Origin of the sequence: Pseudomonas poae RE*1-1-14 (assembly GCF_000336465.1) — a bacterium.
Taxonomy (GTDB): domain Bacteria; phylum Pseudomonadota; class Gammaproteobacteria; order Pseudomonadales; family Pseudomonadaceae; genus Aquipseudomonas; species Aquipseudomonas poae.
In genome coordinates, this window is sequence record NC_020209.1 from 4929286 (window position 1) to 5044628 (window position 115343).

General features: G+C 58.8%; 90 protein-coding genes, 1 tRNA gene and 6 pseudogenes (2 of these 97 only partly in view). 65 read left to right on the top strand and 32 right to left on the bottom strand.

Going from position 1 to position 115343, the window contains the following annotated elements:
* From H045_RS21730 to H045_RS21790, 14 genes are all read left to right on the top strand, one after another.
* On the top strand, positions 1 to 918 hold the final stretch of the coding sequence (locus tag H045_RS21730) for an FUSC family protein (protein WP_003231010.1). Its footprint begins 1161 nt before the window's first position; 918 of the gene's 2079 nt are visible here — the last part of the coding sequence; its start codon lies off the left edge, out of view; it ends in the stop codon at positions 916 to 918.
* Positions 915 to 1124 (top strand): DUF1656 domain-containing protein, encoded by a 210-nt coding sequence (locus H045_RS21735; protein WP_003231009.1) that lies wholly within the window; start codon positions 915 to 917, stop codon positions 1122 to 1124. Before H045_RS21730 ends, H045_RS21735 begins: the two co-directional genes overlap by 4 nt.
* Positions 1121 to 2011, top strand: coding sequence for an efflux RND transporter periplasmic adaptor subunit (locus H045_RS21740; protein WP_003231007.1), 891 nt, complete (start codon positions 1121 to 1123; stop codon positions 2009 to 2011). The genes H045_RS21735 and H045_RS21740 overlap by 4 nt, the downstream gene beginning before the upstream one ends.
* Positions 2008 to 3453, top strand: a complete 1446-nt coding sequence (locus H045_RS21745) for an efflux transporter outer membrane subunit (RefSeq protein ID WP_015373441.1) — start codon at positions 2008 to 2010, stop codon at positions 3451 to 3453. The genes H045_RS21740 and H045_RS21745 overlap by 4 nt, the downstream gene beginning before the upstream one ends.
* Positions 3454 to 3694: 241 nt before the next feature.
* Positions 3695 to 5191, top strand: a complete 1497-nt coding sequence (locus H045_RS21750; protein ID WP_041931551.1) for a YdgA family protein — start codon at positions 3695 to 3697, stop codon at positions 5189 to 5191.
* A 598-nt stretch (positions 5192 to 5789) separates the two neighbouring features.
* Positions 5790 to 8270 carry a poly-beta-1,6 N-acetyl-D-glucosamine export porin PgaA gene (gene pgaA / locus H045_RS21755; RefSeq protein ID WP_015373443.1) on the top strand — a complete coding sequence of 827 codons (2481 nt, stop codon included), beginning with the start codon at positions 5790 to 5792 and terminating at the stop codon, positions 8268 to 8270.
* A gap of 12 nt (positions 8271 to 8282) precedes the next feature.
* Positions 8283 to 10280 carry a poly-beta-1,6-N-acetyl-D-glucosamine N-deacetylase PgaB gene (gene pgaB / locus H045_RS21760; RefSeq protein ID WP_015373444.1) on the top strand — a complete coding sequence of 666 codons (1998 nt, stop codon included), beginning with the start codon at positions 8283 to 8285 and terminating at the stop codon, positions 10278 to 10280.
* 2 nt (positions 10281 to 10282) lie between these two features.
* On the top strand, positions 10283 to 11623 hold the full coding sequence (gene pgaC / locus H045_RS21765) for a poly-beta-1,6-N-acetyl-D-glucosamine synthase (RefSeq protein WP_003230998.1): 1341 nt from the start codon (positions 10283 to 10285) through the stop codon (positions 11621 to 11623).
* A gap of 1 nt (position 11624) precedes the next feature.
* Positions 11625 to 12101 carry a poly-beta-1,6-N-acetyl-D-glucosamine biosynthesis protein PgaD gene (gene pgaD / locus H045_RS21770; protein WP_003230997.1) on the top strand — a complete coding sequence of 159 codons (477 nt, stop codon included), beginning with the start codon at positions 11625 to 11627 and terminating at the stop codon, positions 12099 to 12101.
* A 597-nt stretch (positions 12102 to 12698) separates the two neighbouring features.
* Complete coding sequence (locus tag H045_RS21775; protein ID WP_041931552.1) at positions 12699 to 14417, top strand: ShlB/FhaC/HecB family hemolysin secretion/activation protein; 1719 nt, start codon at positions 12699 to 12701, stop codon at positions 14415 to 14417.
* A 31-nt stretch (positions 14418 to 14448) separates the two neighbouring features.
* The gene (locus H045_RS21780; RefSeq protein WP_015373446.1) at positions 14449 to 21720 is read left to right on the top strand and encodes a two-partner secretion domain-containing protein; all 7272 of its coding nucleotides are present in this window, start codon (positions 14449 to 14451) and stop codon (positions 21718 to 21720) included.
* Positions 21721 to 22077: 357 nt separating this feature from the next.
* Positions 22078 to 22458, top strand: coding sequence for a polymorphic toxin type 24 domain-containing protein (locus H045_RS25920; protein ID WP_081602912.1), 381 nt, complete (start codon positions 22078 to 22080; stop codon positions 22456 to 22458).
* Complete coding sequence (locus H045_RS21785) at positions 22458 to 22928, top strand: hypothetical protein (protein ID WP_085986464.1); 471 nt, start codon at positions 22458 to 22460, stop codon at positions 22926 to 22928. Before H045_RS25920 ends, H045_RS21785 begins: the two co-directional genes overlap by 1 nt.
* A 310-nt stretch (positions 22929 to 23238) precedes the next feature.
* The gene (locus tag H045_RS21790) at positions 23239 to 23781 is read left to right on the top strand and encodes a hypothetical protein (RefSeq protein WP_015373448.1); all 543 of its coding nucleotides are present in this window, start codon (positions 23239 to 23241) and stop codon (positions 23779 to 23781) included.
* A 221-nt stretch (positions 23782 to 24002) separates the two neighbouring features.
* On the opposite strand, the pseudogene H045_RS25590 reads toward H045_RS21790, so the two are convergent.
* A pseudogene (locus H045_RS25590) lies at positions 24003 to 24271 on the bottom strand (hypothetical protein).
* Positions 24272 to 24421: 150 nt separating this feature from the next.
* Between H045_RS25590 and H045_RS21795 the strand changes: the two are divergent.
* The 7 genes and pseudogenes from H045_RS21795 to H045_RS24830 form a co-directional block, all read left to right on the top strand.
* Positions 24422 to 28208, top strand: a pseudogene (locus H045_RS21795) (DUF637 domain-containing protein); the annotation flags it as partial.
* Positions 28209 to 28220: 12 nt separating this feature from the next.
* Complete coding sequence (locus tag H045_RS21800; protein ID WP_015373449.1) at positions 28221 to 28853, top strand: hypothetical protein; 633 nt, start codon at positions 28221 to 28223, stop codon at positions 28851 to 28853.
* A 710-nt stretch (positions 28854 to 29563) separates the two neighbouring features.
* Positions 29564 to 30054: pseudogene (locus H045_RS25380) on the top strand (cytidine deaminase-like fold-containing protein).
* Between the two features lie 73 nt (positions 30055 to 30127).
* Positions 30128 to 30328 (top strand): DUF6911 family protein, encoded by a 201-nt coding sequence (locus tag H045_RS25925; RefSeq protein WP_425262173.1) that lies wholly within the window; start codon positions 30128 to 30130, stop codon positions 30326 to 30328.
* 4 nt (positions 30329 to 30332) lie between these two features.
* Positions 30333 to 30446 (top strand): DUF6911 family protein, encoded by a 114-nt coding sequence (locus tag H045_RS25930; RefSeq protein WP_425262174.1) that lies wholly within the window; start codon positions 30333 to 30335, stop codon positions 30444 to 30446.
* Between the two features lie 307 nt (positions 30447 to 30753).
* Complete coding sequence (locus tag H045_RS21805) at positions 30754 to 31221, top strand: hypothetical protein (protein WP_015373450.1); 468 nt, start codon at positions 30754 to 30756, stop codon at positions 31219 to 31221.
* 73 nt (positions 31222 to 31294) lie between these two features.
* Positions 31295 to 31777, top strand: a complete 483-nt coding sequence (locus H045_RS24830) for an SMI1/KNR4 family protein (RefSeq protein WP_060550529.1) — start codon at positions 31295 to 31297, stop codon at positions 31775 to 31777.
* A gap of 179 nt (positions 31778 to 31956) precedes the next feature.
* Here the strand turns inward: H045_RS24830 and H045_RS21810 are convergent, their stop codons facing one another.
* Together H045_RS21810 and H045_RS21815 are read right to left on the bottom strand one after the other, a co-directional pair.
* The gene (locus H045_RS21810; RefSeq protein ID WP_015371933.1) at positions 31957 to 32937 is read right to left on the bottom strand and encodes an IS5 family transposase; all 981 of its coding nucleotides are present in this window, start codon (positions 32935 to 32937) and stop codon (positions 31957 to 31959) included.
* Positions 32938 to 33107: 170 nt separating this feature from the next.
* The gene (locus H045_RS21815; RefSeq protein WP_015373451.1) at positions 33108 to 33401 is read right to left on the bottom strand and encodes a hypothetical protein; all 294 of its coding nucleotides are present in this window, start codon (positions 33399 to 33401) and stop codon (positions 33108 to 33110) included.
* A 150-nt stretch (positions 33402 to 33551) separates the two neighbouring features.
* Here H045_RS21815 and H045_RS21825 point away from each other — a divergent pair.
* A pseudogene (locus tag H045_RS21825) lies at positions 33552 to 34690 on the top strand (hemagglutinin repeat-containing protein); the annotation flags it as partial.
* Positions 34691 to 34725: 35 nt separating this feature from the next.
* On the opposite strand, the gene H045_RS24835 reads toward H045_RS21825, so the two are convergent.
* A protein-coding gene (locus tag H045_RS24835) for an IS3 family transposase (protein WP_370467938.1) occupies positions 34726 to 35945 on the bottom strand; the annotation gives its coding sequence in 2 pieces (ribosomal slippage) (positions 34726 to 35600 and positions 35600 to 35945; 1221 coding nt in all).
* Between the two features lie 74 nt (positions 35946 to 36019).
* Between H045_RS24835 and H045_RS21840 the strand changes: the two are divergent.
* The 7 genes and pseudogenes from H045_RS21840 to H045_RS24845 form a co-directional block, all read left to right on the top strand.
* A pseudogene (locus tag H045_RS21840) lies at positions 36020 to 37312 on the top strand (DUF637 domain-containing protein); the annotation flags it as partial.
* Positions 37313 to 37335: 23 nt separating this feature from the next.
* A protein-coding gene (locus H045_RS24840; protein ID WP_370467938.1) for an IS3 family transposase occupies positions 37336 to 38555 on the top strand; the annotation gives its coding sequence in 2 pieces (ribosomal slippage) (positions 37336 to 37681 and positions 37681 to 38555; 1221 coding nt in all).
* 173 nt (positions 38556 to 38728) lie between these two features.
* Positions 38729 to 39454 carry a hypothetical protein gene (locus tag H045_RS21855; RefSeq protein WP_015373455.1) on the top strand — a complete coding sequence of 242 codons (726 nt, stop codon included), beginning with the start codon at positions 38729 to 38731 and terminating at the stop codon, positions 39452 to 39454.
* A gap of 4 nt (positions 39455 to 39458) precedes the next feature.
* Positions 39459 to 40184 (top strand): hypothetical protein, encoded by a 726-nt coding sequence (locus H045_RS21860; protein ID WP_015373456.1) that lies wholly within the window; start codon positions 39459 to 39461, stop codon positions 40182 to 40184.
* Between the two features lie 102 nt (positions 40185 to 40286).
* Positions 40287 to 40607, top strand: a complete 321-nt coding sequence (locus tag H045_RS25935) for a DUF6911 family protein (RefSeq protein WP_425262175.1) — start codon at positions 40287 to 40289, stop codon at positions 40605 to 40607.
* Positions 40608 to 40756: 149 nt separating this feature from the next.
* The gene (locus tag H045_RS25595; RefSeq protein ID WP_015373457.1) at positions 40757 to 41149 is read left to right on the top strand and encodes a hypothetical protein; all 393 of its coding nucleotides are present in this window, start codon (positions 40757 to 40759) and stop codon (positions 41147 to 41149) included.
* A 304-nt stretch (positions 41150 to 41453) separates the two neighbouring features.
* Positions 41454 to 41936, top strand: a complete 483-nt coding sequence (locus tag H045_RS24845; RefSeq protein ID WP_060550529.1) for an SMI1/KNR4 family protein — start codon at positions 41454 to 41456, stop codon at positions 41934 to 41936.
* 159 nt (positions 41937 to 42095) lie between these two features.
* Here H045_RS24845 and H045_RS21870 read toward each other — a convergent pair whose 3' ends face one another.
* Positions 42096 to 42389, bottom strand: a complete 294-nt coding sequence (locus H045_RS21870; protein WP_015373459.1) for a hypothetical protein — start codon at positions 42387 to 42389, stop codon at positions 42096 to 42098.
* A 150-nt stretch (positions 42390 to 42539) separates the two neighbouring features.
* On the opposite strand from H045_RS21870, the pseudogene H045_RS21880 reads away from it, so the two are divergent.
* The 6 genes and pseudogenes from H045_RS21880 to H045_RS21900 form a co-directional block, all read left to right on the top strand.
* Positions 42540 to 43900, top strand: a pseudogene (locus H045_RS21880) (hemagglutinin repeat-containing protein); the annotation flags it as partial.
* A gap of 267 nt (positions 43901 to 44167) precedes the next feature.
* Positions 44168 to 44560, top strand: coding sequence for a hypothetical protein (locus H045_RS21885; RefSeq protein ID WP_015373461.1), 393 nt, complete (start codon positions 44168 to 44170; stop codon positions 44558 to 44560).
* Between the two features lie 357 nt (positions 44561 to 44917).
* Positions 44918 to 45262, top strand: a complete 345-nt coding sequence (locus H045_RS24170) for a hypothetical protein (protein WP_157225373.1) — start codon at positions 44918 to 44920, stop codon at positions 45260 to 45262.
* 1021 nt (positions 45263 to 46283) lie between these two features.
* Positions 46284 to 46589, top strand: a complete 306-nt coding sequence (locus H045_RS21895) for a hypothetical protein (protein ID WP_015373463.1) — start codon at positions 46284 to 46286, stop codon at positions 46587 to 46589.
* Positions 46590 to 47664: 1075 nt separating this feature from the next.
* Complete coding sequence (locus H045_RS25155) at positions 47665 to 48132, top strand: hypothetical protein (RefSeq protein WP_157225375.1); 468 nt, start codon at positions 47665 to 47667, stop codon at positions 48130 to 48132.
* 121 nt (positions 48133 to 48253) lie between these two features.
* A complete protein-coding gene (locus tag H045_RS21900) occupies positions 48254 to 48949 on the top strand; it encodes a hypothetical protein (protein ID WP_015373464.1) in 696 nt (231 codons plus the stop codon).
* A gap of 169 nt (positions 48950 to 49118) precedes the next feature.
* Here H045_RS21900 and H045_RS21905 read toward each other — a convergent pair whose 3' ends face one another.
* The gene (locus H045_RS21905) at positions 49119 to 49376 is read right to left on the bottom strand and encodes a hypothetical protein (protein WP_015373465.1); all 258 of its coding nucleotides are present in this window, start codon (positions 49374 to 49376) and stop codon (positions 49119 to 49121) included.
* 643 nt (positions 49377 to 50019) lie between these two features.
* On the opposite strand from H045_RS21905, the gene H045_RS21910 reads away from it, so the two are divergent.
* From H045_RS21910 to H045_RS21945, 8 genes are all read left to right on the top strand, one after another.
* Complete coding sequence (locus H045_RS21910; RefSeq protein ID WP_015373466.1) at positions 50020 to 58368, top strand: hemagglutinin repeat-containing protein; 8349 nt, start codon at positions 50020 to 50022, stop codon at positions 58366 to 58368.
* 1 nt (position 58369) lies between these two features.
* Positions 58370 to 58669, top strand: a complete 300-nt coding sequence (locus H045_RS21915; RefSeq protein ID WP_236277811.1) for a hypothetical protein — start codon at positions 58370 to 58372, stop codon at positions 58667 to 58669.
* Positions 58670 to 58817: 148 nt separating this feature from the next.
* Entirely contained in the window at positions 58818 to 59207 is a 390-nt protein-coding gene (locus H045_RS21920) for a hypothetical protein (RefSeq protein WP_236277809.1), read from the top strand.
* Between the two features lie 308 nt (positions 59208 to 59515).
* A complete protein-coding gene (locus H045_RS21925) occupies positions 59516 to 60190 on the top strand; it encodes a hypothetical protein (RefSeq protein WP_041931677.1) in 675 nt (224 codons plus the stop codon).
* Between the two features lie 29 nt (positions 60191 to 60219).
* Positions 60220 to 60912 (top strand): hypothetical protein, encoded by a 693-nt coding sequence (locus H045_RS21930; RefSeq protein ID WP_015373470.1) that lies wholly within the window; start codon positions 60220 to 60222, stop codon positions 60910 to 60912.
* Between the two features lie 201 nt (positions 60913 to 61113).
* A complete protein-coding gene (locus tag H045_RS21935; protein ID WP_003238709.1) occupies positions 61114 to 61794 on the top strand; it encodes a CsgG/HfaB family protein in 681 nt (226 codons plus the stop codon).
* A 29-nt stretch (positions 61795 to 61823) separates the two neighbouring features.
* Positions 61824 to 62186, top strand: a complete 363-nt coding sequence (locus H045_RS21940) for a DUF4810 domain-containing protein (RefSeq protein ID WP_003238711.1) — start codon at positions 61824 to 61826, stop codon at positions 62184 to 62186.
* Positions 62183 to 62833, top strand: coding sequence for a DUF799 domain-containing protein (locus H045_RS21945; protein WP_003238713.1), 651 nt, complete (start codon positions 62183 to 62185; stop codon positions 62831 to 62833). The genes H045_RS21940 and H045_RS21945 overlap by 4 nt, the downstream gene beginning before the upstream one ends.
* A 53-nt stretch (positions 62834 to 62886) precedes the next feature.
* Here the strand turns inward: H045_RS21945 and H045_RS25160 are convergent, their stop codons facing one another.
* Positions 62887 to 64329 carry a M10 family metallopeptidase C-terminal domain-containing protein gene (locus tag H045_RS25160; RefSeq protein ID WP_244159685.1) on the bottom strand — a complete coding sequence of 481 codons (1443 nt, stop codon included), beginning with the start codon at positions 64327 to 64329 and terminating at the stop codon, positions 62887 to 62889.
* A 427-nt stretch (positions 64330 to 64756) separates the two neighbouring features.
* Here H045_RS25160 and H045_RS21955 point away from each other — a divergent pair, with 427 nt between their 5' ends.
* The 3 genes from H045_RS21955 to H045_RS21965 all read left to right on the top strand — a co-directional run bounded on the left by H045_RS21955 (position 64757) and on the right by H045_RS21965 (position 67306).
* Positions 64757 to 65329 carry an RNA polymerase sigma factor gene (locus H045_RS21955; RefSeq protein WP_003238717.1) on the top strand — a complete coding sequence of 191 codons (573 nt, stop codon included), beginning with the start codon at positions 64757 to 64759 and terminating at the stop codon, positions 65327 to 65329.
* Positions 65326 to 65865, top strand: a complete 540-nt coding sequence (locus tag H045_RS21960; RefSeq protein WP_015373472.1) for a hypothetical protein — start codon at positions 65326 to 65328, stop codon at positions 65863 to 65865. Before H045_RS21955 ends, H045_RS21960 begins: the two co-directional genes overlap by 4 nt.
* A gap of 181 nt (positions 65866 to 66046) precedes the next feature.
* On the top strand, positions 66047 to 67306 hold the full coding sequence (locus tag H045_RS21965) for an IS256 family transposase (RefSeq protein ID WP_015372597.1): 1260 nt from the start codon (positions 66047 to 66049) through the stop codon (positions 67304 to 67306).
* 113 nt (positions 67307 to 67419) lie between these two features.
* On the opposite strand, the gene H045_RS21970 is transcribed toward H045_RS21965, so the two are convergent.
* The 3 genes from H045_RS21970 to H045_RS21980 form a co-directional block, all read right to left on the bottom strand.
* Entirely contained in the window at positions 67420 to 67671 is a 252-nt protein-coding gene (locus H045_RS21970; RefSeq protein ID WP_015373473.1) for a hypothetical protein, read from the bottom strand.
* A 252-nt stretch (positions 67672 to 67923) separates the two neighbouring features.
* The gene (locus H045_RS21975; RefSeq protein WP_049818598.1) at positions 67924 to 69279 is read right to left on the bottom strand and encodes a PBS lyase; all 1356 of its coding nucleotides are present in this window, start codon (positions 69277 to 69279) and stop codon (positions 67924 to 67926) included.
* A gap of 292 nt (positions 69280 to 69571) precedes the next feature.
* Positions 69572 to 69648 (bottom strand) — tRNA-Arg (locus tag H045_RS21980).
* Positions 69649 to 70018: 370 nt separating this feature from the next.
* Here H045_RS21980 and gabD point away from each other — a divergent pair.
* Complete coding sequence (gene gabD, locus H045_RS21985) at positions 70019 to 71461, top strand: NADP-dependent succinate-semialdehyde dehydrogenase (RefSeq protein ID WP_015373475.1); 1443 nt, start codon at positions 70019 to 70021, stop codon at positions 71459 to 71461.
* 183 nt (positions 71462 to 71644) lie between these two features.
* The gene (gene gabT, locus H045_RS21990; protein WP_015373476.1) at positions 71645 to 72922 is read left to right on the top strand and encodes a 4-aminobutyrate--2-oxoglutarate transaminase; all 1278 of its coding nucleotides are present in this window, start codon (positions 71645 to 71647) and stop codon (positions 72920 to 72922) included.
* A 274-nt stretch (positions 72923 to 73196) separates the two neighbouring features.
* Here gabT and H045_RS21995 read toward each other — a convergent pair whose 3' ends face one another.
* Positions 73197 to 74198 carry a GGDEF domain-containing protein gene (locus H045_RS21995; protein ID WP_003238726.1) on the bottom strand — a complete coding sequence of 334 codons (1002 nt, stop codon included), beginning with the start codon at positions 74196 to 74198 and terminating at the stop codon, positions 73197 to 73199.
* 188 nt (positions 74199 to 74386) lie between these two features.
* Positions 74387 to 75571 carry a delta-9 fatty acid desaturase DesA gene (gene desA / locus H045_RS22000; protein ID WP_003238729.1) on the bottom strand — a complete coding sequence of 395 codons (1185 nt, stop codon included), beginning with the start codon at positions 75569 to 75571 and terminating at the stop codon, positions 74387 to 74389.
* A gap of 166 nt (positions 75572 to 75737) precedes the next feature.
* Here desA and dibA point away from each other — a divergent pair, with 166 nt between their 5' ends.
* The 6 genes from dibA (at position 75738) to H045_RS22030 (ending at position 81952) form a co-directional block, all read left to right on the top strand.
* Complete coding sequence (gene dibA / locus H045_RS22005; RefSeq protein ID WP_015373477.1) at positions 75738 to 77651, top strand: phosphodiesterase DibA; 1914 nt, start codon at positions 75738 to 75740, stop codon at positions 77649 to 77651.
* A gap of 181 nt (positions 77652 to 77832) precedes the next feature.
* Complete coding sequence (oscA, locus tag H045_RS22010) at positions 77833 to 78015, top strand: sulfur starvation response protein OscA (protein WP_003170956.1); 183 nt, start codon at positions 77833 to 77835, stop codon at positions 78013 to 78015.
* A 70-nt stretch (positions 78016 to 78085) separates the two neighbouring features.
* On the top strand, positions 78086 to 79096 hold the full coding sequence (locus H045_RS22015) for a sulfate ABC transporter substrate-binding protein (protein ID WP_015373478.1): 1011 nt from the start codon (positions 78086 to 78088) through the stop codon (positions 79094 to 79096).
* Positions 79097 to 79263: 167 nt separating this feature from the next.
* The gene (gene cysT, locus H045_RS22020) at positions 79264 to 80082 is read left to right on the top strand and encodes a sulfate ABC transporter permease subunit CysT (protein WP_003238735.1); all 819 of its coding nucleotides are present in this window, start codon (positions 79264 to 79266) and stop codon (positions 80080 to 80082) included.
* Positions 80083 to 80095: 13 nt separating this feature from the next.
* Positions 80096 to 80968: a sulfate ABC transporter permease subunit CysW gene (gene cysW, locus H045_RS22025; RefSeq protein WP_003238737.1), complete on the top strand. Its 873-nt coding sequence runs from the start codon at positions 80096 to 80098 to the stop codon at positions 80966 to 80968.
* Positions 80969 to 80971: 3 nt separating this feature from the next.
* Positions 80972 to 81952 carry a sulfate/molybdate ABC transporter ATP-binding protein gene (locus H045_RS22030; protein WP_015373479.1) on the top strand — a complete coding sequence of 327 codons (981 nt, stop codon included), beginning with the start codon at positions 80972 to 80974 and terminating at the stop codon, positions 81950 to 81952.
* Between the two features lie 64 nt (positions 81953 to 82016).
* Here the strand turns inward: H045_RS22030 and H045_RS22035 are convergent, their stop codons facing one another.
* Complete coding sequence (locus H045_RS22035) at positions 82017 to 82544, bottom strand: Mpo1 family 2-hydroxy fatty acid dioxygenase (RefSeq protein WP_015373480.1); 528 nt, start codon at positions 82542 to 82544, stop codon at positions 82017 to 82019.
* An 83-nt stretch (positions 82545 to 82627) separates the two neighbouring features.
* Here H045_RS22035 and H045_RS22040 point away from each other — a divergent pair, with 83 nt between their 5' ends.
* On the top strand, positions 82628 to 83314 hold the full coding sequence (locus H045_RS22040; protein WP_015373481.1) for a Crp/Fnr family transcriptional regulator: 687 nt from the start codon (positions 82628 to 82630) through the stop codon (positions 83312 to 83314).
* On the opposite strand, the gene uraH is transcribed toward H045_RS22040, so the two are convergent.
* Entirely contained in the window at positions 83309 to 83719 is a 411-nt protein-coding gene (gene uraH / locus H045_RS22045; RefSeq protein ID WP_003238745.1) for a hydroxyisourate hydrolase, read from the bottom strand. The two genes, H045_RS22040 and uraH, sit on opposite strands and share 6 nt — an antisense overlap.
* Before the next feature lie 28 nt (positions 83720 to 83747).
* Entirely contained in the window at positions 83748 to 84221 is a 474-nt protein-coding gene (locus tag H045_RS22050; RefSeq protein WP_015373482.1) for a GlcG/HbpS family heme-binding protein, read from the bottom strand.
* 100 nt (positions 84222 to 84321) lie between these two features.
* Between H045_RS22050 and H045_RS22055 the strand changes: the two genes are divergently transcribed.
* Positions 84322 to 84687: a response regulator transcription factor gene (locus H045_RS22055; RefSeq protein WP_015373483.1), complete on the top strand. Its 366-nt coding sequence runs from the start codon at positions 84322 to 84324 to the stop codon at positions 84685 to 84687.
* A 340-nt stretch (positions 84688 to 85027) separates the two neighbouring features.
* Here the strand turns inward: H045_RS22055 and H045_RS22060 are convergent, their stop codons facing one another.
* A complete protein-coding gene (locus H045_RS22060; RefSeq protein WP_015373484.1) occupies positions 85028 to 86032 on the bottom strand; it encodes an AraC family transcriptional regulator in 1005 nt (334 codons plus the stop codon).
* A gap of 102 nt (positions 86033 to 86134) precedes the next feature.
* On the opposite strand from H045_RS22060, the gene H045_RS22065 reads away from it, so the two are divergent.
* Positions 86135 to 87178 (top strand): fatty acid desaturase, encoded by a 1044-nt coding sequence (locus H045_RS22065; protein ID WP_041931557.1) that lies wholly within the window; start codon positions 86135 to 86137, stop codon positions 87176 to 87178.
* A gap of 260 nt (positions 87179 to 87438) precedes the next feature.
* Here the strand turns inward: H045_RS22065 and H045_RS22070 are convergent, their stop codons facing one another.
* Positions 87439 to 88626, bottom strand: a complete 1188-nt coding sequence (locus tag H045_RS22070; RefSeq protein ID WP_015373486.1) for a CynX/NimT family MFS transporter — start codon at positions 88624 to 88626, stop codon at positions 87439 to 87441.
* A 180-nt stretch (positions 88627 to 88806) separates the two neighbouring features.
* On the opposite strand from H045_RS22070, the gene H045_RS22075 reads away from it, so the two are divergent.
* From H045_RS22075 to H045_RS22085, 3 genes are all read left to right on the top strand, one after another.
* Positions 88807 to 89388: an alpha/beta hydrolase gene (locus tag H045_RS22075; protein ID WP_015373487.1), complete on the top strand. Its 582-nt coding sequence runs from the start codon at positions 88807 to 88809 to the stop codon at positions 89386 to 89388.
* Positions 89389 to 89435: 47 nt separating this feature from the next.
* A complete protein-coding gene (locus H045_RS22080) occupies positions 89436 to 90362 on the top strand; it encodes a sigma 54-interacting transcriptional regulator (RefSeq protein ID WP_003236079.1) in 927 nt (308 codons plus the stop codon).
* 126 nt (positions 90363 to 90488) lie between these two features.
* Positions 90489 to 91271 carry a MetQ/NlpA family ABC transporter substrate-binding protein gene (locus H045_RS22085; protein WP_003236078.1) on the top strand — a complete coding sequence of 261 codons (783 nt, stop codon included), beginning with the start codon at positions 90489 to 90491 and terminating at the stop codon, positions 91269 to 91271.
* Positions 91272 to 91397: 126 nt separating this feature from the next.
* Here H045_RS22085 and H045_RS22090 read toward each other — a convergent pair whose 3' ends face one another.
* Positions 91398 to 92558: an AAA family ATPase gene (locus H045_RS22090; RefSeq protein ID WP_015373488.1), complete on the bottom strand. Its 1161-nt coding sequence runs from the start codon at positions 92556 to 92558 to the stop codon at positions 91398 to 91400.
* A 121-nt stretch (positions 92559 to 92679) separates the two neighbouring features.
* Here H045_RS22090 and H045_RS22095 point away from each other — a divergent pair, with 121 nt between their 5' ends.
* Genes H045_RS22095 through H045_RS22105 form a run of 3 tightly spaced genes read left to right on the top strand, consistent with a single transcriptional unit; the run spans position 92680 to position 97879 of the window.
* On the top strand, positions 92680 to 93762 hold the full coding sequence (locus tag H045_RS22095; RefSeq protein ID WP_015373489.1) for an efflux RND transporter periplasmic adaptor subunit: 1083 nt from the start codon (positions 92680 to 92682) through the stop codon (positions 93760 to 93762).
* Entirely contained in the window at positions 93759 to 94829 is a 1071-nt protein-coding gene (locus H045_RS22100; RefSeq protein WP_003236072.1) for an efflux RND transporter periplasmic adaptor subunit, read from the top strand. Before H045_RS22095 ends, H045_RS22100 begins: the two co-directional genes overlap by 4 nt.
* Complete coding sequence (locus H045_RS22105; RefSeq protein WP_015373490.1) at positions 94826 to 97879, top strand: efflux RND transporter permease subunit; 3054 nt, start codon at positions 94826 to 94828, stop codon at positions 97877 to 97879. Before H045_RS22100 ends, H045_RS22105 begins: the two co-directional genes overlap by 4 nt.
* A 156-nt stretch (positions 97880 to 98035) precedes the next feature.
* Here the strand turns inward: H045_RS22105 and H045_RS22110 are convergent, their stop codons facing one another.
* The 14 genes from H045_RS22110 to H045_RS22170 form a co-directional block, all read right to left on the bottom strand.
* A complete protein-coding gene (locus tag H045_RS22110) occupies positions 98036 to 98662 on the bottom strand; it encodes a class I SAM-dependent methyltransferase (RefSeq protein WP_003236069.1) in 627 nt (208 codons plus the stop codon).
* A gap of 124 nt (positions 98663 to 98786) precedes the next feature.
* Positions 98787 to 100685: a hypothetical protein gene (locus H045_RS22115; protein WP_015373491.1), complete on the bottom strand. Its 1899-nt coding sequence runs from the start codon at positions 100683 to 100685 to the stop codon at positions 98787 to 98789.
* 149 nt (positions 100686 to 100834) lie between these two features.
* Entirely contained in the window at positions 100835 to 101479 is a 645-nt protein-coding gene (locus H045_RS22120; protein WP_003236065.1) for a methionine ABC transporter permease, read from the bottom strand.
* Positions 101469 to 102443 (bottom strand): methionine ABC transporter ATP-binding protein, encoded by a 975-nt coding sequence (locus H045_RS22125; RefSeq protein ID WP_425262183.1) that lies wholly within the window; start codon positions 102441 to 102443, stop codon positions 101469 to 101471. The genes H045_RS22120 and H045_RS22125 overlap by 11 nt, the downstream gene beginning before the upstream one ends.
* 3 nt (positions 102444 to 102446) lie before the next feature.
* Positions 102447 to 102584, bottom strand: coding sequence for a hypothetical protein (locus tag H045_RS25940; protein ID WP_425262176.1), 138 nt, complete (start codon positions 102582 to 102584; stop codon positions 102447 to 102449).
* Entirely contained in the window at positions 102581 to 103396 is an 816-nt protein-coding gene (locus H045_RS22130) for a MetQ/NlpA family ABC transporter substrate-binding protein (RefSeq protein ID WP_015373492.1), read from the bottom strand. The genes H045_RS25940 and H045_RS22130 overlap by 4 nt, the downstream gene beginning before the upstream one ends.
* A gap of 83 nt (positions 103397 to 103479) precedes the next feature.
* A complete protein-coding gene (locus H045_RS22135; RefSeq protein WP_015373493.1) occupies positions 103480 to 104832 on the bottom strand; it encodes an LLM class flavin-dependent oxidoreductase in 1353 nt (450 codons plus the stop codon).
* Entirely contained in the window at positions 104832 to 106025 is a 1194-nt protein-coding gene (locus tag H045_RS22140) for an SfnB family sulfur acquisition oxidoreductase (RefSeq protein ID WP_015373494.1), read from the bottom strand. Before H045_RS22140 ends, H045_RS22135 begins: the two co-directional genes overlap by 1 nt.
* 2 nt (positions 106026 to 106027) lie before the next feature.
* A complete protein-coding gene (locus tag H045_RS22145; RefSeq protein WP_015373495.1) occupies positions 106028 to 107269 on the bottom strand; it encodes an SfnB family sulfur acquisition oxidoreductase in 1242 nt (413 codons plus the stop codon).
* 202 nt (positions 107270 to 107471) lie between these two features.
* Positions 107472 to 108230 carry a hypothetical protein gene (locus H045_RS22150; RefSeq protein WP_015373496.1) on the bottom strand — a complete coding sequence of 253 codons (759 nt, stop codon included), beginning with the start codon at positions 108228 to 108230 and terminating at the stop codon, positions 107472 to 107474.
* Positions 108231 to 108775: 545 nt separating this feature from the next.
* Positions 108776 to 109522, bottom strand: coding sequence for an L-cystine ABC transporter ATP-binding protein TcyN (gene tcyN / locus H045_RS22155; RefSeq protein ID WP_003236052.1), 747 nt, complete (start codon positions 109520 to 109522; stop codon positions 108776 to 108778).
* Between the two features lie 3 nt (positions 109523 to 109525).
* Complete coding sequence (gene tcyL, locus H045_RS22160) at positions 109526 to 110191, bottom strand: cystine ABC transporter permease (protein ID WP_003236050.1); 666 nt, start codon at positions 110189 to 110191, stop codon at positions 109526 to 109528.
* The gene (gene tcyJ, locus H045_RS22165; protein WP_003236048.1) at positions 110191 to 110985 is read right to left on the bottom strand and encodes a cystine ABC transporter substrate-binding protein; all 795 of its coding nucleotides are present in this window, start codon (positions 110983 to 110985) and stop codon (positions 110191 to 110193) included. The genes tcyL and tcyJ overlap by 1 nt, the downstream gene beginning before the upstream one ends.
* 157 nt (positions 110986 to 111142) lie before the next feature.
* Complete coding sequence (locus tag H045_RS22170; RefSeq protein ID WP_015373497.1) at positions 111143 to 112138, bottom strand: D-cysteine desulfhydrase; 996 nt, start codon at positions 112136 to 112138, stop codon at positions 111143 to 111145.
* Positions 112139 to 112304: 166 nt separating this feature from the next.
* Here H045_RS22170 and epsC point away from each other — a divergent pair, with 166 nt between their 5' ends.
* Together epsC and betT are read left to right on the top strand one after the other, a co-directional pair.
* Complete coding sequence (gene epsC / locus H045_RS22175; protein ID WP_003236044.1) at positions 112305 to 113231, top strand: serine O-acetyltransferase EpsC; 927 nt, start codon at positions 112305 to 112307, stop codon at positions 113229 to 113231.
* A gap of 414 nt (positions 113232 to 113645) precedes the next feature.
* Positions 113646 to 115343, top strand: the 5' portion of a protein-coding gene (gene betT, locus H045_RS22180) for a choline transporter BetT (RefSeq protein ID WP_167325133.1). It continues 264 nt past the right edge of the window; 1698 of the gene's 1962 nt are visible here — the first part of the coding sequence; its start codon is at positions 113646 to 113648; its stop codon lies off the right edge, out of view.

A 115343-nucleotide genomic window follows, 5' to 3' on the forward strand; every position in this document is an offset into this window, starting at 1 on the left:
CTGCTGGGCTGGACCGACGGCGGCAGCGCGGTGATTCTGGCCGCCGTCGCGTGCAGCTTCTTCGCCACGATGGACGACCCGGCGCCGCAGATTTACCGGTTCTTTTTCTGGACGGCCCTGTCGGTGCTGTTCGCCAGCCTGTACCTGTTTCTGGTGCTGCCCAACCTGCACGATTTCCCGATGCTGGTACTGGCCTTCGCCGTGCCGTTCATCTGCATCGGCACCCTCACGGTCCAGCCGCGTTTCTACCTGGGCATGCTGCTGACGCTGGTCAATACCTCGTCATTCATCAGCATCCAGGGCGCCTACGACGCGGATTTTCTCAATTTCGCCAACGTCAACCTGGCCGGGCCCGTGGGCCTGCTGTTCGCCTTTGTATGGACGCTGATCGCGCGGCCCTTCGGCGCGGAACTGGCGGCCAAGCGCCTCACCCGTTTCAGCTGGCGTGACATCGTCAGCCTCACCGAACCCGCCACCCTGGCCGAGCACCGGCACATGGCCGCGCAAATGCTCGACCGCCTGATGCAGCACCTGCCGCGCCTGGCCCTCACCGGGCAGGACACCGGCATCGCGCTGCGCGACCTGCGCGTGGCACTCAACCTGCTCGACCTGCTGGCCTACTCGCCGCGCATCCTCGGCGTGCCCCGGGTGCTGCTCAATCAGGTGGTGGAAGGTGTGGGCGGCTACTTCAAGGCCTGCCTCAAGGCGGGTGAACGCTTGCCCGCGCCCAGCGGTCTGCTGATGACACTCGACCGCACCCGTCGCGCCCTCAATGGCCAGGGCTTGCAGGACGCCGACGACACCCGCCTGCACCTGCTGCACGCCCTGGCCGGCCTGCGCCTGGCGCTGCTGCCGGGGGTTGAATTCATTGGTGGCACGGAGCTTGAAGCGCCGCTGCCGGATGGAGCGCCTTTATGATCGGTGATCTGGATATCAGCGGGGTATTCCTGCCCACGCTGCTGGTGCTGATGGGCATTACGTACCTGTTGTTTCTGGTGGTGCACGGGCTGTTGACGCGCATGCACTTCTATCGCCTGGTCTGGCACCGGGCATTGTTCAATGTGGGGCTCTACGCGCTGATGCTGGGCGCGGTGGACTCACTCAGTCGATACCTGATGACATGAAAAAACCTTTTTTGACCATCGGCCGTGTAACCCTGACGCTTCTGGTGGTGACCTTCGCCGTCGTCGTCGTGTGGCGCATGGTGATGTACTACATGTTTGCCCCCTGGACCCGCGACGGGCACATCCGCGCCGACATCGTGCAGATTGCGCCGGACGTATCCGGGCTGATCCAGCAGGTGGATGTGCGCGACAACCAACTGGTCACCAAGGGCCAGGTGCTGTTCGCCGTCGACCAGGACCGTTTCAAGCTCGCCCTGCGTCAGGCCCGCGCCGCCGTGGCCGACCGCCAGGAAACCCTGGCCCAGGCCCAGCGCGAGTACAAGCGTAACCGTGGCCTCGGCAATCTGGTGCCCAGCGAACAACTGGAAGAAAGCCAGTCCCGCGTGGCCCGCGCCCAGTCGGCCCTGGCCGAAGCGCAAGTGACGGTGGACGCGGCTCAGTTGAACCTCGACCGTTCGGTGATCCGCAGCCCGGTGGACGGCTACGTCAACGACCGTGCGCCGCGCAGCCAGGAATTCGTCACCGCCGGGCGCCCGGTGCTGTCGGTGGTCGACAGCAATTCCTTCCACATCGACGGTTATTTCGAAGAGACCAAGCTCGACGGCATCCACGTCGGCATGGCCGTGGACATCCGTGTGATCGGCGACAACGCGCGCTTGCGCGGTCATGTGCAGAGCATCGTCGCCGGCATCGAGGACCGCGACCGCAGCAGCGGCTCCAACCTGCTGCCCAACGTCAACCCGGCGTTCAGCTGGGTGCGCCTTGCCCAGCGGATTCCGGTGCGCATCGCCTTCGACGACGTGCCGGCCGACTTTCGCATGATCGCCGGGCGTACGGCCACGGTGTCGATCATCGGCGACCCGGTTAAAGACGGAGAGCAACCATGAAGCGGCTTCTGGCGACTTCCGCATTGGGGTTGCTGCTGTCGGCCTGCCAAGTGGTGGGCCCGGATTACTCGCTGCCGGACACCGCAGCCGTCAACCGCAAAGACCTGCAAGGGCCGATGGCGGGCGAGGGCGACAACGTGGTGTCGGCACCGGTGCCGGCTGACTGGTGGAAGCTGTACAAGGACCCGCGCCTGGATGAGCTGGTGCGCCAGGCCATGGCCTCCAATACCGACCTGCGCGTGGCCGCCGCCAACCTGCAGCGCGCGCGTTACCAGAGCCAACAGGCCGAGTCCGCCGGCGGCTGGAGTGCCGGCGCCAAGGCCGAAGCCCAGCGCCTGCAGGAATCCGGCGAGGCGTTCCTGCTGGCCGACAAAGTGCCGGTGGACAACATCGGCAGCGTGGGCATTACCACCTCGTACCAGTTCGACCTGTTCGGCACCTTGCAACGAGGCATCGAAAGCGCTCAGGCCAATGCCGACGCAGCCCAGGCGGCGGCCGATATCGCCCGCATCACCTTGGTGGCCGATGTAGTGCGTTCGTACACGCGGGTGTGCGCGGCCAACGAAGAACTGGCAATCGCCCACGAGTCCCTTGACCTGCAAGGCCAGAGCACCCGGCTGACCCAGCGCCTGCGCGACGCCGGGCGCGGTGATGAAACCCAGGTGACCCGCTCGCAGACCCAATACAAATCCTTGCGCGCCGACATGCCGCGCTATGAAGCCGCGCGTCAGGCTGGCTTGTTTCGCCTGTCGATGCTGCTGGCCAAGCCGCTGGACCAATTGCCGGCCGGCACCGCGCATTGCGCCGAGCTGCCGCACATCGCCCAACTGCTGCCAGTGGGCGACGGCGCCGCCTTGCTCAAACGCCGCCCGGACGTACGCCAGGCCGAACGCCAACTGGCCGCCGCCACCGCGCGCATCGGCGTGGCCACCGGCGCGCTCTACCCGGACATCGCCATTGGCGCCTCTGTCGGCACGGTGGGACTGCTCGACGACCTCGGCACGCCGGCGACCAACCGCTGGGGCTTTGGCCCGATGATCAGTTGGACCGTCCCCACCAACGGCGCGCGCGCGCGCATCCACGAAGCCGAGGCCGCCACCCAGGGCGCCCTGGCTCATTTCGACGGGGTGGTGCTCAACGCCATCCGCGAAACCCAGACCGGCCTTGCGCAATACACGGCCATGTTGCAGCGCCGCGATGCGCTGGCCGAAGCCGGCGAGTCCGCCAGGGAAGCGGCGGGGCAGACCCATCGCTTCTTCCAGGCCGGTCGCGCATCGTTTCTGGCCGACCTGCAGGCCACGCGCACCTACACCGATGTGCGCGCGCAACTGGCGGCTGCCAACACCCAGGTTGCCATGAGCCAGATTGACCTGTTCCTGGCGCTGGGTGGCGGCTGGGAAAGCGCACGAACCCAAGGCACGCAGGCCCCGGCAAAGCCTTGAAACACCTTGAGTGACACGGGCTGGCGTATACCTGGACCGCACGTTTGCAGTGTCTCCATCACTCATCGGATGAGATTGATGGGGCGCACCCGTGAACTCCCGCTGACCGAGCCCCTCTGAAAGGCTGGGCCGTTCGCGGCCGCCAGTGCTAATCTTCCCCCGTTTTCGGCGGGCTTGAGCCAACCCCTACAGGGTTCAAGGAAGACAGCCCACTTCTCACAGGATTTGATCAGGTCACTTCATGAATAAGCCAGCAGTCGTTCTTTTGGGTTTTGTGGTCGCCGTTGGCGTCGTCAGTGCAGGCGGCGCCTGGTACACCGGTAAACAACTGGAGCCGGTGCTGCAAACCGCTATCCAGAACGCCAACAAGGAACTGCAGACCTCCATGGCCGGCGTCGATGGCAAGGTCTCCCTGGAGCTGGTCTCCCTGGATCGCGGCGTGTTCAGCAGCACTGCCCACTACCGTCTCAAGGCGCAGGGCGCAGTCTTCGGCGAAGACAATCCCAACCCCGAGTTGCTGTTCGTCGACCATATCGAACACGGCCCGCTGCCGTTCTCGCGTCTGGTCACGCTCAAATGGCTGCCGGTCATGGCCACCAGTCACTTCGAGCTGGAAAAGAACCCCACCAGCGAAAAATGGTTCGCCGCCGCCAAAGACGTGTCGCCGCTCAAAGGCGTGACCAATATCGGCTACACCCGTTCGGTCAACGGCAATGTCGAACTGCTGCCCCTGGAGTTCAAGGACGACAAGTCCTCGGCGAGCTTCTCCGGCCTCAACCTCAACTTCGACAGCACCGCCGAAGGCAAGAAGGTCAAGCTCGACGGCTACATGAACAGCCTCAAGGTGGCGGCGGTGGGTGCCGACGGCACGCCGTTCGCAGCCGACCTGGCTGGCCTGACCGTGGCCAGCAACCTCGAGAAGTCCACCTTCGACTTCTACACCGGGCAGAACACCGTGGAGCTGACCGACGCCAAGTTCACCTTCGGCCCGCAGCAAAGCGTGCTGACCCTCAAGGGCTTCGAGCAGAAAGATTCCAGCAACACCAAGGACAACAACCTGGCCGGCCGCGTCGACTACAAGATCGACGAGATCGGTTATCAGGGCAAACCCGTGGGTTCGGCCGCCATGGCCGTGAGCATGAAGAACGTCGACGTCCCGTCGATGGTGGTGCTGACCAAGCTCTATCAGGAAAAAATGCAACCGGTGCAAGCCGCCGCCGCTGCGGGCGAACCGGTGCCGGAACTGCAACTGACTGAAGCCGAACAGGCCCTTGCCGACGCCAACGTCAACCAGTTGTTGGCCGCCAAGCCGCAAGTGGCGGTCGAGAATCTGTCGCTGAAAACCACCCATGGCGAAAGCAAGTTCAACCTTGTACTGGACCTGACCAAGCCCGCCAGCATGGAACTGCCGCCGGTTGAGCTGGGCAAGCAGATGGTGTCGCTGCTGGACGCCAACCTCACCCTGTCCAAGCCAATGATCGCCGACGTCGCCGCTCTGCAGGCACAGCTCGGCGGCGTGACCGATCCTAAAGCCATCGAGCAGCAAGGGCAGGCGGCGTCGCAGATGATCAGCGGCATGGCGGTCGGCACCCAACTGGCCACGGTGGTCGGGACTGACGTGGTGTCCAAGCTGCATTACGCCAACAACGAATTGACCTTCAACGGCCAGAAGATGACCGTCGAGCAATTCCTCGGCTTCGTAATGGGCAAAGTCGGCGCCGTCAGCGGCGCTCAGTAAGGGTCAACGCGGCCAACATGTGGGAGGGGGGCAAGCCCCCTCTTAAAAGTCTTGGCTGCGTGTGAGCCGTTTCAGGCAACCACACTCCTGTGGCTAGGCGGCTTATTGTGGCGAGCGGGCTTGCCCTAAAGCCGACCGGAATGGGGAATGTGAACGCGATCAAATGTGGGAGCGGGCTTGCCCGCGAAGGCGTCGGTCCAGCAACCATTGAGGTCGACTGACCCACCGCTTCCGCGGGCAAGTCGCAGCGCCGCTCCCACAGGGGATTTACGCTTAACTGTGGCGAGCAGGCTTGTCCTGCGTTGGGCTGCGTAGCAGCCCCAAAACCAGGCGCTGTGTAGCGTCACGTACACCGCGTTTTCCTTGATTGGGGGCGCTTCGCACCTCAACGCGGGGCAAGCCCGCTTGCTACAGAGGCTCCAGTTTGCTGCCCGACGGAGCCCAATTCTGAACAATTGTTCCGATTTGGCCTTCGCCCCGCTTTCCTGAGCGATAGTCCGCCCAGGAAAGCTAGGCCGCGTCAGTGGACGCCGCACCCTGAAGCGCTTCGCTCAGGACACCTATCGTTACGCTTTCCGTGTGTAAGGAAGCTCACGATATGTTGCGAAACCTACCACTCAGTGCCTCAGGCCGGTTGCGTCTGCTGATCGGGGTCGCCTTGTGCAGCCAATTACTGATGCCCGCCTTCGCCTCGGCCGACTCGGCCTACGACGCCCTGATCATCCAGGCGCGCAACGGCAACTTCACCCCCGCACTGACCCAACTTCGCCAGTTGTCCGCCGAACGCCAGACGCCCGGTCAGGTCAGCGATCACCTGATCATCGCCGGCTGGGCCGGCCAGGATGGCGAAGTGCTCAAGGTGTACGAAGCCCAGGGCAAACATCGCAACCTCAGCACCCAGGCACTTGCCACGGTGGCGCGCACCTACCGCAACCAGAAGCAATGGGCTCCGGCCGAGGCGGTGTATCGCCAGGCGTTGCTGCGCGAGCCGAACAACATCGACCTGCAACTGGGCCTGGCCCTCACTCAGGCCGACGGCGGCCAAGCCACCCAAGCCGTGCAAAGCACCCGTGCGCTGGTGGCGGCCAAGCCCGAAGACCCGAACCGGCGCATGGCCCTGGGCTACGCGCTGGCCCGCGCCGGTTTTAACTACGACGCCCTCTTCGAATTCGACCAGGCTTTCACCCGCGCCGGCGACAAGCCTGAAGTCGCCCGCGAATACCTCATCGCCCTGCAACAGGCGCGCTTGCCAGAAGCCGCGTTGCGCCTGTCGGCCCAGCGTCCCGGCCTGGTGGACGCGATCACCCAGCGCCGCCTCGAAGGCGACCTCGCCGCCGAGCGCGTGCGGCTGGCCGAGTACGCCACGCGCTCCGAGAAAGAGCGCTACGTGGTGGCCGACCGCGCGCTGCAGGACTACGACCGACTGATCACCCGCTGGACCCCGGACGCCAGCGCCCACGATGACGTGGTGCGCTGGCGCATCGACCGCCTGGGTGCGCTCAAGGCCCGCGCGCGCACCGCCGACGTGGTGCGCGAGTACGAAACCCTCACCGCTCAAGGCGTGCAACTGCCCACCTACGCCTTGCGCTGGGTGGCCGGCGCCTACCTCGAGCAGCGCCAGCCGGAGCGCGCCCAGACGCTGTATCGCCAGGTATTGACCGCGCCGGATGCCGACGCCAGTTACCGCGTCGATGACAGCACCGCGCTGTTCTATGCCCTGCTGGAAAGCGACCAGGTGCAGCAGGCGCGTGACGTCGCCGCGCAATTGGCCAACGAACAGAAACCACGGGTCGAACTCAAGGGCCTGCCCATCGGCAATCCCAACGACAACTGGATGGACGCGCAGCAACTCTCCGCCCAGGCCGGCACGTACGGCGGCGACCTGCCGGGCAGCGAAAGCGGCCTGGACGCCCTGGTGGCCAAAGCCCCCGGCAATGTCGGCCTGCGCCTGGCCCAGGCCGACATGTACCGCGCCCGTGATTTGCCTCGGCGCGCCGAAAACGTGCTCAAGGAAACCGAAGCGCAGGCCCCGCGCGACATCGGCCTGGAAGTGTCCCAGGCCTACACCGCGATGGACCTGCAGGAGTGGCGCCAACTCGACGTGCTCACCGACGACGTACTCGCGCGTAACCCGGACAACCGTCAAGTGCAGCGCCTCAGCCGCCTGCGTGACGTGCACAACATGGCCGAGCTGCGCGTGGAAGCCTACACCGGCAAAAGCTTCGGCGGTGGCCCCAATGAAGACGCCGGTGCCGCCACCGGCAGCCGCGACTGGGGCATCGAAAGCGTGATCTACACGCCACCCATCGACGAAGACTGGCGCCTGTTCGCCGGTGCCGGTTATGCCACCGCAGACTTCACCGAAGGCACCGGTCAGCACCGCTGGCAGCGCGTGGGCGTGGAGCGGCGCACCCGCGACATGACCCTTGAAGCCGAGGTGTCCAACCATTCCTATGACGACGGCGCCAAGCAAGGCGCCGCCGTGTCGATTGCGCGCGACATCAATGACAACTGGCAATACGGCGGCAGCCTCGGCTACCTGCTCAGCACCACGCCGTTGCGTGCGCTCAATGACGGGATCACGGCCAATGGCGGCAGCGGTTTTATCCGCTGGCGCGCCAATGAAAGCCGCGAGTGGAAACTGACCCTCAGCCCGTCCCATTTCAGCGATGGCAACGACCGTTTCGAAGCCTTGCTCAGTGGTCGCCAGGGCCTCTACAGCGCGCCGCACGTGCAAGTCGACCTGGGCCTGGAAGTCGCCACCAGCCGCAACAGCAAACAGGACGCGGTGTACTTCAACCCCAAATCCGACCTCACGGTGTTGCCCGTGCTCAACATCAACCATGTGCTCTACCGCCGCTACGAGACGCAGTGGAGCCAGCAGTTCCAGATCGGCGCGGGCACCTACAGCCAGCGCGATTACTCCACTGGCGGGGTGGGGCTGGTCGGCTACGGCCAACGCTTTCGCTGGAACGACGTGCTGGACGTCGGCGCCAACCTGAGCCTGATCAGCCGCCCCTACGACGGTGATCGCGAACGCGATCTGCGCCTGCTCGTCGACCTTACCTACCGTTTCTAAAAGAGCCCGACCATGACCGTCCTCAGCCGTTGCTTGTTGGTCCTGGGTGTATTGCTGGCCAGTGCCTGCGCCCAGCAACCCGCGCCATTCACTCCACCCGCCGAGCGGCCGACACCGGCCAACGAAGCGCCGTGGCCGAAAAACCATTTCCTGGGCATTGCCTACCACGACATCAATGACCGCGACCCCGACCAGGCCGTGGTCGGCGTGCGCACCGAGCGCCTGATCGAGCAACTGGCCTGGCTGCGCGAGAACGGTTACCAGGCGGTCAGCGTCGACCAGATCCTGGCCGCGCGCCGTGGCGGGCCGGCGTTGCCGCCCAAAGCCATCATGCTCAGCTTCGACGACGGTTACGCCAGCTTCTACACCCGCGTGATGCCGATTCTGCGCGCCTATCACTGGCCGGCCCTGCTGGCGCCGGTGGGCTACTGGATCGATACGCCGCTCGACAAGCCGGTGGACTTTGCCGGCGCGCCACGGCCGCGCGGCGAATTCCTCACCTGGCAGCAAATCCGCGAAGTGTCGCAATCGGGCCTGGTGGAAATCGCCGCGCACACCGATAACAACCACAAAGGCATTCTGGCCAACCCCCAGGGCAACCTGGAACCGGCGGCGACGTCCATGCGCTACGACCCGGCGACCGGCCGCTACGAAACCGATGCCCAGTTTCAGGCGCGGATGCGCGCTGACGTCGCGGCCATCAGCCAGAAGATCCGCAGCGTGACCGGCAAGGCGCCACGGGTGTGGGTATGGCCCTACGGTGCGGCCAAGGGCACGTCCCTGGCGGTGGTCGGCGAGCAGGGCTACCAGATGGCGCTGACCCTGGAAGACGGCCTCGACAGCCTGGGCAACCTGATGGACAGCCCGCGCTTTCTGGTGGCCTCCGACCCGGACGGCGAGCACTTCGCCAACAGCATCGTCGCCGTACAGGCCAAGGCGCCGATGCGCGTGCTGCATGTGGACCTGGACAACGTCTACGACCCGGACCCGGCCCAGCAGGCACGCAACCTCGACCAATTGGTGCAGCGCGTGGTGGACATGGGCGCAGGCACCGTGTTCCTGCAAGCCTTCGCCGACCCCAAGGGCGACGGCCTGGTGCACTCGCTGTACTTCCCCAACCGTCACCTGCCGGTGCGCGCCGACCTGTTCAACCGTGTCGCCTGGCAACTGCGCACCCGCGCCCATGCCGCCGTGTATGCCTGGATGCCGGTGCTGAGCTTCGCCCTTGACCCCAAACTGCCGCGTGTCACGCGGTGGGATCCGCACACCGGCCAGGTGGCTGCGGACGCCGATCAATACAAACGCCTGTCGCCGTTCGACCCGCAGGTGCGCAGGCTCATCGGTGAAATCTACGAGGACCTGGCGCGCAACAGTGCCATCGACGGCGTGCTCTACCACGACGACGCGGTGCTGACGGATTTCGAAGACGCCAGCCCCGCCGCGCTCAAGGCGTACGCCGCCAACGGCTTGCCCGACAACATCGCCGCCTTGCGTGCCGACCCGGCCGTGATGCAGCGCTGGACCCGCTTCAAGAGCCGCTACCTGATCGACTTCACCCATGAGCTCACCGCCAGGGTGCGCGCCATCGGCGGCCCGCAGGTGCAGACCGCGCGCAATATCTTCGCCGAGCCGATGCTCAACCCCGACAGCGAAGCGTGGTTCGCGCAGAACCTCGACGATTTCCTCCAGGCCTACGACTGGACTGCGCCCATGGCCATGCCGTTGATGGAAGGCCAGACGCTCAAGCAATCCAATGCCTGGCTGGAAAAGCTGGTGGCCACGGTCAAGGCGCGCCCGGGTGCGCTTGAGCGCACCGTGTTCGAGTTGCAGGCCAAAGACTGGCGCACCCAGACCGCGCCGGATATCGACGGTGTGCAAATGGCGCAATGGATGGGCGTGCTCAGGCGCCAGGGCGTCACCAGCTTCGGCTACTACCCGGATAACTTTCTGGAAAATTCCCCGGACCTGAAGACGGTACGTCCGGCCCTTTCCAATCAATGGAACCCTTGACCATGTTCGACAGAATCCTGGCTTTATTCGTGTTGGCGCTGGTGCTGGGCGTGCCCCTGGGCCTGATCTTCCTGGTCACCGGGCAGTTCCTGATGGACTTCGTGTTCTTCTACCCGCTGTTCATGTCGGCGCTGTGGATCGCCGGCGGCCTGTACTTCTGGTTGCACTGGGAACGCCACTGGCCGTGGGAAGAAGACACCCCCGCGCCGACCCTGGCCGGTAACCCGCTGATCTCGATCATCATCCCTTGCTACAACGAGGGCGATAACGTCGGTGAGACCATCCATGCCGCGCTGGATCAGTTGTACCCCAACGTCGAAGTCATCGCGGTCAATGACGGCTCCAAGGACAACACCGCCGCCCTGCTCGACGCGCTGGCCCTGCAACACCCGCGATTGCGCGTGTTGCACCTGGCGCAGAACCAGGGCAAGGCCGTGGCCCTGCGCATGGGCGCCGTGGCTGCGCGCAGCGAATACCTGGTGTGCATTGACGGCGACGCACTGCTCGACAGAAACGCGGCGGCCTACCTGGTCGCACCGATGCTCGACAACCCGCGCCTGGGCGCCGTCACCGGCAACCCACGCATCCGCACCCGCTCGACCCTGATCGGTCGTGTGCAGGTGGGTGAGTTCTCGTCGATCATCGGCTTGATCAAGCGCACCCAGCGGGTGTTCGGGCGCATCTTCACGGTGTCCGGTGTGGTGGTGGCGTTTCGCAAGAAAGCGCTGGACCGCATCGACTACTGGAGCACCGACATGATCACCGAGGACATCGACGTCAGTTGGAAGCTGCAACTCGATCACTGGGCGATCTTCTACGAGCCGCGCGCGCTGTGCTGGATCCTGATGCCCGAAACCGTCGGCGGCCTGTGGAAGCAGCGCCTGCGCTGGGCCCAGGGCGGCGCCGAAGTGCTGTTCAAGAACATTCGTGGCATCTGGCAATGGCGCCATCGCTACCTGTGGCCGCTGCTGTTCGAATACTGCCTGTCCACCGGTTGGGCCTTCACCTTCATGCTCTCGGTGATTTTCTGGGGCGTGGGCAAATTCATCCCACTGCCCCAGGCCATTGCGGTCGACTCCCTGATGCCGCCGGCGTTTACCGGGCTGGTGCTGGCGATGGTGTGCCTGATGCAGTTCGCCGTGAGCATCCTGATCGACCGGCGCTACGAAAAGGACCTGTGGAAAACCCTGTTCTGGACCGTGTGGTACCCGATGGTGTTCTGGCTGGTCAGCCTGTTTACCACGCTGGTCAGCTTCCCCAAGGTGCTGTTCAACCAGCACCAGAAACGCGCGCGCTGGGTGAGCCCGGACCGTGGCATCAAACCAATCGAAAAGGAGGCGTGACATGAAACTTGTCAGAACTCGCCAACATGCCGTGATGTGGCTCATCGATGTGGCGCTGACCCTGCTCGCCTGGGGCGGCCTGGTCTGGCTGCTGGCGCGCGGCATCGGCGCCATGCTGGAAACCCATGGCGGGCCGCGAATCGAAGCGCCGATCTTCGCGGCGCTCAACACCCTGCAGATCTACCTGTGGATCGCCGTGTTCAACGCGTTGATCCTCGTCAGCTGGGCGCGTTACCAGCAACGCAAGGGCCGCAAGTTCGCCCAACGCCGCGCCCAGGCCAATGCGCTGAGCGACCAGCACCTGAGTGAAAGCTTCAATCTGGCCCAGGGCGACCTCGAGCAACTGCGCAGGCCGGGCGTGCTGGTGATTCACAACGACGAAGAGGGCGGCGTGGGCGAAGTGAAATCCCACGTCTCCCGTGACGTGGAACGCGCGCCGCTGACGCTGGTGGCGGGGCAGGAAAAATTCCGAACGTAGACGGCGCCCAGATCCAAATGTGGGAGGGGCTTGCTCCCACAGCCATAGCCGTGCGGGCTATTGTGGCAAGCCCTAATGCCGTTCAGTTAAGCGCAGATTCCCTGTGGCGAGCAGGCTTGTCCTGCGTTGGGCTGCGCAGCAGCCCCAAAACCAGGCGCTGAGCCGTATCAGGTACACCGCGTTTTGCTGGATTGGGGGCGCTTTGCACCCCAACGCGGGGCAAGCCCGCTCGCCACAAAAAGCCCCCCTACGGTCATCTGCACAGCTGAATAACCTCTGCAATTGCCATTTATGCGATCCAATTCACACTCCTCTCGCGAACTTATCGGCATCCTCCGGTACTAAGCCCTGGCTCGGAAATTTCCTAATGGCTATTTAATGGCAGTCATTGGTTATCAGCCGATTCATAATCAAAAGCGTATCCGTCTGTCGGAATAATCGTTTCAGTCACGGCACGATTACGCTTTTTATTGTTTTTTATTTTTATTTATCAAGAGGTTGCAACTCTGCCGGTGCCGCGTGCCGTCAAATCCCCTTCATTGGATTGACACCGCTTCGATGGTAGCTTGCCGACCCTTGATTTTCGACGGATCGAACATGTCCCTATCGCTACGGATTCGGTTGTTGCTGTGCACCCTCCTGCTCACTTGTGTGAGCCAGAACAGCGCGTTCGCCGCACCCACCCCAGGGGATCAGGACCTGATCCGCGACCGGCAGAACCGCCTGCTCGAAGAACAGCAGCGGCGCCTGCAGGAACTCAAGGACCTGCCCGGTAAAGAAGCCAAGCCTGATACCCCGGCCGCGCCGGCCGACAGCCGTTGCTTCCAGATTTCGGACATCGAACTCAAAGGCGCCGACAGCCTGCCCGCCGGCGACCGCGCCATGCTGCTCAAGCCCTACCTGGGCCAGTGCCTGGGCGTGTCGCAGCTTAATGAACTGCTCAAGGTCATCACCGACTACTACATCGCCAAAGGCCGCGTCACAAGCCGCGCCTACCTGCCGCAACAGGACCTCTCCAGCGGCCACCTGCAGGTGCTGGTGGTCGAAGGCAAACTCGAAGCGCTCAAAAGTGCCGAAGGCAGCACGGTGACCGACCGCGAACTGGCCATGGCCTTTCCCGGCAAACTCGGCGAGCCGCTGAACCTGCGCGAAGTCGAGCAACTGGTGGACCAGCTCAACCGCCTGCCGTCCAAACAAGCGCAAATGGAACTGACCCCCGGCCAGCAGATCGGCGGCAGCGACGTGGTGGTCAAGAACACCCCGCAAAAGCCCTGGCGCGCCAGCCTGTCGCGCAACAACGACGGCCAGAAGAGCACCGGCGAGCAGCAATGGGGCGCAGGCCTGGAGTGGGACAGCCCGCTGGGCCTGGCCGATCAGTTGATTCTGCGCGGCGGCCACGACGCGGTCAGCGACCACCAGAAAACCTCGAAGAACACCATGCTCTACTACAACGTGCCGTGGGGCTGGTGGAACTTCAGCTACACCTACAGCGAGAGCGACTACCGTACCTTCGGCGTGACCAACAACTTCAAGTTCAAGCAGGACGGCGACAACCAGAACCACCAACTGCGCGCCGAACGAGTGATCCACCGCGATGACGTGAGCAAGACCTCGGTCAACGTCGGCCTGGCGCACCTGCGCACCAACAACTACATCCTCGACGTGCGCACCGCGCCCAGCAGCAATCGCCTCAGCGAACTGCAACTGGGCATCAACCACGGCCGGCGCATTGGCACCGCGTTCGTCAACCTGGACCTGGGCATGCAAAACGGCATCGGCCTGTTCGACGCCCAGTCCCAGGACGAACGCGACCCGCTTGGCCGGCGCCAGCCCAATTCGCGCTACCGCAAATACACCGCCACCGTCAGCTACCTGCAACCGTTCAGCCTGTGGGGCGAGTCGTTCAGCTTCAGCAGTCTGGCCACCGGCCAACGCAGCGAAGACATCCTGTTCTCGCCGCAACGCATGAGCCTCGGCGGCTCGGCCTCGGTGCGCGGCTTCAAGGACCAACTGCTGACCGGCGACAGCGGCGGCTACTGGCGCAACGAAGTGCGCTGGGCGCGCCCCGTGACCCTCGACTGGATGCGCCCGGCTTTTGCCGAATACGGCGCCAGCGTCGGCTACGACCAGGGCGTGATCACCAACGACCGCTACAACGGCGACGTCCACGGCCGGGTGTCCAGCAACTCCCTGGAGCTGTTCGCCCGTGGCAAAAACGTCAGCACCAGCGTGACCTTTGCCCACTCGCTGGAAAGACCCGGAGTAGTCACCGAGCGCGAAGCGCCGATCTACTTCCGCCTGGATTTCTTCCTGTAATTAAACGCCCCGCAGCAACGAGAATTTTGAAATGGATGTTCGCCAATTTGCCTTCCTGGCCCGCCAACCTTCTGCTGCCCTGAAGCCGCGAAACGCGTTCTTCGGCCTGCCCAAGCGCGGGCTGGCACTGATCCTGGCCAACGCGCTGTTCTGGCAGCCGCTGCTGGCCCAGGCCGAAGGCATCGTGGTGAGCGCACCCGGCACCACCGTCGGCCAGGCGGGCAATGGCGTGCCCGTGGTGAACATCGCCACGCCCAATGGCGCGGGCTTGTCCCATAACCGCTACAGCGACTACAACGTCGGCCCCAACGGTGTGATCCTCAACAACGCCAATGGCGCGGTGACCAATACCCAATTGGGCGGCTTCATCGTCGGCAACCCGAACCTCAAGGGCGGCTCGGCGAGCGTCATCCTCAACGAAGTCAACGGCGGCAGCCCCAGCCAGTTGCGCGGTTACACCGAAGTGGCGGGGCAATCGGCCAAGGTTATCGTGGCCAACCCGTACGGCGTTACCTGCAGCGGCTGCGGCTTTATCAACACGCCCAACGTGACCCTCACCACCGGCAAGCCGGTGCTCGACGCAAACGGTCAACTGCAGCGCTACCAGGTCGACGGCGGCGCCGTGACCATCGACGGCGAAGGCCTCAACGCCAGCAACGTCGACCGCTTCGAGATCATCACCCGCACGGCAAAAATCAACGCGCAGATCAACGCGCGTGAACTGAACGTGATTGCCGGGCGCAACGACGTCGACGCCAACACCCTGAACGCCACCCCGCGCGCCGACGACGGCAGCGCCAAGCCCGAGCTGGCGATCGACTCGTCGGCCCTGGGCGGCATGTACGCCGGCGCAATCAAACTGGTGGGCACCGAAGCTGGCGTGGGCGTGAAGCTCGACGGCACCCTGGCCGCCAGCGGCGGCGACATTCAACTGGACGCCAACGGCCGACTGAGCATGGCCCAGGCGGCCGCCACCGGTAACGTCAAGGTCACCGCGCAGACGGTCGACCTCACCGACAAGGTCTACGCCACCGGCAGCGTGCAGGTGACCAGCGCCCAGGCCCTGGTCAACCGCAAGAGCATCGCCGCCGGCCAACGCATCGACCTTACGGCGGACAACCTCACCAACGCCGGTATCATCGAAGCCGGCGTCGCCCCCGACAACAGTCGCAATACCTCCGGCGACCTGGCGATCAACGCGCAAACCGTCAACACCAGCGGCAACCTCCTGGCCAGCCGTGCACTGGCGATCACCGCCGCGCAGGCGCTGACCAACCAGGGCGCAATCATCCAGGCCAAAACGGTCAACGTCAGCAGCGCCAGCGTCAGCAACCAGGGCGCCACCGCGCGTCTGTTCGGCGAGCAGGCGCTGGTGGTCGACGCGCCGGCCATCGTCAACCTTGGCGGTTTGATCCGCTTTGGTGACGGCCAGGCCGCCACGCTCACCAGCGCAAACCTGGACAACCGCCAGGGCCGCATCGAAATGTCCGGCGGCAGTCTGGCGCTCAACAGCACCGAGCTGAACAACAGCGGTGGGCAAATCGTTGCCAGCCAAGTGACGGTGAACGCAGGCAACCTGAACAACCAGAACGGTGTGCTGCTGGGCAACGCGCTGACAGTAAACGCCGGCAACATCGACAACAGCCTCAAGGGCCTGCTGCAAGCCGACAGCGGCGTACTTAACCTCAACGCCACCAACGCCTTCAACAATAGCCAGGGTTTTGCCCAGGCCGCCACCGACCTCAACCTCACGGCCGGCACGCTCAGCAGCAACGCCAATGGCGTGTTGAGCGCCAACACCGGCACGCTCACCCTCGCCGTCGCGCAACAGCTCAACAACGCCCAAGGCCGCTTGCAGGCCGGGCAGGGCAACGTGCAACTGGGCGCCGCGAACCTGGACAACCAGAGCGGCGTGATCACCGGCAAGCAACTGCTGCTGAATGTGAGTGGCGGGCAGATCGACAACCGTGCCGGTCGCGTGCTGGGTGACCAACTCGACGTGCGCGCCTCGGGCCTCGACAACCGCGCGGCCGGCCTCCTTGCTGGTGGCGCCCAGGGCGTGAGCCTGCTGCTCAAGGGCCCCGGCCAGTTGCTCAACGCCCAGGGCCGCATCCAGAGCGAAGGCCTGCTGCAGCTGCAAGGCGAGCGCCTGGACAACAGCGCAGGCATCCTGCTCGGTAACAGCGTCGAGGTGACCTCGCAAACCTTCAACAACAGCAGCAAGGGCGCGCTGGTCAGCAATGGCGGCGATATCACCTTCAATGTCAGCGACCTGTTGACCAACGTCGACGGCGTCATCGATGCCGGCGAGCGCAGCGTGCTGGTCAAGCAACTCACCACCCTCAACAACAACGCCGGCACCCTGCGCGGCAAGCGCCTGGACATCGCCGCCCAACACCTGAACAACGACGCCGGGCAACTGCTGGCCGGCAACCAGGGCCTGAGCTACAACGGCCAGGACGTGAGCAACCGCAAAGGCCTTATTCTCAGCGGCGGCGCCCTGACGGAGCTGAACACCGCAACCCTCGACAACCAGGGCGGCACGGTGCAAGGCGACACGCTCAACGTGACCGCCGCCAAGGTCGATAACAGTGGCGACGGCCTGATGGCGAGTCTGGTGGGCGACCTGCAATTGACGGTCCAGGCGCTGGTCAACAGCGGCGGCAAGTTGTTCGGCAAAGAGCAGGTGACCGTCAGCGGCGCCACCCTCGACAACAGTGGCAACGGCCAGATCAGCGGCAACCGGATCGCCCTGACCTCACGCGACACCCTGACCAACCGTGGCGGCCTGATCGAAGCCAACCAGGGCCTGACCCTTGTCGGCGGCAACCTCGACAACAGCGCCGGCGGCCAACTGCGCGCGCTGGGCGGTGCGAGCAGCAGCCTCAACCTCAGCGGCGCGATCAACAACCAGAACGGCGCCCTCGAATTCGGCAGCACCGCTTTCAGCCTCGACGCCGCCAGCCTGAACAACCAGTCCGGCCAGGTGCAGCATGCGGGCCTGGGCCTGTTCCACCTCAACACCGCCAGCCTCAGCGGCAGCCTGGGCCGCATCAACGGCATGGGCACCGCCGACTGGGCGTTCGGCAAGGTCGACGGCTTGGGCAGCGTGCAGCTCAACGAAGTGCTCACCTACAAAAGTGCCCAGGGCCTGGCCCTAAAGGCGGGCGACCGCCTGGCCAGCGGCAAGGGCCTGGTGCTTGACGTAGCCAGCCTGGACAACGGCGGCGAACTGCTCAGCGACGGTGACCTGAGCATCACCACCGGTGGCGACATCACCAACAGCGGCCGCGTCTCGGCCCTGCAAAACCTGACGGTGACGGCCAATAACCTCAGCCAGAACGGCGGGCGTCTGGCGGCCGTCAATACGCGGCTCAACCTGAGCGGCACCCTGGACAACCTCGGCTTCCTCACCGCGCGCCAACAGCTGGATATCGCCGCTGCACAGATCAACAACCGTGGCACCCTCGGTGCCCAGGGTGCGCTGAACCTCACTGCCGTCAACGGCATCACCAACGCTGCCGATTCGCTGTTGTTCAGCGGCGGCGACATGACTCTGCGCAGCAATGGTTTCAGCAACCTCTATGGCGATGTCTACAGCAAAGGCAACCTGAGCTTCGCCGCACGGGACGGCGGGCCTGCCGTGCTGTTCAGCAACCGCTCCGGCACCGTGGAAAGCGAAGGCTCGATTGGCATCAATGCAGGCTTTATCGAAAACGCCAAAGATGAGTTCGAACTCGGGCAGACGCTGACCACAGGCAGCTTGAGTTGGGTCTGTGGCCAGCACTGCGGCGAGAAAGACAACTGGGAAAAAGGCCTGATCACCATCTACGAGACGTACCTTGAGGCGGCGACCAAAGATTCGGTGGCGGCGCGCCTGGTGGCTGGCAAAAACATGCTGCTGCAAGGCGACAATGTGCAGAACCGCTACAGCCTGATGGCTGCCAATGGCGACCTGAGTATCACCGCCGGTGACCTGCTCAACCAGGGCGCCACCACGCGCACAGGGCAGCGCAAGATTGTCGTCAGCACGCCAGGTCGCATTTCCGACGATTTGTTTGAAAGCATGCAACATATCGACGTTCCCGCTTTCAATGCAGCCACGGCGGCTGGGCATTTCGATAAGGCGCGCTTCGAAGAGCTGAAAAACCGCTCACCCAATAGCTTTCCTTTCGCCTACATAAGCGACGTCACCACCTGGACCGACAACAGCGGCCCCGGCTACGACGCCACCTTGCAAGCTGGCGGCACGGTCAACCTCAATGTCACCCGCACCCTGCAAAACGGCACGCTGCACGACAACACCCTGGCCCAACTCACCGGACGCCTGGGCGATGACCAGACCGGCATCCCGGTCGGCGGCATCAACATCAACCTGAGCAAACACGCCAACGACCCAAGCGCCCAGGCAGCCGGCAGCGTACTGCCAGTGGCTGCCGTCGCCCCCGGCGGCGGCTTCGTGCCCGTGGACTACACCGGCACCGCCTTCGCCGCGGTCGACCCCACCACCGCGCCGAACTTCCAGCTGCCCAAGGGCGAATACGGCCTGTTCGTCAAAAATCCCGACCCGACCAGCCGTTATCTGATCGAGACCAACCCCGAGTTCACCTCGCTGTCGGGCTTCTTCAGCTCCGACTACATGCTCGGCAAACTCGGCTTCACCGGCGACAACGCCTGGCGCCGCCTCGGTGACGGCCAGTACGAAACCCGCCTGATCCGCGACGCCGTGCTCGCGCAAACCGGTCAACGCTTCCTCGCCGGCGGCCTCTACAGCGACGCCGACCAGTTCCGCTACCTGATGGACAACGCGCTGGCCAGCAAGGACGCCCTGCGTCTGAGCCTGGGCGTCACCCTCACCAGCCAGCAAGTCGGCGCCCTGACCCACGACATCGTGTGGATGGAAAACCGCGTGATCGACGGCCAGACCGTCCTCGTGCCCGTGCTCTACCTCGCCCAGGCCGAATCGCGCAACGTGCGCGGCAACAGCCTGATCCAGGGCCGCGACCTCAACTTGGTCACCGGCGGCGACCTCATCAACGTCGGCACCCTGCGCGCCAGCAACAACCTCACCGCCGCCAGCCGTGGCGGCAGCATTTACACCGGCGGCCTCGTGGAAGCCGGCAATAACCTGAGCCTGCTGGCCGACGACAGCATTCGCAACGCCATGGCCGGCGAAATTCGCGGCAAACAAGTCAGCCTCGCCGCACTCAAAGGCGACATCACCAACGACACCACCGCCATCCAGGTGCGTGACGGCGCCGGCATGCGCACCCTCACCGACACCAGCGCCGGCACCATCGTCGCCCGCGAAAACCTCGCCATGGACGCCGGCCGCGACCTCACCAACCGAGGCGCACTGGTCGCCGGCAACGACGCCACCCTGCGCGCCGGCCGCGACCTCAACCTGATCGCCGCCAGCGACACCAGCGTCAAACACGAGATCCGTGACGGCGGCGAAAAATCCAGCATCACCACCGACGTCAAAAACCTCGCCGCCAGCGTCACGGCGGGCGGCAACCTGACGATGAAGGCGGGGCAGGACGTCAACGTCATCGGCAGTAATGCCACGGCGGGTAAGGATATCAACATCCATGCTGGCCGCGATTTCAACATGACATCCGTTGGGGAGATACACAAGGTTGAAGGCAGGGAAAAGGACGGGAAGAAGCGCATCAAGACCTCAGACGAGCAGACAACGCAAGCGTCTAGTGTATTGACAGCGGGCAGGGACTTCACCAGCCAGGCAAGACGTGACACGACGCTGGTGGCGGGCAAGATCAGCGCGGGAAATGAGGCGTACCTATACAGCGACCGCCGTCTGGGCTTGCTGGCTGGGCAAAATAGCGCCTATATCCTCTATGACATGAAGAAGAACAGTGGTTGGGGCAACAAGCAGACTCGTCGTGATGAGGTGACGCAGGTGACCCACGTTGGCACCCAGATTACAGCCGGTGGCGACATTGGGTTGATCAGCGGCAGCGACCAGCTTTACCAGCGCGCCAACCTGATCAGCGGCAAGGACGTCAACATCCTGAGTGGTGGTTCGGTTACTTTTGAGGCGGTCAAAGATCTGCATCAGGAAAGCCACACCAAGAGCAAGAACGATTTGGCCTGGACCAGTTCTGCAGGACGCGGTAATACCGACGAAACCCTGCGCCAGACTCAAGTAGTCGCAGAGGGCAAGTTCGCGATCCAGGCCGTCAACGGTTTGAAGGTTGATATCAACCATATCGACCAGAAGACTGTTGCCCAGACCATTGATGTAATGGTAAAGGCAGACCCGCAACTGACGTGGTTGAAAGACGCAGAGAAGCGTGGCGATGTTGATTGGCGCAAGGTTCAGGAAGTCCATGACTCCTTCAAGTACAGCCATTCGAGTCTCGGGCAAGGCGCGATGCTGGCCATTATTATTGTCGTGACCGCACTGACAGCAGGCGCCGCAAGCGGCCCGTTGGGCGCTGCGGCGGGCGCCAGCGCCGGCTCCGGTACTGCGATGGCGGCGGCTGGTAGCTCAGCGATGGTGACGGCTGGCACAGCGACTGGCGTGGCCGCAGCAGGTTGGGGCAATGTCATGATCACAACCGCGCTCTCTTCAATGGCGGGCACTGCGGCTGCAAGCACGATCAATAACAAGGGCAACCTAGGGAAGGTGTTGGACGATGTAACCAGTACCGATGCACTGAAAGGCTACGCAACGGGAGCGGTAATTGCGGGTTTTGGTGCTGCATTTACCAACGGTTGGGGGCGAGAGTTGACGTCTGACGGCAATTACAAAACGGTGAGCTACGCTGAGCGAGTCAAGGCGTATACCGCTAATACGGCGCTCAAAGGCGTACTGAGCGGCGCGGATAAAAAATCCTGGTTGACCATCGCGGGCACCGGAGCTATGACCGAAGTGTATGAATATTCCGCTGGTCGCGGGCCGGATGTAAGATCAGGTGTAGACAGAGATGGAGGGGCGAAATATGACCCGCTTGAAGGTGGATATGTCCCACAGATTGATGACGGTGGGATCATAAGGGAAGGGAAAAATATCGGCCTTAATCGCACAACAGCCTGTGATAGCTTCTATTCGGTTTGTCACGGTACTCCGGTCAGCAATATATTGAACCAAGTGCCTGGTTTTAATGGCTTCGCTACTTTGCATGACGGCTGGATGATTAATTTAGAAGCCTACAAAAAAGCCGATATGTCAATTTTTGAAAACTTAGGCAGCATGCCACCTGCGCTGCTGGTCAACTATGGGGCGCTGTACGATAAATACCGCCCAGCGATTGAGGCGGAGAAAAAACGTGAAAATTAATAAATGGCTATTAGCCTTATCACTGTCTACCCTTTTGGGCTGCGCACCTTCTCACTCAAATTGGGAAAATGGGATGAATCACTGGGTAGGTACTCAGTTTGATTCACATGTTTACAAAGACTGCACACGAGGCTGCGGAGACTCCTACTGGTCTCCAGTAAATAAGGAAAAGAAATTTGATAAAATAATAGACGAGGGTGGAGGTAAGCGGTATTACATCACCTGGATTAGAGATTGTCGGTACTCAGTGTTGGTTTCTGCGGACCGGACGATAAGGTCATGGCGATATGAAACGGCTAATGTGAAGGGCTGTTATGTCTTTTAAGACTCGGCGGAAATCAAAATTGATGTCATCAGTTGTCTACGGGCAAACCAATTAACTATACGGATGTATCTATTGCTGGTGGGGGTAGGCACCCTGCCGCGAGGGAAAAAGTATCTCCTAACACAGGGATAAGGTTTGAGCGAATCTTATTTAGGCAGCCTGATAAAGGGGGAGGGGCCAACGGGACAGTATATCGAACGGATAACCAAGGAAATATTACCAGCTACGCTGTTTATGATTCAGAGGGGATGATCATTAAGAGGGTAGATGTTACTGGTGCGGCGCATACCGATGTATCAACTCTACATGTAATCGAATATGGTAGAAATAAATTGCCGGATGGGACTGTTAGGGTTCAGTCACCGTCGACAAAATTGGCGTCAAGGCCGGCCAAATCGGACGAGATTCCATAATGAAAATTAACACGATAAAACCTTTGGTTGATTTAGCCCGCTATGAATCCTGGAGGTCGGGTTGGATGGAAAAAAGCGAGATAGACGAGCTTTCGTATCTAAGCACACAGTGCCACCCTGAAGATGTACTTTTGTCGTCTAAGTTGTTTTTTCCTGATTTTGTTGTTGTCGGGGAGGCTGTGTTTTTAGAGGCCAAATATGAAGATAAGGTTTTTGATTGCTGGCTAAAGCAGTTTGAAGGTGATCTGCAGGCAACTGAAAAAATGATTAATCATACCCATCTTTACGACGTATTTGATGGATATTCTGAAGACGTCGATGATAAGGTTTTTGAGCAGGTGGCAGAGGTGGTCGCCCTGTCTTGGCGTTTAGTTTTAGCTAATAATTATCCCAAGAAGAAATTTAACGTAGAAGTGTCAAGTTCAGACCAAGATTATGGACCGGTGGTTTCTTTTTATCAGGTATTTTAAAGCGCAGGACTAGGCCGCGCTTCTATAAAGAAGAGAAAAGGGGACGGATCTATTTGCATGGGGTCGTTTTGGTGAAGAGTCGAATATAGGATATATTTTTGTTTTTAGAGTTTATAAGCTGGTGTGAAAGAGGTCTTTAAAAATCTGGTTTTATTTTCTTCTGCTTGAGATGTGTTAAGCAGGTCGGTTATCGATTAACCACCCCATTTTTACGGAGTCTGCAGATATTACCCTAAAATTGGCTTGCCTGTGAAAACTGGGCTGTACTCACCGTATGATTTTTGCCAAAAAAGAATTAGGAGTCTAGATTATGAGTTTCGAGCATAAAGCGTTCATTTTTGACTTCGATAGTTTTGATAGCGAGCTTAGGCCATTATTGGAAAACTCTTTACGTTCTGGAAATATTGAGCCGCTGCGCTGCTTTATTATTTCTAACAGGAAGCTTTTGGTCGATCCCTATGAGGGAGATGCGCTGGATGACGACTGGGAGGATATGATCGAAGACAAAGATGCTCATCAATATGGGGACTTTGCGCTGACGAAATATTATTCCCCGAAGGATGATCAAGGATTAGGAGTGAAATGGGCAGATTTGCAGGAGATAATCTCCAATCGAGGTAAGCTAAATATTTCTCCTTTTTTGGGTGCGCCAGTAGGTGTAGATGGCGAATTTTTTGATCCTGGTAAAATGGGTTCGTACTTTCAAACTACAAATGAAGTAAGTGAAAGCCTAAAAAAGATTGAGGAAATTAAAGGTGAGCTGGCAGATAATTTGCTTGAGGATTTGGAGGAATATGAAAGTTTTCTCGATCAAACTAGTTTGGTTGGAAAAGGGGTCTATGTAACTTTTTGATTTGAGCGAGTGAAGTGAAGATGGAAAGTAAAATGTTGTTGGCCTCAAAGATATCGCCGGCGAGTCACGTTTTAATTTTTGGCGCGATATTAGTGGTTGGCATATTTTTTATTTTCTATGGCTTCTTGCGATTTTTTCAAGAACCAAAGCTCTTTAAAAACAATTTTATTTTATGCTTTAACATGTAGGCAGGGCGGTTACAGATAACCGCCCATTTTTAATTATGAAATTTGCGAATTCAGCTTTCGCCCAACCACATCCAGCAGATCACACCCATCCCTCAGCGGTATAGCCAGCAGCAGCGCAAAATCATGCAGTACAACCGCATCACTGCTGATCTCCTCCCTAAATGCCAAACTCTCCAAAACTGCGTCACCGCACGAATACGATACGCGGCGGCGTCATAGAGAACATCGAGAGGCGCTTGCGTGTCGATCACCAGCGCGGGAATGGTTGAGTCGTGGCCTGTTAATGGCATGTATCGGTTCATCTTTAAGCTCTCTACTTAAGTGATAAATGCCATCATTCAAACGTCGCCAAACTTATGGGTGACAGCTGTACGCAGGTTGGCGAACCGGCAGTAGAGAAAACCGGCAGACCCGAAGGTCTCCCGCGCACGGCCGTCATAAAACGACTTTGCGACGCCGACCAGTTCCGCTACCTGATGGACAACGCGCTGGCCAGCAAGGACGCCCTGACCCACGACATCGTGTGGATGGAAAACCGCGTGATCGACGGCCAGACCGTCCTCGTGCCCGTGCTTTACCTGGCCCAGGCCGAATCGCGCAATGTGCGCGGCAACAGCCTGATCCAGGGCCGCGACCTCAACCTGGTCACCGGCGGCGACCTCATCAACGTCGGCACCCTGCGCGCCAGCAACAACCTCACCGCCGCCAGCCGTGGCGGCAGCCTTTACACCGGCGGCCTCGTGGAAGCCGGCAACAACCTGAGCCTGCTGGCCGACGACAGCATTCGCAACGCCATGGCCGGCGAAATTCGCGGCAAGCAAGTCAGCCTCGCCGCACTCAAAGGCGACATCACCAACGACACCACCGCCATCCAGGTGCGTGACGGCGCGGGCATGCGCACCCTCACCGACACCAGCGCCGGCACCATCGTCGCCCGCGAAAACCTCGCCATGGACGCCGGCCGCGACCTCACCAACCGAGGCGCACTGGTAGCCGGCAACGACGCCACCCTGCGCGCCGGCCGCGACCTCAACCTGATCGCCGCCAGCGACACCAGCGTCAAACACGAGATCCGTGACGGCGGCGAAAAATCCAGCATCACCACCGACGTCAAAAACCTCGCCGCCAGCGTCACGGCGGGCGGCAACCTGACGATGAAAGCGGGGCAGGACGTCAACGTCATCGGCAGCAGCGCCACCGCCGGCAAAGACCTCACGGTCGAAGCCGGACGCGACTTCAACGTCGCGTCGGTCAGCGACATGCACAACGTCGAAGGCAAGGAGAAACACGGCAAGAAACGCATCAAGACCTCGGACGACCAGACCACCCAAGTGGCGAGCGTACTGACGGCGGGTGGGGATTTTGTCAGCCAGGCCGGGCGTGACACGACGATTGTTGCGAGCAAGATCAGTGCGGGGAATGAGGCTTATCTTTATAGCGGGGATAAGTTGAGTTTGTTGGCTGCGCAGGACAGCACGCATACGTTGTATGACATGAAGGAGAAAGGTGGGTGGGGGTGCGAAAAAGGCCAAGCGTGATGAGGTCACCCAAACCACCAACGTCGGCGCTGAAATCAAAACCGCAGGCAACCTGACGCTGGTCAGCAACGGTGACCAGCGTTACCAAGTCGCCAAGCTCAATAGTGGCAACGACCTGATTTTGAAAAGCGGCGGGGCCATTACCTTTGAAGGTGTGAAGGACTATCACGACGAGAGCCATACCAAGAGCAAGAGCAACATGGCTTGGTTCTCGATGAAGGGCAAAGGCAAAACCGATGAAACCTTGCGTCAGAGTGAACTGGTTGCCAAGGGGCAGACCGTCATTGAAGCTGTCAACGGCCTGAAGATCGACGTCAAGCAAGTCGACCAGCAAACCGTCAGCCAGACCATCGACGCCATGGTCAAGGCCGACCCGCAGTTGGCTTGGCTTAAGGACGCTGAGAAGCGCGGCGACGTGGATTGGCGCCAGGTAAAAGAGCTGCATGACTCCTTCAAGTACAGCAACTCTGGCATGGGCCAAGGGGCCATGTTGGCGGTCATCATTATTGTCACCATTGTGACGGCAGGCGGTGCGAGTGCACTGGTGGGCGCAGGTGCATCGGCCGGTTCAACCATGGCCGCCGGCTCAGCTGCGGTTGCGGCCACCAGTACGTCGGCGGCGGTTGCAGCCACAAGTGCGGGGCTAGGTAACATGATGGCCACCGCCGCGCTGACCTCGTTGGCCAGTACCGGTGCTGTGAGCACGATCAACAACAAAGGCAATCTCGGTATTGCGCTCAAGGACACCTTCAGCAGCAGCAGCCTTAAGAACGCCGCCATTGCTGGTTTGGCTACTGGGGCGTTGAACTACGCCGACAGTAATTGGTTCAAGGGCGCGAGCCCGGCCGACGGCGCGGGCGCGAAAGTTACCACGGCAGGGCCGGTGCAGAACCCGGGCTATTCCAGTGATTGGCTCAGCTGGCCAAAAGCTCAGGATGCAGTCTTGCGCGGCGGCACCCACGCTGTCATCGAAAGCGGCATCTCTACAGCCATCAACGGCGGCAGCTTGAAAGACAATCTGGGCTCTGCCCTGGTGTCGCAAGGTTTCGACCTTGCCGCAGCGGCCGGTAACAAAGGCCTTGGCAACCTGGCAAATGACCTTGACCTGAGCCCCGGCTCGGCAGAGAAGGTCTTGATGCACGCCATCCTGGGCGGCGCGCTTTCAGCGGCTCGAGGAGGTGACTTCAAGACCGGCGCCATTGCCGCCGGCGCGGCTGAGGGCCTGACGGCGATTGCGAACGAGAACCTCGGTAAGTACCTGGATGAGCGTTTCGCAAAGGATGATCAATTCAAAGTCGCCACCGCGCAAATTATCGGTATTGCGGCCGGATCCCTGGTTAACGGCAACCCGAATGACGCCGCATGGGTGGCGGGCAATGTTGAGCGGTACAACGAGCAGTTGCACCCGAGGGCGGTCAAGCTGATTAAAGAAGAAGCGCCGCGATTTGCTGCTGAGATGAATATATCTATCGCAGAAGCCGAGCGCCGTCTCGCTCAAGGCCTGGTTTACTTCTCTGATAAAAATTGGAATAAGGTCCTGAACGAAAACGGCAACGTGCCGGATAAGAACACCCTTGACTACCTTGGCAGAGCGCTGACACCCATCGCCGCTGAATATGCAGGATCAACTTCATCGGATGTGCCTAGTACGCAAGCCGATAGAACGTATACCCCTGCTGAAACATCCAATCTGCTCGTTCAGTTCCCCCAATCAAATCCGAAGGACTATGCCGACCCTTCAGTCAACTCAATCAATTTTCAAGGGGCGTATACCGGCGATCTATCGTATGAGTATTACCGCTTCTATGACAAAAATATTGCTGTTTCCTATGATCTGACTAGAGCGGTTAAAGGCGGGCTTGCTGGCACATGGCAGGGGGCAGGAGCGGCTGTTTCGAATGCTGTGGGTTCCATCTGGTCACTGCTGAACAGTCCAGCACAAAGTAGCGAACAACTCACCAACGGCATGATGGGCCTGACCAAGAATCCTGTTGCGTCGCTATGGGACAGTTTAGAGCAAGGCCAGAGCAAAGAGGCTTTGGCCACTGCTTATCAGATGCAGGGTAATAATGAGGCCGCGGCTGCGATTCGTAATCAGGCTAATGCTGAGTTTGGGCTCAGCATTGCACCTGCAGTTGGAGGAACCGTTGGTGGGAAGCTGGTCGAATGGACTGCTGGGCGCTGGCCGCTGCGGACTGGGACAGATGTTCAGGGGGGCAAATTCATCTTTCGCAGTGATAACGACTTTAATTCTCCGCTGAATGACAAAGGCTATCCTAAAGCTCATATTAATAGTGATGGGGATTTGGTGCCGCCCAATATCGATGGGACGGGAAGTGTTCAAACGCATATTAGAGGAAGTAATCCGGCTAACTCACCTTATATTTCGGCCACTGATCCGCTAGTTGCTGGAGAGGTTAAAGATTATGGATCTCATCAAATTGCAATTGATATTGAACGCTTACAGAAAGATATAGATGCGGGTAAACTGTCTGGAACAGAAATCTTAGAAAGCGCAAAGGTGCAGGCAGAGCTTCAAGCAAAATTAGATCGTGCCCAGCAAAATTTTGACGCTAACCCTACTAGAAAAAACACTGATAAATTAGAGTCTGCGGCGAGAGACCTGCGCAACGCGACTAGAGATGGTGAATGTTTGATCAAAGGTTGTGTTCCTTCCGGCTATTTCAATCATGTAAAGTAATGGGCAATAATCATGGACAAAGAAACTCAAGATATTCTATACGAAATTCCTGAAGGAGCTGACGTTGCAGATGCCTCTGAGTTGGACGTTGAGGATGTTCCGCAATATCGCATTCAGGCGCTGATCAAATTTTTAAAAGATGACACGGATAACACTGTTAAGTTTTTTGCCGCTAGATTGTTGGCAAGTTGGGGGCTTAAGGAAGGTTTTAATTACCTTGTTTTTGTTGTAAACAACAAGGGTAGCTTTAAAAATGTTTTGTGTCATAGGATTTATGGTTATGACGATACGCTTAAATTTGCGCTGTTAGCGTTTGTTAGTTATTTTGCAAATCTTGCTGATCAAGGTCGAGTAGAGGAAGCTAGAGCTGAAATTTTTGATCCTGTATCCAAAATAATAACGTATTCTAATAATATGCCTTTTGAAATTTCAGGCCTGTTTTGGGTTGTACGGAATGAGGGCTTTTTAGAGTATATTCCTTTGTTGCGTGATCACCTCATTCATATTCTTAAAGATCCCGCCATGCATCGATGGAAAATTTATGACGTAATAGAGTTGTTAATGGAGGTTGATGGTGAGTTTGCACAGGGGGTTTTAAAGAGTATTAATAAGGAACTGAATGACTTTAAGTTGAACTCGCGATAACCGAGAAGGGATGGAGAGAAAAGCATCTTTTAAGTTCGAGCTAAAAGTGTGTGTTAAATAAATCCGCACTCATTTTTCTAAGTGTCAAGTTTACTATTTCAGTGTTTATCAGTCCGATATCTTAGGAGCAGACAACTCTGCCGAGCCTGAATCCTCCAATGGGAGCTGGCTGAAGTTTTGGATTGAGCAAAAATGATAACTGGAGGCATAGGAAAGTATGGAGAATTTCATCTATGCTGAAACTAAAAAAGAGTGTGTGGATCTTGAAACTATCGAAGACGTATCGGCTCATTTTTAGTACTCCCTTACGCGACGTACCTTCCATAAAAACTCCAGGAAGGACTCCTACAAACCCTGGATGTGAGTTCATGTCAGGGAGCAAGTAGCGACTGTTGACCATGATGCTGAGAGCAGGCTTGTTAGCTATATTCATGTGAAGAAAAAATTTAACATGAAAAGTTGGGCCAAAATCAAAGCTCTTTAAAAAATAATTTTATTTTTCTGCTTGAGGTTTAAACAGGGCGGTTATCAAATAACCACCCCTTTTTATTTACGAAACTTGCGAATTCAACTTCCGCCCAACCACATCCAGCAAATCACACCCATTGGGTGGCAGCTGTGCGCAGGTTGGCGAACCGGGAAAGAGTAACCGGCAGACCCGAAGGTCTCCCGCGCACGGCCGCCATAATAAGAATGCAAACGCAACAAGCATGTTTACGGATTCCGAAACCGCTGCACTGGCCGAGAGGAATGTTATAGAAGGAGCGGCTAAGGGCGCGGCGCCGAAAGTGGCCGCAGAGGGAAAGGTAGGTGGACAAACCTTTCAAGACGTCAATCAGACTTCTCGTCCGCTCAACGAGGTAGACCCGAAAATACCTTCGTTGATCACGGATAGGATTGCAGATAAAGCTGCTAAGAATCCTGGCAAGCTTTATCCAAACGGAAATATGAAAGATGCCCACGCAGAAATAGGTGTGATTCAGCAAGCATATAGCTCTGGTAAACTGCCGGGACGGACATGTCCATTACGGTCGCAGGAAAAGATGTATGCGGTTTCTGCAAAGGTAACATTGCTGCTGCCGCAGAAAAAGCTGAGTTGAAATCGCTCACCGTAAAAGCTATAGATGATAAAACGGGACTTCCGAAAAACTATTACTGGGAGTCAGGCATGAAGTCTATTAAGGAAAAAAATAGCTGCTAATTGGAGGGTATACACTTAATCCTGAATACGGTAGATTGCAAATACCTCTTGTTCGCCAACCGTCCTTGAAGATGTGAAATCCATTATAAGCAAATACAGAGAAGTTGACGGCGTCGCTTCGTTGTCTATTTCGCCGGCGCTTGAATATGGACCGTATGAGATTAATCTATACGCTGATTCTGGAAATTATCTTTTGATGCTAAATCAATATTTGAAGATGGGGAGCATATCGTGCGTACTTTTGATAATACGTCGGGGGGGCAAGTTCAGTTGAGATTTTGGGCGACTATTATCCGGCGAGTTTCGTAACAAGAGATATAAGCGTCGTCACTTCTTGTTTTCAAGAGTTTTTGAATTTTGGAGATGTGAGTTCGTTCGTCTTGAGTGCATAGAAATAATAGAAAGGGAATAAAGGAATAAAAGGTGACAGATTTATTTTAATTTGAGATAGCAGTAAAAAATTCAATTTAATAAATCTGTCTCCTTTTGTTCTCGAAAATCGATACTTCTCTTTTGCCGGATTTACCAAGAGGAAGAAATTGATGCCTACCCATTTTAAATGACTGGTGCGTCTTTTGTGAGGGAAGAACTTATTTTGATAAGTCGCACTTTTTAGCGTTGTTTAAAGTGCATTCTTCTCTACCTGCAATCACTAAAGCGTTAAGCTATTTTCCTCAAGCTGACAGTTTGGTGTCGCGCGTGAATGAGGTGATTCAGGCTGGTACGCTTGACGATAAGTTGTATCTATGCCCGACGATTGAATCTAGCGACTTAGAGTTGATGCAAAAGGCAAAACGCTGGTTGCAAGCTCAGGCAAGTTTCTGTAAGTCTCTTGGAGACGATGAGTTATACAAAATATGCCAGCGTGCAAAATTGTTTTATGGGAATAAAGATCAGTTTAACGATTTTGATAAATTGGACGTTCCCAGCAACTGGGTACTTGAGTTGGTGGGGGATAAGGTCAGGGATTGCAGGTTACTAAAAACAGAGCAAGAGTATGCACTGTTTGAGGCCCTTTACGGAGTTGCCGCTGATTATTATTTAGCTTGGTATATGGGGCAGCCTTTAATAAAGCTGGATTTTGACTTTCGTTCATATTTTGAATTTTGGCGCTTGGGCGGTGTTGGGTATTTCAATGAAGATAAATTCCTTGTTTTTCGAAAATAAAAGAGAGAGGGAGAAGTTTATTCATAATTGTGCGCGTCACGTCGGGTGGGAATCGATGAGTAAGGGGCAATAAATGATCGCTGGAGTAAGTTTTGATTCTTATTATGGTCAAGGTGATTCTGCTGATATAGAAGCCTTTGAAGCATTGGCGGGTATAGTTTTTCCTGCGAAATACAAGGAAGTTTCAGTAGGATTTAATGGCGCGTTTATTTTAAATAAACCTGTTTTCAATTTTTACAATCGTCTTCTCGGCGAGGATGTTACGACCAGCGCTGGTATGTTTTTACCTTTCGGTGAAATCGAAGGCTCATTCGAGACAATGGAAATGAAATACTGTCATCCGCCAGAAGATTTCGTTCAAGGTTTAATTATTTTCTCAGTATTAGGGAACGGAGATGCGCTCTGTTTTGATTATCGTAAAAACCGGCTTTCTGATGACCCAGAAGTGATGATGTGGCATCATGAGGCCGTCCCAGGTAGCGATTCCGAACTATCATTTGTCGCTTCTTCATTTTCAGAATTTTTAGACCAGTTATTTGAGCGGCCGCCCGAATAATAAGAGATTTAGAGAGATCTTATTAAAATTGGTGTCGGTCAAAATTTAATTTCTAAGGAAGCTCCGATCAACTTGCCACGCGGCGGCGGCAAGTCCAAATTTCCTCGGGACGCAGCGCTATTTGCCAAAAAACGACCGATGCTTCGTGTATTGAGGGCTATTTCGTCTGCTCTTCCGTGTTAAACACGCAACTCGCCCATACCCATCAGCTGTTTTCGAGCCATCCACAGGTTTGACAGGGCGAACAGCGTGGTCAACTGAGCTGTGTTTTTCATCAGCCCACGAAAGCGCACTTTAACGTAACCAAACTGCCGCTTGATCACCCGAAACGGATGCTCAACCTTGGCCCGTGTCTGAGCTTTGCAGTACTCGATCTTGCGCTTGGCTTTGTACAGCAGGCTGCGTTTATTCAACCTGGAATAGGTGCTGCGGCGGGCTGCGATTTGCCAGATAACTTCACGATTTTCATGCTCTTCACGCTTCTCGACACCGGTGTATCCAGCGTCCGCATACACCGCGTTTTCTTCGCCATGCAATAGTTCGGCGACCTGTGTGACATCGGCCACATTGGCGGCGGTGCCATGAACGTGATGAACCAGGCCGGACTCGACATCAGCGCCAATATGGGCCTTCATTCCGAAGAAATACTGATTACCTTTCCTGGTCTGATGCATCTCGGGATCGCGCTTGCCTTCCTCGTTCTTGGTGGAACTGGGGGCATGAATAATGGTGGCATCAACGATAGTGCCTTGACGCAGCGACAGGCCTTTTTCTTGTAAATAAGCGTTGATGACCGCGAGGATCGCAGGTGCGAGTTGATGCTGCTCCAGCAAGTGCCGGAAGTTCATGATCGTAGTGTCTTCCGGGATCGGCGCGCTCAACGTCAGGCGTGCGAATTGGCGCATGGGCGTGATTTCGTAGAGCGCTTCTTCCATGGCCGGGTCGCTCAGGGAGAACCAGTTCTGCAACAGATGGATGCGCAGCATGGTTTCCAGCGGATACGGTTTTCTGCCACCGCCGGCCTTGGGGTAGAACGGCTCGATCAGCCCCAGCAGGTCTGTCCAAGGCACGACTTGATCCATCTCGGCGAGGAAGCGTTCGCGGCGTGTCTGCTTACGTTTTCCGGCGTATTCGAAATCGGAAAAGCTCATCTGGCTCATGGGCGGCTCGGATCAGGTGGTCAGGCACATTTCATCACATTTGCGGACTTGTTCGGAGAATCCCTAAGGCGACATCGGTATCAGATATCCCCTTTGATGTTCTCTGGTTTTGTTGCGCTATTTTCCAAAGTTCTGCTCTTTAAAAATAAATTTATTTTTCTGCTTTAGATTTAAGCAGGGCGGTTACCAAATAACCGCCCATTTTTGTATAGGAAACTTGTGAATTCAACTTCCGCCCAACCACACCCATCCCTCAGCGGGATAGCCAGCAGCAGCGCAAAATCATACAACACAATCGCATCACTGTTGATTTCCTCCCGAAACGACAGGTTCTCCAAAAACTGCGTCACCGCACGAATACGATACGCGGCGGCGTCATAGAGAACATCGAGAGGCGCTTGCGTGTAGATCACCAGCGCGGGAATGGCTGAGTCGTGGCCTGTTAATGGCATGTATCGGTTCATCTTTAAGCTCTCTACTTAAGTGATAAATGCCATCATTCAAACGTCGCCAAACTTATGGGTGACAGCTGTACGCAGGTTGGCGAACCGGCAGTAGAGAAAACCGGCAGACCCGAAGGTCTCCCGCGCACGGCCTTCATAAAACGACTTTGCGACCAGTTCCGCTACCTGATGGACAACGCGCTGGCCAGCAAGGACGCCCTGACCCACGACATCGTGTGGGGGGAAACCGCGTGATCGACGGCCAGACCGTCCTCGTGCCCGTGCTTTACCTGGCCCAGGCCGAATCGCGCAATGTGCGCGGCAACAGCCTGATCCAGGGCCGCGACCTCAACCTGGTCACCGGCGGCGACCTCATCAACGTCGGCACCCTGCGCGCCAGCAACAACCTCACCGCCGCCAGCCGTGGCGGCAGCCTTTACACCGGCGGCCTCGTGGAAGCCGGCAACAACCTGAGCCTGCTGGCCGACGACAGCATTCGCAACGCCATGGCCGGCGAAATTCGCGGCAAGCAAGTCAGCCTCGCCGCACTCAAAGGCGACATCACCAACGACACCACCGCCATCCAGGTGCGTGACGGCGCGGGCATGCGCACCCTCACCGACACCAGCGCCGGCACCATCGTCGCCCGCGAAAACCTCGCCATGGACGCCGGCCGCGACCTCACCAACCGAGGCGCACTGGTCGCCGGCAACGACGCCACCCTGCGCGCCGGCCGCGACCTCAACCTGATCGCCGCCAGCGACACCAGCGTCAAACACGAGATCCGTGACGGCGGCGAAAAATCCAGCATCACCACCGACGTCAAAAACCTCGCCGCCAGCGTCACGGCGGGCGGCAACCTGACGATGAAAGCGGGGCAGGACGTCAACGTCATCGGCAGCAGCGCCACCGCCGGCAAAGACCTCACGGTCGAAGCCGGACGCGACTTCAACGTCGCGTCGGTCAGCGACATGCACAACGTCGAAGGCAAGGAGAAACACGGCAAGAAACGCATCAAGACCTCGGACGACCAGACCACCCAAGTGGCGAGCGTACTGACGGCGGGCGGGGATTTTGTCAGCCAGGCTGGACGTGATACGACGATTGTTGCGAGCAAGATCAGTGCGGGGAATGAGGCTTATCTGTATAGCGGGGATAAGTTGAGTTTGTTGGCGGCTGAGAACAGTACGCATACGTTGTATGACATGAAGAAAAACAGCGGCTGGGGTTCCAAGAAAACCCAGCGCGACGAGGTCACTCGTATTACCAACGTCGGTACTGAAATCAAGACCGGTGGCGACCTGATACTGGACTTGCCCCTACAAAACCGGACACCAACTCCCCGTCAAATTGATGCTGCTGCCAAGCGCCTGAACTCCCTCGGTGAGCGATAGTTCAAGGCGCTGTGCGGATGCTGCTCGTTGTAATGCTCGAAGGCAATTGCCAGGTTGCGCAGCGCCGTTTCTCGATCCGGCTTGGGCATGTGCGCAACGTAGTCACGTTTGATCGTCTTCACGAAGCTCTCGGCCATGCCGTTGCTCTGCGGGCTGCGCACCGGGGTGGTCACCGGCTGCAAACCGATCTGTCGAGCAAACAGGCGTGTCTGTTCGGCGGTGTACGCCGAGCCGTTGTCGCTTAGCCATTGAACCGGCGTTGCAGGCAGTTGATCACCGAAGCGTTTCTCTACGCTCTCCAGCATCAAGTCGCGGATGTCATCGCCGCTGTACCCGGTCGGACTCGCGACCCAGCCGATGGCTTCGCGGTCACAGCAATCCAGGGCGAAGGTCACGCTCAGTTTGGCGCCGTCCTCACAGCGGAACTCAAAGCCGTCCGAGCACCAACGCGTATCACTGGTTTGCACCGCAATACGACCCTCGTGCCGACGCGGCACGCCGGGCTGTTTGATGCGCCGCGCCAACAGCAGGTCGTGATCGCGCATGACCCGGTAAACCCGTTTCACATTGATCGCCGGCAGCGACTGGGTTTCACGGGCACGACGCAGCAATCCCCAAACACGACGGTAGCCATAGCTGGGCAGTTCGCTGATCTGTTGCTGGATTTCAACCACCAGATCAGCATCGTCCACAGGCCTGCGGCGCCGTACTTTGAGCGATACCGATTGCTTGATTCGAACCGTTAATTGCGAGCGCGCCACACCGAGACATTCGCTGACCAGCTTCACTGGTCGTCCCCCGGCAACAAGGGTGAGTGCGCAATCCATTTTCGCGACCGGGCGATCTCCACGGCCTCTTTGAGGATTTCTGCTTCCATCGTTTTCTTGCCCAGCATCCGTTGCAGTTCACGGATCTGCTTGAGCGCATCGCTCAGCTCCGAGGCGGGCACAACGGCTTCACCGGCACTGACCGCCGACAGACTGCCGTCCTGATATAACTTGCGCCATAGGAACAGCTGGTTGGCATTGATGCCGTTGCGTCGAGCGACCACCGAAACGCTTTGCCCTGGCTCAAGACTCTCGCGAACCATGGCCAGTTTTTGCTCCGGGCTCCAGCGGCGCCGCCGCTCCTGGCCCAAAAGCTCCCCACTCTTGTCGTTGCTATTAGTCATAAACATAACCGTTTGCCTATCCCTTATCGTAAGGGGGAAACGGTGTCCTGTCTTTCATGGGGCTCGTTCAGATACTCAAGAGTGAAGGAGATCAGACCTATCAACTTGCCAAGCTTCAAAGCGGCAAGGACATCACTCTGGACAGTGGTGGCGCGATTACTTTTGAAGCGGTTAAAGACCTGCATCAGGAGAACCATGAGAAGAGCAACAACAATGCGTTCTGGGTTTCTTCCAAGGGCAAGGGCAATACCGACGAGACCGTCCGCCAGAGTCAGCTGATCGCCGAAGGCAATGTGGCAATCAAAGCTGTCGCCGGCTTGAAGATCGACATCAACCAAGTCAATCAGGAGACAGTCAGCCAGTCCATTGATGCGATGGTTAAGGCCGATCCACAGTTGGCTTGGATCAAGGATGCTGAGAAACGTGGCGATGTGGACTGGAGGCAGGTCAAGGAGATCCACGACAGCTTCAAATACAGTAACTCGGGCCTGGGGCCTGCTTCGCATATCATTATTGCGATTGTGATGGCGGCAGTGGTTGGCCCTCTAGCAGCGGTTGCGGCAGGTGGCGGCACTGTGGGCGCTGTCGCTGGTGCTGTAGCAGCGGGGGCGTCTACGAACGCGACTGTCAGTGTAGTCAACAATCGGGGCAATCTTGGCGCTGTGCTTAAAGATGTGACTTCTTCTGATGCTATGAAGGGGTACGTCATTGCGGGTGCTACGGCAGGTCTGACGGCGGAATATTTTGGTGATTGGACTGGAACCGAAACAAACACGGCAACAGGGAAAATCACAACACCGGGAATATTGAATAGCTGGCGTGGTGTCGGCCAATTTGCGGCTAACCAAACGCTGCAAAGTGGTACTTCCATGTTGTTGAGCAAAGCGCTCGGGCAAGGTGGTAGTGCCAGCGATGCGCTTAAAAATGCGTTGTTTAATACGTTAGCGGCTGCCAGCTTCAATTTGTTGGGTAACTACACGAAAAATGTGTTCGCAGATGGTTCGGCACCAAAGGTCGCGATTCATGCCATGGTAGGCGGGCTGTTAGCGGAGGCCACTGGTGGAGACTTCAAAACCGGCGCATTGGCAGCAGGTGCGAGCGAGGCTCTAGTCACTCATCTGGATTCCTTGGTCAAAGGCGACGATGACTTGCTTACGATGAGTTCGCAAATCGTCGGTGTACTAGCTGCTGCAGCACAAGGGGATGTCGATGCTTCCAAGCTGGAAAAGGGCAGTTGGGTCGCTCAGAACGGAACGCAATACAACTATCTAAACCACAATCAGCTTGAAAGAGCCGCCAAGAAGATAGCCGTGTGCACGGTGAACGAGCCCCATGAAAGACAGGACACCGTTTCCCCCTTACGATAAGGGATAGGCAAACGGTTATGTTTATGACTAATAGCAACGACAAGAGTGGGGAGCTTTTGGGCCAGGAGCGGCGGCGCCGCTGGAGCCCGGAGCAAAAACTGGCCATGGTTCGCGAGAGTCTTGAGCCAGGGCAAAGCGTTTCGGTGGTCGCTCGACGCAACGGCATCAATGCCAACCAGCTGTTCCTATGGCGCAAGTTATATCAGGACGGCAGTCTGTCGGCGGTCAGTGCCGGTGAAGCCGTTGTGCCCGCCTCGGAGCTGAGCGATGCGCTCAAGCAGATCCGTGAACTGCAACGGATGCTGGGCAAGAAAACGATGGAAGCAGAAATCCTCAAAGAGGCCGTGGAGATCGCCCGGTCGCGAAAATGGATTGCGCACTCACCCTTGTTGCCGGGGGACGACCAGTGAAGCTGGTCAGCGAATGTCTCGGTGTGGCGCGCTCGCAATTAACGGTTCGAATCAAGCAATCGGTATCGCTCAAAGTACGGCGCCGCAGGCCTGTGGACGATGCTGATCTGGTGGTTGAAATCCAGCAACAGATCAGCGAACTGCCCAGCTATGGCTACCGTCGTGTTTGGGGATTGCTGCGTCGTGCCCGTGAAACCCAGTCGCTGCCGGCGATCAATGTGAAACGGGTTTACCGGGTCATGCGCGATCACGACCTGCTGTTGGCGCGGCGCATCAAACAGCCCGGCGTGCCGCGTCGGCACGAGGGTCGTATTGCGGTGCAAACCAGTGATACGCGTTGGTGCTCGGACGGCTTTGAGTTCCGCTGTGAGGACGGCGCCAAACTGAGCGTGACCTTCGCCCTGGATTGCTGTGACCGCGAAGCCATCGGCTGGGTCGCGAGTCCGACCGGGTACAGCGGCGATGACATCCGCGACTTGATGCTGGAGAGCGTAGAGAAACGCTTCGGTGATCAACTGCCTGCAACGCCGGTTCAATGGCTAAGCGACAACGGCTCGGCGTACACCGCCGAACAGACACGCCTGTTTGCTCGACAGATCGGTTTGCAGCCGGTGACCACCCCGGTGCGCAGCCCGCAGAGCAACGGCATGGCCGAAAGCTTTGTGAAGACGATCAAACGTGACTACGTTGCGCACATGCCCAAGCCGGATCGAGAAACGGCGCTGCGCAACCTGGCAATTGCCTTCGAGCATTACAACGAGCAGCATCCGCACAGCGCCTTGAACTATCGCTCACCGAGGGAGTTCAGGCGCTTGGCAGCAGCATCAATTTGACGGGGAGTTGGTGTCCGGTTTTGTAGGGGCAAGTCCACACGGATACCTCCTGCATTGAAGACACCACTCGTAAATTTAAAGAGTTGAGTCTTCAGCAGGATATTGAAGCAATAGCGGGCTGTAAGGCTGATCCTTCGACTTGTGCGGCACGGTCGAAAGAAGTCGCCAATACCATGGCAGACCTGAACCCCATCAAAGATATTGTGGAATATGGCTCACCGAAGGCTCGAGAAGCAGTACAGAACCTCATTAATTCAAACTTTGAATTCCAGGAGATGTTAGCAACAGCGACGACTGAGCATACTGTAGGAGCTATGGTCGATACGCTTAAGGCGAAATGGAACCTCAGCGACGCCCAGGCGCAGGAAATTACGAATGATCTCAAAATTGCTCTTGCGGTTGGATTGGGTACAGCTGCGGGAGCGTTGGCTTACAAGCGCGCCATTGCGAGTGGTAAAAAGCCGCCCCAACCTTCAAAACCGGATCTCATGCCGGAAGGCGGGAAAAATGTCTGGGATCTTGAACTTCGTGCTCGGGGCAGGCAGATTGAGTCAACGCTAACAGACACAGATTATAAGGACTGGGCTCGAACGGATAATTTAATAAATCCCAAGACAGGACAACCATTTAAATCCAATAATTTTCCAGTCATTGACTTTCAGCTTGATAATAATGTAGTAAGCTTGAAAACAATTGATACGCGGGGTAAAGGGTGGTCTTATGATATGAGAACGCATATAGATACCTTACAAAGCTCGAAAATTACTGTGGATGGCATCCCGGCGACGAAGATTCTAGATGTCCGAGTTCAGCCTGGTGGATTGGCTGATTCGAGTAAACTTATAGAGTATGGTAAGCAACGTAATATTACAGTCATTATTAAAGAGTTTGGCGGCTAGTCATATGTTTGAGGTTGAAATTGTTTTTAGTGAAGGCTTATACGATAGGTCTCTAGATATATGGGGGCGATTAGTGCAACAGCTCAATGACTTCAACCACTTCGAGGTAGTTGATGGGTTTACTGGTAAGAAAATGTTATTGAGCGAAGTTTCGTGTTACTTGAGGGAAAATAAGAGCAAGAGTTTTTTTATTGAATTGGCGGGGGGGACTATCGAATTTTCGCTTGTGGCGGATAAAGAACTGTGCCGACTAGATATAAAGAATTTCGCAACTTCTCTTGAGATGGCACAATCGTTGATTTCTGCATTAATAGATGAGCCGGCTTTCGTTCAGGCTCGAGTTTACGACGCTGAATATGATCGGTGGCAAAATGCCGAGAGTCTCACACTCTTCGACGTGGCCCATGTTGAGCACACCCATCTGCCTAAAAAAAGTAATGGATTACCTTTTCCGCTTACCCAAGAAATTGTAGACATCTCAAATAATCCTGGGCGCTGGGTTTTGAGGGAAGGGTATATAGAGGCTGTTGGTTCGCCAATGTGGGTTAGTAGGTCTTTGCTTAACTCATTAGGCGTGGACGAAAAAGAATTGATGAATGTCGACTGTTTTTTCGTGGAAGATATGGGTGATGTTTTGAAGATTGTTGCCTGCGAGCAGTGTTTCACAGTTGATGTAGGAATCCAGGCTGAGAAGCAAGTCATGCTGAGGAGAATTTTATTTAAAGTGTGAAGTCTAGAACCGTGCAATGAAAGCGGGCTGAAAAAGGGCCAGCTTTATTTGAAGCTAGAGGCACTAGAGAAATAAATTGTTCGCCAACCGTCCTTGGAAAATGTGAGATCCATTATAAGCAAATACAGAGAAGTTGACGGCGCCGCTTCGTTGTCTATTTCGCCGGCGCTTGAATATGGACCGTATGAGATTAATCTATACGCTGATTCTGGAAATTATCTTTTGATGCTAAATCAATCTTTTGAAGATGGGGAGCATATCGTGCGTACTTTTGATAATGCGTCGGGGAGGACAAGTTCAGTTGAGATTTTGGGCGGCTATTATCCGGCGAGTTTCGTAACAAGAGATATAAGCGTCGTCACTTCTTGTTTTCAAGAGTTTTTAAATTTTGGGGGTGTGAGTTCGTTCGTCTTGAGTGCATAGAAATAATAGAAAGGGAATAAAGGAATAAAAGGCGACAGATTTATTTTAATTTGAGATAGCAGTAAAAATTCAATTTAATAAATCTGTCTCCTTTTGTTCTCGAAAATCGATCCTTCTCTTTTGCCGGATTTACCAAGAGGAAGAAATTGATGCCTACCCTTTTAAATGACTGGTGCGTCTTTTGTAAGGGAAGAACTTATTTTGATAAGTCGCACTTTTTAGCGTTGTTTAAAGTACATTCTTCTCTACCTGAAATCACTAAAGCGTTAAGCTATTTTCCTCAAGCTGACAGTTTGGTGTCGCGCGTGAATGAGGTGATTCAGGCTGGTACGCTTGACGATAAGTTGTATCTATGCCCGACGATTGAATCTAGCGACTTTGAGTTGATGCAAAAGGCAAAACGCTGGTTGCAAGCTCAGGAAAGTTTCTGTAAGTCTCTTGGAGACGATGAGTTATACAAAATATACCAGCGTGCCAAATTGTTTTATGGGAATAAAGATCAGTTTGACGATTTTGATAAATTGGACGTTCCCAGCAACTGAGTACTTGAGTTGGTGGGGGATAAGGTCAGGGATTGCAGGTTACTAAAAACAGAGCAAGAGTATGCACTGTTTGAGGCCCTTTACGGAGTTGCCGCTGATTATTATTTAGCTTGGTATATGGGGCAGCCTTTAATAAAGCTGGATTTTGACTTTCGTTCATATTTTGAATTTTGGCGCTTGGGCGGTGTTGGGTATTTCAATGAAGATAAATTCCTTGTTTTTCGAAAATAAAAGAGAGAGGGAGAAGTTTATTCATAATTGTGCGCGTCACGTCGGGTGGGAATCGATGAGTAAGGGGCAATAAATGATCGCTGGAGTAAGTTTTGATTCTTATTATGGTCAAGGTGATTCTGCTGATATAGAAGCCTTTGAAGCATTGGCGGGTATAGTTTTTCCTGCGAAATACAAGGAAGTTTCAGTAGGATTTAATGGCGCGTTTATTTTAAATAAACCTGTTTTCAATTTTTACAATCGTCTTCTCGGCGAGGATGTTACGACCAGCGCTGGTATGTTTTTACCTTTCGGTGAAATCGAAGGCTCATTCGAGACAATGGAAATGAAATACTGTCATCCGCCAGAAGATTTCGTTCAAGGTTTAATTATTTTCTCAGTATTAGGGAACGGAGATGCGCTCTGTTTTGATTATCGTAAAAACCGGCTTTCTGATGACCCAGAAGTGATGATGTGGCATCATGAGGCCGTCCCAGGTAGCGATTCCGAACTATCATTTGTCGCTTCTTCATTTTCAGAATTTTTAGACCAGTTATTTGAGCGGCCGCCCGAATAATAAGAGATTTAGAGAGATCTTATTGGAATTGGTGTCGGTCAAAATTTAATTTCTAAGGCGACATCGGTATCAGATATCCCCTTTGATGTTCTCTGGTTTTGTTGCGCTATTTTCCAAAGTTCTGCTCTTTAAAAATAAATTTATTTTTCTGCTTTAGATTTAAGCAGGGCGGTTACCAAATAACCGCCCATTTTTGTATAGGAAACTTGTGAATTCAACTTCCGCCCAACCACACCCATCCCTCAGCGGGATAGCCAGCAGCAGCGCAAAATCATACAACACAATCGCATCACTGCTGATTTCCTCCCGAAACGACAGGTTCTCCAAAAACTGCGTCACCGCGCGAATACGATACGCGGCGGCGTCATAGAGAACATCGAGAGGCGCTTGCGTGTAGATCACCAGCGCGGGAATGGCTGAGTCGTGGCCTGTTAATGGCATGTATCGGTTCATCTTTAAGCTCTCTACTTAAGTGATAAATGCCATCATTCAAACGTCGCCAAACTTATGGGTGACAGCTGTACGCAGGTTGGCGAACCGGCAGTAGAGAAAACCGGCAGACCCGAAGGTCTCCCGCGCACGGCCTTCATAAAACGACTTTGCGACCAGATCCGCTACCTGATGGACAACGCGCTGGCCAGCAAGGACGCCCTGACCCACGACATCGTGTGGGGGGAAACCGCGTGATCGACGGCCAGACCGTCCTCGTGCCCGTGCTTTACCTGGCCCAGGCCGAATCGCGCAATGTGCGCGGCAACAGCCTGATCCAGGGCCGCGACCTCAACCTGGTCACCGGCGGCGACCTCATCAACGTCGGCACCCTGCGCGCCAGCAACAACCTCACCGCCGCCAGCCGTGGCGGCAGCCTTTACACCGGCGGCCTCGTGGAAGCCGGCAACAACCTGAGCCTGCTGGCCGACGACAGCATTCGCAACGCCATGGCCGGCGAAATTCGCGGCAAGCAAGTCAGCCTCGCCGCACTCAAAGGCGACATCACCAACGACACCACCGCCATCCAGGTGCGTGACGGCGCCGGCATGCGCACCCTCACCGACACCAGCGCCGGCACCATCGTCGCCCGCGAAAATCTCGCCATGGACGCTGGCCGCGACCTCACCAACCGAGGCGCACTGGTCGCCGGCAACGACGCCACCCTGCGCGCCGGCCGCGACCTCAACCTCATCGCCGCCAGCGTCACGGCGGGCGGCAACCTGACGATGAAAGCGGGGCAGGACGTCAACGTCATCGGCAGCAGCGCCACCGCCGGCAAAGACCTCACGGTCGAAGCCGGACGCGACTTCAACGTCGCGTCGGTCAGCGATATGCACAACGTCGAAGGCAAAGAGAAGCATGGCAAGAAACGCATCAAGACCTCGGACGACCAGACCACCCAAGTGGCGAGCGTACTGACGGCGGGTGGGGATTTTGTCAGCCAGGCCGGGCGTGATACGACGATTGTTGCGAGCAAGATCAGTGCGGGGAATGAGGCTTATCTGTATAGCGGGGATAAGTTGAGTTTGTTGGCGGCGCAGGACAGCACCTACAGCCTTTACGACATGAAAAAGAAGGGAGGCTGGGGCGCCAAGGAAACCAAGCGGGATGAAGTCACGCGTGTCACCAATGTAGGAGCTGAGATCAAGACCGGTGGTGATTTGTCACTGGTCAGTGGTGGGGAACAACTCTACCAGCGTGCCAAGCTGAACAGCGGTAACGATCTGACGATTGCCAGCGGCGGTGCGGTGACGTTTGAAGCGGTGAAGGACCTGCATCAAGAGAGTCACGAGAAGAGTAAGAGTGACTTGGCTTGGACCAGTGCCAAGGGCAAGGGTAATACCGACGAGACGTTGCGCCAGAGTGAGTTGCAGGCGCAGGGGGCGTTTGCGATCAAGGCTGTTAATGGGCTGAAGATCGATATCAAACAGATAGATCAGAACACGGTTAGCCAGACGATTGATGTGATGGTCAACCGGGTAAAAGCCGCGGTGAAGTCTACTATCCGCAAGGGACAGATCCCGCGAAAGGAGAGCACATACGGGTTATGCCCCCTGGATCGTCATCTGTTCCAGGTTATGAGAATGGCTACTGGCGCTGGCAAAATTCAGGGAAGCAGCCGATGAATCCTGCGACTGGGAAGCCTGGGATCGGTCAGGGAGACACGCATATTCCGCTTCCTCTTGATTCTTCACCCCCCGTTCGTCGCTGAACGTTTATAGATTAATTTAGAGGGACGTATGAGCACTTTGTCAGATGATTTTGATTTTTCTCTGCTTTCTGGCTGTTATCTGGAAATGGTTTGTTTTGGCGTGCGTATCACGAGGTTTGATTTTTCAAGACCGCAGACATTCGCTGGTGTGTCGCCCTATAAAGTTTCATTCTGTGTAGAAGCCGGGTTGAAATATGAAATTGACGACATCGTGGGGCAGCGCGAATTTAATGACTCGTCTACCAGTGCGCCTTTATTAGATTTTTTATTAATGGACGTTGAGTCTGTTGAGGAAGTCGAGCCTGATACATTACAAATAATATTCAGCACGGGAGCGAAAATTACTATGGAGCCGGATGTTGCAGATGGTTATGAGTCTTATTCGATTTATTTGGATTCCGGTGACATCATCGTCGTCTGAACGGGTAAGAGCCGAGGAAGGAGGCAGATTTATTCGAGTTCGAGGTGACAGTAAAAAAGCCTCATAAATCTTTCCTCCTCATTTTTAAATAAGGCAAAAAAGTGCAAAATAGGACAAATTTTTTAACTTGAGCTGGGAAAGCGCTTTAAATAACTGCGTCGACCTTTATTTGATCATTTGTTTAAAGGCGGAATTAATGGGTAATTTAATTAAAGTTATAAAAACCTGCCTTCGATTTAGAAGGTCAGAAAAACTGCTCAAGGATTGGCATTACTAGACGCGGTAATATGCCGCAACGGGAGTGCAAGTACTTTTCTTTCAATTATAATTGGGATGGGTGAAGAGATGATGGCATCCATGAAGAACGGTGAGGGGGGCGAATATTTTATGCGCTTTACTTGTGAAGTAGGTGTAGGTAAAGTTCTAGATGAAAATCCATTGTCGAATCCGCACGAGTATTTGGATGACGTGCCCGAAAAATTCCGAGCTTTTAAAGATGAACTTGCACTTTTCAAAAATAATGCAAGTTTTTTCTGGAGGAAAATTAATCAAAGCTCATCGCAGGCATTACCGGATAAATTGAAGCGGCTTCAGCTTATGGGTTTCTTCCAAGAAGGTGCTGTTACCTATAAAAGTTTGCTGAAAACTATTATGAAAGAAAAATTGATATCAATATTGTTGAGACAGTTCTCGAATCGTTGATAGTAACGACAGAACAGTTGACTGTACTTGATTCTGAACTTGGTTTCGGCGATTTAGATGATGATTTTCAAGAGATTTTAGATGGTACAATTTGATTGAAGATGTCTAGGTTGTTAATTTTATATATGCGCTCTTTAAAAACTTACCTATTTTGATTGGGTTTAGGTGTTCTCAAGTAGGGCGGTTGAAAACCGCCCATTTTTTATTATGAAGTTTGCGAATTAAATTTCCTTCCAATTGCATCAAAAGAGCATTAATGGGCAACCTGTGAGTGCGCAGCATTATCCGCCTACAGGTGCAGAATTGAAGAGTGGGAAATAATGTACACACAAAATGATCTTGCTAATGATCTTGAAAAAAATTATCCGCAGGGTTCGACGTATTTAGGATTTCTAAATTTGCGTTTGAAATTTATGAGCGCCATGGATTAGAAATCACTCCTCCGATGGATCGAATACTTTTCTCATTGATGGTAATGGAAGAAGGGGAAGAGTTTGAGCTGACAGAAACTGAATTTTTAAATTTGCTCTCAGAACTTAGAATTATGGATTGACAGAGCTCAAAATGGAGAAAAGGGGACAGATTTATTTAAAGAGTTAAAAATCGTGTTAAATAAATCTGTCCCCTTTTGTTGAGGTCTAGCCGAAGAGTTCACGTTCACCCCGGTTGATATCAAGGTTCCACGGGACGCGATGCAAACTGCTGCTGGGAAGACCGGTAGAGAAACTGATGTAGGCGGACACGCACAAGCGTGTAGTCAGGGTGGGACATGCGATGGTTACAACTTATTCGCCCAAGATCAGTACTTCAATAGCTCAGCGTATAAGGTGTTTTACGAACACAAAATCAAGAGCGCTTTGAACGATCCAAATAAAGTAGTAGGGCCGACAACTATAAAATTTAATCGCGAAGATCCTCGATCGTTGCGCCCTGATACGTTGGATGTTACTTATACAATCGATGGAAAGCGTCAAACTGTTCGATTTGAAAATGAAGCTCGCAGAATACCGGAGCATAAAGAATGATTACCAAAGATATAGAAATTGTTAAAAGTATTTTTGAATTGCTTCAGTCAGGAATTGTTGAAGATTATGATGCATTCAAGTATGAGACTGAGGTGTGCGATGGATACATGATCGAAGAAATCTCCATTGAGAAAAATGGCGTGGTAAATGAACAGCCGCAAACTGATTTCAATGGTGCTGTTTTGTATCGATTAATTAAGGAGTTGAAGGCTAGCGCAGCATCGCGGGGTGAGAACTGGAGTTCTTTTGTGATGAGTTATGATGTTGGTGGGCAAGTAAAGACGAATTTCGTTTATCCGTGAGTAAAAATGTGAAAGTTATTTTTTGAATGTAGTTTATTGTCAATTTGGTTTGTGTCAAGAGGAGGGCTATATAAAAGGGGTGGGTTTATTTGAGAAAAGGGGAGAAAACGTGAACGAAATTAGCGTAATAATGGTAGTTGTATTTCTGATTGCGGGTTGCGCGCCGTCATGGTCTGCGTGGGTATCCAGTAAAGATGGATGGTAGGTACCAATTTTGAATCTCACGTATACAGCATTTGCTCGCGCACGCCCCATACATGTACTGAGCCATTTTGGTCCCCCGCTAACTAAGAAAAAACGTTCGATAGGGTAGTAAAAGAAAGCAGCGGGACGCGCTACTACATAACCTGGATCAGGGATTGCCGCTATTCGGTACTTGTATCTTCGGAAAGTAAGGTGGTTTCATGGAAATATGAAATTAATAATTTAAAAAGTTGATTTGTTTTTTGGTGTGATAGGTATAAAGAAAAGGGGTGTGGACTTATTTAAATTTGCGCTGGGAAAGCTATTAAATAAATCTGTACCTTTTAAAGGTTGGAGCGCTCAGGTCAATATCTCCAGTGTTGCAATCAGGAAGAAGTATTGAATGAGGTCGCTATGATTGTCCAAGCGCCAGGGAGATAGCTTGTTAGAGTGTTTAGTATTTATTGGGTAGATGGTGAAAGATTTTATTGAGCGACTCCCTATGAGGGTTATAGGGGCCTAATGACACTCAGTCATAAAGACGTCTCCTGTAATCGATGGTTCTTTATCAAGTGATTTATTTATTTGTAAGGACGCTGCTGGGCAAGACATGATTATGCGTTGGGCTGCAGACGATATTATTGATGATTTAGCTGATCGCAATCCCGTTGCCTTGGCAGATTTTTGAGGATTCATAACTGGTCACTTAGATAATATCTTCAGGAAAATGGCTGCGTGACTCTATTTCACACCGGAGGTCCTAAAAAAACGAGAAAAAATCCCAGCTAACAATGTGAGTTGTCAACGAAAACGTGACTATGGTTAATTACAAGATCAGTTTTGATTTTGGTTGCAACTTAATATTTTGTGACATCAACCAGGAAGTTGCACCATGACGTTAAACGCCTATCCTCGAATAAAAGTTTTTTTCGCATTCCTGCTATGCCCTCTTTTTTCGGGATTAGTAGCTGTGCCTTTTATATTAATTTCGATAATGGTTACTGTACTTGGAAACTCATCATTAATTGGAGAGGTGAGAGGAGCGGAAGTCTTCTCACTTTTTGTTACCGTGCCCATAATGGCTCAGTTGATCTTTCTTTTTCCGGCATTAGCATTAGCAATTTCACTTGTTTTCCTCAAGGTTGAGCGTAAAGCTAATGTGCACTGGGTAATATCAATTGTAGCCGCCACTGTTTCGGCTGCATGGATGTTTGGTCTTGTTTTTTTCTTTATAGGTAAGGTTGAAGGATATGGAGTGATGAGGAATATGTTTCCTGTATTTTTGAGTTTTGTGTTGGGAGGAATATCTACATGGGTGGCTGCTTATTGGTCCCTTCCGCAACGGCAATCCAGTGAGTGATCGGCGAGATTGGAGAAGCTGGTTTTCTTTTGAAGTTGGCTGCGTTTGTTGATAGTGAGCAATAATGTAATCGAGTTGCTATTGGTGTATTTCAGCTTTCAGATATTCAGGAATATAAAAAATGAAAATTCTTTTCTCCGCTTTTTGTACGTTATTTCTACTGAGTGGTTGTGCCACCAAAGACCTGAGTATTGAGAACCGCCAAAAGATTAAGACACTCGCTGTCTTGCCTGCCTCTTTTCCTGAACAGCAGTTCAAGTACACCAGCATGGATCAGGCATGGGGCGCAGGCCTGGGTGCTGGTACCGGGGTGGCTGTGGGAATGGCGTCGGGTGCGTCCAAAGTCGCAACCAGTGCAATGGCTGGCGCGGGTTTGGCAATGGGCGCGAAAGTAGCAGATGGCGGGGCTTTAAGTCCTCGTCAGGCAATTTTGTTGAACTTGCAGCGCAATCAAATAGATCCGGGGCAATTGTTTAAGCAGCAATTGGAGGCTCGGATCACAGCTGAGCAATTATTCAAGATTGTTCCAGACGGCAGCGGAGCGGACGCCCATATGGAATTTGTCATATCGGAGTGGGGCTTTGCCCTGAAAAATTATAGCTCAGAGCTTTATCCCACTGTTGGCGTTGTTGCGACCATGAAGCGCGGGGACATGGCCGTCTGGAGGAATTTCGAAACGATCACAGCGTTCAGTGACGGAAATACCTTGGCGTACACACCTCAGCAGTACGCAACAGACCCTGAAGTTCTCCGTGGCGCTTTGCAACATGCTTTCGAATTAGCGATAGAGAAGCTAATGGCTGATTTAAAACAATAGAAATTATGACGGAAAGCGTAAGTCCATTTTATTGAAAGGCAGAACTTTATTATTTCCCCGAGGCGGGTGTGCTGCCTAAGTTGATAACGCAGCACGCGACAGGGCACAGATTATTCAGTCGTGCAGTTCACGCATAAAACGGGCGACACTACGGCCGCCCGACTTTCACTCAGGCCGGAACCCCATTAAGCCTGCGACTGATCACATCCAACACATCACACCCATCGCGCAGCGGAATTGCCAGCAACTGCGCAAAATCTTGCAGCACCACCGCATCGCTGCTCAATTGATCGCGAAACGCCAGGTTCTCCAGCAATTGGGTAACAGCGCGGATGCGGTATACGGCGGCGTCGTGGAGTACATCCAGCGGTGCCTGGGTGTCGATAATCAGCGCTGGGACGGTGCAGTCGTGGCCGGTAAGAGGCATGTATCTATTCATGTGAAGTCTCGTTTTGATGGTATGAAAGCCATCACCCCATCGTCGCCAAACGATTCAGGTGGCAGCTGTGCGCAGGTTGGCGAACCGGAAACGAGTAACCGGCAGACCCGAAGGTCTCCCGCGCACAGCCGCCATAACACGACTTTGCGGGTGCAAAAATGCCTGCAAAAAAAACGCAGACCGTTTTTGCACTCGTTTACGGATCGCCAAATCCCATCGCTCTGTTGAGCGACGGCGGGACTATAAGCCGCCCGATCAAACCCGCGCAAGGCATCAAAGGTCGCGTCACGGGACTTCCACTATTTGCGACCCGTTTCACAATCCCCCCAAGAACTTTTCCAACCTTCCCGGTACTAACCTATCTCGACGGCAGTTTGCTGGCTAAATAATGGCAACTGATTATCCGCGCTCAAACAAACTGCCCTCAATACAGCTGCCGCTTGTCGGAATAACCCGTCCAACAACCTGAATTTCATCTTTACGGTGATGTGAAGTTGTTATTAATCAAAAAATTGCGTGCCCAGTCGCTCTGCCCTGCACTTGACCCGGCAAGTTCGATGCCTGTGTGCCACCCAATAAGTTTCGACGGATCGAACAGTCTCTATCGCCCCGTCGCCTTGAGATTTTGAATATGGACGCTCGCCCCGCTTTTGCCCTGAAACGCCTGTGCCAACGTGGCTTGGCTTTGATCCTGGCCAACGTGCTGTTCTGGCAGCCGTTGCTGGCCCAGGCCGAGGGGATTGTGGTGAACGGCCCCGGCACTACGGTCGGCCAGGCGGGCAATGGCGTGCCGGTGGTGAATATCGCCACGCCCAATGGCAGCGGCCTGTCCCATAACCAGTTCAGCGACTACAACGTCGGCCCCAATGGGGTAATCCTCAACAACGCCAGCGCGCCGCTGCAGAACACGCAGTTGGGCGGGATCATTGTCGGCAACCCTAACCTCAAGGCCGGCGCGGCCAATGTGATTCTCAACGAGGTCAACGGCGGCAGCCCCAGCCAGTTGCGCGGTTACACCGAGGTGGCGGGGCAGTCGGCCAAGGTGATCGTGGCCAACCCGTATGGCGTTACCTGCAGCGGCTGCGGTTTTATCAACACGCCGAACGTGACGCTGACCACCGGCAAGCCAGTGCTCGATGCCAGCGGCCAGTTGCAGCGCTATCAGGTCGACGGCGGCGCGGTGACCATCGACGGCCAAGGCCTGAACGCGAGCAATGTCGACCGTTTCGAGATCATCACCCGTACCGCCAAAATCAACGCGCAGATCAATGCACGCGAGCTGAACGTGATTGCCGGGCGCAATGACGTCGACGCCAAAACCTTAAACGCCACCCCGCGCGCCGATGACGGCAGCGCCAAGCCCGAGCTGGCCATCGACTCGTCGGCCCTGGGCGGCATGTATGCCGGCGCGATCAAGCTGGTGGGCACCGAAGCCGGCGTGGGCGTAAAGCTCGACGGCACGCTGGCCGCCAGCGGCGGCGACATCCAGCTGGATGCCAACGGCCACTTGAGCATGGCCCAGGCGGCGGCCAGCGGCGCGGTGAACATCAACGCGGCCAGCCTTGAGACCAAAGGCGCGGTTTACGCCGGTAGCACGCTCAAGGCGCAAACCCGCGGCGAGCTGAAAAACAGCAAAACCCTCGCCGCCCGCGACAGCATCAGCCTGGCCAGCAACGGCCAGTTGACCAACAACGGCATCGTCGAAGCCGGGGTCAACGCCGACAACACCCGCAATGCCAACGGCGACGTCACCCTTAACGCCCAGCGCATCACCAACACCGGCACGCTGATCGCCAACCGCGCACTCACCGCCACGGCCGCGCAAACCCTCAACAACCAGGGCGGCACCCTGAGCGCCAAACAGGCGCTGACGGTGAACGCGGCGGCTGTGGATAACCAGAACCAGGGCCGTCTGCTCAGCGATAACGCGCTGGTGGTCAACACGGCCCAGCTCGACAATCGCCACGCCGGCATTATCTCCAGTGACGGCGCGCAAACCCTCAACGTCAGCGGCGTGCTCGACAACAGCGCCGGCGGCTCGATCGACAGCAGCGGCGCCATCGCGCTGCATGGCCAGGCCCTGGACAACAGCGCCGGCAGCTTCACCAGTGGCGCGGCCATCACCCTCGACCTGCTCGGTGACCTGATCAACCGCAACGGCAAGCTGGCCAGCGCCGGGCCGCTGCTGATCCAGCGCGCCGGCCATGTCGACAATCAGGGCGGCAAGCTCGCGAGCCAAGGGCTGCTGAGCCTGTTCGCCAACAGCCTCGACAATCAGAACAACGGCACCCTGGCCGCCAACGACGACGTGACGGTCACCACCAGTGGCCTGCTGCAGAACGGCAGCAACGGTTTGATCCACAGCGAAAACGCCGGCCTCACCCTCAGCGCCGGCAGCCTGGACAACAACGGTGGTCGGCTGTCCTCCAGGGCCGGGGACGTGTTGATCGACGCCGGCCAGTTCAGCAACGGCACCGGCGCGGTGTTCGCCGGCAATCGTGTGTCGTTGCGTGGCGGCGATGTTGACAACGCCGGGCAGATCGCCGGCCAGGCCATCGACGTCAGCCTGCGCGGCGCATTCAACAACCGCAGCCTGATCGAGAGCGCCACCACGCTGGATGTGAGTGCCGCCAGCCTGAGCAATAGCGCCCAGATGCGGGCACTGGGGAGCGCCGGTCAAACGCGTTACGTCATCGGCGGCCTGTTGAACAACAGTGGCTCCCTGGAGGCGGCCAACAGCGGGTTGAGCCTCGCCGCCGGCTCGTTCCAGAACACCGGCGGCAGCGTGCTGCATGTGGGCAGCGGCGTGTTCGATCTCAGCGGCATCAACCTCGATGAGGTTGGCGGCAGCCTGGTCAGCCACGGCGACCTGACCCTCGACAAAGCCCGTTGGACCAACAGCAGCACGATCCAGGCCGAGCGCCTGACCGTCAACGTCGGCACCCTCAACCAGACCGCCAGCGGCAAGCTGCTGGCCGGCACCCGGCTGGTGGGCAGCGGCCAGGACTGGACCACCGCCGGCACCGTGGCCAGTAACGGCAGCCTCGACCTCACCTTGGGCGGCACGCTCAACAACAGCGGCCGCATGACCGCCGCCACCGACCTCAGCCTGCGCGCCGCAGCCGTCAACAACCTCGGCACCCTCGGCAGCGGCGGGGCCACGACCGTCACCGCCGCCAGCCTGCTCAATGACAATGGCCTGATCTTCAGCGGCGGCGACATGAGCCTGCGCGTCGAGCACCTGAGAAACCTAGCCGCCACCATCTATGCCCTGGGCAACCTGCGCATCGACCGCGACGGCCAGGGCGGCCTCGCCGACAGCATCGTCAACAGTTCCTCGACGATCCAGACCGACGCCAACCTGACCCTCGCCGCCAGCACCCTTCAGAACATCCGCACGCTGCTCACCAGTGAATCGGGCATCTACAGCGCTTCCATCACGCCCACCGCATGCATCTTCAATGTCACGGGCGGCGACTGTGACGGCGGCAAGGAAAACCGACCGTACCTGATTGCCCAGCGTGAGCACTTGATCGTGACGCAAGCCAGCGCGGCGTCCAGCATCACCTCGGGCGGCAACATGCTGCTGACCGGTGGCGAGCTGCTCAACAGCAGCAGTAGCATCGCCGCTGGCGGCAACCTGACCGCCGTCGTCAATCAGTTGAACAACGTGGGCCTGGTGACCCACGACACCCTCAGCGAACGTATTTTTGCCTCCGAGCGCAGCCGTCACCCGGAAATCTGGGCCGAGCCTGCGGCCGCGTTCAACCAGCGTTATTCCATCGGCGGGGCGAATTACGACCCCAATAACATGAACGGCGTCGAAGCCGCCATGGCTGCCTTTATCGGCACCATGGAGCGCGAGTGGGTGCCCCTCAAGACTACCGAGCTGGCGCCTTCCGACCAGCGTTACGCAGCGGTGATCCAGGCCGGCGGCGCCGTCAATGTGAAAGCCCAGGCCGGCATCGACAACAGCGTGGTGCGCGGTGGTTACACCTACGTGGGCAGCGGCATCAAAACCGACACCCGCGCGCCGGGTTACTCCACCCTGGTCAGCCTCAACCCGCAACTGCCGCCGGATGTCGCCCAGCAACAGGTCAACCCCCTCGGCCTGCCGGGCTTTGGCTTGCCCACCGGGCAGAACGGCCTGTTTCACCTCAACGACGGCACCAGCGCCAGCGGCCTGCCGAGCAGTCAGTTCGCGGCCAACCCGCAAAAGTACCTGATCGAAACCAACCCGGCGCTGACCGACATGCGTCAGTTCCTGGGGTCGGATTACCTGCTGGCCAAGTTGGGCTTCAACCCGGACCTGGCACAAAAGCGCCTGGGTGATGGTTTCTACGAACAACGCTTGATCCAGCAAGCCGTGCTTGCCCGTACCGGCCAGCGGTTCATCGATGGCCTGACCAGCGATGCCGCCTTGTACCAGCGTTTGATGGACAACGCCGTCGCCAGCAAAACCGCGCTCAACCTGGCCGTGGGCGTGAGCCTCACTGCCGAGCAGGTCGCGGCGCTGACCCACGATATTGTCTGGCTGGAAAACGCCACCGTCGCCGGCCAACAAGTGCTGGTGCCCGTGCTGTACCTGGCCCAGGCCAACAATCGCCTGGCGCCCAACGGCGCGTTGATCTCCGGCAATGACCTGAGCCTGATGGCCGGCGCCGACCTCAACAACGTCGGCACCCTGCGCGCCACCAGCAGCCTGTTCGCCAACGCCGGCGGCAACCTCACCAACAGCGGCCTGATGCAAGCCGGCGGGCGCCTCGATCTGCTCAGCGGCAACACCCTCAGCAACCGCGGCGGCGGCATTCTCGCCGGCCGCGACGTCAACCTCGCTGCCGGCGCCGACCTGCTCAACCAGCGCACCGTCACCACCCACCAGAGCGCCAGCGGCTACCGCACCGAACGCAGCGACTTCGTCGACAACGCCGCGCGCATCGAGTCGGCCAACGCGCTTACCCTGCAAGCAGGCGGCAATATCAACAACGTCGGCGGCGCACTCAAGAGCGGCGCCGATACCATCGTTCAGGCCAAGGGCGACATCAACGTCACCGCTTCGCAAACCCTGAACAGCGGCAACATTGGCAGCCGCTCGAGCTTCAGCACTCTCGCCCAGCAGGGCTCGGTGGTCGAGGCGGGCCGTGATCTGCATCTGGTGGCGGGGCGCGATATCAGCGCGGTGGGCAGTCAGCTCAATGCCACGCGTGATTTGGCGATGGCGGCGACGGGCAATGTGAACCTCGGCGCGGTCACCAACGAGCAGCATTCGGCATCCAATTCGAAGAAGGTCACCAGCAGAGAGGACCACGTTCAACAGGTGGGCACCTCGCTGGTGGCGGGCGGCGACCTGTCCCTGAGCGCCGGCAACGACCTGATCGCCACGGCCAGCCGCGCGAGTGCCGGCCAGCAAGCGTACCTGTACGCCGGCAATGACCTCGCGCTGAAGGCCGCGCAGAACAGCGACTACAGCTATTACCGCAAAACCAAGACCAGCAACGGGTTACTCTCCAGCAGCCAGAAGACACGCATCGACAGCAGCAACCAGATCGCCCAGCAAGGCTCTTCCATCAGCGGCGACACGGTGGTGGTGCGTGCCGGTCGAGACATCGGCACCACGGCCAGCGATGTGGTGTCCACCCACGCCACAAGCGTGCAGGCCGGACGCAACGTATTGATCGACGGCGCCACCGAAAGCTTCGAGCAGAGCCATTCGTCCTCGGTCAAAAAATCGGGCTTGCTGAGCACCGGCGGCATCGGCGTCACGCTAGGCTCCAGCAGCAACAAAAACACCACCACCAGCAGCACCGAAACCACCCGCGCCAGCAATGTTGGCAGCGTGCTGGGCAGCGTGAACATCCAGGCCGGCAAGGACCTGACCGTACGTGGCTCCGACGTGGTGGCCGGCAAGGACATCAGCCTGGCCGGGCAGAATGTCAGCATCCTGGCGTCCGAGAACAACAACCGCAGTGAGCAGACCGCCAAGAGCAAATCCAGCGGCTTGACCCTGGCGTTGTCCGGCACCGTGGGCAGCGCGGTGGACAGCGCCTACCAGACCGCCAAACAGGCCAGGAACGAGGACGACACTCGTCTGTCGGCGCTGCAAGGCGTGAAGGCCGGCTTGACCGGTGTGCAGGCCTGGCAGGCGGCGCAGAAGGACGGGGGCATCAACGGCGGAAACGTCGCGCAGTTCGTGGGCATCAGCCTCTCCCTGGGCTCACAAAAGTCCGAGTCCAAACAGACTCAGGAACAAACCCTCAGCCAGGGCAGCAGCCTCACCGCCGGCAACAACCTCACCATCGTGGCCGACGGCAACGGCACGCCCGGGGACGCGGGTGATATTCGTGTGCAAGGCAGCAAGCTGCAGGCCGGCAACCAGATGCAACTGGCCGCCGAGCGCGACATTCGCCTGGAAGCGGCAGCCAACGACCAGAAGCTCGAGGGCAACAACAAGAGCAGCGGCGGGGCGGTGGGCATCAGCTTGGGCGTGGGCTCCGAAGGCGGCGGGCTGAGTATCTTCGCCAATGCCAACAAAGGCACAGGCAACGAAAAAGGCAACGGCACCACCTGGACCGAGACCACGCTGGACGCCGGCAACCAGATCAACCTGACCAGCGGGCGCGACACGACCCTCAAAGGCGCCCAGGTCAGCGCCGACAAAATCGCCGCCACCGTCGGCCGCGACCTCACGCTGCAAAGTCTGCAAGACACCGACAACTACAAGTCCAAGCAGACCGATGCGAGCGCCGGCGTCAGCTACGCCATCATCGGTTCAGGCGGCAGCGCCAACCTCAGCGTCAGCAAAAGCAAGCTCGACTCCAAATACCAAAGCGTGCAGGAGCAAACCGGCCTGTTCGCCGGCAAGGGCGGTTACCAGATCGACGTGGGCAGCCACACCCAACTCGACGGCAGCGTGATCGCCAGCACCGCCACGCCAGACAAAAACCGTTTGAGCACCGGCACCCTCGGCTGGAGCGTGTTGAAGAACAAGGCCGAGTACAGCAGCAAATTGCAAAGCGCCAGCGTCAGCACGGGCAGTGATGGCTCCGGCGCCTTTATCAGCAACATGCCCACCGGCACCCTGATCGCTTTCAACCACGGCGACAGCGACAGCGGCACCACCTCATCGGCCATCTCCAACGGCACCCTCGACATCCGCGATCCTGCCAAACAACAGCAGGACGTCGCCACGCTCAGCCACGACGTCGAACACGCCAACGGCAGCATCAGCCCGATTTTCGATAAAGAGAAAGAGCAGAAACGCCTGCGGCAGGTGCAGCTTATTGCGGACATTGGTACGCAAACGGTCGATATCGTTCGGACCCAAGGTCAGCTTAATGCCGATAAAGAGGCGCGTGCTGAACTTGATAAGCGTGGCATCAAGGAACCTGAAAAAGATGCCAATAAAGAAGACGTCGAACGCTACAAGCAACAACTCATTGCCACTGACGCTTATCAACGAATCATGGCTGACTACGGGGTCGGCGGTAATTACCCCCGTGTAGCACAGGCGGTGACAGCAGCATTGCAAGGCCTTGTGGGGGGCGATATTGGCTCAGCTATTGCGGGGGCATCGGCGCCGTACCTGGCACAAGTGATCAGGAAAACCACCGGGGACAATACCGCGCTGAATACCATGGCGCATGCCGTACTGGGCGCGGTGGTAGCGCAGGCGCAAGGCAACTCCGCACTGGCCGGCGGTGCTGGCGCGGCGACGGGTGAGTACATTGCGCACCAGATGTATCCGGGTGTGGCAACGGCGGATCTGACGCAGGATCAGAAGGAGACCGTGTCGGCGTTGTCCGGTTTGGCTGCGGGATTGGCCGGGGGGGTTGCGGGAGGCGATCTGGGTGGGGCGGTCACGGGCGCGCAGGCGGGGACAAATGCGGTTCAGAACAACTATCTGAGCGAGGGGCAGAAAGCTCAGCGTGATGCGGAAATGGCAGCTTGCCCGGGTGCGGGATGCCGCACAGGTACCGCTACCAAGTGGCTGGCAATCGATATTTCGCAGGATGCCGTCTTTACAGCAGGTGCACTCTCAGGTGCGGCTATTGGGTTGAATGAATCCATCGACAGCATTGTGCACACGGCTGGTAACTTTACAGAGACCATCACGGCCCTGAAATCCGTTGTCGAGAGCGGTGGTGTTTGGGATTCGGTCAAGCAATCGTACATCGACCGCCTTGATAAATTGCAGATGCACTACGAAGAAGCCGGGGCCAGTGGTTCATACCTGGCCGGAGTTGAAACCGGCAAGCTTTTGATTGATATGGCGAGCGTTCTCGCCGATGGCGCCGGGCTGGTGAAGGGTGGTGCCTTGCTGGCGGAGAAGGTTACGGCCAAGGTTGCCAAGGCTGAGTTGGAGGTGGCGGCGAAGGGCTCGGCGGGTACGCCTCCATGGTTCAGCGCTGAGGGGGAGTTTAGCGGAAGGCTTTCTGATGGTTATGCGTCGGGAACGACTACGACTACGTTTAATGAGGTTGTTGTAGAGAACGCTGGGGATTTTAGCGGCGGGATTGGGGCAAAAGGTGGCGGTTCTAGTGGTTTCAGTGGCGGTAAACCAACTATTGTTGATGATCCATATAGCCCGAATGCTGTTACTGAAAGGTCTAGCGTAAATAGAGATTATTATGGTCGGGAAACTGCTGCCGATGAGTTTTCTGCTGGTCTTCCAGACTATGCAACGCATTCAACAGCAAAGAGCTATCAGTCAACGGCGCCAAGAGATCTGAACGAGCAGACTTTGTGGAACCGAGTGACAGAAAATCCCTCTGCCGGTCGTGATACAAAACTAGCGGGCGATAAAGACTTCCCGCGGAGTGAGGGATGGAGAAAAATGGAAGTAAGTCACCGTCTACCTAGCGGAGAAAATATAACCATCCACTACCAGTACAATTCCGTAACGGGTAAAGCATACGATATGAAAATTACTACGCCGCAACAGCTGCCCCCTGTGCTGCAGCCCGGTAGGACTATTGAGTGATGTGGATATGATTATTCGAGAAATTGGGCGAGAAGAGCCTGTACAGGTGTTTGGGATTTACTGGATAGAGAGCGAGCGTTTTTACTGGGTCATTCCTTATGATGGCTACGGTGGCCTGATGGCACTCAGCGATAGAGAAGTCGATGTTGTTGACTCTTCTTTGTCAAGTGATCTCATCCTCTGCAAGGATGGGGGGGGAGGGGACATGATTCTGCATTGGGCAGCGGAAGATTTGATTGAAGAGCTTGTGGAGCGTGATCCACTAGCAATGGTCGAGTTCTTAGAACGCATAAAAGGCTGATGGTCCAAAAGGGACGGGCCAGGTTATCCCTGATGCAATAAGCCCCCCCAAGCTCAGTTCGGTTGAAGACCTGTTTGGGCAGACATTTGAAAGTATCCCGCTGTCGCACCTTCCCAATTGGAAGACCGGTTCGCTTGTAAATGATGGGGTGTTGGGCGAGCAACTGGCCCTGCAAACCCTTAACGAGAAAACCGGCCTCAATTTCAAACCTCTGCAAAACAGTAGCAACCACGGCTGCGATGACTGCGCGGTGGCGATCAATGGCGATACGATTACCGTGGTGGTGATGGATGCGAAGTCTTCGGTGAATGGTGTGAGTAAGGCCGGTACGCCGCATGGGGACCCGAGGACGCGGTTGGAGGGGTGGCTGGGTAATAGATTAATTGCAGACTCTGATCCTGCTTTACGCGATGCTTTGCAAGCGGCGTTGGATTCAGGAAAAGCCAAAGTTCAAGGTGTAACAGTCAAAGTCGGTGTTCCCGCCCCTAGTAAAACAGGTGTAGCAGAATTTAAGGTGGAACCATGGACCAAGAAGTAATTCAGTGCGAGCGCTCGGGCGTAAACCCGAAATGGCCCTCCTACAAAAGTGTACTGGGGCGCATAGCCAAGGGGCCATACGTCTCAGATGACTACGAGTTTAATGGCATCCGTGAATATGTTGAGCGCGGCGATGCATTTGCGAAGCCATCAATGCCTGTACCGAATAATGACAACGTTACGCGTAGTAGCTCCGAATGGATGGCCGTCACACGAGCCCACAAGGTAATGGCAACCGCGCCAGATAACCCGCAATGGCTTCTGGAATTGGCCCATTGGCTGCGCTATTACCAAGTAGGAATTTGGCAGTTGTTCTTCTGGGCGGGCCAGTTCGACATTATTGCCAAAGCGGCAGGCAATGATCGACGCCGCCAAAACTACAGCATCCAAACCGCCACCAATATGATGGCCGCCATGGCGATCCTAGGCTGGAAGGATGCCGTCATCCATCAGGGCTATCTCACCCATGCGGCTCTCAACCGTGGGCATCAATTAGTGATTGAGTACGAAGAGCAACACCGCCGCGCCCAAGCCTTTATGCTGCGTGTGTTTGCCGATTGGGTGGGCGATGTCTCGCATCAATGGCCTGCTTATGCTTACGACGAACCCATCTACGAAGCCTTGTTGGCCAATTGGCGCACTCCCAGCCCCGACGACCTGATGCCCTGCCTGTTGGCCGCGTGTGACCGCCACACTTGGCAAACCGGCAAAGAGAGCCAGAAGAATTCCTACGACTTCAATCAGGACTGGCACTTGGAGCGCGTGCCGGTGGAAATTCTCTATATCCTGCGCCTGCGCCAGTGGGAAGGTTTAGCCAATCCGCAGAAGATTGATCATCCGCTGCTGGCCGCGCCCTTTGACCAATTGCCGTCCGAGCAACCAGTGCCTGAGTTGGACGAGTTGATGCAAGGTGTGCTAAAGCGCGCAAGGGAAGACTGGCCACAATACGATGAAGTGCTGTCTTTGCCAGCATTGAAGAGTTGAATAAACACCCAAAACACCAAGGGACTGCCGTGAAAAACCTCCTACTCATTCTCCTCACCACCCTCATCCTCGGCGGCTGCGTCAGCCATCCGCTCACACCGGAAAATCGCGCGCAGGTTAAAACCGTGAAAGTGCTGCCCGTGAAGTGGGGCAAGAACATGGTGTACTTCGGTCGTGAACAAGCCTGGGGCGCGGCCTTGGGCGCCGGGTTGGGTGCCGGTGTGGGCATGGCGAGCGGGGCGTCCAGGGTGGGGACTGCGGCGTTGAGCGGTGCCGGGTTTGCCGCTGGCATGAAGCTTGGGCAGTTGGCTGAAATGTCGACGCCAGCGGCGATATTGACGGTGATGGACGCCGAAAACATCGACGTGGGTGTGTTGCTCAAACAGGGTTTTGTCGATGCGCTGAGCAAGACGTCGACGCTCAAGGTGGTGGGTGACGATGAGCCCGCCGATGCGCAGATTCAATTGACGGTGACTGAGTGGGGGTTTCGCCTGACTCAGGGTTTCAGCAGCGTGATCTACCCGACCATTTCGGTGATTGCGCAGATGGACCGTGGCGACCAGATGATCTGGCGTACGTTCGAGACGATCACGCCGTTCAATGGCCAGAATGTGTATGGCTACACGCCGCTGACCTACCGCACCGACCCCGAGGCTTTGCGCCGGGCGCTGACCGGGATCACGCAGATCTCCAGCCAGTATCTGGTGAAGGAGCTTAAGTAAGCCTGGTGGAACTTCATGTTCTGCAGGTTGTGCAGGGTTCACATATCCGCGCGAAACAACTTGAGAACCCCCCTTAACTCCGTAAAATGCGCCAGCCGTTGCGGCACTACAGATTCAGGGATGAATGCAGACGCACGTGTTGCTCCTCCCGGAATCGCCGCAGGCCTTAGCTCTGCCGATTTCCCATTTCAGGAGCAATACGTGAACACACTCTCCAAAATCCTGCTGTCTGGCCTCACCGCCGCAGCGCTGTTGACCGTGGCCGGTTGCGCCACCGAGAGCAACCGCGCGATGCCGGTGGAGCAGGTCGCCAGCGCCAAGATTGCCTATTCCGGCGTGCGCGTGCCGATTGCCGTGGGCAAGTTCGATAACCGCTCCAGCTACATGCGCGGCATCTTCTCCGATGGCGTCGACCGCCTCGGTGGTCAGGCCAAGACCATCCTCATTACTCACCTGCAGCAGACCAACCGCTTCAACGTGCTGGACCGCGACAACATGGGCGAAATCTCCCAGGAAGCCGCGATCAAAGGCACCGCGCAGAAGCTCAAGGGCGCTGACTACGTAGTGACCGGCGATGTGACCGAGTTCGGCCGCAAAGAGACCGGCGACCGCCAGCTGTTCGGCATTCTCGGCCGTGGCAAAACCCAGGTGGCCTACGCCAAGGTCGCGTTGAATATCGTCAACATCAGCACATCCGAAGTGGTGTATTCCACCCAGGGTGCCGGTGAGTACGCGCTGTCCAACCGTGAAGTGATCGGCTTCGGCGGTACCGCCAGCTACGACTCCACCCTCAATGGCAAGGTGCTGGACCTGGCCATGCGCGAAGCGATCAACCGCCTGGTCGACGGCATCAATGCCGGCGCCTGGAACCCGCGCAACTGATCAGCCACACCACAAGGAGCAGTACACGGATGAGCAAGGCAGTGAAGTTGGCGCTGATGCTGACAGCAATCGCAGCAGTCGCCGGGTGCCAGACGGCGCCCCAGCCCCTGTATCAATGGGAAAGCTACCAGCCGCAGGTTTACGAGTACTTCAAGGGTGAGCCCAAGGAAGCGCAAGTCGAGGCACTGGAACGCGATCTGCAGAAGATCAACGCCAGTGGCCGCAAGGCGCCGCCGGGTTACCACGCGCATTTGGGCATGCTGTACATGAGCATGGGCAAGGATGACCAGATGGTGCAGGAGCTGCGTACCGAAAAGGCGTTGTTCCCTGAGTCCGCCGCTTACATGGATTTTTTGCTTAAAAACGCCAAGGCCGGAGTTGCCCTCAAATGAACCTCTTGAAACTCACCGGCGCCTTGCTGGCCCTGGCTTTGCTCGGCGGTTGCGCGGCGCCCAAGACCATTGATTACACGGCCTACAAACAGGCGCGGCCCAAGTCGATCCTGGTACTGCCGCCGATCAACGAGTCGCCGGAAGTGCAGGCCTCCTACAGCCTGGTGTCGCAGGTGACTTACCCGTTGGCCGAAGCCGGCTACTACGTGTTGCCGATCGCCCTGGTGGATGAAACCTTCCGTCAGAACGGTCTGACCACTGCCAACGATATTCAGGCCGTGCCGCCCACCAAGCTGCATGACATCTTTGGTGCGGACGCAGCGCTGTACATCACCGTCAGCGAGTACGGCACCAAGTACATGCTGATCTCCAGCGACACCTCCGTGACGGCCTCGGCCAAACTGGTCGACCTGCGTACCGGCACCACCCTGTGGACCGGTGCGGCGCGTGCGTCCAGCGAAGAAGGCAACAACAACGGCGGCGGCCTGGTAGGCATGCTGATCACGGCGGCGGTCAAGCAGGTGATCAACAGCTCCACCGATGCGGCGCACCCGATTGCCGGGATTACCAGCGCCCGCCTGCTGTCGGCAGGACAACGCACCGGCATTCTGTACGGCCCGCGTAATCCGAAATACGGCACCGACTGACGTGTTTTAAAAGCCCTGCCTGGCCGCCTGGTCAGCCAGGGCTTTTTGCAGCCTCAGTTCACCAGGATGTCCTTGGGCTTGATCAATTGCGTGCTGTTGACTCGGAAGCTCGGCTTGCCCGTGCCAGTCAGGTCGATGGCGACGAAATAGCGATTGATAGCCGGGTCGAAACTGACGATGGTTTCGCCTGCGCGCCCAGTGAAGGCAGTGACGAGTTTGAGGTGTGCATTGGCCTCGTTCTCCAGGCCGCGCAGGTCCATTTTGTCGACCCCGGTAGAGAGGTCCATGATTTCGTCCGGGGCTTCAGGCGTGGAATCGCTGGCGCGTTTATAGACGAACGTGTCCGCGCCTCTGCCGCCGCGCAGCCGGTCTGCGCCGCCGCCGCCCGTGAGCCGGTTGGCGGCGTCGTTGCCGATCAGTGCGTCATGGCCTGAGCCGGCAATGGCATTTTCGATGGCGCAGTCGCGCGCAATAGAGACATTGCCTCGCAAGCCCCCCACATCCGAGAACGAGCCCGCCCTGAGGTTGATGACCTGGTCGTTGCCGTACCCCGAGACATCCAGCGTGTCGTTGCCCGCGCCGTCCCAGATGCAGAACGCCGCGCTATCTCGATGGTTTTCGAGGGAGTAGTAATCCCTGCCGCTATTGGAGTTGAAACCGTAGGTGTTGTCTTCCCGGCGAATGTGATGATTGGCCCCATACCTTTTTTGCACCGCACTGATGTCGTCCATCATCGGCGCTTTGGGCGGTTCGCCAAGCTGCTTGCCGCAGTGTTCGGCATCGAAGTAACTCATGACGCTATGCGCTCTGGAGTCCTGTACGTGGGCAGGCGCGCTTGCCCCGGTCCAACCGTCGTAATGGCCTGGATGAGTCAGGCCCAGTGTGTGACCAATTTCGTGGGTCAGATCGTGGCGTGTCACCCGGCTTGGGTTGTAAAACGTGTTGCCGCTGCTCCAAAACTGTCCGGGGAAAAAGCCCACTGCCGTGTCGACTTGGCTGGAAACACCGAAGCTTAATCGACCTTCTGCCTGGCGGCCGTTCTCAGTGAAATCCAGATTGGCGACATCACTCCAGGATTGCATGGAGCGTCGTGCGTCCCGCTTTTGAGCTTCGTTGAACCGTTGTGCATGGGTGTTGAAGGTGTAGGAAATTTCAGTCTTACCATTCCGATTCCAGTCATGCCACTTATCCGTTTCCCGGGTGAGTTGCTCAACGGCTTGCTGCTTGTCAAACGAGCGCTTGTGGATCCTGGCTGCGTGTGGATCGTCCCGGCGCAGCGTCTCGTCGTAGTTGGCATGGCGAGTACTTCTGGCTGGAGGATGCAGAAAGCGATTTGACTCGACGTAGTGTGGTGGCGCCTTGCGCACATAGCGGTGCGGAATAGGCGGTTGGAGAAATGGCCGAAGGAGTGTTCCAAGCAACCGGTTGAACGGTCGCAGAGCAGGTTGAATGTACGGCTGATAGGCATATAAGGGCGCGCTGAAATCTATTCTCACGGTAGTATTTTCCGCTGGGTGCTGTCACTTTCCTTACTTGAACGACGCCGCAGGTTCCGTTTGCAGGGGGGGTAAAACTGCCAGTCCGGGAAAGCGTTTCCAAAGGTGGATATGTGTCCGAACAAGACTTTTTTGAGCGGTGGGCCGAGGACGTAAATGTTTATGCAGTGTTTAATTTCAGCCCTCGACCCCGTCGTTGCTGGCCGTGCCACCCAGCTCGTGAAACTATCCAGATTGACCGGCGAATGAACCTACTTCACGGACTCCTGCGTCTGACCCAAGTGAGCGAATCATTCACACGCTCGGTTAAGCCAATCCCTCGGCCCTCCACAATCAACTGTGGGAGGGGGCTTGCTCCCGATAGCGGTATGCCATTCACTAAATGTCCTGACTGACACGCTGCGATCAAAAGGAGCCCGCCACGCACATGCCCACCCCGGCTGCCTCACCCAGCGACGAATCGCTGCTGGCCCGCTACCGAACCGGTGACGCCGCCGCGTTCGAAGCGCTCTACGCACGTCACCGCCAGGGCCTTTACCGATTTCTCGTGGCCCTGTGCAACAAGGCCGAATTGGCCGAAGAGATCTATCAGGAAACCTGGCTGAGCCTGATCCGCAGCACCACCCAGCCACAGGGCCGCGCGAGTTTTCGTACCTGGCTGTTCCAGATTGCCCGCAACCGCCTGATCGATCACTGGCGCAAGCACGGCATCCACAGCCCGCTGCACGACAGCTACGACGAACAACTGCACGCCCAGCCCGCCCACGACGCCGGCCCCGAGCAGCAACTGAGCCTGAGCCGCGACCAGGCCCGCCTCGACGCCGCCCTGCAAGGCCTGCCCGACGACCAGCGCGAAGTCTTCCTGCTGCGCCTGCACGGCGACCTCGACGTACCGCAAATCGCCGCCCTCACCAACGCCCCGCTGGAAACCGTCAAAAGCCGCCTGCGCTACGCCCAGCAGAAACTGCGCCGCCTGCTGGGCGAGGAGATCACCGCATGACCGACAAACGCGCCAAACCGGATCCCGATGACCTGCTGCAGCACTATCGCCAACACAGCCCAGGCGAACCGCCTGCAGCCCTCGACGCCTTCATCCTCGACACCGCCCGACGTGAGGCCCCAGCGCCGCAGATGAGCGTGTGGCAGCGCTGGCGCAACATCTGTAAACAACCGCGCTGGCAAATGGCATTCGCCACGGTGGCCGGGCTGGCGTTGATGGTGGGTGTGGTGATGCGTGAGCCGGTTGCGCATAACGAAATATCTACCGCCACGTTTTCTGTGCAGGCACCGATGGCCCGGATTGCGATGGCGCCCAGGGATGAGCGCGCTGGGGCGATGGTGGGCCAATCTGCAGCCGAACGAATCACTAAACGCGCGCCAGTGCCAGGGCCTGCGTTGGAGGAGGGGTTGCGGGAGATTGTCGCGCTACGTGAGGCGGGAGAAAGCAGGGCGGCGGATGAGAAGCTGCTGGCGTTGCATGAGCGGTTTCCGCAGGAGGATTTGCCGGGATTGTTGGAGGGGGTGAGAAGGCGTTGATACGAAAAAGCCCCGGACCTTTCGGTTTGGGGCTTCTTCACTGACTTGGTTCCAGCGTCGTTTTGAACTGGAGGCTTTTGGTGCCGGTTTATAAGGGGCTGGGCTCGTGGTAAGTGAAGCCTATTAAGGGGACTGTCATAAATTTTGTGTTCGGGCATAACATGTTGATAGAGGTGCATGTATGCCGACCAAAAAGAAACCGGCCCGTGAGGCCCCGCGAGACCTTCCATCCATTCCCCAAGAGCTGATCGACCAGTTCGTCAGCGGCCCGATGAGTGCCGAAGCCATTCAGGATGCCTCGATGGCGTTCAAAAAGGCGCTGATCGAGCGAGCTCTTGGTGCCGAGTTGGGCCACCACCTTGGCTATCCTCAGGGCGCGGAGCGCCCTGAGGAATCGAGTAACCAGCGCAACGGCAAGAGCGGAAAAACGGTGCTAACCGATGACGGTCCGCTGCGTTTGGACATTCCCAGAGACCGTGATGGAAGCTTTGCTCCGATTCTGATCCCCAAACACGAACGGCGTTTTACCGGCTTCGATGACAAGATTATCGCGATGTATGCCCGAGGCATGACGGTTCGCGAAATCCGGGCGTTTCTCTCTGAACAGTACGGAACAGACGTCTCTCACGATTTCATCAGCTCCGTCACTGACGCAGTGTTGGAGGAGGTTACCGCCTGGCAACAGCGACCGCTTGAACCGATGTACCCGGTAATTTTCTTCGATGCATTGCGAGTCAAAATTCGCGACGAAGGCCTGGTTCGCAACAAAGCGATCTACTTGGCACTGGGAGTATTGCCGGACGGAACGCGAGATATTCTGGGCATTTGGATTGAAACAACCGAAGGCGCCAAATTTTGGATGAAGGTCTTTAACGACCTGAAAACCCGAGGCGTCGAAGACGTCTTGATCGCCGTAACTGACGGTCTCAAAGGCATGCCCGAAGCGCTGAGTGCTGTGTTTCCTGAGACGACGTTGCAGACCTGCATCGTCCACCTGATCCGTAACAGCCTCGATTACGCCCCGTGGGATAAGCGCCGTGAGCTGGCCAAGGCACTGAAACCGATCTATCAAGCACTTAATGCTGACGCCGCAGAACAAGCGCTACTGGCTTTCGAAGCCGGGCCTTGGGGTAAGCAATATCCGACAGTCGTATCGGCTTGGAAACGTGCTTGGGATCGAGTTATACCGTTCTTCGTGTTTCCCCCGGCAATACGCAAAGTGATCTACACAACCAATGCCATCGAGAGTATCAATGCCCAGTTGCGCAAGGTCATCAAAACGCGAGGCCACTTCCCAACGGATGAGGCCGCGACAAAGCTAATCTGGCTGGCATTACGAAATATCACCGCGAACTGGGGCAGTGCGGCTCATGATTGGAAGAACGCAATGAATCAATTTGCGATTCTGTACGGAGATCGATTTATCAGGCCGACCTGGTAAAGATAGGGCCTGCCTGACGGCAGGCCTTAACCGGCCCGAACACAAAAAATCTGACACTCTCCTATTGAATTTATTCATGTTGAATCCTTGTGGTTCCACCCCCACTAGCATCGCTACCGTGCTTTCGCGGACCTTATTAATTGGGTGAACCTGGAAATCGCAAGATGTATGTCATCTTGGGTATCTCCGTCCCACTCCTCAACCGTTTCCAACTCGGCTCGTAACCTGGCAATACGCTGTTCGATCTCTCCAATTTCAGAGGCTCCGCATTGCTTAGCGATTGCATGCCAATCCTCATCAGAGATTTTTTCCTGAACAGATAAGCCCGACTTGGCATTTTCCATCAGCTTCTGAAGGTTACTCATCTGTGGTCTCTGGCAGGTTGTGAAAAATTCGCTGGGGATCCTGAGAATATCTTGAGGACACGCGGCATGAAACCCGCAGGATCGTGGTAGCGGCAATCACACCAACTTACTGAAATTTCAATGTTGAAATTGAAAGGATCTTGAAGAAAAAAGAATATCGTTACGGTATTGGTAACGGAGATACTGTGATAGTTGGTAACCAGATGGGTATCGAGTCACGAGTTGAACGGTAATATACCGTTTACACCCCAGTCATCTAACAATGCGGGCAACAATATCGCTGCGGATGAGGCCTCCCGCCGCCAAGCCCTGAAGCTTTTTCACCAGCACTCCTCGCTCAATTTTCGACGTTACCGGGTCGACAATTTGATATTGACGATCGCACCACTGCTCAACTTGACGAAGCCAGAAAGCCTTCGCAACGGGCTCTGTGTCGAGCCGTTCTAACAGATATGCCACCTGTTGCCATCCCGGCTTTAATTGAAGTATCGCTTGGCGGCGGGTTGTCGACAGTTCACGCCAGTCCAGATCTAACTTTTCGTCTAATCCCGTGCGCACGGAGGTCCATGGTTGTTTGTCTAGCGCCGTCACCGCAGCGCGAAACACTTTGTCCGACGGATCATCAAGCGCCTCAAACAGTTCGGGCAATTGGTCATCCCCGAGCAGGCGCACAGCCGCATGCCGTACGGTGGAATAACTAGAACGTAGCGCTTCTGTCAGCCATCGCTCGTCGAGTTCGGCGTTAAGCTCTGCTGCCAGGCCAAGAACACCGAGCCAATCACGTTTCCCTGTGGGCACATCTTGGTTCACCCGTTCTGATAGCACCGCCAGTGTGTCGACGTTATTACGTGGTGCCTCAAAGCGTGCCAGGCTACGGATCGAGGGCGATGCATCCAGCAAGGCCTGGCGTAAAAGCTGTCTTGGATTGTCGAGCAATGGGAGCAGCGCTCGTAGTACGCAGACCCGCACTTTAGCTCCTGGCTGTGACAGGGCTTCAAGCAGCAATGGCGAAGCTTGCGCAACTGGCAGCTCCTGGCATGCAGACACGGCTGCTAGCCTTACGGTTAGCTCACGATGAGCCAGGGCGCTGCGGAGAAGGGCTTCTGGGGCGGTATTTTTTTCCAGCAAAAGCGCAAACAGATAGCGCGCAGCTTTTCCTTGTCGAGTAAGGAAATTTGCATAGACCTCACCTTGGATTTCGGGCGACTGTAGTACGTCGCATACGGATATTAACGTGGGGCCATGATCGGCTCTCTGCCGCGCAGCCAGCGCCATAAGAGGCTCCAGCGCAAATAACAACGCTTGAGTCTGCGAGGTCGACAGATAGTGATTCATGGCTACTAACGCCAAATCGCGAATCTGCGGAACCCAATCATTCAGCCGATTTATCAAAGCCACTAACGCTTCTGGAGACGGGTGGTTGGACAATTCCCTGACTGCGACTTCTCGAATGAAACCGTTGTAGTGGGTACTGAGTTCTACCCAGGTCTCTTTACTGTTGGCATTTTTAAGTAGTTCCAAGGCTTCATTGCGTCGATGTTCAGACCATGGGGAAGCAGGTACTTGTTTGTTCCTCAGTCTATCTAGCCACTTCGCTATGGTGGTCATGCTTCAACCTTTTCTATACGCCTGTGCGGGCGTTTTGATAGATGGTAACCAGACGGGGTGTTGACTTTTGGTGGTTACCGGCGTGGTTACCTGCAGCCCGACAAGGCGGCCAGCGAAACAGACGATTTGGTCTGAGTGACCATTTTAATTAGTTTAGAACGTACATGATGGGATACACGAGAGGAAGATATAGGGAGAGGCAAGGAGAGATAGCCAGAAACAAGAAAGCCCGCACGAGGCGGGCTTCTTCAGGTGTTTCGTAGACTGTCGTAGACAGGTCTAAACAGCTATATGGTGCACCCGGCGGGATTCGAACCCACGACCCCTGCCTTCGGAGGGCAGTACTCTATCCAGCTGAGCTACGGATGCTTGTGCGGGCGCCATCATACCCATGTCGACCTTGGGCGTCCATGCTGGGTTTGGCCGCTGGATCGTGGGAAACCTTCCCGCCAGGGCTCTGCATCGGGGGCCGGTGGTCGATGGGGTGGAACGCTGTTCGTCCACGCTGATCACACTTCCCGAACACGCAGGCGCTTTACGTTCTTTTTTTCGAACAGACTATTGCCCTGTACCCCCATTGCTCCTAGGATTCGTTTGAGATTTCAAACGCTCTGTCTCCCGTGCGCCGTTTCACTCACGTTGCGCGCTGGGGCTGATTTCCCTGACGGCAGCCCACAAGGCGCCTTTCTACAACTCTAATTCGCTCCGCGTGCGCGCGGTGCTGTTAAGGAAAGCCGACATGCAGCTCAAAGATACCCAGTTGTTCCGCCAACAAGCCTTTATCGACGGCGTTTGGGTCGACGCGGACAACGGTCAAACCATCAAGGTCAATAACCCGGCCACGGGCGAGATTCTCGGCAGTGTGCCGAAGATGGGCGCCGCGGAAACCCGCCGTGCCATCGAGGCCGCCGACAAGGCGCTGCCGGCCTGGCGTGCACTCACTGCCAAGGAGCGCGCGAACAAGCTGCGCCGTTGGTTCGAGCTGCTGATCGAAAACCAGGACGACCTCGCTCGCCTGATGACCCTTGAGCAGGGCAAGCCGCTGGCCGAAGCCAAGGGCGAAATCGTCTACGCCGCGTCCTTTATCGAGTGGTTTGCCGAAGAGGCCAAGCGCATCTACGGCGATGTGATTCCTGGCCACCAGCCCGACAAGCGCCTCATCGTGCTCAAGCAGCCGATCGGCGTGACCGCTGCCATCACCCCGTGGAACTTCCCCGCCGCGATGATCACCCGTAAGGCCGGCCCGGCCCTGGCCGCCGGTTGCACCATGGTGATCAAGCCGGCGTCGCAGACGCCGTTCTCGGCCCTGGCGCTGGTTGAGCTGGCGCACCGTGCCGGTATCCCGCAAGGGGTGCTGAGTGTGGTCACCGGCAGCGCCGGCGACATCGGCGGCGAGCTGACCAGCAACCCGATCGTGCGTAAATTGTCGTTCACCGGTTCCACCGAAATCGGTCGCCAGCTGATGGCTGAATGCGCCAAGGACATCAAGAAAGTGTCCCTGGAACTGGGCGGCAACGCGCCGTTTATCGTGTTCGATGACGCTGACCTGGACAAGGCCGTCGAAGGCGCGATCATCTCCAAGTACCGCAACAACGGTCAGACCTGCGTCTGCGCCAACCGCCTGTACATTCAGGATTCGGTGTACGACGCGTTCGCCGAAAAACTAAAAGTTGCCGTGGCCAAATTGAAGATCGGCAACGGTCTGGAAGATGGCACCACCACCGGCCCGCTGATCGACGAAAAAGCCGTGGCCAAGGTCAAGGAACACATCGCTGATGCCCTGAGCAAAGGCGCGAAGCTGTTGGCCGGTGGCAAGGCGATGGAAGGCAACTTCTTCGAGCCGACCATTCTGGTGGATGTGCCGAAAAACGCCGCCGTGGCGAAGGAAGAAACCTTCGGCCCGCTGGCGCCGCTGTTCCGTTTCAAAGACGAAGCCGAAGTGATCGCGATGTCCAACGACACCGAGTTCGGCCTGGCGTCCTACTTCTATGCCCGCGACCTGGGCCGTGTGTTCCGTGTGGCGGAAGCGCTGGAATACGGCATGGTCGGCGTCAACACCGGCTTGATCTCCAACGAAGTGGCGCCGTTCGGCGGCATCAAGGCGTCGGGCCTGGGCCGTGAAGGCTCCAAGTACGGGATCGAGGATTACCTGGAAATCAAATACCTCTGCCTGGGCATCTAAGCCCTGGTTTGGCATTGCAGCAGACGCAAAGGGCACGAGAGCGCTGACCCTTTGCGTGTTTCACACCGTTATTCGCAGTGGCCGGGAACGCTGTGGCAGTCGATCATCGCATGCTGCCGCCGTTGCCTCCCCGCCACGTATTCCTTGAGCCGCGCCACCCGATGAGTGGCGAATGAGGACTTTATGAGCAAGACCAACGCTTCCCTGATGAAACGCCGCGAAGCCGCTGTACCACGCGGTGTGGGCCAGATTCACCCGATCTTCGCCGAGTCCGCGAAGAACGCCACCGTAACCGACGTTGAAGGTCGCGAGTTCATCGACTTCGCCGGCGGTATCGCCGTGCTGAACACCGGCCACGTGCACCCGAAAATCATCGCGGCCGTGACCGAGCAACTGAACAAGCTGACGCACACCTGCTTCCAGGTGCTGGCGTACGAGCCGTACGTGGAGTTGTGCGAAAAAATCAACGCCAAGGTGCCGGGGGATTTCGACAAGAAAACCTTGCTGGTCACCACCGGTTCCGAAGCCGTTGAGAACGCCGTGAAGATCGCCCGCGCTGCCACCGGCCGTGCCGGCGTGATCGCCTTCACCGGCGCTTACCACGGCCGCACCATGATGACCCTGGGCCTCACCGGCAAAGTCGTGCCGTACTCGGCCGGCATGGGCCTGATGCCCGGCGGTGTGTTCCGCGCGCTGTTCCCGAACGAACTGCACGGCGTGAGCGACGACGACGCCATCGCCAGCATCGAGCGCATCTTCAAGAACGATGCCGAGCCGCGTGATATCGCCGCCATCATCATCGAGCCGGTGCAGGGTGAGGGCGGTTTCTACGTCGCGCCCAAGTCCTTCATGAAGCGTCTGCGCGAACTGTGCGACAAGCACGGCATCCTGCTGATCGCCGACGAAGTGCAAACCGGCGCTGGCCGTACCGGCACCTTCTTCGCCATGGAACAGATGGGCGTTGCCGCCGACCTGACCACCTTCGCCAAGTCCATCGCCGGCGGTTTCCCGCTGGCCGGTGTGTGCGGCAAGGCGCACTACATGGACGCCATCGCCCCAGGCGGCCTGGGCGGCACCTACGCCGGCAGCCCGATTGCCTGCGCGGCTGCGCTGGCGGTGATGGAGGTGTTCGAGGAAGAGCACCTGCTGGACCGTTGCAAAGCGGTGGGTGAGCGTTTGGTGAGCGGCCTCAAGGCGATCCAGGCCAAGTACCCGGTGATCGGTGAAGTGCGCGCCCTGGGCGCGATGATCGCGCTGGAACTGTTCGAAGACGGCGACAGCCACAAGCCGAACGCCGCAGCGGTCGCCGCCGTGGTGGCCAAGGCGCGGGACAAGGGCCTGATCCTGCTGTCCTGCGGCACCTACGGCAACGTGTTGCGCGTGCTGGTACCGCTGACCTCGCCGGACGAGCAACTGGACAAGGGCCTGGCGATCATCGAAGAGTGTTTCTCCGAGCTCTGACGCGATAGAAAAACCAGTGGGAGGGGGGCTTGCCCCCCTCTTATCAAACAAAAAACAGCTTGTTGATTTCAAAGCCTGAAATTTCAGGTAACCCCATCTCTGTGGCGAGCGGGCTTGCCCCGCGTTGGGGTGCGAAGCGCCCCCAATTCAGCAAAACGCGGTGTACCTGATACGGCTCAGCGCCTGGATTTGGGGCTGCTGCGCAGTCCAACGCAGGACAAGCCTGCTCGCCACAGGTTTGGCGAAGCCTCCCACTTTTATTTTGCGCCTGGCGTCAGTCGGCAATGACGCGGTTTTTGCCCAGGCGCTTGGCCTCGTACATGGCGGCGTCGGCGCGGGCGAACAGGCTGTCGAGGGTCGAGTCGCTTTCGCGCAGGCTCGCCAGGCCCTGGCTGACCGTCACGTTGAAGGCGCGGCCGTCATAACTGAAGCTCAGCGCCTGGATCTCTTTGCCCAGGCGCTGCGCCACTTGCAGCGCCATCTCCGGCGCGCAACCGGGCAGCACGGCGGCGAACTCTTCGCCTCCGATGCGTCCAAACAGGTCGCCACGGCGCAATACACCTCGGCCACTTTCGGCGATACGTCGCAGCACCTGATCGCCCTCCAGGTGGCCATACGTGTCGTTGATGTCCTTGAAGTCATCGATGTCCAGCAGCAGGAACGCCAGCGGCGCGCCCTGGGCAGAGGCGACGTCGAAGGCCTGGTTGGCGCATTCGAAAAAGTGCCGGCGGTTGCTGCTCTGGGTCAGTACGTCGGTAGTGGCCAGGCGGTGCAACTCCAGCTCCAACTGCTTCTTTTCGGTGATGTCCTCGGCGATGCCCACTACGATCAGCGGCTTGTCGGGCGCGGCCTGCTGGTTGATGTAGCACTTGTCACAGAGCCAGCGAATTTGCCCGTCGGCGGTGATGATGCGGTATTCACGGTCTTCCACGGCGCCAGTGGTCAGCACGCGGGCCAGGCTCTGTTCGGCGTAGTCGAGGTCTTCGGGGTGAATGCTGTTGCGCCATTCGCGGTGGTCGGCGAGCAGCAGGCTTGCCGCTCGTCCAAACACCCGCTCGTAGGCCGGGCTCACATAGAGCACGCGACGGGTTTCCCAGTCGACAGCCCACAGCACCGCATTCACGCTCACTAGCAACGAACTCAGCAACTGCTCGCGCTCACTCAGACGCTCGACTTCACCCTGGGCATGCATGAGTGCAAGCAGGGTGGCAGCCGCCGCCGGGTGGGGCGGTTCAGCAGTTGGAAGGTCAGGCGAAAGGGGCTTTTCGTGAACCATCGGCACAACTCTCTCTGGGCGCGCCGCAAGGTGGAGCAGCGGTCACAACAAGGGGCCACCATGATGGCGAAGTGTTCTTTGAGAGAGGGTAAATGCGTCGAAGTTCCATGAACGGCACGGATTGGCGGTGCCCGGAAAATGACGTCAGAAACAGGATAAGTGGGAGGGCCAGCCCTCCCACGGCACCGTCAGACCGTCGCCGGACGCAGCGAGTAGGTCTTCAATTGGTGGGCAAAATCGCGCAGTGACTGGATACCGCTGGCCTCGGCCTCGTGTACCCATTCCTTGATCGCCGCCAGCATGTCGTGACCGTTAGAGCTGGTCTTGACCCAGATCTGCTGCAGCGCCAGGCGCTTCTCGTAGATCACTTTCAGGGCCTGGCTGTGTTCCAGCAGGCTCTGGATACGCAGGTGATGGCGATCGTCCAGCAGGCTGGTTTCACGGGACAGCAGGCGCTTGGCGCGGTGGAATTGATGGCGCACCGAATGGTCGACCCTTGCCAGCTCCTGCTTGACCAGCGGGCCGATCACCAGCTTGCGGTACTGGGCCATGATCTGGAAGCGGTTGTTGAGGATCGCCATGGCGGTGTCCATGTCCAGATGGCCCTTGCCTTCGACACGGTGGGCAATTGGCGCAACCCGCTGCACCTTGGCCAGGCGCAGGAAGCTGAACACCTTGATCCAGGCCCAGCCCATGTCGAACTCCCACTTCTTCACCGAGAGTTTGGCCGAGTTGGGGTAGGTGTGATGGTTGTTATGCAGCTCTTCGCCGCCGACGATGATGCCCCACGGCACCAGGTTGGTGGCGGCGTCGCGGCATTCGAAGTTGCGATAGCCCACGGCATGCCCCAGGCCGTTGATAACGCCGGCGGCCCAGAACGGAATCCACATCATCTGGATCGCCCAGATGGTGATGCCGATGGTGCCGAACAGCAGCAGGTCGATCACGCCCATGATCGCCACGCCCAGCAGCGGGTAGGGCGTGTAGAGCTTGCGTTCGATCCAGTCGTCCGGGCAGTTCTTGCCGTAGATGCGCAGGGTCTCCGGGTTTTCCGCTTCGGCGCGGTACAGCTCCGCGCCCTTGCGCATTACGGTGGACAGGCCCTTGATCACCGGGCTGTGCGGGTCATCGACGGTTTCGCACTTGGCGTGATGCTTGCGGTGGATGGCGGTCCACTCGCGGGTGTTCTGCGCCGTGGTCAGCCACAGCCAGAGACGGAAGAAGTGTTTCAGGCCGGCATTGAGCTCCAGGGAGCGATGGGCTGAATAGCGATGCAGATAAACCGTGACCCCGACAATGGTCACGTGGGTCATCAACAGGGTGACTGCCACCAGTTGCCAGGCTGACAGATCAAGAAAACCGTTGTACCACATAGGCTGTATGGCCCTCAGATAAAGAAAAGAACAGCTCACGCATTATCACTAAGCCTACACAGAAAACCAGACACCCTTTCAGATAGAAGTGACTGGATGTTTCTTATTCTATAATCCGTAACCTTTGTAGGGCGATGCTGTTTTTTGGGTAAGGATTACTGGGCATATGCTGTTTTCGTTCCGAGGTGCCCTGTTGACGGGGCTGGTATACCTGTTGATTTCCATCGCGTGGCTGCTGTTCAGCCCCCTTTTATTGATCAACTTTCTCGATGAACCACGGGTATTGCAGTACGGCTTTCAGGTGAGCGCCTACCTATGGGTGGCGCTGAGTGCGCTGCTGATCTGCCTGATCTGCGCCCGCGCCGCCCGCGCCAACCGTCTGCTGCGACCCTTGAAGGAAAATCGCGAGCGACTGCGTCAGGCCGCCGCCGTCTTCGATTGCACCCGCGAAGGCGTATTGGTCACCGACAGCGAAGGCCAGATTGTGCATGTCAATCGAGCCTTTATCACCATCACCGGCTATGGCGGCGAGGAGGTCCTGGGGCGGCAGCCGAGTCTGTTCAAGTCCGGGCGCCATTCGTCGAATTTTTACCGGCAGATGTTTCAGACTCTCGAACAGGACGGTGAATGGAGCGGTGAAATCTGGAATCGGCGCAAAAGCGGTGAAATTTATCCACAGTGGCAAACCATCCGGGTCATCCATGACGACGACGGCCGCATTAGCCATTACGTCGCGGTGTTTTCCGACATCAGTGCCATCAAGGACTCCGAGCACGAATTGGCGCACCTGGCCCATCACGACCCGCTGACCGACCTGCCCAACCGCCTGCTGTTCAGCGACCGCGCCGAGCAGGCCCTGGCCTCGGCGCAGGTGCACAAACGCGGCTGTGCGTTGCTGCTGCTGGACCTGGACCACTTCAAGATCATCAATGACAGCCTTGGTCACAACGTCGGTGACCAACTGCTCAAACGCGTGGGCGAGCGGCTGGCGGGCCTGTTCGGTCCCGGCGTGACCCTGGCGCGCCTGGGCGGGGATGAGTTCGCCGTGCTGGCGGAACATTGTCCACAGGTGACCCAGGCGGTTGCCCTGGCGCAACGCATGCTCGAGGCGATGAAAGAACCGTTCGTGTTCGATGGCAACCAGCTGTTTATCAGCGCCAGCATTGGCATCAGCCTGTTCCCCGGCGATGCTCTGAGTGCCGAACAACTGCTGCGCAACGCCGATTCGGCGCTGTTCAAGGCCAAGAGCGCGGGCCGCGAAGGCTTTGCGCTGTACACCGAAGAGCTCACCGCCCACGCGCAAAACCGTGTGGAAATTGCCGGCGAGTTGCGCCGCGCCCTCGACGGCGACGAACTGCGCGTCTACTACCAGCCGGTGCACAACCTGCAGGACGGCCGCCTGATCGGTGTCGAAGCGCTGGTGCGCTGGCAGCACCCGGAGCGCGGCCTGGTGCCGCCCGGTGAATTCATCCCCATCGCCGAGCGTACCGGGCTGATTGCCGATATTGACGGATGGGTGATGATTCAGGCCTGTCGGCAGATGGGCCAATGGCTGGCCGAGGGCCGGCCGCTGGGGTTCATGGCGGTCAACGTCTCCAGCCGGCTGTTCGCCCGGCGCGAGCTGTACGAACACGTCGCCCGGGTGCTGCACGACACCGGCCTGGACCCGGCTTTCCTGGAGCTGGAGGTCACCGAAAGCGCGGTGATGGACGATCCGGACAGGGCTCTGGAGCAACTGCACCGTCTGCGCGAACTGGGCTTGCGCCTGGCCATCGATGACTTTGGCACCGGCTATTCCTCGCTGCTACGCCTCAAGCGCCTGCCGGTGCACAAGCTCAAGATCGACCAGGGGTTCGTCGCCGGGTTGCCGGGGGATGAAGATGACGTCGCCATCGTGCGCATGGTGGTCGCCCTGGCCAAAAGCATGGGCCTGCAGGTGCACGCCGAAGGCATCGAGCAGCTCGAGCAGGCGCGGTTTCTGCTGGCGCAGGCGTGCGATATGGGCCAGGGATATTGGTTTGGAAAGCCCAAGCCAGCCACAGACATTGAATGGTCCAACTCCCCCACGATTCGAGCTTGAAACACAGTCAACTGTGGGGGGCTTGCCCCCCGCCACAATTGCCTCTTCATCCGGCTTAAGTTTTAGTTATATAAACATTCTTAAATAGTCTTTTTAAGAATATCCGCGCTTATCTACTATCGCTCCCACGCCGCAAGCAGTTTCGCCACTGCCAGGCACTATTCATTTCAGGAGCGAGACCATGAGCGCATCTCTTCGCAGCGTCGACGGCCAGGACGAAGCAGCCATTTTGCGTGAGATCCAGAGCGCGTTGCGCGATCTGCGGTTCGGCGCGGTGGAAATCACTGTGCACAACGCACAGGTGGTACAGATCGAACGTAAAGAGAAATTCCGTTTGCAGAACCCGGGCAACAAGCCGAGCTAGGCAGCAACGGCGATTCGCAGCACCCGCAACCATAAGAAAAAGCCAACACCCCAGAATTCTAGGAGCTTCCATGTCGTCGATTCGCCGTTATGCCCTGGCCGCGCTGGCCAGTGCCGTGTTCGCCGGTTCCGCCGTTGCCAAGGATTACGAGTTGCTCAACGTCTCGTACGATCCTACCCGTGAGCTGTACCAGGACTACAACGCGGAGTTCACCGACTTCTGGACGCAGTCCCATCCCGGCGACACCGTCAAAATCCAGCAGTCCCATGGCGGTTCGGGCAAGCAGGGCCGTGCTGTCATCGACGGCTTGCGCGCCGACGTGGTGACCCTGGCCCTGGCCGGCGACATCGATGAAATCGCAAAATTGGGCAAAACCCTGCCGGAAAACTGGCAGACCCGCCTGCCGGATGCGAGCACGCCTTACACCTCGACCATCGTGTTCCTGGTGCGCAAGGGCAACCCCAAAGGCATCAAGGACTGGGGCGACTTGATCAAAAAAGACGTGTCGGTGATCACGCCAAACCCGAAAACCTCCGGCGGTGCGCGTTGGAACTTCCTCGCCGCCTGGGCCTATGGCCTCAAGGCCGGTGGCAGCGAAGCCAAGGCCCAGGCGTACGTGAAAGAACTGTTCAAGCACGTGCCGATCCTCGACACCGGCGCGCGCGGTTCGACCATCACCTTCGTCAACAACGGTCAGGGTGACGTGTTGCTGGCCTGGGAAAACGAAGCCTTTCTGGCACTGAAGGAAGACGGCGGCGCCGACAAGTTCGACATCGTCGTGCCGTCGCTGTCGATCCTCGCCGAGCCGCCGGTGGCCGTGGTTGACAAGAATGCCGAGAAAAAGGGCAACACCGAGATCGCCACCGAGTACCTCAAGCACCTGTACAGCCCGGCTGGCCAGGAGATTGCGGCGAAGAACTTCTACCGCCCACGCGATGAAAAAGTCGCCGCCAAGTACGCCCGGCAGTTCCCCAAACTGGACCTGGTGACCATCGACAAAGACTTCGGCGGCTGGAAAACTGCCCAGCCGAAATTCTTCAACGACGGTGGCGTGTTCGACCAGATCTACACGGCGCAATAACCCAGGGGAGCGCTCTTCTGTGGAGCTGGCTTGCCCGCGATAGCATCACCCTGGAGTGACTGACACACCAAGGTGCCTGCATCGCGGGCAAGCCCGGTTCCCACAGGAAAACCAGCTCCAGAAAGCGCGCTTCTACAGTGGTTTCCACCCTTTAACCAAGGACTCTTATGTCGCGTCGTATCTCCCCCGTCATACCCGGCTTCGGGCTGACGCTGGGCTACACCGTGGTGTACCTCAGCCTGATCGTACTCATCCCCCTGGCGGCGATGTTCGTGCACGCCGCTCAACTCACCTGGGATCAGTTCTGGGCCATCATCTCCGCCCCGCGCGTGCTGGCGGCGTTGAAACTGAGCTTCAGCACCGCGCTCTACGCCGCGCTCATCAACGGCGTGATCGGCACGTTGCTGGCCTGGGTGCTGGTGCGCTACAGCTTCCCCGGCCGCAAGATCATCGATGCGATGATCGACCTGCCGTTCGCCCTGCCCACCGCCGTGGCCGGTATCGCGCTCACCGCGCTGTACACGCCTACCGGCCTGGTCGGCCAGTTCGCCGCCGACTTGGGCTTCAAGATCGCCTACACCCCCCTGGGCATCACCCTGGCGCTGACCTTCGTCACCCTGCCCTTTGTGGTACGCACGGTGCAGCCGGTGCTCGCCGACATTCCCCGGGAAATCGAAGAGGCCGCCGCCTGCCTGGGCGCCAAGCCGTTGCAGGTGTTCCGCTACATCCTCGTGCCCGCGCTGCTGCCGGCCTGGCTCACCGGCTTTGCCCTGGCGTTTGCCCGGGGCGTGGGTGAGTACGGTTCGGTAATCTTCATCGCCGGCAACATGCCGATGAAGACCGAGATCCTGCCGCTGCTGATCATGGTCAAGCTCGACCAGTACGACTACCGCGGGGCCACCTCCATCGGTGTGCTGATGCTGGTGGTTTCCTTTGTGTTGCTGCTGCTGATCAACTTGCTGCAGCGGCGCATCGAACGTCCATAAGGAGGCGCGGAACATGTCCCAATCGTCTATTTCCGCCGCGTCCTCGGCCAATGCGGCCCGGCGTGGCAGCGCGGTGTCGCGACGCATCCTGATCGGCCTTGGCTGGCTGGTGTTTGCGCTGTTTTTGCTGCTGCCGCTGTTTATCGTGGTGTCCCAGGGCCTGAAGAACGGCCTCGGCGCGTTCTTCACCGCGATCCTGGAGCCCGACGCCTTGTCGGCGCTGAAACTCACGGTGATCGCCGTGGCGATTTCGGTGCCGCTCAACGTGGTGTTCGGCGTCAGCGCGGCCTGGTGCGTGAGCAAGTACTCGTTCCGTGGCAAAAGCATTCTGGTGACGCTGATCGACTTGCCGTTCTCGGTATCTCCGGTGATCGCGGGTCTCGTCTACGTGCTGATGTTCGGCGCCCAGGGCTTCTTCGGGCCGTGGTTGCAGGAGCATGACATTCAGATCGTGTTTGCCTTGCCCGGCATCGTGCTCGCCACCATTTTCGTCACCGTGCCGTTCGTGGCCCGTGAGCTGATCCCGCTGATGCAGGAGCAGGGCACCCAGGAAGAAGAAGCCGCGCGCCTGCTTGGCGCCAATGGCTGGCAGATGTTCTGGCATGTCACCGTGCCGAACATCAAATGGGGCCTTATCTACGGCGTGGTGCTGTGTACCGCGCGGGCCATGGGCGAATTCGGCGCGGTGTCGGTGGTGTCCGGGCACATTCGTGGCGTCACCAACACCCTGCCGCTGCACGTCGAGATTCTTTACAACGAATACAACCACGTTGCCGCGTTTGCGGTGGCCAGCCTGTTGCTGATCCTGGCGCTCTTCATCCTGCTGCTCAAGCAGTGGAGCGAGAACCGTATCAACCGCCTGCGCAACAGCGCCGGTGAGGAATAAGTCATGTCGATCCAAGTCCGTAATGTCAGCAAGAACTTCAACGCCTTCAAGGCCCTGAACAGCATCAATCTGGACATCCAGAGTGGCGAGCTGGTGGCGTTGCTGGGCCCGTCCGGCTGCGGCAAGACCACCTTGCTGCGCATCATTGCCGGGCTGGAAACCCCGGATGACGGCAGCATCGTGTTCCACGGCGAAGACGTCTCCGGCCACGATGTGCGCGATCGCAACGTCGGCTTTGTGTTTCAACACTACGCGCTGTTCCGCCACATGACCGTGTTCGACAACGTCGCTTTCGGCCTGCGCATGAAGCCGAAAAACCAGCGTCCGACGCAAAGTCAGATTGCGGCCAAGGTCCATGAGCTGCTGAACATGGTGCAGCTCGACTGGCTGTCGGATCGCTACCCGGAACAACTCTCCGGCGGCCAGCGCCAGCGCATCGCCCTGGCCCGCGCGTTGGCGGTCGAGCCCAAGGTGCTGCTGTTGGATGAACCGTTCGGCGCCCTCGACGCCAAGGTGCGTAAAGAACTGCGCCGCTGGCTGGCGCGCCTGCACGAAGACATCAACCTGACCTCGGTGTTCGTCACCCACGACCAGGAAGAGGCCATGGAAGTCGCCGACCGCATTGTGGTGATGAACAAGGGCGTGATCGAGCAGATCGGCTCACCGGGTGAGGTCTATGAGAACCCGGCCAGCGACTTCGTCTATCACTTCCTCGGTGACTCCAACCGCCTGCACCTGGGCGAAGACCAGCACGTGCTGTTCCGCCCGCACGAAGTGTCGCTGTCGCGCCATGAGCTGGAGGATCACCACGCGGCCCAAGTGCGTGATATCCGCCCGCTGGGCGCGACCACGCGAGTGACGCTGAAGGTCGAGGGCCAGAGCGAACTGATCGAAGCCGAAGTGGTGAAGGACCACGACAGCCTCACCGGCCTGGCGCGCGGCGATACCCTGTTCTTCAAACCCAAGGCCTGGCAGAAAGCCTGACAACCCCCGCCATAACCCATCTGGAAATCGGGCCAATGTGGGAGGGGGCTTGCCCCTCCCACATTTAGATCCCGCTGGGCTTGAGATCGCGGCGCGCCACCGGGCCTGAGCGGTGCTCGATCTGCTGCTTCAGCTCCTGGCGCAACCCCAGCAAAAACGCCGCCTCTGCCACCACAAACAACGGCCCCACGATCAGCCCCGACACGTCATCCACAAACGCGGGCTTGCGGCCTTCCCAGTAATGCCCGACAAACTGAATCACCCAGCCCACCACGAATAAACCAACGCCGCTGCTCAGCCACACCAACGTGCTTTGCGCCGCCAGCACATGGCCGGCCCACACTGACAAGCCCATCAGCATTGTCATCAGCACGCCCAAGGCCAGTTCGAGGCGCAGGTAAAACCATGCCGAAAACAACGTCAGGATCACGGCCGGTGAAACCCACAGGCCACCGACGGGCCATTCGGGGCGTGAAAGCAGCACGGCCACCGCCACCACGATCAGCGGGATACCCACAAAATGGCTGGCGATATTGCGCGGGTCGCGGTGGTAGGCGGCGTATTGACTGAGGTGGTCGACGAGGCTTTTCATTGTTGTTCCTCCTGTAGGATGCTCGATCATGCCCTGTCAGCCGGCGCCTGACTGTCAGCTGGGCGACAATCTTCGGAGTTCTCATGGATGCAGAGAAATGGCACGCCCGCTTGGCCTGCGGCCACTGGTTCAGCCAACTGCCTGTCGAGCTACAGCGTAGTCTGCTGGCGGCGGCGCGGGTGCGCTCGCTGACGGCTGGGCAATACCTGTTCAAGCGCGGCGATCCACCCTGCGGGCTTTACGCGGTGCTGGACGGCGCGGTACGCATCAGCGCGGTGAACGCCCAGGGCAAGGAAGCGGTGTTGAGCCTGGTGGAAACGCCTTACTGGTTCGGCGAAATCTGCCTGTTCGACAGCCTGCCGCGCACCCACGATGCTCTGGCCACCGGCCCATGCACGCTGTTGCAGGTGCCCCAGGCCGCCATGCTCGACATCCTCGAACACCAGCCGGCGTATTGGCGCGATGTGGCCCTGTTGATGAGCCACAAACTGCGCCTGTCGTTGATCAATATCGAGCAGATGAGCCTGATGCCCGCGTCGGCGCGCCTGGCCCATCGGCTGCTGATGATCGCCGAGGGCTACGGCGAAATAGACCAGGCGCGCCGCACACTGCAGCTGCCTCAGGAGGACTTGGCGGCAATGTTGGGCCTGTCGCGCCAGACCACCAACAGTCTGCTCAAGGCGCTGGAGCAGCAGGGCACCCTCGGTCTGAGTTATGGCGCGATTGAGATACTCGATCTCAAAGGCCTGCATCAGGCTGCGGGCCTATGAGCCGCGATAGGTAGAGAACCCATACGGGCTGAGCAACAGCGGGATGTGGTAATGCTGGTCGGCCTGTTTCACCTGGAAAATCACCGGCACTTCGGGGAAGAACGTCTCGCGGTTGGCCTTTTTGTAATAGTCACCGGTCTTGAACACCACGCGGTATTCACCCGGCGCCATGCTGCGGCCGGCGGGGAACAGCTCGGCGATGCGCCCCTGCGGGTTGGTGACGCCGGTGGACAGCGACTGCCATTGATCGCCCACGTGCTGCTCCAGGGTGACGTTCACGCCAGCACTCGGCAGGCCGTTTTCCAGGTTGAGCACGTGCACGCTCAGCGGATTGCCGTCGGCCAGGGCCAGGTTGCACAAGCTGCTGAGGCTGAGGGCGGCGAGGGTCATGCTTAGGGTTTTCATCGAGAAGTCCTTTTTGAGGAAGGTGGAATCAGAGGGAAGTTTTCAAGCCCAGTTGCTCGGCGGCCTGTATTGCGCAGGACTCGTCCTGTGCTGCGCCGCCGGCACCGGCGATGCCCAGCGCGCCCACCAGTTCAGCGTCGGCAAACAGCGGCACGCCGCCACCGAGCAACAGCAACTCGGGCAAGCTGTTAAGGTTGGCGGCTTCGGGGTTGTTGCGCGCCCGTTCGGCAAACAGCCGGGTCGGGGTTTTGGTCGAGAGCGCCGTAAAGGCCTTGCGCTGGCTGGCGAGGCTGTTGTGCGGGCCGACGCCGTCGGCCCGCAGGCCCAGCAGCAGGTTGCCGCCACGGTCGAGCACGGTCAGCGCAGCGCTGCAATGGGTGAGGCTCGCGTCGGCCAGTTGGCGCGCGGTGTGCAAATCCAGCGTGGCATGGCGGGGCAGTTGAGGCGTCGCCAGGGCTGCGGTGCAGACGGCGAGGCTGAGGAACAGGGCAGTGCGATGCATGGTGATGGCTCCAGAAAGCAGGCCGTCACGGTAGCCAGTGAACGTGGTCAGAAACCGCACAATTTGATGACAGGTTTGTAATCAAACCCAGAGGTAAGGCATGCAGGTGTTGTTAGTGGAAGACCAGCCCGAGCTGGCGCAGCACATGGCCCAGGGCTTGAGCGAGGCAGGCTTCGGCGTGGAAGTCGCGGCCAACGGCATGGCGGCCCAGCGCTTTGTGGAAAGCACCGTGTACGACCTGGTGATTCTGGATGTAATGCTGCCCGGGCTGAACGCCTGGAAGCTGCAGCAGGCCATTCGGCAACGCAGCGAGACGCCGGTGCTGTTCCTCACCACGCCGGGCGGGATTGAAGATCGCCTGCGCGGGTTGGAATTGCATGAGGATGACTACCTGCTCAAGCCGTTCGAGGCCAGGGCGTTGGTGGCGCGGGTGAGGAAGCTGTTGCGGCGTGATCGTGGGCGCTGACTGATCCGGCATTTGCAGTGCCTGCACCATTGCTATCGGGGGCAAGCCCTAATGCTGTTCAGTTATGGAAAATGTGTGGGCTTATTGTGGCGAGCGGGCTTGCCCCGCGTTGGGGTGCGAAGCGCCCCCCATCCAGCAAAACGCGGTGTACCTGATACGGCTCAGCGCCTGGTATTGGGGCTGCTGCGCAGCCCAACGCAGGACAAGCCTGCTCGCCACAGGGAATCTGCGCTTAACTGAATGGCATTAGGGCGAGCCCACTCCCACATGCTGAAATGCGTTCCCCTGTGGGAGGGGGCTTGAACTCCCGATGAGACCATTACCCTCTCCCCACATCTCCCTACCGCAACCCATCCCTGAACTGCCCCGGCGTCACCCCCGTCCACCGCTTGAACGCCCGATTGAAACTGCTGGTATCGGCAAACCCCAACAAATGACTGATCTCGGCCAACGAGCACTGCGGGTCCCGCAAGTGCTGCAGCGCCAGGTTCTGCCGGCACTCATTGAGCAGCGCATCAAACCGACAGCCTTCATCCGCGAGGTGCCGCTGCAAGCTGCGCAAACTCAAGTGCAGCGCCTGGGCAATCCGTTCGGCGCCCGGCTCGCCGTCGGGCAATTGCGCCTCAATGACGGCGCGTACCCTGCGCTCCCAGGTCAGCGGTTGCAGTTGCGCCAGTGTGCGCTTGAGCACGGTTTCGTTGTGCTCGGCCAGTGCCGGGTTGGCGTCGTCCAGATGGCTGTCGAAATCGTGGGCGGCAAACTCCAGACGGTCCTCTTCAGCGCCAAAAAACACCGGCGCGCGGAACACCGTGTGCCACGGGCCGGCATCGGCCGGTTCGGCGCGGCGCAGATGGACGGCCAACGGCGCATAGTCGCGGCCCAGGCGGTTGCGGCAGGTGCGCACATAGATCGCCGCAAACGCATCGATGGCTTCCGGCGCCGGTGCCGGGCTGCCTTCGGGTTGCAGCAGGCGAAAGCTGTAGTGATCGTCGTGACGGGTCAACTGCGGACTCAGCGCATCGCTGACCACTTGGTGATAACGCACGATGCGCTCGAATACCTCACGCAGACTGCCGCTGGCCACCAGTGCGTAACCCAGTGCGTGAAACGTGGTGGGGCTCACAAACCGTGACACCCGCAAGCCAATCGCCGGGTCACCGCTGGCCTGTACCGCCAGCGCCCACAGGCGCGTGGTGGCCGACAGCGGATAGCGCGCGTCGGGGTCGTCCATGTGCTTCGGATCGAGCCCTGCCTGCGCGCACAGCGCGGCGCTGTCCAGGCCCAGGGCATCGAGTTGCTTGCGCAGGGCGCGGGTCCAGCTTGCGAGAGACGTGGGTTCGGTCATGGTGATTGGCGCTTGCGGTCAACAGGTTGGCGTGTGGGGCTAGCGTCCTGCCTGATCGCATGGGGCAGGATGTACGCATCACAGTTCTCAGAGAATGGAAGCATGGACGGTAGTTCTGCAAGCCCCCGGCAGATGAACGCGCAACAGCGTGCGGCGTATATCCGTGAAGTGGTGCTGGCCGAAGGTGTGCGCCTGCGTCGGCAGCACCCCTGGCTGTTGCATCAGGACGCGCTGGGCGCGGGCATCCTGGCGTTTGCCCTGCTGGGCATGCTCGGTTCGGCGGCGCTGTATATCACCGGGCATATGGCCTGGTGGGCGTGCCTGCTGCTCAATGCGTTTCTCGCCTCACTGACCCATGAGCTGGAACACGACCTGATCCACAGCATGTACTTTCGCAAGCAGCGCCTGCCTCACAACCTGATGATGGGTCTGGTATGGCTGGCGCGGCCCAGCACCATCAACCCGTGGATACGCCGGCACCTGCACCTCAATCATCACAAGTTCTCCGGCACCGAGGCCGATATGGAAGAACGCGCCATCACCAATGGCGAGCCCTGGGGGGTGGTACGCTTGCTGATGGTGGGCGATAACCTGATGTCGGCGTTGATCCGTCTGATGCGCGCCAACACGTGGGGCCATAAACTCAAGATCCTCAAGCGTGTTGTGTTGGTCTACGCGCCGTTGGCGCTGCTGCACTGGGGCGCGTGGTATATCTTTCTGGGCTTTCACGCGGTCAACGGCATCGCCAGTCTGCTGGGCACGCCGGTCGAGTGGTCGGCCGGCACCTTGCAGATGATGCAGGTGATCGACATCGCCGCCGTGGTGATCATCGGGCCCAATGTGCTGCGCACGTTCTGCCTGCACTTTGTCAGCTCAAACATGCACTACTACGGCGATGTGGAGCTGGGCAATGTGATCCAGCAGACCCAGGTGCTCAACCCCTGGTGGCTATGGCCGATGCAGGCGTTCTGCTTCAACTTTGGCAGCACCCACGGGATTCACCATTTTGTGGTGAAAGAGCCGTTCTACATTCGCCAGATGACCGCCAAAGTGGGGCATAAGGTCATGGCCGAGATGGGCGTGCGCTTCAATGATTTCGGGACGTTTGCGCGGGCCAATCGGCTGGAGCCGCCTGCGCACGCTTGAAGGTCTTATTGCCGCAATGCATGTGCGGCGAGCGGGCTCGCCCTAATGCAGTTCAGTTAAGGAACATTTGTGGGCTTATTGTGGCGAGCGGGCTTGCCCCGCGTTGGGGTGCGAAGCACCCCCAATCCAGCAAAACGCGGTGTACCTGATACGGCTCAACACATGGTTTTGGGGCTACTGCGCAGCCCACGCAGGACAAGCCTGCTCGCCACAGGGAATCTGCGCTTAACTGAACGGCATTAGCGCTCGCCACTGGAAGATCAGTTGGACGTTAAAGGTCCATCCGCACAGCTCGCCGGGCTGAACAGCCGCGTCACCAGCAGCATTGCCAGCACCGTCACGGTCAGCACGATCCAGGCGCTGACAAACTGGCCGGTGAGTTCGCGCAGCCAGCCGGTCAGCCACGGCGAAAGCGCATTGATCAAAAAGCCCACACCTTGCACGAACGCGGCCAGTTGCCCGGCCTGGCGCGGATCGCGGTGATGGTCCAGGGTCAGCAGCAGGCTCAGGGCAAAACAGGCGCCCAGACCGAAGCCGCACAGCGCCACCCACAGGTGCGGCAAGGCATGCGGCGCGAGGATCAATCCCAGATAACCGATGGCCTGTGCCGACAGGCTGATGCCGAGCAGCGGTCGACGGTCGCTGCTTCGTTGCGCGAGCACCGGCATCAGCAGCGCGGCGAGTACCTGGAAGATCGTCATGAACGCGAGCAGCGAGCCGCTGGGCAGCACGTCCCAGCCCAGTTGCTGATAGTAGGCCGGCAGCCAGGCCACCAGGCTCATGTAGCCGCAATTGACCAGGCCAAAATACAGCGCCAGCAGCCAGGCGCGACGATTACGCAGCCCTTTGAAGGCCGGACCCACCTGCATGTTTTTCGCCGCACCCAGGGGCAGCCATGCCCACAACAGCAACGCCCCCAGCGCCGGCAACAGCCATACGCCAAGGCCCGCCTGCCAGTGCTGGAAATGCGTGGCCACCACCGGGCTGAGCAACGCCGCCAGCCCGCCGCCGGCCATCAGCGAGGCCGAGTACACACCCATCGCCACCGGCACGCGCTGGTGAAATTCACGCTTGATCATCGCCGGCACCAGCGTCTGGATCAGCGCCACCCCTGCGCCGCCCAGCAGCGCCGTCACCAGCAGCGCCGACGCCTGGCCCAGCAGCCAGCGTGCCAGGCATGCCAGCAGAATCATCATCAAGCCCAGGGCAATCCCGCGCCGTTCACCCAAACGCGCCTCCACACGCACGCCCACCAGCGCCACCAGGCCCATGCACACCACCGGCAAACTGGTGAGCAGGGCGCTGCTCTGAAAGCTCAAGCCCGTTGCCTGGCGAATCTCACCGAGCAATGGGCTGATGGAGCTGAGAATCGGCCGCAGATTAAGACCCAGCACTACCAGCAGGCCCCAACCGGCCAGTCGACCCGCGAATGAAGAATTAAGCGTCATGCGATCCGTCCCTGAACTCCAAAACACCCAGTATGAAGAGCCCCGCCCCAACTTGCAGCTTGAAGCTAAAAGCTCGAAGCTGCTTTTCAGTTATTAATAAATAGCTTCTTATTCCTTAACGGATATAAATCGCGTCCCTATACTGTCCAGCAACGCTAAATGCTGCAGGAGGGCACGCCCATGCACAGCGAGTCGATTCGTTACCTGATCGTGCCGGGCTGGCAAGGATCGCCAGAAGAACATTGGCAAAGTCACTGGCAGAACGGCCTGCCCAACAGTGCGCGGGTGGAGCAGGCCGACTGGCTGACCCCGCGCCGTGAAGACTGGGTGGCTGCGCTGGCCGAGGCCATCGCGGCCGACAGCACACCGGTGATTCTTATCGCCCACAGCCTGGGCTGCATTACCGTGGCCCACTGGGCGGCGACCGCGCCCCTGCACTTTTTGCGGCAGGTGCGCGGCGCCTTGCTGGTGGCCCCGGCGGACGTCGAACGCCCGGCCTGTGCGCCGGCCCTGCGCAACTTCGCGCCGATCCCGACCGACCTGCTGCCGTTTCCCAGTCAGGTGGTCGGTTCCGACAACGACAGTGCCGTCAGCGCCCCGCGTGCGCTGGAGCTGGCCCGCAACTGGGGGGCCGAAGCGGGCATTTTGTCCGGTGCCGGGCATATCAACGTGAAGTCCGGTCACCAGCGCTGGGAGCAGGGTTTCGCCTACCTCTATCGCCTGCAAAGCCGCCTTGAGCACCACGCCCGGCGTAGCGCATAAAATTTTTCAACGCCCCGTCCCTGAGTGGATTGGGGCGGGAGCCTGCCATGAGTCTGCATGAAACGTTCGGCCAGCCATTGCTGACCTTCCCCGACGCCGAAAAAAGCCCGCTGAGCATCCGCGCCAAGGCGCTGGTGTTTGTCGATCCGCGTTCGCGGCAACTGCGCGAAGACCTCGAAAGCCTCGCCCCACGTGCCTTGCCCGTGTTGATTCGCGGCGAGACCGGCAGCGGCAAGGAGCTGCTGGCGCGGCATATCCACCGAGGCAGTGATCGCAGCGGGCTGTTTGTGTCGGTCAACTGTGGCGCGATCAGCCCGACTTATGCCGACGCCGAACTGTTTGGCTATGCCGCCGGCAGCCACAGCGGCGCGGTGAGCAGCCGCGCCGGCTGGTTTGGTTCGGCCAATGGCGGCACCTTGTACCTGGATGAGATCGGCGACCTGCCGTTGCCTATCCAGGTCAAGCTGCTCGCGGCCCTGGAGAACCACGAAGTCACCCGCGTCGGCGCCCAGCAGCCCAGCCCGGTGGACGTGCGCCTGGTGGCGGCCACCAGCATCGACCTGGCCCAGGCCGTGGCGGCCGGCAAATTCAATGAGCGGCTGTTTCATTACCTGAGCGAAGGCAAGCTGGAGTTGCCGGCGCTGCGCGAGCGGGTGGGCGACATCCTGTCCCTGGCCGAATATTTTCTTGGCATCTACAGTCAGCGCCTGGAGTTGCCGGTGCCGTTGATCAGCGAGGCCGCCCAGCGCGTGCTGGAACAGCACAGCTGGCCGGGCAATACCCGTGAGCTGGAAAACGTTATTCACTTCGCGTTACTGGTGAGCAGCGGCGACGAAATCCTGCCGGAGCATCTGAACCTGCCGGTGGCCGGTTCACCGCTGGAGCAACTGCGACGGATTTACCAGAACGCCGGCCCTGCAGAACAGGAAACCTTGCGTAAATTCCTGCATGAGCAAAATGGCATATCAACGTGAATAAAAGATATTGTTCGGGAATAAAAAATATCGGTATTGTCCGCTTCACGCAGCGATAGCACATCGCTGGCACCTTACCCAAAACGGTCGTCAGAGACGCCCCGCACTTTCGATTAAGGACACTGCATGAAAAAGGTTTTGCTGTTTACCGCACTGGCGGCTGCCCTGACTGCCGGCTTTGCCCAGGCCAACGAGAAACTGGTGGTGGCCGCCACCCCGGTGCCGCACGCCGAGATTCTCGAGCTGGTCAAGCCGACGCTGGCCAAGGAAGGCGTCGACCTGCAGGTCAAAGTCTTCACCGACTACGTACAGCCTAACGTGCAGGTGGCCGAGAAGCGTCTGGACGCCAACTACTTCCAGACCCTGCCGTACCTGGAAAACTTCAACAAGGGCAAGGGCACCAACCTGGTCACCGTGATCGGCGTGCACGTCGAACCCTTCGGCGCCTACTCGAAAAAAATCACCAAAATCGAAGACCTCAAGGACGGCGCCACGGTTGCCATTCCGAACGAGGGCTCCAATAGCGGCCGTGCCCTGCTGCTGCTGCAAAAGAACGGCGTGATCACCCTCAAAGACCCGACCAATGCGCTGTCCACACCAAAAGACATCGCCAGCAACCCGAAACACCTGAAGTTCCGCGAGCTGGAATCGGCCCTGCTGCCACGCATGCTCGACCAGGTTGACCTGGCGCTGATCAACACCAACTACGCCCTGGAAGCCGGTCTCAACCCGGCCAAGGACGCGCTGATCATCGAAGACGCCAAATCGCCGTACGTGAACTTCCTGGTGGCCCGCCCGGACAACAAGGACAGCGACGCCATCCAGAAACTGGCCAAGGCGCTGACCAGCCCGGAAGTGAAAGCCTTCATCGAGAAGAAATACGGCGGCGCGGTGTTGCCGGCGTTCTGATGTAACGCAATACCCCTTCAAGGTTTCAACGCCGACGGCTTCTACAGCGTCGGCGTTTTTTTTGTTTAAGGCCCAATCAAAACGGTGGAGGAGGCTTGCCCCCGACGAGGCCTGTACAGGCCAAAACTACTCCGGCCAGTGCCACGCTGGCGCATCCAACATTCCTTGCCCGACAATTTGCGTCTGCCCCATCACCTTCTCCAACACAATCGAGTTACACCCCTCATCCTGCTCCAGTGCGGCAATCAATCGGCTGGCATGGGACACCACCCACACCTGGCACCGCTGCGATGTCTGGATAATCAAGCGTGCCAATGCCGGCAGCAAATCCGGATGCAGGCTGGTCTCCGGCTCGTTTAGCACCATCATGCTCGGCGGCCTTGGTGTCAGCAGCGCGGCGATCAGCAGCAGATAGCGCAAGGTGCCGTCGGACAACTCCGCCGCCGACAATGGCCGCAGCAACCCGTCCTGATAAAACTCGATGGCGAAGCGTCCACCCTGCAACGGCTCGATATTCAGCCGCGCGCCGGGAAATGCATCACTGATCGCGCGCTGCAACGCCTCGGGGTCGCCGATCTCGCGAATGGTTTGCAGCGCCGCCGCCAGATCGCGGCCGTCGTGATGCAGCACGGGCGTGCGTGTACCCAGTTGCGGCTGACGGACCGGCGCATCCACGTCACTGCGAAAGTGATCATAAAAGCGCCAGCCGCGAATACTCTCGCGCAGCAGCAACACCTCCGGCGAGCCGCGCAAACTACCGACCTGGTCGAACAGGCTCTGGTAATTCGGCGTGTGCTGGGCCAGCACATCCCAGGCCCGGCCTTCACGGGCGCGCACCATCGGCCCCGAGCGCTGCACCAGCAAGCTGGCCGGGCGGTAGATATGGCCGGCCCAGATGCATTCCTTTTTCACTTGCGGGTCCAGCGAGAAATACGACGCACTGGGTTCAGGCAGCCCTAACGAGATGGCATAGCTGAAATCCTCGGCGGCAAAGCCCAGGCGCAGGCGTTTGACGCCCTGGCGCACGCTGGGCTCGACCGCCACCTCGCCACTGCGCATGCGCCGGCTGATAGTCTCCGGCCCGGCCCAGAACGTGGAATCCAGTCCACCCTCGCTGGCCAGTGCATTGATCACCCCGCCCTGGGCGGTTTCGGCGAGCAGGCGCAAGGCTCGATAGAGGTTGGATTTGCCGCTGCCATTGGGCCCGGTGATCAGGTTCAAGCGATCAAGCGGCACCACCAACTTATTGATCGAGCGGTAGTTGGCCACCGCGAGGGTCTTGAGCATGGGGATTCATTCGGCGTGGGAACCATCGGAGCATGTAAGCCTCCATGCAGATAAGGAACCCTGAACTACGCTCACAGTCGCATACACACTGGCAAGTCGGCATCACGCAAAAGGAGCCTGCATGGGCGGTCGTATTTCCACCTGTATTTTCGGATTCGGTCTACTGGCCCTATTGAGCGGCTGTAGTGAAGAAAACGCCGAGCCCAAGCAGCATTCCCGGGTCTTTGTGCAAACCGTTGCGCCTGCGGATTTCGCCGCAGCGGTCACCCTGACCGGCGATATCCAGGCCCGTGTGCAGACCGACCTGTCCTTTCGCGTCGGCGGCAAGATCATCCAGCGCATGGTCGATGTGGGCGACCGGGTCACGGCCAAACAAGTGCTGGCCAGGCTCGACCCCAAGGATCTGCAGACCAATGTCGATTCGGCCCAGGCCCAGGTGGTGGCCGAGCAGGCGCGGGTCAAGCAGACCGCCGCCGCCTTCGTGCGCCAGGAAAAACTGCTGCCCAAGGGCTACACCAGCCGCAGTGAATACGATTCGGCCCAGGCCGCCTTGCGCGGCAGCCAAAGCGCATTGGCCGCCGCCCAGGCGCAGCTGGCCAATGCCCGTGAACAACTGGGCTACACCGCGCTGATTGCCGACGCCCCCGGTGTGATCACGGCGCGCCAGGCCGAGGTGGGTCAGGTGGTGCAGGCCACGCTGCCGATTTTCAGCCTGGCCACCGATGGCGAGCGCGACGCGGTGTTCAACGTTTATGAATCGCTGCTGGTGGAGCCGGCGCCCCAGACGCCGATCACCGTGAGCCTGCTCGACAACCCGAGCATTCAGGCGGTGGGCAAGGTGCGCGAAGTCACCCCGGCCGTGGCCGCCAATACGGGTACCGTGCAAGTCAAGATTGCCCTGCAAAGCCTGCCCGAGGGCATGCGGCTGGGTTCGGTGGTGAGCGCGACCGCCAAAGGCAAGGCCGCGCCGAGTGTCGAGCTGCCTTGGTCGGCCCTGACCAAAGACATCAACGACCCTGCCGTATGGTTGGTGGACGGCGACGGCAAGGCGCAGTTGCACAAGGTCAGCGTTGCGCGCTACCTCACCGGCAAAGTGATCATTGGCGACGGCCTCAAGGGCGGTGAAAAAGTCGTGGTGGCGGGCGGGCAGTTGCTGCACCCCGGCATGCTCGTCGAGATCGCCCAGCCAGGAGCGCAGCCATGAAGCGCCTGACCGTTCTGCTCGCCGCCGGCCTGTTACTGGCGGCCTGTTCCAAGGAAGAAGCGCCGCCCGAGCCGGTGCGCCCGGTGCTGTCAATGCAAGTGAAGGCGCAAGATCAGGAAACCCTCGGCCGCTTCGCCGGCACCATCCAGGCCCGCTATGAAAGCAACTTGGGCTTTCGCGTGCCCGGCCGCATTGCGCGGCGCGCCGTGGACGTGGGCGCCGAAGTGGAGAAGGGCGCTCTGCTCGCCGTGCTCGACCCCACCGATCAGCAAAACCAGCTGCGCGCCGCCCAGGGCGACCTCGCCCGCGTGCAGGCGCAATACATCAATGCCCAGGCCAACGCGCGCCGTCAGCAGGAGCTGTTCAACCGTGGCGTCGGCGCCCAAGCCCAGTTGGATGTGGCCCAAACCGACCTGAAAACCACCCGCGCCACCCTTGAGCAAGCCCAGTCCTCGGTCAATCAGGCCAGGGACCAGCTCAACTACGCCGAGCTGCGCACCGACCATGCCGGCATCGTCACCGCCTGGAACGCCGAGGCGGGTCAGGTGGTGACGGCCGGTCAGCAAGTGGTGACCCTGGCCCGCCCGGACGTCAAGGAAGCGGTGATCGACCTGCCGGCGGGCCTCGCCGAGCGTCTGCCAGCGGATGTGGTGTTTATTGTGGCGGGGCAGCTCGACCCCAACGTCAACACCACCGCCATCGTGCGCGAGATCGAACCCCAGGCCCAAAGCGCCACGCGCACCCGTCGCGCGCGGCTGACCCTGGCCGAGACGCCGCCCGCCTTCCGCCTGGGCACGGCGATCAGCGTCACCTTGAGCAGCGCCATTGCGCCGCGTATCGAGCTGCCGCTGAGCGCCTTGCAGGAAGTCGACGGCGCCACCCGCATCTGGCTGCTCGACACCCAGAGCCAGACGGTGCAGCCGCGCGACGTCACGGTGCTCAGCCGTGACAGCGACAGCGCCCTGCTCAAGGGCGGGGTCAAGCCTGGCGAGCGCATCGTCATCGCCGGCGTGAACAGCCTGAAACCCGGGCAGAAAGTCAAAATCGACAAGGACAGCCCGCGATGAAACGCAGCTTCAACTTATCTGACTGGGCCCTCAAGCATCAGTCCTTCGTCTGGTACCTGATGTTCGTCGCGCTGCTGATGGGCGTGTTTTCTTACATGAACCTGGGGCGCGAGGAAGACCCTTCGTTCACCATCAAGACCATGGTGATCCAGACGCGCTGGCCGGGCGCGACCCAGGAAGAAACCCTCAAACAGGTCACCGACCGCATCGAGAAGAAACTCGAAGAACTCGACGCCCTCGACTACGTGAAAAGCTATACGCGACCGGGCGAGTCCACGGTGTTCGTGTTCCTCAAGGACACCACCAGCGCCAAGGACATCCCGGACACCTGGTACCAGGTGCGCAAGAAGATCGACGACATTCGTGGCAGCTTCCCCCAGGGGTTGCAGGGGCCGTCGTTCAACGATGAGTTCGGTGACGTGTTCGGCTCGGTGTATGCCTTTACCGGCGACGGCCTGTCGATGCGCCAGCTGCGTGACTATGTGGAGCAGGTGCGCGCCGAGATCCGTGCGGTGCCTGGGTTGGGCAAGGTCGAGATGATCGGCCAGCAGGACGAAGTGATCTACCTCAATTTCTCCACGCGCAAACTCGCGGCGTTGGGGGTTGATCAGCGTCAGGTGGTGCAAAGTCTGCAATCGCAGAACGCGGTGACGCCCGCCGGGGTGATCGAGGCGGGGCCGGAGCGGATTTCCGTGCGCACCTCCGGGCAGTTTGCCTCGGAGAAGGACCTGGCCAACGTCAACCTGCGCCTCAATGACCGCTTCTACCGCCTGGCCGATATCGCCGAGATCAGCCGTGGCTACGTCGACCCCGCGCGGCCGATGTTCCGCTTCAACGGCAAACCGGCAATCGGTCTGGCGATTGCCATGCAGAAGGGCGGCAATATCCAGTCGTTCGGCAAGGCGCTGCACACGCGCATGGACGAGCTGACCGCGGACCTGCCGGTGGGCGTGGGCGTGCACAAGGTGTCCGACCAGGCTGAGGTGGTGGAAGAAGCCGTCGGCGGCTTCACCAGCGCGTTGTTCGAAGCGGTGATCATCGTGTTGGTGGTGAGCTTCATCAGCCTCGGCATGCGTGCGGGCCTGGTGGTGGCGTGTTCGATTCCGCTGGTGCTGGCGCTGGTGTTCGTGTTCATGGAATACAGCGGCATCACCATGCAGCGCGTGTCGTTGGGCGCGCTGATCATCGCCCTCGGCCTGCTGGTGGACGACGCGATGATCACCGTGGAGATGATGATCACGCGCCTGGAAAAAGGCGAAACCAAGGAGCAGGCGGCGACCTACGCCTACACCTCCACGGCGTTCCCGATGCTCACCGGTACGCTGGTGACCGTGGCCGGCTTTGTGCCCATCGGCCTCAACGCCAGTTCGGCGGGGGAATACACGTTCACGCTGTTCGCGGTGATTGCCGTGGCCATGCTGGTGTCGTGGGTGGTGGCGGTGCTGTTTGCGCCGGTGATCGGCGTGCATATCCTCAGCGCCAATGTGAAGCCGCATAACGGTGAGCCGGGGCGTATCGGCCGCGCCTTCAACGGCGGCATGCTGTGGGCGATGCGCAACCGCTGGTGGGCCATCGGCATTACCGTCGCGCTGTTCGTGGCGTCGGTGTTCTCCATGCAGTTCGTGCAGAACCAGTTTTTCCCGTCGTCGGACCGTCCGGAAGTGCTCGTTGACCTGAACCTGCCGCAAAACGCGTCGATCAACGAAACCCGCAAGGCCGTCGACCGCCTTGAGGCGATCATCAAGGACGACCCGGATATCGAGCGCTGGAGCACCTACATCGGGCAGGGCGCGATCCGTTTCTACCTGCCCCTCGACCAGCAACTGGAAAACCCGTACTACGCGCAGTTGGTGATCGTCAGCAAGGGCCTGGAGGAACGCGGCGCGTTGATCGCGCGTCTGCAAAAGCGTTTGCGTGATGACTTTGTCGGCATCGGCAGCTATGTGCAGCCGCTGGAAATGGGCCCGCCGGTGGGGCGGCCGATTCAGTACCGCGTGTCGGGCCAGGACATCGACCAGGTGCGCAAGCACGCCATCGAACTGGCAACCCTGCTTGACCAGAACGATCACCTGGGCGAGATGATCTACGACTGGAACGAGCCGGGCAAAGTGCTGCGCATCGACATTGCTCAGGACAAGGCGCGGCAGTTGGGGCTGTCGTCGGAAGACGTGGCGCAGCTGATGAACAGCGTGGTCAGTGGTGCCTCGGTGACTCAGGTGCACGACGACATCTACCTGATCAACGTGGTCGGTCGCGCCGAAGACGCCGAACGCGGTACGCCCGAAACCCTGCAGAACCTGCAGATTGTCACGCCCAACGGCACGTCGATTCCGCTGCTGGCGTTCGCCACCGTGCGCTACGAGCTGGAGCAGCCGCTGGTGTGGCGCCGCGACCGCAAGCCGACCATCACGGTCAAGGCCTCGGTGCGCGATGAGATACAGCCGACCGACCTGGTCAAACAACTCAAGCCCGAGATCGACACGTTCAGCGCCGGTCTGCCGGTGGGCTACAAGGTCGCCACCGGCGGCACCGTGGAAGAAAGCGGCAAGGCCCAGGGCCCGATTGCCCGAGTGGTGCCGTTGATGCTGTTTTTGATGGCGACCTTCCTGATGATCCAGTTGCACAGCGTGCAGAAGATGTTCCTGGTGGCCAGCGTGGCGCCGCTGGGGCTGATCGGCGTGGTGCTGGCGCTGATTCCCACCGGCACGCCCATGGGCTTTGTGGCGATCCTCGGCATTCTGGCGCTGATCGGCATCATCATCCGCAACTCGGTGATTCTGGTGACGCAAATTCATGAATATGAAGTGGCCGGCTACACGCCGTGGGATGCGGTGGTGGAAGCCACCGAGCACCGGCGCCGGCCGATCCTGCTCACGGCTGCGGCGGCCAGCCTGGGCATGATTCCGATTGCGCGGGAAGTGTTCTGGGGGCCGATGGCGTACGCGATGATTGGCGGGATCATCATCGCCACGCTGCTGACGCTGTTGTTTTTGCCGGCGCTGTATGTGGCCTGGTACAAGATTCGCGAGCCCAGGCAGGACCAGACCTGATGTGGATGTGTTGCCTGTGAAGGCGTCATCGCAGGCAAGCCAGCTCCCACAGTTGGAATGCATCTCTTTGTGGGAGCGGGGCAAGCCTTAATGCCGTTCAGTTAAGGAAAATGTGTGGGCTTATTGTGGCGAGCGGGCTTGCCTGCGCTGGTGGTCTTAAGCTTTGCGCCAGACGCTCGCCAGCCACGGTTGCTGATCGCGGGGCAGCCCGGCCGGGCGGTAGTAATGTTCCAGTTCCACAAAACCGGCTGTGGTCAGCAAGGATTGCCACGCCTGCAGGTCGTGATAGGAACCATAGCGCGGCCCATTCCAGCCTTCACGGTTGTTCCCGCGCGGGTTGGAGCTGAACAACACGCCGCCCGGCTTCAACGCGCCATGCAACTGCGTGAGCACGCGCGGCAATTCCTGCTTGGGGATATGAAACAGCACCGCATTGGCGAAGATCCCGTCGAAGCGTGCGGCGGGCAGCTCCAGCTTGAGGAAGTCCTGCTGATAGACCTCGCAGCCGCTGTCCTCGCGCGCCATCTGCGCAAAGCGCTCGGACCCGTCCAGGCCGACGGCGACATGCCCCATGCGTGTAAACGTCTGCAGATCCCGCCCCGGCCCGCAGCCAAAATCCAGCAGGGTGAACGGCGCATTGCCCTGGATGTGGCGCAGCAGCGCTTCGATATTCTGGCTCACATCGTGGTCGCGGGTGCCTTCGCGAAAGTCCTCGGCCACCTGGTTGTAATGGCCCAGGGTGGTGGAGGTGATCTGGTCGAGGTCGTCAGGGGCGAGTTTCACGGTGGGGGCTTCGGCGTGGTGGCTAAGAGCGTGACTATACGCCACGGCGGCGCCCTAAATAAAAACGGAACAGCCTCTGCGCCTGTTCCGCTCAAATGCATCGAGGTGTCGTCACGTTGAAAAGCTAGGTTCGCTCCACCACAAAGTTGCGCAGGACGTAGTCATTGCCGACGCCGCTATCCTGGGCGCTGACATACATGAGGTCAATGTCGGTACCTTGAGCGACAAAGGACAGTGACATCGACTGGAAGTAGGGGTAATCCGTCGTAATCGTCAGTGGAGTGGTCTTCTCGCCCTGGCTCGTTTGCAGAAAACCAATCGGGTAGGCGAAATCTTCACTCCACCGACTGACTTGCACACTGAATACATAGGTGGTGCCTACACGAAGATTCGTGAAGCGCTTTTTAAGCAAGACACCCGCCGATTTATTAGTGAACGTATTGTTGAACAGGATCAGCTTTCCATTATCGTTCACGAATTTCAGGTTTCGTGGGTCCGCTCCTGCAGGGCCCCGCTCCCAGCCGGCATAGGAACCGTCGGCAAACGTACTGGTGTCGTTGACCAGTTCTTTACCTTGAACCTTCAGTTGCTGGTTGCCCGACACGGATGTTTTGATGCTTGTCGTCACCTCGTAACTCAAGTTGACAACCTGGCCCATGCTTTGAGAAATAAGTTGCGGGCTGATGTTGAAGAGAACAGTACCGCTGGCGTTGCCCGTCTGCACCGGAATAGCGGCGCTGGAACCATTGGCAAAGGTCCAGTTGAGGCTGATCACGTGGGTAGAGTTCATGCCCTGGTACTTCACTGCCACAACCGCACCGTTAGGATAGTTCTCCGGGGCGATCGTCCGAGGCCCGGGCTTGTTTTCGAACGCGGGTGCCGGGAGAACCAGTGCAGCGGTGCCCACGACCCTCACCACCGTGCTGCCCGAGCGATTCAGCAGCGTGCCATCAGCGGCTTGCCACTCGACAAACATGCGCAGGGTGCCGTCGGTCATCGAGGCGATGAGGTCGGTGGGGATCGTGAGGATTTCCGAGCCCTGGTTCTTGTCGGTAACGGCAGGCAGGCGCACGGTGCGCGAGGACGTGCCGGGTTGGGTTTTCTGCGTCACCGTCACGACCAGTACGATCTGGTTAGGGGGGATGGGGGCCAGAGGGTCTACAGGCAAAGTGACCTGTGCTTCGTAGCGCTGCGCGCTGGGTTGATCAAGGTCGACCGTGGACTTTACGGCACCGTCGAGCATGAACGCCGGCGGCCTGAGCAGAGTGACGTCCAGCTCACTCTCCAGAATATAGGGCTTGGAGTACGCGTACGTCTCCCCGGAGACGTTGTTCACCACGTCTCGTACCATGAACGCCACACCAACCGGACCGAACTGATTGCCCTGCTTGATCACCTGTGGGCTGATAAAGATGCGAATCGGCGCCGTCCCCGCGGCCTCGGCGGGGCTGACAATATGATCGATGGTGGATGCGCCATAGGCGACTGTAATGGTGTCGTTCTTGCGAATGTTTTCGTACGGTTTGATCAGGCACCACAGCCCGACCTGGGTATTGGCCTGATTAATGATCGAGCCATCCGGCAACCCATCGACCGTCAGGTGCAACCCGCGGTGGTAGTGCTCCGAAGCCCAGAAAGTGAGTCCGCCGGGGCGCTGGGTCTTGACCAGATAAAGTTCAGGAAATGAAGCTTCCAGTTGCCCGCTTGCAGCGCGTGTCACTTCGCCGACTACTTGGGATTCGCCTTCGGGAATTTTTGTACCTGGGATCGTCAGGTTATAGCGATTGGCAATGTTCTTGACGATGTCCTGAGCCACAGGTATCGGCGAAGTGCCCCAATAGATCGCGAAGCTGTCGTTTTGAACGGACGCCTGCCAATTTTCAAAGGTAAACAGGGCATTAGGGTCCGTCTCGCGCCGGCCCAGGCCCCAGTCCGAGGTTTCCGGGTACGGGGTAGCGGTTAACGGTATGGCGGGATAGACCGAATAGGGCGGCGTCGGGAGTAATTGAGTTGGAGTGGTCATAACCATCACCTTGCTGGGTTGAGTCGCGCACTGGCTGCGCAACGGGCAAGGTGAATGAAGCGCTTGTGAGGTTAATTGAATCTACTGTCAGAATTGACAGTGGCGACGAGTGGTTGCATCGCCCACAAGGCGATGCAGACCCTTGCCATTCAGCGCTTGTCGAGCACCCGCGCCAACCGATCTCCACCCAACTGAATCACCGTCACCAGCACCACCAGCAGCACAATCACGGTCAGCATGATCTGCGTGTCAAAGCGCTGATACCCGTAGCGGTAGGCAATGTCGCCCAAGCCACCGGCGCCAATCGCCCCGGCCATGGCCGATGAGTTGATCATCGTCACCAGGGTAATCGTGAACCCGCCGACGATGCCCGGCAACGCCTCCGGCAACAGCACGTGCCGGATGATGTGCCAGCGCCTGCAACCCATGGCCTGTGCGGCTTCGATCAGGCCGTGATCGACCTCACGCAGACTCACCTCGGCGATCCGTGCAAAAAACGGCGTAGCGGCGATGGTCAGTGGCACCACGGCGGCCCAGACGCCGTAGGTGGTGCCGACGATAAGGCGAGTGAAGGGGATGAGCGCCACCATCAGAATCAGAAACGGAATCGAGCGGAACAGATTGACGAACGCCCCCAGCACGCGGTTCAAGGCCGGGGCCTGATAGATCCCGCCCTTGTCGCTGGTCACCAGGAACACCGCAAGCGGAATGCCCACCAGCAATGCGATCAGTGACGACACGCCGACCATCAACAAGGTGTCGATGGCACCCTGCACCAAACGATCAAACCACATAGCCCAGCACCTGCGCCTGTTGCGCCCAGTTCGCGGCGCGGTTACGCAGTTCTTCGGCGCTATGAGCCGAGCCATTCACCGCCAGCAGCAATTGCCCCAGGGCATGGCCCTGAATTCGCTCCACGCCGCCCTGCAGCAAGCGCACGCGCCCGCCGAGGGCGCCGAACAGCGCGGCCAGGTCCGGTTCGTCGGTGGCGCTGCCGGTGAACTGCAAACGCAGCACCACGGCCGCGTCTGCCGATACCTGCGTCGGTTGCAAACGGCTTTGCAGTTCCTGCGGCAAAGCATGCTGCAAGGGCGCCAGCAGGGTTTGGCTCACCGTATGTTGCGGGCTGCCGAACACTTGCCACACCGGGCCTTGCTCGACGATTTTGCCGTGCTCGAGCACCACCACGCGGTCGCAGATGTCGCGGATCACCGCCATTTCGTGGGTGATCAGCACAATGGTCAGGCCCAGGCGGCGGTTGATCTCACGCAGCAGGGCGAGGATCGACTGGGTGGTTTCCGGGTCGAGGGCCGAGGTGGCCTCGTCGCACAGCAGTATCTCGGGGTCGTGCACCAGCGAACGGGCGATGCCCACGCGCTGCTTTTGCCCGCCGGACAGTTGCGCCGGGTAGGCCTTGTGCTTGTCCTGCAAGCCCACCAGTTCCAGCAGCTCGCGCACCTTTTGCTCGCGCTGCGGCTTGGGGATACCGGCCACCTTGAGTGGCAGTTCGACGTTCTGCCACACGGTCTTGGCCGACATCAGGTTGAAGTGCTGGAAGATCATGCCGATGCGCCTGCGCAGCGCCACCAGGCGGTCTTCGTCGAAGTCGCCGATGTCCACCTGATCGATCAGCACACGCCCGCTGCTGGGCTGTTCCAGACGGTTGATGGTGCGAATCAGCGAGGATTTGCCGGCGCCGCTGCGGCCGATGATGCCGAACACCTCGCCGCGCTGGATCGCCAGGTCGATGCCGTGCAGGGCCTACACGGTGCCGTCGTAGGTCTTGCCCAGGTTGATGAAACGCACATGGGCGCGGTTCAGTTCAGGGTGCAGCTGGGTCTGTTCGGCGTCCCTGGGCGGTGTGTCCAGGTTGCGAAGTCGGGCATTGGCGGCGCTCATTGTTTACCTTCCCAGCCTACCTGGTAGAGCGTGCCGAGGGATTTATCCAGGGCGGCGCGTACCACGGGCGAATGCTGGTAAATGTCGACGAGCTTGATCACGCGCGGGTCGGTTTTGCTCTTGGGCTGGATCACGAACTGGATCACGTATTCCGGGTGGTCCAGGCCGTCGAACAGCAATGCCGACTCGGCATCGAAGGTCTTGGACAGGCGGATATACGCCGGGTAGCCCTGCACCAGGTCGGCGTCGTCATAGGCGCGCACCAGTTGCACGGCTTCCACTTGCAGGATCTTCAGCTTTTTTGGGTTGCTGACGATGTCTTCTTCGGTGGCCTTGTAGCCTACGCCCGGCTTGAGGGTGATCAGCCCGGCCTTGGCCAGTAGTTGCAGGCCACGACCGCTGTTGATCGGGTCGTTGGCAATCGCCACGCTGGCGCCCTGGGGCAGCTCTGCAATGGTTTTGTATTTTTTCGAATACAGCCCGACGTTATTGATGATGCCCGGCGCGTACGGCACCAGGTCGAAACCTGCGGCGGCCTTGGCGTTTTCCAGAAAAAGAATGTGCTGGAAGTAGTTCACGTCGATGTCGCCGGCGGCCAGGCTGACGTTGGGCGCGATCCAGTCAGTGAACTCCACCAGTTCGACGTTCAGACCCTGCTTGCCGGCTTCGGCAACGGCGGCCTCAAGGGGAATGGCGAAGGCGGCGGTGGTACCGACCTTGAGCGGCGTATCGGCGGCGAACACTGTCGAGCTGATCAAGCCGAAGGCCAGGGCCAGTGCTTTGACTGGGTGGGAGCGCAGCGTTTTTTTCATGGTCGATTTCCAGTCATGAGGTGTAGGTGCAAACAATGAAGATCCACTGTGGGAGGGGGCCTGCCACCGCCCACATTTCCAATTCAGTGGCGGTAGGTGGAGCCGGTGTGTTGTTTGGGAAGGCGGGAGCCGGCGTGGAAGACTTTTTCGCGCAGCGTGCCGGCCTCGTATTCGGTCTTGTACGACCCACGCCTTTGCAACTCCGGCACCACCAGGTCAATGAAATCCACATAGCTTTCCGGCGTGACGATTCGGGTCAGGTTGAAACCATCCAGCCCGGTTTCGCTGATCCACAATTCCAGCTCATCGGCCACCTGTTCCGGCGAGCCCACCAGGGTGATGTAGCGACCGCCCAGAGCGTGCTGCTCCAGTAACTTGCGCCGGGTCCAGTCGTTGTTCTGCAGGGTTTTGCTGGCCGACTGGATGGCGTTGCTCTTCACGTACTGGATCGGTTCGTCCAGTTCGTATTCGGCAAAATCAATCGCAGTGGACGCGGCGAAATGCGCCACGCCGGCCTCCGCGCTGGCGTAGCTCAGGTACTCGGCGTGCTTGGCCCAAGCCAGCTCCTCGGTGGCGCCGACGATCACATTGAGGCCCATGAACACCTTGATGTCGTGTGCATTGCGCCCGGCTTGCACCGCACTGGCGCGCACCTTGTCCACCTGCGCCTTGGTCGCGGCCCTGGTCTGGCCGCTGATGAACACGCACTCGGCATGGCGCCCGGCGAACAGCAGGCCACGGTCCGAACTGCCAGCCTGGAACAGCACCGGCGTGCGCTGCGGCGACGGCTCGCACAGGTGATAGCCTTCCACCTGGTAGAACTCGCCGTGGTGCTCGACCTTGTGCACCTTGCCCGGCTGGGCATAGATCCGTTGCGCCGGATCGTTGAGCACGGCGTCGTCTTCCCAGCTGCCTTCCCAGAGTTTGTAGAGCACTTGCAGGTACTCATCGGCCTGGTCGTAACGGCGGTCATGCTCGACCTGTTCAGTCAGGCCCATGGCCTTGGCCGCACTGTCGAGGTAGCCGGTGACGATGTTCCAGCCCACCCGGCCACGGCTCAGGTGATCCAGCGTCGACATGCGCCGGGCGAACAGGTACGGCGGCTCGTAGGTGAGGTTGGCGGTGAGGCCGAAGCCGAGGTTTCGGGTGACTGCCGCCATGGCCGACACCAGCAGCAACGGGTCGTTGACCGGCAACTGGATGGACTCCTTGAGCGGCACGTCGATGGAATGCTGGTAGACGTCGTACACACCAACGATATCGGCAATGAACAGGCCGTCGAACAGACCGCGTTCCAGGGTTTTTGCCAGGTCGGTCCAGTACTCGATGGTTTTGTAGTGGGTGGAGGTGTCCCGTGGATGGGTCCACAGGCCGTGGTTGATATGCCCGATGCAGTTCATGTTGAAGGCATTGAGCAGGATCTTTTTCTTCGCCATCAGAGGGTCCCCCGCAGCGGCGGGTTTTCATCGTTGAGGTAGTAATTGCCTACCGCGTGATACTTCCAGCGCACCGGGTCGTGCAGGGTGTGCACCCGCGCATTGCGCCAGTGACGGTCAAGGCCATGCTCGGCCAGGGTGGCCTGGCTGCCGGCGAGTTCGAACAGGGTGCTGCCGGCAGCCAGGGAAATTTCTGTGCTCAGGGCACGCGCTTCGGCCACCGCAATCGAGGCGGCGGCGACCGTCTCGGCATTGCTGTCGGCCTGGGCGCGGTCGAGGCATTCGCCGGCCCGTTCAAGCAGTGCCTCGGCCGCGTGCAGGCGGATGCTCAGGTGGCCGAAGCTCTTCAAGGTCAGTGGGTCTTCGCTGGCCTTGTCGTTGCCGGCGTCGATCCACGGGCGGGTCTTGGTGCGCACAAAGTGCAGCGCATCTTCAAAGGCGGCGCGGGCGATGCCGGTGTCGATGGCGGCGTGAAGGATCTGCGCCAGCGGGCCGACGGTGGTCGGGCGCTCGAAGGCGCTCTGGAAAGGGATGACGTCGCGGGCGGCGACCCACACGTTATCGAACACCACCGAGCCGCTGCCGGTGGTGCGCTGGCCGAAGCCGCTCCAGTCGTCGATCACGCTGAGGCCCTGGCTGTCGCGTGGCACAAAGGCCAATTGCTGCACGCCGTGCTCATCCACCACGGAGGTAGGGATGCGCTGGGCGTAGAGCGCGCCGGTGGCGTAGAACTTGCGGCCGGTGATACGGAATCCGTCGCCGTCGCGGGTGAGCCGGGTGACGCGATCATGGGCGGTTTTGGTGCCCAGTTCGGCCAGCGCGTTACCGAAACGCTGGCCGGCCAGCACCTCGGCGTACAGGCGTTGCTGCTGCTCGGGGCTGCCATTCACGCGCAGCACTTGCAGCGCATAGAAGTGGTTTTGCGGAATCTGGCCCAGGGAGGCATCGGCCTGGGCGATCAGCGCGATAACCTTGGCCAGGGTGACATTGGACACGCCCGCGCCGCCGTACTCGCGGGGCACGCTGATGCCCCACAGGCCCGAGCGCGAGAACGCGTCCAGCTCGGGCAGCGGCAGGCGGCGTTCGCGGTCACGCTGGGCGCTGTCGCGGCGAAAATCTTCAGCCAGGTCGTTGGCGACAATCAGGGCTTGCTCGTCGCTGGTGATGACCGCGACGTGATGGGAAAGGGTCATGGTCAAATCCAGGAATGGCGAGCCGGCAGGGTGCCGTTCAAGCGATAGGCGCCGATGGCGTGGTACTTCCAGCGCACCGGGTCGTGCAGGGTGTGCACCCGGGCGTTGCGCCAGTGGCGGTCAAGGTTGAATTCGGCCAGCGTCGCGCGGCTGCCGGCCAGTTCGAAGAGCTTTTCGCTGACCAGCAGCGCCACTTCGGTGGTCAGCACTTTGGCCTCGGCCACTGCGATGGATGCGCATGCGGCGGACTGCGCGGTGATCGGCGCGGCGCTGACTTCATCCAGCACCCGGCCGGCCTTGCGCAGCAGCGCTTGGGCGGCGTGCAGTTCGATTTTCAGCTTGCCGATATCGGCGATCACGTACAGGTCGTCACTGGCGCGCTCGACCTTGGCGTCGATCCACGGCCGCGAGCGTTCGCGTACGAACGCAATGGTGTCGTCGAGCGCACCCTGGGCGATGCCGGCATCGATGGCGGCCTGGATCAGTTGCGAGACCGCGCCCTGGATATTCGGGCTTTCGCCGATGCGCCAGTTGTCGATGACCAGCTCAGCGTCCACTGCCACCTCGTCGAGCAATACGGTGCCGCTGGCGGTGGTGCGCTGACCAAAGCCGGACCAGTCATCGATGATGCGCAGCCCTTCGCTGCCACGGCGCACAAACGCCAGAACCTGTTTGCCGTCATCGTTCAGCGCCTTGATCGCGACCCAGTGCGCAAACAGCGCGCCGGTGGAATAGAACTTCTGCCCGCTGACCACGTAGCCGTTGCCCTTGGCGGTGATGCGCGCCTTGAGTTCAAGGGTGTTTTGGGTGCCGCGTTCAGGGCCGCCGTTGCCGATGCGCCAGCCGTCGAGGACGCTCTGGAACAGCTGCTTTTTCTGCGGCGGCGTGGCGGTGCCCTGCACCAGGTGCAGGATGCCGAAATGGTTCTGCGGGATCTGCCCCAGGGCCGGGTCGGCCGCGCTGATGATCGTGAACACCTCGGCCAGGGTCACGAAGGACACTTGGGGGCCGCCGTATTCGCGGGGGATGGAAATACTGCCCAGGCCACTGCGGGTGAACTGTTCAAGCTGCGCCCACGGCAACTGGCGCTGTTGGTCACGCTTGGCGGCGTGCTGGCGCACCGCCTGGGCCAACGTGTGGGCGGCGCTCAACGCCTCTGCATCGTTGCGCAGCACGGCGGCCGGCAACAGCAGCGGGGCTTCGTCCAGATCACTTTGGGGGGGTGTTGCAGCCAAGTTAGACATCAGCGCCGCTCCTTGGCTGCACGTAATGCCCTGGCGTTACGCACCGGGGTAATCTTGATCATACCGACCTCGCATTCAATGAAATAAAACAGAAAAATCAGGAATGTCCGGTGGTCCGGTGCATATACCCTAAACTTGTTAAATATTTAAATAAACTAACTTTTGGGAATATGCATAGAAGGGCGATCACAAGGTTTGAGGGTTAGCCGAGCGGCCGGGGCTGATAGACCGGCGTGGCTGTCGCCGGGCGGGTGGGCAGCAGCGGGGCAATGCGCAGAGTGCGGGTGGGGGCCCAGCGCGAATTGTTGCCGACGCGGTCCAGCACGCAGTAGGTCACCTCCAGCCGGCAGTCGTCGCCGCCTTCGATAATCACGCTCGACGGTACCCACACCTGCACGGCCAGGCCGACGCCCTTGGCGGTGACTTTGGGCAGGTCGATGCGCACGTCGCCCCAGCGCAGGGTGATCGCATCGCCGCTGCTCATGTTGGGGTACGGCTCGATGGTCAGGGGAACGCCGCGGTGCACCTGGCGGCTGTTGACACCCTGGCGACGGATCGTCTCGGGCAGGCCGACCGGGGCGAGGTTTTGGTTTTCGTCGCTGTATACGGCGGGCGGTTGTCCACCTGGGCAGTCGGTCTTGACGCGTACCTGGGTGGTGGCCGAGCGCGCCGGGCCGTGGCCGATCTGCATGACCTGGTAATGCACGTGTGCGGGGCCATCGAGCACGAAGCTTTGCGGAATGCGCAGGCGGGTGGGCTGGCCGATGCGGCATGCGGTTATCCGTCGTGAGGCGGCGAAGCAGTTGTTCCAGAACAGCTCGATCAGGTCACCTTCCTCCATCCCGGGGTAGGGGGCGATATCGACCTGCAGTTGGGCGGCGGCGTGGGCATTGATGCCGTTTCGAAGGGCCTGGGGCAAGGTTGGGGCGGTCAGCATGGCCGGGGTTGCGGTGCGCGTCATAAGTCATCTCCTTGATGCAGCCAGCAGCGATCGTTCCGAGCCATTGGCGCAGGTGCGCAAGCGGGCCGAAAGGAACGATTCAGTAAATAGCCGGGATAGGATCCAATCCTCTGGGCGTTAGATAAGAGGGTTGGGCAAGGCCAGTCAATGGAGGCAAAAGGCTAAACGGCGGGGCGCTGCGGATTCAGAAGGGTCTGACCGGGATGGGGTTTTTTGCGTGGATGCGGCGGGGTGTTTTACCCAAAGGATTGTAGAAGCGCTGTAGGGTGCGAGGCTGCGTCAATGTGGCGAGCGGGCTTGTCCCAATGCGGTTCAGTTAAGGAAAATGTGTGGGTTTATTGTGGCGAGCGGGCTTGTCCCGCGTTGGGGTGCGAAGCGCCCCCCGTCCAGCAAAACGCGGTGTACCTGATACGGCTCAGCGCCTGGTTTTGGGGCTGCTGCGCAGCCCAACGCAGGACAAGCCTGCTCGCCACAGGGAATCTGCGCTTAACTGAACGGCATAAGGGCAAGCCCGCTCGCCACAGGGATGGGATTGCCTGAGCGTGTCAGTGGGCGAGGAATTTGCTCAGGAACTGGCGGGTGCGTTCTTCCCTGGGGTTGGCAAACAGCGCCTTGGCTTCGCCCTGTTCGACGATCACGCCCTTGTCGAAAAAAATCACTCGGTTGGCCACATCGCGGGCAAAGCTCATTTCGTGGGTGACGATGACCAGGGTGCGGTTTTCTTCGGCGAGGCTGCGAATGGTCGCCAGTACTTCGCCCACCAGTTCCGGGTCGAGGGCTGAGGTGGGTTCGTCAAACAGAATCACTTCCGGCTCCATGGCCAGCGCCCGTGCAATCGCCACGCGCTGTTGCTGACCGCCGGACAGGCGCCGTGGGTAGGCGTCTTCCTTGCCTGCCAGGCCAACCTTGGCCAGCAGCGTGCGGCCCAGCTCGGTGGCAGCCTCCCGTGGCATCTTTTTGACCACGATGGGACCTTCGATGACGTTTTCCAGCGCTGTGCGGTGGGGGAACAGGTTGAAGTTCTGGAACACGAAACCCACGTGCTGACGAAGACGTCGCACCAGGCCCTGTTGCTGATTGAGCGGTTTGCTGCCGTCGATCTCGACGTCGCCCACCTTGATACGGCCGCTGGTGGGTTCTTCGAGGAAATTCAGGCAGCGCAGAAAGGTGGTCTTGCCCGAACCGCTGGGGCCGATGATGGCCACGACTTCACCGGCCTTGACCTCAAGGTCGATGCCGTTGAGCACCACCTGAGCGTTGAATTGTTTGGTCAGCTTTTCAACCACGATCATGTTTCAAGACTCCAGGTCATGCCGGTTGACCCGGTCTTCCAGGCGATTTTGAAAATGCGCCAGGATGCTGGCCAGTATCCAGTAGATCAGGGCCGCGGACAGGTACATGGTGAAGATTTCGAAGGTGCGCGCTGACACCAGTTGCGCCTGGCGAAACAGCTCGGGGACCTGGATGGTGGCAGCCAGCGCGGTGTCCTTGACCAGCGAAATGAAACTGTTGCCCAACGGCGGCAAGGCGGTACGCATCGCCTGCGGCAGGATGGCCCGGCGCAGGGTCTGCGCGCGGGTCATGCCGATGCTGGCGGCGGCCTCCCACTGGCCCCGCTCGATGGACGCAATGGCGGCCCGCAGGATTTCACAGGCGTAAGCGGCCATGTTCAGCGAAAAACCGATCATGGCTGCGGGGATCGGATCCAGCTCGATGCCCACTTGCGGCAAGCCGTAGTAGATCAAGAACAGCTGCACCAGCAAGGGCGTGCCGCGAAAGAACGACACGTAGACGCGGGCAGTCCAACTGAGCAGCTTGAAGCGCGAGAGGCGCATCAAGGCCAGGCCGAAGCCCAGCAGCAAACCGAAGAACATCCCGCCCAGGCTGAGAATGACCGTGTAGTACGCGCCCTTGAGCAGAAAGGGCGCGGAGTCCAGCGCGAGTTGGAAGCCTGCTTCCATTATTGAGTGACGTCAGCGTTGAAGTACTTCTCGGACAGCTTTTTCAAGGTGCCGTCGGCGCGCAGCTTGTCGAGGGCGGTGTTCACTGCCTCGAGCAGTTCAGGCTCGCCTTTGCGCAGGGCAATGCCCGACTCCTGGCGCGAGAACGCATCGCCCGCAGCGGCGGTGTCCGGGGCTTTCTTGGCATATTCCAGCGCAGCCAGGCGGTCGATCAGGATCGCGTCGATGCGGCCGATGCGCAGGTCCTGGAACTTGGTTGGGTCATCGTTGTAAGTCTTGATGATGGCTTTGGGTTGATTGTCCTTGAGCCATTGTTCGTAGTTGGTGCCCAGGCCCACACCGACTTTCTTGCCAGCCAGGTCGGCGGCGGTCTTGATCTCGCCGGCGTTCTTCTTCAGCACCAGCGCCTGGATACCGGAGATGGTGTAGGGCTTGGAGAAATCGTATTTTTTCTTGCGTTCTTCGGAAATGGTCACCTGGTTGACCACGGCGTCCAGGCGTTTGGATTCAAGGGCGGCGAGGATGCCATCCCACGGCGTGGCCTGCAGCTTGACCTTCACGCCCAGCTCTTTGGCGAGGGCTTCGGACAGCTCAACCTCGAAACCGGTGAGCTTGCCGCTTTCATCGACAAAACTGAACGGCGGGTAGGTGCCTTCCAGGCCGATCTTGATCTCGCCCGCTTTCTTGATGTTGCCCAATTGCTCACCGGCAACCGCCTGGCCGAGCAGACCGGCGCCCAGCGCCAGGCCCAACGTGCCAACCAGTAATGTGCGACGCAATGCGGAAATAGTCATGAAGAGCCCCTGTGTTTTTATGGTGAGCGAAGCAGGTGACGCAGTGGTCGTATCCTGCCTTAAAGCGCGCGACTATAAGGCCGGTTTTTAAGACTTGAAAATAATATAAATCAATCCAGATATTCTATTTTTGAATATGGAAAATTTTAAAGTGGACTCAGTTAAATACGCAGTCATAGGCAAACAGCGCCGGTGCCCCGCCGGTATGCAGGAAGATGATCGGCCCGTCCTCAAACCGTTGACGCCCGATGCCGTCCAGCAAGCCGGCCATGGCCTTGCCGGTGTACACCGGGTCTAGCAACAGACTTTCCTGGCTGGCCAAAAGTTTGATCGCTGACAAGGTGCCCGCATTCGGCTCGCCGTAGCGCGGGCCGAAATATTCGTCCCACAGGATCACTTTGAACGCGTCCGGCAAAGCCACACCCAGCAACTCGGCGGTGCGTTCTGCCAGGCCCTGCACTTTCGGGCGTTGGGTTTCGTCGCTGCGCGAGACGGTCACACCGACCACCGGCAGGTCAGGCAAGGCTTCGCTCAAGGCCAACGCGAGGCCGCTGTGGGTGCCGGCGCTGCCGGAGGCCAGCACCACGGCGGCGAAGTCGATGCCGCTGGCGTCGATCTGCGCGGCCAACTCCAGACCGGCCCTTACGTAGCCCAGGGCGCCCAGCGCGTTGGAGCCGCCGATGGGCACCAGATACGGCTTCTTGCCATTGCTGCGCAGGCGGTCGGCGAGGGCATTGAGTTGGTCGTCGACGTTATCGAGGTTTTCAACCAGCTCCACCTTGGCGTCGAACAGTTCGAGCAGCAGTCGGTTGCCGTTACCGAGGTAGTTGGGGTCTTCGGTGCCGGTGGGGTTTTCCAGCAGGGCGACGCAGCCCAAGCCTAGCTTGGCGGCCAGTGCGGCGGTCTGGCGTACGTGGTTGGACTGAATGGCGCCAGCGGTAACGAGGGTGTCGGCGCCCTGGGCGATGGCATCGGCGGCGAGGTATTCGAGCTTGCGCAGTTTGTTGCCGCCCATGGCCAGTGGTGTGGTGTCGTCGCGCTTGACGTAGACGTCGCGGCCAAGCCACGTCGACAGCCGTTCGAGTTTCTCCAGGGCGGTGGCGCCGCCCAGCAGGTCCAGGCGGTTAAAGCGGTCGAGCTGTTGCTTGATCATAAGTGCGCACGGTTGCTGTGGGATGGGCCGACTATAGGCAGGCACTTTTGCGCAGGCAACCGTCAATCGCTTATAGCCGATAGTGCTTGGCATCACACCATTGGTTCTTAAGGGAGGGCGGGGCGCATACCGTAAAGTGGCGGCCATTACGTAAGGAGTGAAGACCGTGAGTGAGCGTTCCAGTCATTGGCAATTACAGACCATCGTCAGCCAGCTGCGCAGCGCCCGCGACCAGTGGCGCACGCGCAATGGCCGGTTGAGCGGCGAGCATGGCGGGCGTGAACTGCCGTCGCGCGAGGCGGTGGCGCAGATCCTCGAAGCCTTGTGCGGTGCGTTGTTTCCGATGCGCCTGGGGCCGGTGGATCTGCGTGAGGAAAGTGAAGATTTCTACGTCGGTCACACCCTGGATGTGGCGCTGAACGCGTTGCTTGCGCAGGCGCGCCTCGAGCTTCGTTATGCCGCGCGCCAGGGCGGGCAGGACGACAGCCAGATCGATGCCCGTGCCATCCGTCTGATCCAGGATTTCGCCCTGGCCTTGCCGTCTTTGCGCAGCCTCCTGGACACCGACGTGCTGGCCGCCTACCACGGCGATCCGGCCGCGCGCAGCGTCGACGAAGTGCTGCTGTGCTATCCCGGCATTCTGGCGGTGATTCACCATCGCCTGGCGCATCACCTGTACCGCGCCGGTTTGCCGTTGCTGGCACGGATCAGCGCAGAAATCGCCCACTCGGCCACCGGCATCGACATTCACCCCGGCGCGCAGATCGGCCCGAGCTTCTTTATCGATCACGGCACGGGGGTGGTGATTGGTGAAACTGCAATCATCGGTGAGCGCGTGCGCATCTACCAGGCGGTGACGCTGGGCGCCAAGCGCTTTCCGGCGGACGAAGACGGGCAGTTGCAGAAAGGGCATCCACGGCATCCGATCGTGGAGGACGATGTGGTGATCTATGCCGGGGCGACCATCCTGGGACGCATCACCATCGGCAAGGGTTCGACCATCGGCGGCAATGTGTGGCTGACGCGCAGTGTGCCGGCGGGGGTGAACATTACTCAGGCCAATCTGCAGCATGAGGATGGGGCGCAGAAATAGAGAATTCAGTACAAATCCCCTGTAGGAGCGGGCTTGCTCGCGAAGGCGGAGTGTCAGTTGCTGGATATGTTGCTGACTCACTGCATTCGCGAGCAAGCCCGCTCCACATTTTTGACCGCATTCCATTTTTGAGCCGTACTTAACGCGGAAATCGCTGAACGATTTACCTCGCGCACCCGTCATACCAATCCCTGAGCTAGTGTAGGAATGACCTACCACTCAGCCCTGCGATTAGTCCCCGACCGCCCATCCATGTTTAAATTGAACGCTCGTTCAAGTTAAACCGGTGGTTCGCTGCCCGCTCACAACAGGAGGCTTACCTTTGCTGAGTCCGTTATTTACAGCCACATACCCAACCCTCGGGGTGCACCGTTCATGAGTGCCTCGTCCACCCCCTCCAGCGGCCTGGTGCGCATGAATGCGCCCGTCTTCTACTTTGCCGCGACGTTCATTCTGCTGTTTGGCATCACCGTCATCGCGATCCCGCAACAGGCCGGTGCCTGGCTGCTGGCGGCGCAAAACTGGGCGGCCAATACGGTCGGCTGGTATTACATGCTGGCGATGACGCTGTATCTGGTCTTCGTGGTGGTCACCGCGTTATCGGGCTACGGCAAGATAAAACTCGGTGCCGACCACGACGAGCCCGAATTCAGTTACCTGTCCTGGGCCGGCATGCTGTTCGCCGCCGGCATCAGTATCACGCTGTTCTTCTTTTGCGTGTCCGAGCCGCTGACGCACCTGGTGCAACCGCCCCAGGGCGCGCCGATGAACGCCGATGCCGCGCGCCAGGCCATGCAGATTCTGTTTCTGCACTGGGGCTTGCACGGTTGGGGCGTGTTCGCCTTTGTCGGCATGGCCCTGGCCTACTTCGCCTATCGGCATAACCTGCCGCTGGCGCTGCGTTCGGCGCTGTACCCGCTGATCGGCAAGCGCATCAACGGCCCCATTGGCTACGTGGTGGACGGCTTCGGCATTATCGCCACGGTGTTCGGCCTGGGTGCCGACATGGGCTTTGGGGTACTGCACCTCAACTCCGGGCTGGACTACCTGTTCGGCATTGCCCATACGCAGTGGGTCCAGGTCGGCCTGATCACCCTGATGATGGGCGCGGCGATTCTGGTGGCGGTGGCCGGCGTCGACAAGGGTGTGCGCGTGATGTCCGACATCAACATGCTGCTGGCCTGTGCGCTGCTGCTGTTCGTGTTGTTCGCCGGCCCCACCCAGCATTTGCTCAATACCTTGATCCAGAACATCGGCGACTACCTCGGCGCCTTGCCGACCAAGAGTTTCGATGTGTACGCCTACGACAAACCCAGCGACTGGCTGGGCGGTTGGACAGTGTTCTACTGGGCCTGGTGGATCGCATGGTCGCCGTTCGTGGGCCTGTTCATTGCACGGATTTCCCGTGGCCGCACCATCCGCGAATTCGTGTTCGGTGTGCTGCTGATTCCGCTGGGCTTTACCCTGGCGTGGATGTCGATCTTCGGCAACAGTGCCATCGATCAGGTGCTCAACCACGGTATGGCTGCACTGGGCCAGTCGGCTATCGATGACCCGTCGATGAGCCTGTACCTGCTGCTGGAAACCTACCCTTGGAGCAAGACGGTGATCGCCGTCACGGTGTTCATCAGCTTCGTGTTCTTTGTCACCTCCGCCGACTCGGGCACCGTGGTGCTGTCGACGCTGTCGTCCAAGGGGGGCAACGCCGATGAAGACGGGCCGAAGTGGCTGCGGGTGTTCTGGGGCGCGATGACCGCGCTGGTCACCAGCGCCTTGTTGTTTGCCGGCAGCATCGATTCGCTGAAATCGGCGGTGGTGCTCACTTCGTTGCCGTTCTCGATGATTCTGCTGTTGATGATGTGGGGGCTGCACAAGGCGTTCCACCTGGAATCACAAAAGCAGATCGCGCAGTTGCATTCGCTGGCGCCGGTGTCGGCTTCGCGCCGGGGCAAAGGCGGCTGGCGCCAGCGCTTGAGCCAGGCGGTGCACTTCCCGTCGCGGGACGAGGTGTACCGCTTCCTCGAGTCGACGGTGCGCCCGGCGATTGAGGAAGTGACGGCGGTGTTTGTCGAGAAGGGTCTTTCGGTGGTCACCCAGCCGGACCCGGCCAAC

Excerpts from the sequence above, each read along its gene's own strand:
- H045_RS21855 (WP_015373455.1), top strand. The coding sequence starts at position 38,729 with ATGGCAGACCTGAACCCCATCAAAGATATTGTGGAATATGGCTCACCG.
- H045_RS22085 (WP_003236078.1), top strand. The coding sequence starts at position 90,489 with ATGAAAAAGGTTTTGCTGTTTACCGCACTGGCGGCTGCCCTGACTGCC.
- H045_RS22145 (WP_015373495.1), bottom strand. The coding sequence starts at position 107,269 with ATGTCTAACTTGGCTGCAACACCCCCCCAAAGTGATCTGGACGAAGCC.
- H045_RS21745 (WP_015373441.1), top strand. The coding sequence starts at position 2,008 with ATGAAGCGGCTTCTGGCGACTTCCGCATTGGGGTTGCTGCTGTCGGCC.
- H045_RS21895 (WP_015373463.1), top strand. The coding sequence starts at position 46,284 with ATGATTACCAAAGATATAGAAATTGTTAAAAGTATTTTTGAATTGCTT.
- H045_RS22055 (WP_015373483.1), top strand. The coding sequence starts at position 84,322 with ATGCAGGTGTTGTTAGTGGAAGACCAGCCCGAGCTGGCGCAGCACATG.
- oscA (WP_003170956.1), top strand. The coding sequence starts at position 77,833 with ATGAGCGCATCTCTTCGCAGCGTCGACGGCCAGGACGAAGCAGCCATT.
- H045_RS21800 (WP_015373449.1), top strand. The coding sequence starts at position 28,221 with ATGGACAAAGAAACTCAAGATATTCTATACGAAATTCCTGAAGGAGCT.
- tcyL (WP_003236050.1), bottom strand. The coding sequence starts at position 110,191 with ATGGAAGCAGGCTTCCAACTCGCGCTGGACTCCGCGCCCTTTCTGCTC.
- H045_RS21735 (WP_003231009.1), top strand. The coding sequence starts at position 915 with ATGATCGGTGATCTGGATATCAGCGGGGTATTCCTGCCCACGCTGCTG.
- desA (WP_003238729.1), bottom strand. The coding sequence starts at position 75,571 with ATGTGGTACAACGGTTTTCTTGATCTGTCAGCCTGGCAACTGGTGGCA.
- uraH (WP_003238745.1), bottom strand. The coding sequence starts at position 83,719 with ATGAAAACCCTAAGCATGACCCTCGCCGCCCTCAGCCTCAGCAGCTTG.
- H045_RS21970 (WP_015373473.1), bottom strand. The coding sequence starts at position 67,671 with ATGAGTAACCTTCAGAAGCTGATGGAAAATGCCAAGTCGGGCTTATCT.
- dibA (WP_015373477.1), top strand. The coding sequence starts at position 75,738 with ATGCTGTTTTCGTTCCGAGGTGCCCTGTTGACGGGGCTGGTATACCTG.
- H045_RS22090 (WP_015373488.1), bottom strand. The coding sequence starts at position 92,558 with ATGCTCAAGACCCTCGCGGTGGCCAACTACCGCTCGATCAATAAGTTG.
- H045_RS22130 (WP_015373492.1), bottom strand. The coding sequence starts at position 103,396 with ATGAAAAAAACGCTGCGCTCCCACCCAGTCAAAGCACTGGCCCTGGCC.
- H045_RS21940 (WP_003238711.1), top strand. The coding sequence starts at position 61,824 with ATGAGCAAGGCAGTGAAGTTGGCGCTGATGCTGACAGCAATCGCAGCA.
- H045_RS21960 (WP_015373472.1), top strand. The coding sequence starts at position 65,326 with ATGACCGACAAACGCGCCAAACCGGATCCCGATGACCTGCTGCAGCAC.
- H045_RS21810 (WP_015371933.1), bottom strand. The coding sequence starts at position 32,937 with ATGAGCCAGATGAGCTTTTCCGATTTCGAATACGCCGGAAAACGTAAG.
- H045_RS22040 (WP_015373481.1), top strand. The coding sequence starts at position 82,628 with ATGGATGCAGAGAAATGGCACGCCCGCTTGGCCTGCGGCCACTGGTTC.
- H045_RS21905 (WP_015373465.1), bottom strand. The coding sequence starts at position 49,376 with ATGCCTCTTACCGGCCACGACTGCACCGTCCCAGCGCTGATTATCGAC.
- H045_RS21815 (WP_015373451.1), bottom strand. The coding sequence starts at position 33,401 with ATGAACCGATACATGCCATTAACAGGCCACGACTCAGCCATTCCCGCG.
- H045_RS25940 (WP_425262176.1), bottom strand. The coding sequence starts at position 102,584 with ATGAGCGCCGCCAATGCCCGACTTCGCAACCTGGACACACCGCCCAGG.
- H045_RS24170 (WP_157225373.1), top strand. The coding sequence starts at position 44,918 with ATGAAGAACGGTGAGGGGGGCGAATATTTTATGCGCTTTACTTGTGAA.
- H045_RS22065 (WP_041931557.1), top strand. The coding sequence starts at position 86,135 with ATGGACGGTAGTTCTGCAAGCCCCCGGCAGATGAACGCGCAACAGCGT.
- H045_RS21860 (WP_015373456.1), top strand. The coding sequence starts at position 39,459 with ATGTTTGAGGTTGAAATTGTTTTTAGTGAAGGCTTATACGATAGGTCT.
- pgaD (WP_003230997.1), top strand. The coding sequence starts at position 11,625 with ATGAAACTTGTCAGAACTCGCCAACATGCCGTGATGTGGCTCATCGAT.
- H045_RS25595 (WP_015373457.1), top strand. The coding sequence starts at position 40,757 with ATGCCTACCCTTTTAAATGACTGGTGCGTCTTTTGTAAGGGAAGAACT.
- H045_RS22095 (WP_015373489.1), top strand. The coding sequence starts at position 92,680 with ATGGGCGGTCGTATTTCCACCTGTATTTTCGGATTCGGTCTACTGGCC.
- cysT (WP_003238735.1), top strand. The coding sequence starts at position 79,264 with ATGTCGCGTCGTATCTCCCCCGTCATACCCGGCTTCGGGCTGACGCTG.
- H045_RS22035 (WP_015373480.1), bottom strand. The coding sequence starts at position 82,544 with ATGAAAAGCCTCGTCGACCACCTCAGTCAATACGCCGCCTACCACCGC.
- H045_RS22115 (WP_015373491.1), bottom strand. The coding sequence starts at position 100,685 with ATGACCACTCCAACTCAATTACTCCCGACGCCGCCCTATTCGGTCTAT.
- H045_RS21780 (WP_015373446.1), top strand. The coding sequence starts at position 14,449 with ATGGATGTTCGCCAATTTGCCTTCCTGGCCCGCCAACCTTCTGCTGCC.
- H045_RS22135 (WP_015373493.1), bottom strand. The coding sequence starts at position 104,832 with ATGGCGAAGAAAAAGATCCTGCTCAATGCCTTCAACATGAACTGCATC.
- H045_RS21750 (WP_041931551.1), top strand. The coding sequence starts at position 3,695 with ATGAATAAGCCAGCAGTCGTTCTTTTGGGTTTTGTGGTCGCCGTTGGC.
- gabT (WP_015373476.1), top strand. The coding sequence starts at position 71,645 with ATGAGCAAGACCAACGCTTCCCTGATGAAACGCCGCGAAGCCGCTGTA.
- H045_RS22060 (WP_015373484.1), bottom strand. The coding sequence starts at position 86,032 with ATGACCGAACCCACGTCTCTCGCAAGCTGGACCCGCGCCCTGCGCAAG.
- tcyJ (WP_003236048.1), bottom strand. The coding sequence starts at position 110,985 with ATGACTATTTCCGCATTGCGTCGCACATTACTGGTTGGCACGTTGGGC.
- H045_RS22150 (WP_015373496.1), bottom strand. The coding sequence starts at position 108,230 with ATGACGCGCACCGCAACCCCGGCCATGCTGACCGCCCCAACCTTGCCC.
- pgaA (WP_015373443.1), top strand. The coding sequence starts at position 5,790 with ATGTTGCGAAACCTACCACTCAGTGCCTCAGGCCGGTTGCGTCTGCTG.
- H045_RS24845 (WP_060550529.1), top strand. The coding sequence starts at position 41,454 with ATGATCGCTGGAGTAAGTTTTGATTCTTATTATGGTCAAGGTGATTCT.
- H045_RS21775 (WP_041931552.1), top strand. The coding sequence starts at position 12,699 with ATGTCCCTATCGCTACGGATTCGGTTGTTGCTGTGCACCCTCCTGCTC.
- H045_RS24830 (WP_060550529.1), top strand. The coding sequence starts at position 31,295 with ATGATCGCTGGAGTAAGTTTTGATTCTTATTATGGTCAAGGTGATTCT.
- H045_RS22120 (WP_003236065.1), bottom strand. The coding sequence starts at position 101,479 with ATGTGGTTTGATCGTTTGGTGCAGGGTGCCATCGACACCTTGTTGATG.
- H045_RS21975 (WP_049818598.1), bottom strand. The coding sequence starts at position 69,279 with ATGACCACCATAGCGAAGTGGCTAGATAGACTGAGGAACAAACAAGTA.
- H045_RS22140 (WP_015373494.1), bottom strand. The coding sequence starts at position 106,025 with ATGACCCTTTCCCATCACGTCGCGGTCATCACCAGCGACGAGCAAGCC.
- H045_RS21900 (WP_015373464.1), top strand. The coding sequence starts at position 48,254 with ATGAAAATTCTTTTCTCCGCTTTTTGTACGTTATTTCTACTGAGTGGT.
- tcyN (WP_003236052.1), bottom strand. The coding sequence starts at position 109,522 with ATGATCGTGGTTGAAAAGCTGACCAAACAATTCAACGCTCAGGTGGTG.
- H045_RS22080 (WP_003236079.1), top strand. The coding sequence starts at position 89,436 with ATGAGTCTGCATGAAACGTTCGGCCAGCCATTGCTGACCTTCCCCGAC.
- H045_RS22100 (WP_003236072.1), top strand. The coding sequence starts at position 93,759 with ATGAAGCGCCTGACCGTTCTGCTCGCCGCCGGCCTGTTACTGGCGGCC.
- pgaC (WP_003230998.1), top strand. The coding sequence starts at position 10,283 with ATGTTCGACAGAATCCTGGCTTTATTCGTGTTGGCGCTGGTGCTGGGC.
- H045_RS21740 (WP_003231007.1), top strand. The coding sequence starts at position 1,121 with ATGAAAAAACCTTTTTTGACCATCGGCCGTGTAACCCTGACGCTTCTG.
- gabD (WP_015373475.1), top strand. The coding sequence starts at position 70,019 with ATGCAGCTCAAAGATACCCAGTTGTTCCGCCAACAAGCCTTTATCGAC.
- H045_RS21965 (WP_015372597.1), top strand. The coding sequence starts at position 66,047 with ATGCCGACCAAAAAGAAACCGGCCCGTGAGGCCCCGCGAGACCTTCCA.
- H045_RS22050 (WP_015373482.1), bottom strand. The coding sequence starts at position 84,221 with ATGCATCGCACTGCCCTGTTCCTCAGCCTCGCCGTCTGCACCGCAGCC.
- cysW (WP_003238737.1), top strand. The coding sequence starts at position 80,096 with ATGTCCCAATCGTCTATTTCCGCCGCGTCCTCGGCCAATGCGGCCCGG.
- H045_RS25155 (WP_157225375.1), top strand. The coding sequence starts at position 47,665 with ATGACGTTAAACGCCTATCCTCGAATAAAAGTTTTTTTCGCATTCCTG.
- H045_RS22030 (WP_015373479.1), top strand. The coding sequence starts at position 80,972 with ATGTCGATCCAAGTCCGTAATGTCAGCAAGAACTTCAACGCCTTCAAG.
- H045_RS22015 (WP_015373478.1), top strand. The coding sequence starts at position 78,086 with ATGTCGTCGATTCGCCGTTATGCCCTGGCCGCGCTGGCCAGTGCCGTG.
- H045_RS21995 (WP_003238726.1), bottom strand. The coding sequence starts at position 74,198 with ATGGTTCACGAAAAGCCCCTTTCGCCTGACCTTCCAACTGCTGAACCG.
- H045_RS22070 (WP_015373486.1), bottom strand. The coding sequence starts at position 88,626 with ATGACGCTTAATTCTTCATTCGCGGGTCGACTGGCCGGTTGGGGCCTG.
- H045_RS21785 (WP_085986464.1), top strand. The coding sequence starts at position 22,458 with ATGAAAATTAACACGATAAAACCTTTGGTTGATTTAGCCCGCTATGAA.
- H045_RS22105 (WP_015373490.1), top strand. The coding sequence starts at position 94,826 with ATGAAACGCAGCTTCAACTTATCTGACTGGGCCCTCAAGCATCAGTCC.
- H045_RS22170 (WP_015373497.1), bottom strand. The coding sequence starts at position 112,138 with ATGATCAAGCAACAGCTCGACCGCTTTAACCGCCTGGACCTGCTGGGC.
- H045_RS21945 (WP_003238713.1), top strand. The coding sequence starts at position 62,183 with ATGAACCTCTTGAAACTCACCGGCGCCTTGCTGGCCCTGGCTTTGCTC.
- H045_RS22075 (WP_015373487.1), top strand. The coding sequence starts at position 88,807 with ATGCACAGCGAGTCGATTCGTTACCTGATCGTGCCGGGCTGGCAAGGA.
- H045_RS21910 (WP_015373466.1), top strand. The coding sequence starts at position 50,020 with ATGGACGCTCGCCCCGCTTTTGCCCTGAAACGCCTGTGCCAACGTGGC.
- H045_RS21870 (WP_015373459.1), bottom strand. The coding sequence starts at position 42,389 with ATGAACCGATACATGCCATTAACAGGCCACGACTCAGCCATTCCCGCG.
- pgaB (WP_015373444.1), top strand. The coding sequence starts at position 8,283 with ATGACCGTCCTCAGCCGTTGCTTGTTGGTCCTGGGTGTATTGCTGGCC.
- H045_RS21885 (WP_015373461.1), top strand. The coding sequence starts at position 44,168 with ATGAGCACTTTGTCAGATGATTTTGATTTTTCTCTGCTTTCTGGCTGT.
- H045_RS21790 (WP_015373448.1), top strand. The coding sequence starts at position 23,239 with ATGAGTTTCGAGCATAAAGCGTTCATTTTTGACTTCGATAGTTTTGAT.
- H045_RS21955 (WP_003238717.1), top strand. The coding sequence starts at position 64,757 with ATGCCCACCCCGGCTGCCTCACCCAGCGACGAATCGCTGCTGGCCCGC.